Here is a 115,343-nt window from a genome sequence, read left to right on the forward strand (position 1 = left end):
CATTGAGAGCGGATTGATCGTTTTGCGAGGCGGTATCCAAAACGGATGAACGTATTGATTCCCAGCCTTTTATTTCGCGATCGCGTTCCAGATTACTGAGATTCCCGTAAAACAACGCCAAAAACACGTTACAATAGCCCGGTACTTCATTTTCGCGAGGCAGGAAGAACATGGATATTCACAATAAAGCACGTATTCACTGGGCATGTCGTCGCGGTATGCGCGAACTTGATATTTCCATCATGCCGTTTTTTGAACATGAGTACGATAGTTTAAGTGATGAAGAAAAGCGTATTTTTGTCCGTTTGTTGCAGAGTGATGACCCGGATTTATTTAACTGGTTGATGAATCACGGTAAACCGGCTGACGCTGAACTGGAACAGATGGTCCGACTCATTCAGACACGGAATCGGGAACGTGGTCCTGTGGCAATCTGATTTACGCGTCTCATGGCGCGCTCAGTGGATCTCATTGCTCATTCATGGGCTGGTTGCCGCGGTGATTTTATTGATGCCCTGGCCGCTGAGTTATACCCCGTTATGGATGATGCTACTGTCGCTGGTCGTGTTTGACTGTGTACGTAGCCAGCGCAGGATTAATACCTGCCAGGGAGAGATCAAGTTACTCATGGACGGGCGCTTACGCTGGCAGGGGCAGGACTGGACGCTCTTGCGTCCGCCCTGGTTACTGAAGAGCGGGATGGTGTTGCGTTTACGCGCAGAGTCTGGGCGTCATCAGCATTTATGGCTGGCGGCGGATAGCATGGAAGAAGCGGAATGGCGTGAGTTGCGTCGGATACTGTTACAGCAGCCGATATCAGGCCAACACTGACGGAACGGCGCAAACGCGGTTCCGTCAAGAGGGAAATACAGCGAGTAAGGCTTCAGGCGTAGTGTTCGGCCATTTCGCCGAGAATTTGTTCACACCAGGTCTGTATACGCTCATCGCTGAGATCGTACTGGTTCGTTTCATCCAGCGCCAGGCCGACAAACAGTTGCCCATCCGCAATGACCGGTTTATTGCTGGTAAATTCGTAGCCTTCTGTGGGCCAGTAGCCGACAAATTTAACGCCTTTGAGGGCAAGTTTGTCATGCAACATACCCAGCGCATCCAGGAACCACTCACCGTAGCCGAGCTGGTCGCCCATACCGTAAAGCGCAACGATTTTGCCTTCCAGATTGAGATCGTCCAGTTGCTCCCAGACGGCTTCCCAGTCCTCCTGAATTTCGCCAAAATCCCAGGTGGGGATGCCTAAAATGAGCACGTCGTACTGCTCCATTAAGGCGGGGGCGTCATCCTTAAGGTTATGTAATGTCACCAGCTCCGGGCCGAGGATATCGCGAATTTTCTCTGCGGCCATCTCGGTGTAGCACGTGCTGGAACCGTAAAAAAGACCCATGTTCATTACGTTACATCTCGATTCTGCTATAGCGTTGCGGGTAGTGTAACAGAATCGCTGCATTCACGGCACAATGAGGCATAATGCACCCAAAGTCAGCGTGAAGTAGGGAGCGCGAATGGAACAGGATTTAGCGCGTATTGAGCAGTTTCTGGATGCCCTGTGGCTGGAACGAAATCTGGCGGAAAATACATTAAGCGCGTATCGTCGCGATTTATCGATGGTCGTTGCGTGGTTGCATCATCGCGGAAAAACGCTTGCGACGGTGCAGGCTGATGATTTACAAACGCTGCTGGCTGAACGGGTGGAGGGCGGATACAAAGCGACCAGCTCCGCACGCCTGTTAAGTGCTATGCGGCGCTTTTTCCAGCATCTGTACCGTGAAAAGTATCGTGAGGATGATCCGAGCGCGCAGTTGGCCTCGCCTAAGCTTCCGCAGCGTTTACCGAAAGACCTTAGCGAGGCGCAGGTTGAACGGCTCTTGCAGGCGCCGCTTATTGATCAACCTTTGGAGTTGCGCGATAAAGCTATGTTGGAAGTGCTGTATGCCACCGGTTTGCGCGTGTCGGAACTGGTGGGGCTGACAATGAGCGATATCAGTCTGCGGCAGGGCGTGGTGCGGGTTATCGGTAAAGGCAATAAAGAGCGGTTGGTGCCGTTAGGCGAAGAGGCGGTATATTGGCTGGAAACGTATCTGGAGCATGGGCGTCCCTGGTTACTCAATGGCGTATCGATTGACGTATTGTTCCCCAGCCAGCGTGCGCAGCAGATGACGCGGCAGACCTTCTGGCACCGTATTAAACATTATGCGGTACTGGCTGGAATCGATAGCGAAAAACTATCGCCGCATGTTTTACGTCACGCTTTCGCCACGCATTTGCTGAATCACGGCGCCGACTTGCGCGTTGTACAAATGCTACTTGGGCATAGCGATCTTTCGACGACACAAATTTATACGCATGTCGCAACGGAGCGTTTGCGTCAACTTCATCAACAGCACCATCCGCGGGCATGAGTGCTGACAGGAAAGGATAGTTTATGAAAAAGCGTTTTATGATGTTCACTTTACTGGCGGCGGCGTTTTCAGGCGTGGCCCATGCGGATGATGCGGCTATCCGTCAGTCGCTGGCTAAGCTGGGCGTTCAGAGTACGGAAATTCAGGCCTCGCCAGTGGCAGGGATGAAAACCGTCCTCACTCACAGCGGCGTACTGTACGTCACTGATGACGGCAAACATATTATTCAAGGGCCGATGTATGACGTGAGCGGCGCGCATCCGGTAAACGTGACGAACAAACTGCTGATGAGCCAGCTAAATGCGCTGGAAAAAGAGATGATCGTCTATAAAGCGCCGGATGAGAAACATGTCATTACTGTTTTTACCGATATCACCTGCGGCTATTGTCATAAGCTACATGAAGAGATGAAAGATTATAACGCGCTGGGGATCACGGTACGTTATCTGGCTTTTCCGCGCCAGGGGCTGGAAAGCCAGGCGGAGCAGGATATGAAATCTATCTGGTGCGCCAAAGACAAAAACAAAGCGTTTGATGACGCCATGGCAGGTAAGGGCGTGAAACCGGCAAGCTGTGACGTGAACATTGCTGATCATTATGCGTTGGGCGTGCAGTTGGGCGTTAGCGGTACGCCAGCCATTGTATTGAGTAACGGCTATGTGGTGCCTGGCTATCAGGGACCGAAAGAGATGAAAGCGTTTCTTGATGAGCATCAAAAACAGACCAGTGGTAAATAATACGCGTGAAACAACAGAGACAACTTCGTCGGCGCGAGGCTGATGAGACGGCGGAACTCCCCGCCGATCTTCCTCCATTACTACGACGTTTATATGCCAGCCGGGGCGTTCGTAGCGCCCGCGAACTGGAGCGCAGCGTGAAAGGAATGCTGCCCTGGCAACAGCTTAGCGGCATAGATAACGCGGTGGAGATCCTCTACAACGCCTTTCGCGAAGGTACCCGCATTATTGTTGTTGGCGATTTTGACGCCGACGGCGCGACCAGTACTGCGCTAAGCGTATTGGGAATGCGTGCGTTGGGATGTGACAACATCAGTTATTTGGTGCCTAATCGCTTTGAGGACGGCTACGGTTTAAGCCCGGAAGTGGTCGATCAGGCGAAGGCGCGCGGCGCGCAGCTTATCGTCACCGTAGACAACGGCATTTCATCCCACGCCGGCGTAGCGCATGCAAAGACGTTGGGGATTCCGGTGATCGTGACCGATCACCACCTGCCTGGCGACACGTTGCCGGAGGCCGAAGCGATTATTAATCCCAATCTGCGCGACTGCGAATTCCCGTCTAAGTCGCTGGCGGGCGTCGGCGTGGCGTTTTACCTGATGCTGGCGTTGCGAACATTTTTGCGCGACAAAGGATGGTTCGACGAGCGCAACATCGCGCCGCCGAATCTGGCGGAGCTGCTGGATTTAGTGGCGTTGGGTACGGTAGCAGACGTTGTGCCGCTGGACGCTAACAACCGTATTCTGACCTGGCAAGGGCTAAGTCGTATTCGTGCCGGGAAATGCCGTCCGGGAATTAAAGCGTTGCTGGAGATATCGAATCGCGATCCGCAGCAGCTTGCCGCCAGTGATTTAGGCTTCGCGTTGGGGCCTCGCCTGAATGCCGCCGGCAGGCTGGATGATATGTCCGTTGGCGTGGCGTTACTGTTGTGCGATAACCTCGGCGAAGCGCGTGTTCTGGCCAGCGAGCTGGATGCGCTTAACCAGACGCGCAAAGAAATAGAGCAGGGGATGCAGGCGGAAGCGCTTATCCTGTGCGAAAAGCTTGAGCGCAGTAGTGAAACGCTTCCGGGCGGTCTGGCGATGTATCATCCTGAATGGCATCAGGGCGTGGTCGGAATTCTGGCGTCGCGCATTAAAGAGCGTTTTCACCGCCCGGTGATCGCCTTTGCACCTGCGGGCGATGGCACGCTAAAAGGCTCAGGCCGTTCGATTCAGGGGTTGCATATGCGCGATGCGCTGGAAAGGCTGGATACGCTTTACCCTGATCTGATGATCAAGTTCGGCGGTCATGCGATGGCGGCGGGATTGTCGCTGGAAGAGCATAAATTCGAGCAGTTTCAGCAACGTTTTGGCGAGCTGGTGACGGAATGGCTCGATCCTGCCCTGTTGCAAGGCGAGGTGATCTCCGATGGTCCATTAAGCGCGGCGGAGATGTCTATGGAAGTGGCGCAACTGTTGCGGGATGCCGGACCGTGGGGGCAAATGTTCCCGGAACCGTTATTCGATGGTCGTTTCCGTCTGCTACAGCAGCGTCTGGTGGGCGAGCGCCACCTCAAGGTGATGGTGGAGCCTGTCGGCGGCGGACCGCTGTTGGATGGCATCGCATTTAATATTGATACGACCTGTTGGCCGGATAACGGCGTGCGGGAGGTAGAACTGGCTTATAAACTGGACATTAACGAGTTTCGCGGCAACCGTAGTTTACAGATTATTATCGATGATATTTGGCCGCTATGATCGGGGCGATTTAACAACACTTTCGCTGTAATTAAGGGGCGAAATCCGCTAATATTTCGCCCTTATAACCGCATTTTGACAAGTCAAATAAAAGAAATCAGACCATGTTTGAAATTAACCCGGTGAATAACCGCATTCAGGACCTCACGGAACGCACCAACGTTCTTAGGGGGTATCTTTGACTACGATGCTAAGAAAGAGCGTCTGGAAGAAGTAAACGCCGAGCTGGAACAGCCGGATGTCTGGAACGAACCTGAGCGCGCGCAGGCGCTGGGAAAAGAGCGTTCATCGCTCGAAGCGATCGTCGATACGCTTGATCAAATGACTCAGGGGCTGGACGACGTTTCCGGGCTGCTGGAACTGGCGGTAGAAGCTGACGACGAAGAGACGTTTAACGAAGCCGTCGCGGAACTGAATACGCTGGAAGAGAAGCTGGCGCAGTTGGAATTCCGCCGGATGTTCTCCGGCGAGTACGATAGCGCCGATTGCTATCTCGATATTCAGGCCGGTTCCGGTGGTACTGAAGCGCAGGACTGGGCCAGCATGTTGCTGCGTATGTATCTGCGTTGGGCGGAAGCGCGCGGCTTCAAGACGGAAGTCATTGAAGAGTCGGAAGGGGAAGTCGCCGGCATTAAGTCCGCGACTATCAAAATCTCCGGCGAATATGCCTATGGCTGGCTGCGCACTGAAACCGGCGTACATCGTCTGGTGCGTAAAAGTCCGTTCGACTCCGGCGGTCGCCGTCATACCTCGTTTAGCTCCGCGTTTGTGTATCCGGAAGTGGACGACGATATCGATATCGACATTAACCCGGCGGATCTGCGTATCGACGTCTATCGCGCGTCTGGCGCAGGCGGTCAGCACGTTAACCGTACGGAATCCGCAGTGCGTATCACCCATATTCCCACCGGGATCGTGACGCAGTGCCAGAACGACCGTTCGCAGCACAAAAACAAAGACCAGGCCATGAAGCAGATGAAAGCGAAGCTTTATGAACTGGAGATGCAGAAAAAGAACGCTGAAAAACAGGCGATGGAAGACACTAAGTCTGATATCGGCTGGGGAAGCCAGATTCGTTCCTATGTCCTGGACGATTCCCGCATTAAAGACCTGCGTACTGGGGTGGAAACCCGCAATACACAGGCGGTACTGGACGGTAGTCTGGATCAATTTATCGAAGCAAGTTTGAAAGCAGGGCTATGAGGAATCAACATGTCTGAACAAAACGCACAGGGCGCTGACGAGGTAGTCGATCTCAACAATGAAATGAAGGCACGTCGCGAGAAGCTGGCTGCACTGCGTGAGCAGGGTATCCCGTTCCCGAACGATTTCCGTCGTGACCGTACCTCAGACCAACTGCACGCAGAGTTTGACGCGAAAGAAGCTGAAGAACTGGAAGCGCTGAATATTGAAGTGTCCGTCGCGGGCCGTATGATGACTCGCCGTATTATGGGTAAAGCCTCTTTTGTTACCCTGCAAGACGTAGGCGGCCGCATTCAGCTGTATGTGGCGCGCGATGATCTGCCGGAAGGCGTTTACAACGAGCAGTTCAAGAAGTGGGATCTTGGCGATATCCTCGGCGCGAAAGGTAAGCTGTTCAAAACCAAAACCGGCGAGCTGTCTATCCACTGCACCGAACTGCGCCTGCTGACGAAAGCGCTGCGTCCGTTGCCGGATAAATTCCACGGCCTGCAGGACCAGGAAGCGCGCTATCGCCAGCGTTATCTGGATCTCATCTCTAACGATGAATCCCGTAACACCTTCAAAACCCGTTCGAAGATCCTGGCCGGTATTCGCCAGTTTATGGTTGCTCGCGGCTTTATGGAAGTCGAAACCCCGATGATGCAGGTGATCCCAGGCGGCGCGTCTGCCCGTCCGTTTATCACCCATCACAACGCGCTGGATCTGGACATGTACCTGCGTATCGCGCCGGAACTGTACCTCAAGCGTCTGGTGGTTGGCGGCTTCGAACGCGTATTCGAAATTAACCGTAACTTCCGTAACGAAGGCATCTCCGTGCGCCATAATCCTGAGTTCACCATGATGGAACTCTATATGGCGTATGCGGACTACAAAGACCTGATCGAGCTGACGGAGTCTCTGTTCCGTACGCTGGCGCAGGATGTTCTGGGCACCACCCAGGTTCCGTACGGTGATGAAGTGTTTGACTTCGGTAAGCCGTTCGAAAAACTGACCATGCGTGAAGCGATCAAGAAATATCGCCCGGAAACGGATATGGCTGATCTGGACAACTTCGATTCCGCGAAGGCGATTGCTGAAAGCATCGGCATTCACGTCGAGAAAAGCTGGGGGCTGGGCCGTATCGTCACCGAGATCTTTGACGAAGTCGCTGAAGCGCATCTGATTCAGCCGACCTTCATCACCGAATATCCGGCTGAAGTGTCTCCGCTGGCGCGTCGTAATGATGTGAACCCGGAAATCACTGACCGCTTCGAGTTCTTTATCGGCGGTCGTGAAATCGGCAATGGCTTTAGCGAGTTGAACGATGCGGAAGACCAGGCGCAGCGTTTCCTGGATCAGGTTAATGCAAAAGCGGCGGGCGACGACGAAGCCATGTTCTACGACGAAGACTACGTGACGGCGCTGGAACACGGTTTACCGCCGACAGCGGGTCTGGGAATTGGTATCGACCGTATGGTGATGCTGTTTACTAACAGCCACACGATCCGCGACGTTATTCTGTTCCCGGCGATGCGTCCGGTGAAATAAGATGTAAATTGCCGGATGGGGCATTAGCCGCCATCCGGCATCTCTTCGTTCAGGCGTAGCGCCATCAGGCAATCTTTAACGCTGGCAGTAATTGAGCAGTCGTTCACGCGCTTGTTCGTCTGACGCTTGCATGACCATCCACGGGCTAAATGCCCACGGCGTAGCGAGAAGGCTTTTCCATACGCTTTTAAATTCGCTCCACTGATAGTCCATCACCTCTTCGCTGTTAACCTGTAACATACTGGTTGTCCGCGCGGCAAATACCGGACAGACTTCATTTTCCACAATACCGTTTGGATCTGTCGCCCGATAGCTGAAGTGCGGATAGACGGGGGTGAGATCGGTAATTTCCACGCCGAGTTCGAACCGACAACGGCGGATGATCGCCTCTTCGGTGGTTTCGCCTTGTTGCGGATGACCGCAAACCGAATTCGTCCACACGCCTGGCCAGGCTTTCTTGCTCAGCGACCGTCGTGTTACCAGCAACTGGCCATCTTCGTTAAATAGCCAGCAGGAGAAAGCCAGATGCAAAGGCGTATTAAGCGTATGAGCCGCATACTTTTCCAGTGTGCCGGAAGGCTTATCCTGCTCATCCAATAAAACGACATGTTCCTCAGTCATGAAAGCTCCTGAAAATTAAAATGACCCGGCAGCATGGCCAGGCCATATACTCAGACGATCAGCGTAGCGCATAACAGAAAGAAAGGCATTACCAAAACAGGCCCTGACAGAACGCAGACGAGCACCATTGTGCCGTGAGTCGATATTATGCTGGCATATCGGATATTCGCGGCATCATCATCCGCGCGGACCCTTTCCGGCGTCAATGGATTGGGCATACGGCATTTGGCTGCTATCATAAGGCGTCTGTCAATAGAGTGAGGAATGGTTTTGAGCGCAGGACGCCTGAACAAAAATAGCCTGGGTATTGCGGTGCTGTTATGCACAGGGCTGCTGCTGGCGGGGTGTTCCAGTAATTCCGGCTCAGGAACGTATTCCGGCTCCGTCTATACCGTTAAGCGCGGCGATACGTTGTATCGTATATCGCGCGCTACGGGAACCAGCGTGAAAGAACTGGCCCGACTGAATGGCATTTCTCCGCCTTATACTATTGAGGTGGGGCAGCGAATTAAAGTGCGCGGCAGCGCAAAGAGTAGCAGTTCAACACGCAAAACCAGCAATAAAACAGCAACAAAAACTGCTGCGGTCAGACCGTCATCTTCGGTGCCAAAATCCTCCTGGCCGCCGGTGGGGCAGCGTTGTTGGGTATGGCCTGCTAACGGTAAAGTGATTTTACCTTATTCCACCGCGGAGGGCGGAAATAAGGGGATCGATATTGCGGGCGCGCGCGGAACGCCTGTTTATGCGGCGGGAGCGGGTAAAGTTGTCTATGTCGGGAACCAGCTGCGCGGTTACGGCAATCTCATCATGATTAAGCACAATGAAGATTACATTACGGCTTACGCTCATAATGACACCATGCTGGTTAATAATGGACAAAGCGTTAAAGCGGGGCAAAAAATCGCTACGATGGGCAGCACGGATGCCGCATCCGTAAGACTACACTTCCAGATTCGCTACCGGGCGACGGCCATCGATCCGCTGCGTTATCTGCCGCCGCAGGGGAGTAAACCGAAGTGCTGACGGCGAATTAATCGCCAGTCAGCCAGTAAGTCTCTTGCCAACCAGAGCGTAAGGTTTATAATGCCTTACGCATCTCAAAGCGGGCGTAGTTCAATGGTAGAACGAGAGCTTCCCAAGCTCTATACGAGGGTTCGATTCCCTTCGCCCGCTCCAGACAAATATCTTCTAGTATTTACTAAATCCACGAATTTACAGCAATTTTTCCTGTCGGCCCCACAGTACACAGGGTTTCAATACCTATGTCGGACGGCTATTATCAGCTGGCGACTCCGGTAATGACTTTATCATTCAGCCCGCAGCACAACGATGCCCGGTCTGGAATGCATGTATTCCATAAACGGTGTGTCCACCACTTTTCTGTTTGCGGCCAATGAGGAGGCGTTCCTGAACCACACCTGTTCATCATGGCGAACTACGATACCCACATGTGAAACGTCAAGCCCGTCAAGCGGGGAGTAGACACCGATATAGTCCCCATTTTTTAGGTGGTTCATGACCTGCTGGTTGATGGCTCTTCCGGGAATATAATTTATTTTACGAGGATGGATGCCCAGACCAGGAATGTACTCGCCGCCATCAGGTTTATGGTTAAGCTGCTTGTCAACAACGATATAATCAGGGCTGATATCCGGCGTTACATCCCGTGCATTACGCGGTGCTGCGGCGAACCAGTCAGAGAAGAAGTGCCGGCGGCTGAGATAAGCAACTTTGCCCGCGGCGTAGCGAGTCCTGGCAAGATTATGCAGAAACGATTTCTGATTATCGCTGCGGGCCAGGGCCTCAACGTAATCAGCCAGGGTAAAGCAGTCCACGCCGTTGAAATTCGCTACAAGGACTTCGGGGGTTCCAGGCCCACCGATGAGCGTATCCGCCTGATAAGGTGTTCCGAGAAAAGCAGACGATACGCGGCTAATAACTTCTCCATGGTTTTCGCCTTTATAAGGAATGACATCCGACTGGATAATCCGGCTTACTTTTTCTGCCGTAACGCTGTCCATGCTGGTCTGATATTTTTCTGTGCCAGGGACGGCACAGGCCGTCAGATGCGCCGACATTTACCTTCATTATCATCTCCGGAAAGGTTCAAATCCCTTTTTTACCTTTACCGGAAATGGTTGTGATGGATACAGAAAAACGCCAGAGGTTGATTACAGGTTGAGTAATATGAACGCTGATGATGATAAATGTGAAGATCATCATACGACTTTATTCGCCGTTGTTTTTTGCCTGATCGTCAAAGCCAACATGCCCCTTCAGGCTGGCGATACATACCGGTCAAATCCGTGCCGAACTGGCCCGCAAGGGAACACCTGTCGGGCCTTATGACCAGATGATTGCTGGCCATGCCCGTAGCCGCGGACTGGTCGTTGTCACAAACAATCTCCGCGAGTTTGAACGCATTCCGGGTATCCGAATCGAAGACTGGTGCTAATTTCTGCATCAGATGTTATCCCCGGATTCAAACTCTTTTCCGGATTTAGTGGCACAGTCAATTTGGTTAGCTGCTTAATGGTGGTTTGCATCACATTTTTAGCTGGTGGTATTTTTTTATGTTGACTGGAGATATCTGCCAACAGCATAACTTTTACGGCCAGATAATAAATAAAAGAGTACCAAAATGTCGTATTCTGACATGTTTACGAAGGGAGTACCGCTCCCTTCTTTTTTTTCCTGGATACTCACTGAACAATGCCGTTACTGCCCGATAACTGCCGCCCCCCCTCACCATAGCCGTTTCCTGCAACTAAGTCACAGACGTTGATTTACCAGGCCGATATGCCTTCTTTCCCGTTATATACCCTTCATACTTCAAGTGGCTTATGTGTTGGCTACGGATTACTCAGTCCATCCATGGGCCTCGCCCTGACGGGCCGTCGCACGCGACGTTCAAATCTGCTCCCGGCAGATTTGTCGCTCACCCCAGTCACATAGTTATCTATGCTCCTGGGGACTCACTCCCTTGCCGCCTTTAAGCAACTCGAATTATTTTGGGTATATATCAGTGAACTTCTATTTTTGTCAGTTTTTATTTTTCAGTTTATTTATTATTAAATACTGTTTCTGGCCTGGATATATTTCTGTGAATAGCCTCCCGACAGCCGGAGATAAAGGTATTTGCTGGCGTAACAGCGCTCATAATTTAAAAGATTTATTTATAGTTTGTTATCACGGAAAGATTTTAACTTAATACATGCCAGTAAGGCATCAGGTAAAAATAACCGGAGAGAAGAAGATGAACAAAATGCAATTAGCCGGAAGTGCCGGTATTGTTCTGCTGTCTGCTGCAGCCAGTCCGGTATGGGCAGACGATAATGCCAGTACATTTTCACTTGGATACGCCCAGTCCCATACTAATCACGCCGGGACGTTGCGTGGGGTTCGGCTGGCAAACAACTATGAAATGTCACCGGACTGGGGGCTGACAACCTCATTTGCCTGGCTAAATGGAAGCCAGCGCTATTCCGATGAAAGCAGTAATGGTCGTGTAACAACCCGTTATTACTCCCTGCTTGCAGGCCCCTCATGGAAAATAAATAACCAGTTAAGTCTGTATAGTCAAGTGGGCCCCGTATTATTGCATCAGCGTGATCACGGGATAAATGAGTCTGACAGTAAGGTCGGATATGGTTATTCTGCTGGCGTGGCTTATACCCCGGTCAGTAATGTCGCTATAACTCTGGGTTATGAGGGCGCGGATTTTGATGCTACCCATAACAGCGGAAGCCTTAATAGCAACGGCTTTAATCTTGGCGTGGGTTACCGGTTCTGAATAGGATAATCCGATAAAAAATGTTACTTTGTGGAGATGATGGATTATGAAAAGCCATATTATGCCAGGCGTTGCGCTGATGGTTATCCTGTTTTCAGGAAATATTATGGCCGCAACAAACATGACTGATAACGTTACTCTGAATAATGACAAGATATCCGGACAGGCCTGGCAGGCCATGCGTGATATCGGAATGTCGCGATTCGAGTTGTTTAATGGTCGGACCCAAAAGGCGGAACAACTGGCTGCGCAAGCAGAAAAACTCCTGAACGATGACAGCACTGACTGGAATCTGTATGTCAAATCAGATAAAAAAGCCCCAGTTGAAGGAGACCACTATATTCGGATAAATTCATCGATTACGGTAGCAGAAGATTATCTCCCTGCGGGCCAGAAAAATGATGCTATTAATAAAGCAAACCAGAAAATGAAAGAAGGAGATAAAAAAGGGACTATAGAGGCCCTGAAACTAGCAGGCGTCAGTGTTATTGAAAATCAGGAACTCATTCCTCTTCAGCAAACCCGTAAGGATGTGACCACAGCGCTTTCCTTGATGAACGAAGGAAAATACTATCAGGCAGGTCTGTTACTGAAATCAGCTCAGGATGGCATAGTTGTAGCCTCTCAGTCAGTTCAGGAATCACCCACGCACTCCGTGCAGCACGACGCCGCGCATTAATATCCCCCAGCCTGCTGTATACATTACAGCAGGCAGCATTATGTCTGACAGCTATTACCAGTTTGTTCTTTGCTGTCGGCATTGTTTTTAAATTTCATCCGCGAAGTTCAGAAATGTCAGGGTACCTGCATTTATATCTATTGTGATGCCCATCACAAATACAGAAGAATATCATTTCATTTATTATTTTTTATTCCTTTCGCTTATGATGGTTCATAATGATTTATTAAGTTAATGTTTTGGAATTAAATGCCTTTTACTTGCGTTATATCCAGTTTTTTATGCTACCAGTAATTTCATTGTTATATATGATTAGTATTATGTTTTGTAAATATCCAGTGTAATGGAAAAGCAAAACATACATTCCAGATAACATATTACAAAATATTTCATGTCCGCTGCGAATATCTGTCTGTTAGGTATTCATCTGCTTATAATTACATTAAAAAGTATTTCTTTGATGATTATTCTTAAATTACGATCATAATCATCGATCGTATCGATCTATTTTTATTGTTTTAATTTGAATAAGAATTTTCTTACAACTGATTAGGCATTAGCTGAAATCAATATTTTTCGATGGAAAGTTCAGGTGCTTCGTTTAACACCCGGCGTTTATTATTCATACGAATCTTTTCTGAACGCTTTCATTAATACCCTCATATTTGTTTTCAGCCTTTGCAAAATAATTCTCATTCACCCAAAGGACATATTATCTATGCGTAATAAAATAATACTTGCCATGGCGGCTGCCGGTATGATGTATGGCGCTTCTGTATATGCAGTCGATCCACCAACAGCAGGCCCGTTCGGCTCAGGTAAAATTACCTTCACTGGCACCATCACCAACTCCCCCTGTGATATCGCGCCGGGCGACGATGCGATCACCGTTCCGTTTGGACAGATTTCTTACCGTAAACTGAATACCTCCGACGCAACTACGGAATCAAAACCGTTCACCATTCATCTACAGAACTGTGCTTTCGATCCGAATACCCCGGACACAGCTGGCTCCGCAGGGAAAATGTCCAAAGTAACCGTATCTTTCTCTGGCGCAGCGAATACCAGCAAAAAGGCTTACACCACCAGCGGTATCGCACAGCATGTTGGTGTCCAGCTACTGAAGAGTGACAACGCCACAATTATCGATCCCAACACCCCGATGCCGGATGGCGACGCTCAGCAACTGCAGGCCGGAAACAACGAACTCAACTTCTTTGCCCGACTAATAGCACTGGATAATGGCGTCACTCCCGGTGACTTCAACGCATCCGTCACCTACACCCTGAAATACCTGTGATTTTACGCGGTAAATAACGACAGGGAGAAGCCGTCCACGGAGGGGTTCGGACGGCTTTTATATCTGACCATGCCTGCGGGCTGTCTGTTACACGGACGACAACACGAAAGCGCCATGCCATGAAAATTACCCGGCTTGCCATTCTGATTACCCTGACATTTTCCGTCCTGAAGTCGCAGGCCACGGAGTTCAATGCCAGCCTGCTGGACAGCGGGAACCTGTCTAACGTGGATCTCACGGCCTTCAGCCGCGAGGGGTATGTGGCGCCCGGTAACTATATTCTCGATATCTGGCTCAATGACCAGCCGGTACGGGAACAGTATCCGGTCAGAGTTGTACCGGTTGCCGGACGCGACGCGGCCGTCATCTGTGTGACAACAGACATGGTGGCCATGCTGGGTCTTAAGGATAAGATTATTCATGGCCTGAAACCCGTTACCGGTATCCCGGACGGGCAATGCCTTGAGCTGCGCTCCGCTGACAGTCAGGTACGGTACAGCGCTGAAAATCAGCGTCTGACCTTCATTATCCCCCAGGCCTGGATGCGTTATCAGGACCCGGACTGGGTGCCCCCTTCACGCTGGAGCGACGGCGTCACCGCCGGCCTGCTCGATTACAGCCTGATGGCCAATCGCTATATGCCGCAGCAGGGGGAGACCTCTACCAGCTACAGCCTCTACGGCACCGCCGGGTTTAATCTCGGCGCCTGGCGGTTGCGGAGCGATTATCAGTACAGCCGTTTTGACAGTGGGCGGGGCGCATCACAGTCCGATTTTTATCTGCCGCAGACGTATCTGTTCCGTGCCCTGCCAGCACTGCGCTCAAAACTGACGCTCGGACAGACGTACCTCAGCTCCGCTATTTTTGACTCCTTCCGCTTTGCCGGGCTCACTTTGGCCAGCGATGAGCGCATGCTACCGCCCTCTCTTCAGGGGTATGCCCCGAAAATCAGCGGCATTGCGAACAGTAATGCACAGGTTACCGTCAGCCAGAATGGCCGCATTCTGTACCAGACCCGGGTGTCGCCGGGGCCTTTTGAGCTTCCCGACCTGAGCCAGAATATCAGCGGCAACCTGGATGTCAGCGTCCGGGAAAGCGACGGTAGCGTCCGGACATGGCAGGTCAACACGGCCAGCGTCCCCTTTATGGCACGCCAGGGACAGGTTCGCTATAAGGTGGCCGCCGGACGTCCGCTGTACGGCGGGACGCATAACAACAGCACGGTCAGCCCTGACTTTCTGCTCGGGGAGGCCACCTGGGGAGCATTTAACAACACGTCGCTGTATGGCGGCCTCATTGCCTCCACCGGCGACTACCAGTCCGCGGCGCTCGGGATCGGCCAGAATATGGGGCTGCTGGGCGCTCTGTCTGCGGACGTCACCCGCTCAGATGCGCGGTTGCCGCATGGGAAGAAGCAGTCCGGTTACAGCTACCGTATCAACTATGCCAAAACGTTTGATAAAACCGGCAGTACCCTGGCGTTCGTCGGATACCGCTTCTCGGACCGCCATTTTCTGTCCATGCCGGAGTACCTGCAGCGTCGGGCCACCGACGGCGGCGATGCATGGCATGAAAAACAGAGCTACACCGTGACTTATAGCCAGTCTGTTCCGGTACTCAACATGAGCGCGGCCCTCTCGGTAAGCCGGCTCAATTACTGGAATGCGCAGTCCAACAATAACTACATGCTCAGCTTCAATAAAGTGTTCAGTCTCGGCGAGCTTCAGGGGCTCTCGGCCTCGGTGTCGTTTGCCCGTAACCAGTACACCGGCGGGGGGAGCCAGAACCAGGTCTACGCCACCATCAGTATCCCGTGGGGCGACAGCCGCCAGGTGAGCTACAGCGTGCAGAAGGATAACCGGGGCGGCCTGCAGCAGACTGTGAATTACAGCGATTTCCATAACCCGGATACCACATGGAACATCAGCGCCGGTCATAACCGCTATGACACCGGCAGTAACAGCAGCTTTAGCGGCAGCGTGCAGAGCCGTCTGCCGTGGGGTCAGGCGGCAGCGGACGCCACCCTGCAGCCCGGACAGTACCGCAGCCTGGGCCTGAGCTGGTACGGCTCGGTGACCGCCACCGCCCACGGCGCCGCCTTCAGCCAGTCGATGGCCGGGAATGAGCCTCGCATGATGATAGATACCGGAGACGTGGCCGGTGTGCCGGTGAACGGCAACAGCGGGGTGACCAACCGCTTCGGGGTGGGCGTGGTGAGCGCCGGCAGCAGCTATCGCCGCAGCGATATTTCGGTTGATGTGGCCGCCCTGCCGGAGGACGTGGACGTCAGCAGCTCCGTCATCAGCCAGGTGCTGACGGAGGGCGCGGTGGGCTACCGGAAGATTGACGCCAGCCAGGGGGAGCAGGTGCTCGGTCATATCCGACTGGCTGATGGCGCCAGTCCACCGTTTGGCGCTCTGGTAGTGTCCGGGAAAAGCGGCAGAACCGCGGGGATGGTCGGAGATGACGGTCTGGCCTACCTGACAGGCCTCAGCGGGGAAGACCGCCGGACCCTGAATGTGTCCTGGGATGGCCGGGTGCAGTGCAGACTCACCCTGCCGGAAACGGTGACACTCAGCCGGGGGCCGCTGTTACTGCCCTGCAGATAAAAATATCCCTGTCACAGAGCAGGACTAACGGAGAAAACAGGTGAAAAACAGCAGAAGAAGCCGTGTGATTTTACTCGCGCTGGCGGCAGCATGGAGCCAGTGCAGCCCGGCGGCCGTCAATGTCGACCGGACCCGTATTATCATGGATGCGCCGCAGAAAACGGTGGCCATCACGCTGAATAACGATGACAAAACCACGCCGTTTCTGGCGCAGTCTTGGGTGACGGACGCTGACGGGGTGAGAACCGATGCGCTGATGGCGCTGCCGCCGCTGCAGCGTATTGATGCCGGACAGAAATCCCAGGTCCGCATTACCCAGGTTCGTGGGCTGACAGATAAGCTCCCTCAGGACAGAGAAACACTGTTCTGGTTTAACGTGCGGGGCGTTCCCCCGAAGCCGGAAGACGACAACGTCCTGCAGCTGGCCATGCAGAGCCAGCTGAAACTGTTTTACCGTCCGAAAGCCATTATCAGAAGCAGCAATGACCAGCCGGAAAGAAAGCTGACCGCTGAGCGGAATGCGGGACACCTGACCCTCAGAAACCCGACGCCGTACTACATCACTGTGGCGTGGCTGGGAGCAGACCGTAGCCACAGGCTCAGCGGTTTCCGCGAGGGCGTGATGGTGCCGCCCCTGGGGAGCCTGCCTTTAAAGGCTGTTCTGCCGGCAGAAACCCGGACGCTGTGGGTGGGGTATATTGATGATTACGGTGGACTGCAGATGAACCGCTACGCCTGCGATGCCCTGAACTGCGCGTTTAAGGACGCAGGGGCGACATCATGACAGGACGATTATTCAATATGAAATCACTGATACTGTCAGGTGTGTTTCTTTTCTTTGCTGTCTGTGATTCTGCGAGGGCAAATATCGAATGGTCATATTGTGACGCGAATGGACATGTCGGCATTCAGAATATTAATCTGAAGGGTGGAACATTCTTCACTGGTCAGGAGCTGCAGAGCGTTACCGTTCCCATTAGTTATACCTGTTATACAAAATGGAAAAGTTACGGACCCTCTTACTACACAACTCTTAATCTTTACAATATGGGGGAGGTAGTAACTGCACTAAGAAAAAGCGGTCTCGGCATGGATATCACTGTTCAGGAAGGGACGTCGGCTTCCGTAACATTTACATGGAAAGAGATACAGGCAGGATTTTCTGGCTGGAGCAGCTCAAAAGTATTCGGGCAATATATGGACCCGGAGAAAACATATAACCGGAGCGGAACGCTGACGTTTCGTATATTTGTGTATCAGGCGTTTAAGAATAACTTTTTGAACATAACTATACCATCAAGCACGATTAACATATTACCCTATGACCCAAATGGTGTAAGCCCCCCATCTGTTTCATTCAGACCTTTAACTGTTTCTGCGTTTAATCTCAGGTTTATTCCTGACAACTCAGGCACGGTTATTATCTCTCCTTCTAATACTATCAAAATGGGGCATTTTTATACGGAATATAAGGAAACCATGGTGCCCAGGGAAGTACCTTTCACCGTTACAGCACAACAGAATGTCGGAACGCAGATCCCGTTCGTCGCCCCACTGGCTATAGAGTTCAGGACCAACGGTCTGACACTGGCAGATGCTGACAGCACCGTGATTCTTAAGAATAATAAACAAGAAAACAATGGTTTCAGACTGTCGGTAATGGATGTGGATAATAACACACCAGTTAAATTTAATGTGAAAACAGATATGGGATCTATCCATCTTGATAACGGTGCCGGTGGCAGAATTATAAAACAGTATAAAGCAAAGGTCGAAGCTATACCCGGTGCGGTAATTAAAACAGGTGCTTTTTCAGCCGCAATGACAGTGATTGTTACTTACAATTAGCAGGATTAAATACCATTTCCTGATAGTTAATTAAAAAATAGCTATAAATTTATCTTTATGATTATTTTTTTCTTCTCGGTCTTTTTCACTAAAAAAACGGAGAGTTTGCATGTCTTCTGATAAATCAAAAGGGAAGATAGTTTTTTCAGGTAACGATATTCATTATCCCGGACAGACCAACCATGATGCCTGTTTTATTCCGGTAAGTGTCCGCCAGTATGCCGGCGAGCCCCTGTATATCATCGTGGCACACTGGTGCCTGTTGCAGCAGAACTGGGTTCAGCGTAACCAGATAGCAGAGGCGTTTCACATCACGGCCAGACGGGCCAGCTACCTGATTGCCTATCTGCGAAGCAAAACATCGCGGGTGGTCAGCATCTGCCGTCACCAGACCCTGCCCAATAAAGCACGACGCTATGAGATTTATGTTATCCGGGTTCTTGACAGTCCCACCCCGTCCACGCGTCGTGAAAAAGCCGGACCGCCGCCGGTATCAAAACGCCGGGTCGGTAATGGTGACAGGTCGATGGCAAATGAACTGTGGAACCGGCTGTGCAGTAACAGAAATGCGGGAAAGATCCTGAAAAAGAAGGAGGATGAGGATGACGGAACATAACCGGATACCGGCCCGGCAGATTATCGTTTACGGTGACTGCTGGCCGGTGACGATCGCCGTGGCACACCTGGTCCGGAGATTTCTGCCGGGCTGCAACTGTGAAACCGCATACAGGCTGCCTGTTCTGTTGCAGCAATTACGTCGGAAACCGGAGGCCATACTGATACTGTGTCTGCGTCCCCGTGAACATCTCTTTTTGTTCTATTCCCTGAGACAGATACTGCCGGACAACCCGGTTATGATTATCAGCGATGAGCTGTTTTTCAGCGACCGGGTGGTACTGAAGGTATACGGCGGCATCCCGGCGCTGCTGGAGCCGGAACTGGCGGAGATACTTATCCGGGGGCGGCGGGGTGAACAGTGGGCCGGGGGCGCACGCCTGCGCAGGACAGGAGAGCTGGACGCCTTTTTGTTATCTCCGGCTCCGGTGACGGGCTTTCTGGAAGTGCCACCGATATTTAACAATCCGAAGCGGTTGATGAACTATATGGACCAGTTGATGCACCGGGAGATACTGGCATGCGGAGTGAGCCTGGCCCAGTTACGCTTGCTTCAGGAAGTTTACCGTGGACGGGGAAGGCTGTCAGCGTTGTGTGGAAGGCTTAATACGCAGGAGAAGCAAATCTGGCAGGACAAATACCGGTTACTGGTGAAGCTGGGAATGCGGAACCGATTACGGGAACTGCTGTTTGGTACCCGGTTTTGTAAATCATTGCAGCGAACTCCGTTTATCGCTCCGCAATAACCCGCCTCCGGCGACCCTATCCAGAAACCCTGAAACGCCGGCTACACCCGGTGGCGGTGGGGCATGTTTTGCCTGTGGTGTAGTGGAGTAAAATACAGAATTCAGGCGGGACGCTGAATGTATGGCTTTTCATACCGTTTGATAAGTAAAAACGCTTCTGGAATGAAACCCGAAGTGAATGATACGGCCTGAGCAGAAGCGTTACATATTTACTGCATGATCCCGGTATAGCCATGAATTCCCATATACACGCCGACCAGACCAATCAGAATGCTCGAAAAATAGGGCGCCCGCCGGGCAAGCGTCGAAAAACCACTCCAGCGCTTTGCTGCCTGTTGAACGCTTATCGCCGCGCCAACGCCTACCGTCACCAGTGTTAATGCCAGGCCAAGACTAAAGCTCAGCACCATCGTGGCGCCCAGCGTAAACGCTTTAAGCTGGATACAAATCAGTAAAACGGTGATCGCAGCCGGACAGGGGATAAGCCCTCCGGTCAGGCCGAACAGTAGGATCTGTCCATTAGTCACTGTTTGACCATCAAAACGGCGTTGAATATCGGCAGCATGGGCGCGTTCATGGGCATCCTGATACGCTTTTGACGTTGCGCCTTCCGGATGTATGTGACCATGATGGTCATGGTCATGGTCATGGTCATGGTCATGGTCATGGTCATGGTCATGGTCATGGCCGTGGTCGTGATGGTGGTCGTGATGGTGGTCGTGATGGTGGTTTCCCGCCAGCCACTGCTGCTCGCCTCGCCATGTCCGCCAGAACATCCAGCACGCGGTGCTCAGAATAATAATCGCAGAAATTAACTGCAGCCATGGTTCCACTGATTGTGCGGTGAATGCCCGGCTAAGATACATCCCACCCAGAGCGATTAACCAGACGATCGCGGTATGAGAAAGCGTTGCTGCCAGACCGAGCATGACGGCCTGTTTAACCGTACCTTTAATGGCAATAATAAAAGCCGCCATCATAGTTTTGGAGTGCCCTGGTTCAAGCCCGTGCAAAATACCTAATAAAATGGCGCTGGGAATGAAGAACCAGCCGTTTCCTTGCTGAAGAAGTGTCGAAAATTCACCCATGAGAATGATTCTTAGTTGTTTTATGTGGGGCGTCATTCTACTCCCCCCCAGTATGGAATACTACCCCCCAGTAACATCGTAATGCTATAATTTGTATTCGTTAATGTTAGTGAGGTGTTGCAATGTCACATACCATCCGGGACAAACAAAAGCTTAAAGCCAGAACCAGCAAGATTCAGGGACAGGTGATAGCGCTAAAAAAAATGCTGGATGAACCGCATGAATGCGCGGCCGTGTTACAACAGATCGCGGCGATTCGCGGCGCGGTAAATGGCTTAATGCGCGAGGTGATTAAAGGGCATCTGACCGAGCATATCGTTCATCAGAGTGATGAAGCCAGACGTGAAGAAGATTTGGACGTAATATTAAAGGTGCTGGATTCTTATATAAAATAGCCGGGAGTTATATCCCGGCTATCTTTTACTTTAGCCGAAAAACATTACCGATACGCAAAGTAAACCGACGACCAACGTAATGAAATTACCTATTGAACGGTAGGGTTTCAATGCCGGTATCAGGTACGTTGACAACGTGGGCATAATAAACAGAATCATCGCAATGAGCGGGCCGCTAATGGCATAAATCATAGAGATGGCATTCGGGTTAATACAGCAAATAATAAACGTAATCCCGGAAACCAGCATGATAGACAGCGCGCGATTGAACGCCCGGCTTTTTTTCACGCCAACCTGCTGTAGGGTGGTTCTTACCATTTCGGTTGCGCCCTCAATGACGCCGAAATAGGTGCCGAGGAAAGATTTCGACATGGCCACGACGGCAACGATAATACCGGAAATAGAGAGCCAGGCCGGCGCATTGGGCATCATCGAGAGCGCGGAAAGGATGGTAACGCCTTCGTTGCGCGCGTCTTCAATGTATGACGGCGGAATGGAGAGCAGGCAGCTAAAGACAAAGAACAGCACGCTCAGGCAGATAATCAGATAGGCGACCTTCATGATCTTTTTGCATTTATCCATGGCCTGATCGCCAAAATTTTCCCGTCTGTCGATGGCAAACGTCGAAATAATGGGCGTATGGCTAAAAGCAAAAACCATCACCGGAATAGAAATCCATACCTGGTGCAACGTGTGACTATCCAAAGACATCTGCCCGGTCAGTAACGAAGGTTGCCAGCTTCCGGTTAAGTAGAGCGAAAGGAACAAGAAGTAAGCGATAAGTGGAAAGACTAAAAAGCCCATTACGCGAAGAGTGGCATGTCTTCCCATTAAGAAAATCATATTCAGGATAAGTACTACGCCGAAGCTAACTGCCATCCGGATGCGAATATCTATCTGAATATGCTTCGCTAATTGCTCTGTCAGGGAATTGGTAATCGCCACAGCATAAATTAATACCACGACAAAAAACGCAATGAAATAAAGCGTGGTAATAATACTGCCGATTTTCTTGCCGTAATAATGAGTAACGGCGCCAGTAATTCCCTCACCGGCAGAAGTCTTTGAGGAAAGAATAAACTGACACAGCGCCTTATGCGGCCAGTATGTCAGAGGCCAGGCGACCAGCGCGGTAATAAATAGCACGATTGCGCCTGCCGATCCCAACTGGATGGGAAGGAAAAGAGTGCCTGCGCCTACAGCCGTTCCGTATAATGCAAAACTCCAGAGAGTCTCATCTTTTGACCAAATTTTAGACATTATTTGAATTTATCAACTATAAAACACACAAAAAGAAGCGCAATTTACCATAAATAGCGTCAGTTGGGGGCGTTTTAAGCAGATGGATGTCGTGGAGGAGGAGGGCCGGGAGCGTTGCGATCCCGGCAAAAAATAGCAATATCATGCACTAACGCGCTGTTGGCGGCGGGTCACTATTCGCTGGCGTAAAACATCGTATGCCCAGTTGTACAGCATCGTGTACGGCAAAAAGAACAGGAAGAAACCAATTTCCAGGGTGAATGCTTGTAGCAGGCTGACATTCAGTACCCAGGCGACAATACTCACGCCAATGACAATAAACCCACTTTCAAATCCTAACGCATGGAGTGCGCGCACTTTGGCGGTTCGTCTCACCTGATGCGCAGGCCACAGTCGATCAAACAGAGCGTTATAAATGATATTCCAGATCATGGCCGTCGTTGCCAGCAATATCGTCAGGCCGCCCATCTCCAGCACCGAGCGCTGCATTAGCCAGGCGGTCGTTGGCGCCAGTATCGCAGTTGCAATACCTTCAAAACAGACAGCATGGAAAATACGCTCCGGCAGCGAGCGACGTTGTATGGCGTCATGTTGCATAAACGAAAAAACCTTACTCTTAATCAAGCTAAAGAAATTTCCGCTATTTTATCGTTTAATGTGATACCTAAAAGATAACATCCATCGATAAAGTAGATAGGTTATGCGTTACTCACCTGAAGCGTTAATGGCATTTGTTGAGACCGTCTCTTGCGGTTCGTTTTCTGCGGCGGCGCGCCGCCTGCGTAAAAGCCAGTCCACCATTAGTACCGCCATTGCGCATCTGGAGGCGGATCTGGGATTCTCATTATTTGATCGATCATCGCGCCAGCCCGTTCTGACCGAAGAAGGAAAACGGGTGCTTAGCTATGTTCAGGCTATTTTATCGGCGAGCGATCGTCTGGATGAGGTGGCGCTGACGTTATCCGGCGAGACGGAGGCAAGACTCACGTTCGTCCTCTCTGATACCCTGCACCCTGACAGTCTGGAAGAGTTAATGGCGCAGTTTGATCGTCAATTTCCGCATACCGAGTTTGAATGCTTGATCGGAGAAAATGATGATGTCATCGACCTGCTGCAAAAAGGGCGCGCCCAGATAGGCCTGATTGAAGCGCGTGATGACTATCCCACAGACATTGGCGCGACGCGTCTGCCTGTTCAAAGCTGGATGGGCGTTTATGTGGCGACCACGCATCCGTTGGCGTCGCAGACGAACCTGCAATGGGAGCAACTGCATACCTGGCGCGAGCTGCGTCTGAATACCTACCTTGACTCTAATGCCAACATTACGCGCGGCCCGGCCTGGTCAGCGCCAAACTATTTATTACTGTTGAGCATGGCGGTTCAGGGATTTGGCTGGTGCGTATTGCCCTGCGCGCTGGTGGAAGAGTTTGCGGCGGAAAAACCGCTGGCGCAGCTGGATGTTCCTGGCTGGCCGAGGGCGATTGCTATTGATTTGCTGTGGAACAAGAAAACGCCGCCCGGAACGGCGGGGAACTGGCTTCGCTACCATTTGCAGCAGAAATAAGCTGCGTCACCGTCAAATCAGCGTCATTTCCTTTGTGATAAAACTCACTTTTTTTAAACAATCAAGATAACTAATTTTAACAATGCTCTACTATGGCGGTGTCATTTTGCGCTGAGGTGGTAATGAAAGAGGTTGTGATAGTGGGGGCTTTACGGACACCCATCGGCTGTTTTCAGGGAACGCTGGCCCGTCATTCCGCCGTCGAGCTGGGGAGCATGGTCGTAAAAGCGTTAATTGAGCGCACCGGCGTGGACGCTAACGCTATCGATGAGGTCATCCTCGGTCAGGTGCTGACGGCTGGTGCCGGGCAGAATCCGGCGCGCCAGTCAGCCATCAAAGGAGGGCTGCCGACTACCGTTTCCGCCATTACCATTAATGACGTTTGTGGTTCCGGTTTAAAAGCGTTGCACCTGGCGACGCAGGCTATTCAGTGCGGCGAAGCGGACATTGTTATTGCGGGCGGGCAGGAGAATATGAGCCGTGCGCCGCATGTCCTCAATGACAGCCGTAGCGGCGCGTTGCCTGATGCCGACAATCTGGTGGATAGTCTGGTACATGATGGCTTATGGGATGCCTTCAACGATTATCACATTGGCGTGACGGCAGAAAACCTGGCGCGGGAATATGGCATCAGCCGCGAGTTACAGGATGCTTATGCGCTCAGTTCGCAACAAAAAGCCAGGGCCGCGATTGATACCGGACGTTTTAAAGATGAGATTGTCCCCATCGTCACGCAACGTAATGGGCAGACCGCAATTGTCGATACGGATGAACAACCGCGGGCCGACACCAGTGCGGAGGGGTTAGCCCTGCTGCATCCGGCGTTTGATAGTTTAGGTTCGGTGACGGCGGGTAATGCCTCCTCAATCAACGATGGCGCCGCCGCGGTGATGATGATGAGCGAGGCGAAAGCCCAGGCGCTGGGGCTGCCGGTGCTGGCGCGCATCCGCGCGTTTGCCAGCGTCGGCGTCGATCCTGCGCTAATGGGGATTGCGCCGGTATATGCTACCCGGCGCTGTCTGGAGCGTGCCGGCTGGCAACTGACGGAGGTCGACCTTATCGAAGCCAACGAAGCGTTTGCCGCCCAGGCGTTGTCGGTAGGAAAAATGCTGGAATGGGATGAGCGACGGGTAAACGTTAATGGCGGCGCGATTGCGCTGGGGCATCCCATTGGCGCTTCCGGCTGTCGAATTCTGGTTTCACTGGTGCACGAAATGGTTAAACGCGACGCGCGAAAAGGCCTGGCGACGCTGTGTATCGGTGGCGGTCAGGGCGTTGCTTTAACCATTGAACGCGATTGATCCTACGCCAGCCACCCTTTTCCTGCTTCAGTATTCCGTCATAAAAAGCCCTCTATCACGAGGGCAAAGCCAGTGACAGACCCCCCTTTTTCGTTATAGCGCAGAACGTCTTGCCGCGTCGGGCATTGCAGACGCATACCGCTTTTAATTCAATTCGCACATCAGACCTCGTTCTAAAACAAGCTTCAATTTTTATCTGAGTAACCGCATACAGCACCTGGCGCACATGTCTGAAAATCATACAAGTGTATAAGTTTTAGCGCCGTTCGTGATCGCTACAGCAGTTTTAAAAATAACCAACCATATAAATGAAACGTTGTTTTATTTATTGTTGAAAACCTTCATCCAGGCGACTATGATGCCGTTAAATAAATCAAAACAGTGTTTTGATTTTATGCCATTGCGATCGATTTATCATTGGAGGGAAAAGTGGACGTAAGGCAAAGCATCCATAGCGAGCACGCTAAAACGCTGGACACCCAGGCGCTGCGACGCGAGTTTTTAATAGAAAATATTTTTGTCGCTGATGAATATACGATGGTCTACAGCCATATCGACCGTATTATTGTCGGCGGCATTATGCCCGTCAGCCATCCCGTTGAAATCGGCGGAGAGGTGGGTAAACAGCTTGGCGTTTCCCGGTTACTGGACCGCCGCGAGCTGGGCGTCATTAATATTGGCGGCGCGGGCGCCATTATCGTTGACGGGCAGCGCCATGACATTGGTCATCGTGATGCTCTGTATATTGGTAAAGGGGCGAAAGAGCTGGTCTTCGTCAGCAATGAGGCGAGCAGACCGGCGAAGTTTTATTACAACTGCGCGCCAGCGCATACCGCTTATCCGACGAAAAAAGTGTCGCCTGCCGACGTTGCGCCCGTCACCTTAGGCGATAACCTCACCAGTAACCGTCGCACCATCAATAAATACTTCGTACCGGATGTACTGGAAACCTGTCAGCTCAGTATGGGACTCACCGAACTGGCGCCCGGCAATCTATGGAACACCATGCCATGCCATACCCATGAGCGCCGTATGGAAGTGTACCTCTATTTCAATATGGAAGAAGACAGTTGCGTTTTCCATATGATGGGGCAGCCTCAGGAAACCCGTCATATTGTGATGCGTAATGAACAGGCGGTTATTTCCCCAAGCTGGTCAATACATTCCGGCGTTGGCACCAAAGCCTATACGTTTATTTGGGGCATGGTGGGAGAAAATCAGGTCTTCGATGACATGGATCACGTTGCGGTACAAGATCTGCGCTAGTCGCGACCGGTGATAACGCCTGTGCGTGACAGGCATGACAAAAATAAGGATTAACAATGATTTTGAATGCATTTTCTCTTGAAGGTAAAGTCGCGGTTGTGACGGGGTGCGATACCGGATTGGGGCAGGGGATGGCGTTAGGGCTGGCGGAAGCGGGCTGTGACATTGTCGGTATTAACATTGTTGAACCGACGGAAACTATTGCGCGCGTCACCGCTCTGGGACGTCGTTTTTTAAGCCTGACAGCCGATCTGCGTCAAATCGATGGCATTCCGGCGCTACTGGAACGGGCGGTGACGGAATACGGTCATATTGATATTCTGGTGAATAACGCGGGTTTAATCCGTCGTGAAGATGCGATTGATTTCACGGAAAAAGACTGGGATGACGTCATGAACCTGAACATCAAGAGCGTGTTCTTTATGTCTCAGGCGGCGGCAAAACATTTTATTGCCCAGGGCAACGGCGGCAAAATTATTAATATCGCGTCTATGCTTTCCTTCCAGGGCGGCATTCGCGTTCCGTCTTATACCGCGTCGAAAAGCGGCGTAATGGGAATAACGCGTCTGATGGCGAACGAGTGGGCGAAACACAATATCAATGTAAACGCCATCGCGCCGGGCTATATGTCCACGAATAATACCCAGCAATTGCGCGCTGATGCACAACGTAGCGCCGAAATTCTCGACCGTATTCCGGCTGGACGTTGGGGGCTACCGGGCGATTTAATGGGCCCGGTAGTCTTCCTGGCATCCAGCGCCGCTGATTATATTAACGGCTATACCATAGCGGTAGATGGCGGTTGGCTGGCGCGTTAATCCGCTACTGACAAATGCGTTTCTGGGAAAGTCGACTCTTTGGCCGAAAAAACTGATAAAGCCCTGTCCTCGTACAGGGTTTTTTTATGATCTCATTAGCATAGTCCATATTGTGGGTTTAACTTAATCCATATATTGTTAAATAATAGCTATGATCAATGCTTTAACTTATTGAAATATTGATGGTTTGAAAAAATAGCCGGCAACGGCGTTAAATTTAAAAAGTGTAATATCCATCACATATCGCTATAGCGTAGCCATTTAATCCATATTTATGCCGTTTCCAGCCTGACACTTGAGGAAGAGTATCCCGTACTTTCAGGCTATGTCTTACTCTGTTGTGGCAGGAAAATATGGTCTCTATTAATCATGACTCTGCTTTAACGCCGCGTTCGCTTCGCGACACACGACGTATGAATATGTTTGTTTCGGTTTCTGCAGCGGTAGCGGGACTGTTATTTGGTCTGGATATCGGCGTTATCGCCGGGGCGCTGCCTTTTATTACCGACCATTTCGTACTGACCAGCCGGCTGCAGGAATGGGTCGTCAGCAGTATGATGCTTGGCGCGGCAATTGGCGCATTATTTAACGGCTGGCTTTCATTCCGGCTGGGGCGTAAGTATAGCCTGATGGCTGGCGCGATTTTGTTTGTGCTCGGCTCGCTGGGGTCGGCGTTTGCTTCCAGCGTGGAAGTATTGATTGGCGCCCGCGTGATACTGGGCGTAGCAGTAGGGATTGCCTCCTATACCGCGCCGCTTTATCTCTCTGAAATGGCAAGTGAAAATGTTCGCGGTAAAATGATCAGTATGTATCAACTGATGGTGACGTTAGGCATTGTGCTGGCTTTTTTATCCGATACGGCATTCAGCTACAGCGGCAACTGGCGCGCGATGTTGGGCGTACTGGCGCTGCCTGCGGTGTTGCTCATTATTCTGGTGGTATTCCTGCCGAATAGTCCGCGTTGGCTGGCGCAAAAAGGTCGCCATATTGAAGCGGAAGAGGTGCTGCGTATGCTGCGCGATACCTCGGAAAAAGCCCGTGATGAACTGAATGAGATTCGGGAAAGCCTCAAACTCAAGCAGGGCGGGTGGGCATTATTTAAAGCTAACCGCAATGTTCGCCGCGCCGTGTTCCTCGGTATGTTGCTACAGGCAATGCAGCAGTTCACCGGCATGAACATCATTATGTACTATGCGCCGCGCATTTTTAAAATGGCCGGCTTTACCACCACGGAACAGCAAATGATCGCCACGCTGGTGGTCGGACTGACCTTTATGTTCGCGACGTTTATCGCCGTCTTTACGGTCGATAAGGCCGGGCGTAAACCGGCGTTAAAAATCGGTTTCAGCGTAATGGCGTTAGGGACATTGGTGTTGGGCTACTGCCTGATGCAGTTTGATAACGGTACGGCATCAAGCGGTCTCTCCTGGCTTTCCGTTGGGATGACGATGATGTGTATCGCCGGTTACGCGATGAGCGCCGCTCCGGTGGTGTGGATACTGTGTTCGGAAATCCAGCCGCTGAAATGTCGTGATTTTGGCATTACCTGTTCAACCACGACAAACTGGGTATCGAACATGATCATCGGCGCGACATTCCTGACACTGTTGGACAGCATTGGCGCGGCAGGTACATTCTGGCTTTACACCGCGCTGAATATCGCTTTTATCGGCATCACCTTCTGGCTGATTCCGGAAACCAAAAATGTCACCCTGGAGCATATCGAACGCAAGCTAATGGCGGGCGAGAAGCTAAGAAATATTGGCATGTAATCCCCCCTCCCATGCCGGATAACGCCTGTTATCCGGCATGATGAAAAATAGACTGGAAACGGATGTGTAAGTTTGCTTCACTGCCATAATGCTTTACAAAAAGGAGAGCGCAGTGAAAACGATCGGACTGTTGGGTGGTATGAGCTGGGAATCGACTATCCCTTATTACCGTTTAATCAATGAAGGCATTAAACAGCAGCTGGGAGGCCTGCACTCGGCGAGCTTACTGCTGCATAGCGTAGATTTCCACGATATTGAAGTATGTCAACGCCGCGGCGAGTGGGATAAAGCGGGCGATATCCTGGCGCAGGCCGCGCAGGGGTTACAGCAGGCGGGCGCAGAAGGCATTGTGCTGTGTACCAACACCATGCATAAAATCGCGCACATTATTGAATCTCGTTGTTCTCTGCCTTTCCTACACATCGCGGATGCTACCGGGCGAGCCATCGCCCGTCAGGGGTTGCATCGCGTGGCGCTATTAGGGACCCGCTATACGATGGAGCAAGATTTTTATCGCGGGCGGCTGGAACAGCAATTTGCGATTGAGACCATCGTGCCGGAGGCGGACGATCGGGCGCGTATCAATCAGGTCATTTTTGACGAGCTCTGCCAAGGGACATTCACTGACGCGTCGCGCCACTATTATTTACAGGTTATCGAACAACTGGCTGCGCAAGGCGCGCAGGGCGTTATTTTTGGCTGCACTGAAATAGGTTTGCTTGTTCCCCAGACGCAAAGCGCGCTACCGGTTTTCGATACCACGGCAATTCATGCCGCAGATGCCGTGAGCTTTATGCTTTCGTCATCGGCCCCAGAATAACCTCCAGCGGTTCGACCAGGCGCGAAAGATGCGTTTGTAAATGCTTACTGAAGGCGTCAACCAGCGCGGAGGCGGGGCGGTGTAGCGGGCGAATCAGGCTGACGGTAAAGGGCACGTCAATGCTGAAGCGGCGAACGGTGACGCCGCTGGCGGCATAGTCCAGCGCGGTCAGCGGGTTAACGATCGAAACGCCCGCCCCGGCGCGCACCATCGCGCAGACGGAGGCCGCGCTATGCGTTTCCACCACCATTCTGCGCTTCACCTGATGTTCGGCAAATAACGTATCCAACAACTGTCGATAGCTGTCCAGGCGGGAGAGGCTGATAAAGTTTTCCCCCTGAAAATCGTCTGGCGTCAGTACCGTTTTGGCGGCAAGCGGATGGTCGCAGGGCAGTACGCACACTTCATTTAGCGTTAGTAACTCGGTACGGGTTGTTCCTGCCGGGGCATGAAGCGTCTCCGTCAGCCCTAAATCGTGGCGCTGAGCGGAGAGCCACTCTTCCAGCAACGGCGACTCCTGCGGCACAATATTCAGGCTGACATCCGGATAACGCGCCAGAAAAGGCGGTAGTAGCGGCGGCAAAAAGGATTGTGAAAAGACCGGCAGGCAGGCGATAGAGAGTTCGCCCTGACGGAACTCGCGCAGACTTTCCGCCGCGCTGACGATGCGATCCAACCCATACCAGGAGCGTTGTACCTCTTCGAATAGGCGTAGCCCTTGCACCGTTGGATGTAAGCGCCCGCGTGTGCGCTCAAACAGCGTTAATCCCAGTACTTTCTCAAAACGCGCCAGCTCGCGACTGACGGTAGGCTGCGAGGTATGCAGCAGCCGCGCCGCTTCGGTGAGATTTCCGGCGGTCATTACGGCGTGAAAAATTTCAATGTGACGTAAATTAACGGCAGCCATACGTTTCCCTGAATCATTTATCCCATATCATTTTTGCATAGACTGACAATAAAACGATATTTTTTATTCTTTCTAAGGTATGGCGTAATCGTTAAAAAGCCTGTTCCGGAGTTTGTTATGTCATTGCCGCATTATCACGCTGAAACTGACCTTAACGCTGAAAATTTGCTCAGATTGCCTGCTGAATTCGGCTGTCCGGTCTGGGTCTATGACGCGCACATTATTCGCCGTCAGATAGCCGCCCTGCAGCAGTTTGACGTCGTGCGTTTTGCGCAAAAAGCCTGTTCGAACATTCATATCCTGCGCTTAATGCGCGCGCAGGGTGTCAAGGTGGATTCTGTTTCATTGGGAGAGATCGAACGTGCGCTGGCGGCGGGCTACGATCCGCAAACGTGCCCTGATGATATCGTTTTTACCGCCGATGTGATTGACGCCGCCACGCTGGCGCGCGTCAGCGAACTGCATATTCCGGTCAATGCCGGCTCGGTAGATATGCTGACGCAGCTTGGTCAGGTTTCGCCTGGGCATCGCGTCTGGTTGCGCGTGAATCCTGGCTTTGGTCACGGCCACAGCCAGAAAACCAACACCGGGGGCGAAAACAGCAAACACGGCATCTGGCATAGCGATCTTCCGGCGGCGCTGGCGGTAATGCAGAAATACCGACTGAAACTTGTCGGTATCCATATGCACATTGGTTCCGGCGTCGATTACGGCCATCTGGAGCAGGTTTGCGGCGCGATGGTACGCCAGGTGCTGGAATGTGGTCAGGATGTGGAGGCGATTTCGGCAGGCGGCGGACTCTCGATACCTTATCGTGAGGGAGAAGAGCCCGTTGATACGCGCCATTACTATGGCCTGTGGAACGCGGCGCGCGAGCAAATCGCCCGCCATCTGGGACATGCGGTCAAACTTGAGATCGAACCCGGACGTTATCTGGTGGCGCAATCGGGCGTGCTGGTAACGCAGGTGCGTAGCGTAAAACAGATGGGAAGCCGCCATTTCGTGCTGGTAGATGCGGGTTTTAACGATCTGATGCGCCCGGCGATGTACGGTAGCTATCACCGTATTTCGGCGCTGGCGGCGGATGGTCGCGCGCTTGAAAATGGCCCGTGGGTCGAGACGGTGGTCGCCGGGCCGCTATGCGAATCAGGCGATGTTTTTACGCAGCAGGAAGGGGGAATGGTTGAAACACGCGCCTTACCTGCGGTCATCCCCGGCGATTACCTCGTATTGCACGATACCGGCGCGTACGGTGCGTCTATGTCATCGAATTACAACAGCCGCCCGCTCCTGCCGGAAGTACTGTTTGACAATGGACAGGCGCGGCTGATCCGCCGTCGTCAGACCATTGAGGAGCTGTTAGCGCTGGAGATGTTCTGAAGCGCATCATTAGGCCGGACGTTGAAAAAACGGGCCCGCGGCGACGGACTCGCGCAGAATCAGCGTGCCGGTAAAGGGTGGGATCGGGGCGACCGGCTCGCTGTTCGCCAGACGAACGGCCTGATCGATCGCGGTGGCTATCATATCCTCGATGGGTAAATAGACTGTTGAAAGCCCCGGTTCAAGCCAGGTTGCGCCCGGCGCATCGTCAAAACCAAACAGCGACACATCCTGCGGGATGCGTAATCCGGCCTGGCGCAGCGCTTTTGCCGCGCCCAGCGCCGTGTCATCATTACAGGCGAATAGCGCGCTAAACGTGACGCCTTCCTCCAGTAATTCCCGGCAGGCGTCATAGCCGCGCGTCAGCGTGTAATCGCCGTATTTCACTTTTGCCGGTTGCCAGGGGATGCCATATTTTTCCAGCGCCTTGCGATAACCCGCTACGCGTGATGTGCCGGTGGGAGTATGAACAGGCAGCGTAATACAGGCGATATCGCGATGGCCCTGCGTAATCAGATATTCCACCGCCTGGAATGCCGCCGTCTCCTGCTCGAAGAAAATAGCGCGATCGCGGGCTTGAGTGACGTTGCGATTAATAATCACCAGCGGCATTTCCGTGGCGTCAATCAACGACAAAATCGCTGGCTCATCCATATAGCGAGTGTAAAGAATAATAGCGTCGCACTGTCTGTCGGCCAACATTTGTACGGCTTTCTGCTCTCGTTCCGGCGTATCGTGACCATCGGTGACGATCAACTGCTTGTTATGAGACTCCGCCTGGCGCGACGCCCGGCGCAACAAACTGCCGAAATAGAAGCCGTCAAACGTAGAGACGACCAGACCGATGCTGTTGCTGGTGCGATTCGCCAGCGAGCGTGCCAGCAGGTTGGGGCGATAGTCCAGAGCCTGCATCGCCGTAAACACTTTCTGGCGCGTGCTTTCTTTTACCTGCCCCGTCCCATTCAGCACTCGTGAGACGGTGGCCTTTGATACGCCCGCATGGCGGGAAACATCCAGCATTGTCGCCATCATGCTACCCTGATTAATCGGTTGTCGACAGGTGTCCGGTATCCGTCGGCGTGGATACCGAATGTCGGCGTACCAGTGTCGGACTAAATACATGAGTTACTTCCGGCGTAGGGCATTTCCCTGCCAGCGCTAACGCCAGCTCCGCCGCCTGTGTCGCCATGGTGACAATCGGATACCGAATGGTGGTCAGTCGGGGACGCACATAGCGTGAGACCAGTACATCATCAAAACCGATGAGCGATACTTCGCCCGGCACCCCCACGCCATTATCATTTAATACGCCCATCGCGCCGGCCGCCATCGAGTCGTTATAGCAGGCCACCGCGGTAAAATTTCTGCCGCGGCCTAATAACTCAGTCATCGCCTGCTCGCCGCCGCTTTCATCCGGTTCGCCGAACGTCACCAGCCGATCGTTAGCCGGGATATGGCTTTCCGCCAGCGCATCGTAATAGCCCCTCAGGCGATCTTCGGCATCAGAGATGGTGTGGTTGGAACAGATATACCCAATACGCGTATGACCTTGCTGGATCAGATGTCGGGTCGCCAGCCATGCCCCGTAACGGTCATCCAGCGCGACACAGCGGTGTTCTAACCCCGGTAAAATGCGGTTAATCAGCACCATGCCGGGGATTTGCTTCATTAATGAGGCCAGGTCCGCATCCGGAATCATTTTGGCGTGCACCACTAACGCTGCGCAACGATGACGTATCAACTGTTCAATAGCCTGACGCTCTTTTTGTTCGTTATGATACCCGTTGCCAATCAGTAAAAAATTGCCGGTGTGATACGCCACCTGTTCAACGGCTTTCACCATCGCGCCGAAAAAAGGATCGGAAACGTCGCCGACCACCAGACCGAGGGTTTCCGTTGCCTGTTGTGCCAGCGCGCGCGCGTTGGCGTTAGGGTGATAGCTCAGTGACTCCATTGCGCTGGTCACCGCCAGCCGGGACGCTTCGCTGGCTTTTGGCGAATCGTTAATAACGCGAGAAACGGTGGCGACTGAAACACCGGCCAGTCGGGCTACATCTTTTATGGTCGCCATGATAATACCTATAGTGGGTAAACGCTTACATTACGCCAGTTTTACGGAAAATGAACCTCTGTTCAAGCCTCTTGCCCCGCCGTGTCGGGCAAATGTGACCTGCACGGGAGAAATGCGTCTGTAAAGTGACAATACAAATCTTTCGTTACAGTTTGCGAAGCGCTGTTGCGATTGTCTGCTGGCAGGCCAGCGAGTCAGGTTGATAGAGTGGTGATCCCAGAGGTATTGATAGGTGGAATCAACGTCATTGTTGATCACACGAATTACACCAACCTGCGTAGAGATGCGCAGGTTTTTTTTTGTTTCGCCTGAACCTGTAACAGTAACGGATAATTTACACAACTCGTTGCATTTCCGTTTATTCCTTTGCGTTTTCGGACTGGCGATGCAGACGCGCGAAGCCCACAATCAAGATCCCAGAGGTATTGATTGGTGAGATTATTCGGTACGCTCTTCGTACCTGTCTCTTGCACCAACCTGCGCGGATGCGCAGGTTTTTTTTCGAACCTATTTTGCTATCGCTCCTGTTACGCAACTCGTGTAATCTGCCACAATTCATGTTTTAGCGAATTGTCGGCCAAAGGGAGTTGAAATGCTGTTTGGATTTTTCCGTAACCTGTTTCGCGTGCTTTATCGTGTGCGCGTCACTGGCGATGTCCGGGCGCTACAGGGGAACCGGGTCTTAATTACCCCCAATCACGTTTCATTTATCGATGGTATGCTACTGGCGCTGTTTTTGCCGGTACGGCCTGTCTTTGCGGTATATACCTCCATCAGCCAGCAATGGTATATGCGCTGGTTAACGCCGCTGATCGATTTTGTGCCGCTCGATCCCACTAAACCCATGTCCATTAAACACCTGGTGCGTCTGGTGGAGCAGGGGCGCCCAGTGGTGATTTTCCCGGAAGGGCGGATTTCCGTGACCGGTTCGCTGATGAAAATTTATGACGGCGCAGGCTTTGTGGCGGCAAAATCGGGCGCAACCGTCATTCCGCTCCGCATTGACGGCGCGGAGCTTACCCCTTTCAGCCGCCTGAAAGGTCTGGTTAAACGGCGCTTATTCCCCCGCATTCAGCTTCATATTTTACCGCCGACGCAAATACCGATGCCGGAAGCGCCGCGCGCGCGCGACAGACGTAAGATAGCGGGTGAGATGCTGCACCAGATCATGATGGAAGCGCGTATGGCGGTGCGCCCGCGCGAGACGTTATACGAATCGTTGCTGGCGGCGCAATATCGTTACGGCGCGGGTAAAAACTGTATTGAGGACATTAACTTTACGCCGGATACGTATCGTAAGTTACTGACCAAGACGCTTTTTGTTGGCCGGATTCTGGAAAAGTACAGCGTTGAGGGCGAGAGAATCGGTTTAATGCTGCCGAATGCCGCCATCAGCGCGGCGGTGATTTTCGGCGCGGTTTCTCGTCGCCGCATTCCGGCCATGATGAACTATACGGCGGGGGTAAAAGGGCTGACCAGCGCGATTACTGCGGCGGAAATTAAAACGATTTTTACCTCCCGCCAGTTCCTCGATAAAGGTAAATTGTGGCACCTGCCGGAGCAGCTAACGCAGGTTCGCTGGGTTTACCTGGAAGATTTAAAAGCGGACGTCACACCCGCCGACAAGCTGTGGATTTTTGCCCACCTCCTGGCGCCGCGACTGGCGCAGGTAAAACAGCAGCCGGAAGACGCGGCGATTATTCTTTTTACTTCCGGCTCGGAAGGGCACCCGAAAGGGGTGGTGCACAGCCATAAAAGCATTCTGGCGAACGTCGAGCAGATAAAAACGATTGCGGATTTCACCGCCAATGACCGTTTTATGTCGGCGCTGCCGCTCTTTCACTCGTTCGGTTTGACGGTGGGCCTGTTTACGCCGTTGTTGACCGGCGCGGAAGTGTTTCTTTATCCAAGTCCGCTGCACTACCGCATTGTGCCGGAACTGGTCTATGACCGTAACTGTACCGTGTTGTTTGGTACGTCAACCTTCCTCGGCAACTATGCGCGCTTTGCCAATCCGTATGATTTTTATCGCCTGCGCTATGTGGTGGCCGGTGCGGAAAAACTTCAGGAGAGCACCAAACAACTGTGGCAGGATAAATTCGGTCTGCGCATTCTTGAGGGCTACGGGGTAACGGAATGCGCGCCAGTAGTCTCGATTAACGTGCCGATGGCGGCTAAGCCTGGCACTGTTGGCCGCATTCTGCCTGGCATGGACGCGCGTCTGCTGGCGGTGCCCGGTATTGAAAACGGCGGTCGGCTACAGCTGAAAGGGCCGAATATCATGAATGGCTATCTGCGCGTGGAAAAACCGGGCGTGCTGGAGGTGCCGTCGGCGGAAAACGCCAGAGGCGAAACTGAGCGCGGCTGGTACGACACGGGCGATATTGTACGCTTCGATGAAAATGGTTTTGTGCAGATTCAGGGGCGCGCGAAACGCTTTGCGAAAATTGCTGGCGAAATGGTCTCGCTGGAGATGGTCGAGCAACTGGCGCTTGGCGTTTCGGCGGACAAAATGCACGCTACCGCCATTAAAAGCGATGCCAGCAAAGGTGAAGCGCTGGTATTGTTTACGACTGACAGCGAACTCACCCGAGAAAAATTACAGCACTATGCCCGTGAACACGGTATTCCGGAACTTGCCGTCCCGCGTGATATCCGTTATCTGAAACAGCTTCCCTTGCTTGGCAGCGGGAAACCCGATTTTGTGACGCTGAAAAGTTGGGTGGATGCGCCGGAACAACATCATGAGTGAGTCAGTACGTACTAACACCTCCATCTGGTCGAAAGGGATGCTGTCGGTGATTGTCGCGCAGTTTCTCTCGGCTTTTGGCGATAATGCGCTGCTGTTTGCGACGCTGGCACTGCTGAAAGCTCAGTTTTATCCGGACTGGAGCCAGCCTGTTTTGCAAATGGTGTTTGTGGGCGCTTACATTCTTTTTGCGCCGTTTGTCGGCCAGATAGCGGACAGCTTTGCCAAAGGCCGGGTGATGATGGTCGCCAATGGTCTTAAACTGGCGGGAGCGGCAGGTATCTGCCTCGGCGTGAATCCTTTTGTCGGTTATACGTTGGTCGGGATTGGCGCGGCGGCTTATTCTCCGGCGAAATACGGTATTCTGGGCGAACTGACGACGGGCGATAAGCTGGTGAAAGCCAATGGCCTGATGGAAGCCTCTACGATTGCGGCGATTTTGCTCGGTTCCGTCGCGGGCGGCGTATTGGCCGACTGGCATGTCATCGCTGCGCTGGTTGCCTGCGCGTTGGCCTACGCTGGCGCAGTGGCGGCGAACCTGTTTATCCCGAAGCTTGTGGCGGCGCGTCCAGGACAATCCTGGCGGTTGTCGGCGATGACGCGTAGCTTCTTCAGCGCTTGCGTTGTCCTTTGGCGTAACGGTGAAACGCGTTTTTCGCTGGTGGGGACCGGGCTATTCTGGGGCGCAGGCGTGACGCTGCGTTTTCTGCTGGTGCTGTGGGTGCCGGTGGCGCTGGGGATTACGGATAACGCCACGCCGACTTACCTGAACGCCATGGTGGCGGTAGGCATTGTGGTCGGCGCGGGCGCGGCGGCAAAACTGGTGACGCTGGAGACCGTATCGCGCTGTATGCCCGCCGGGATTTTGATTGGCGTTGTGGTTGCGATCTTCTCATTACAGCACGCATTGCTGCCTGCTTATGCCTTGTTGCTGTTGATAGGTATGCTGGGCGGCTTTTTTGTGGTGCCGCTCAACGCTTTGCTCCAGGAGCGCGGTAAGAAGAGCGTTGGCGCCGGGAATGCCATTGCCGTACAAAATCTGGGCGAGAATAGCGCCATGCTATTAATGCTGGGACTGTACTCGCTGGCGGTGCTGGTTGGCGTTCCGGCAGTGGCGATAGGTATCGGCTTTGGCGTGCTGTTCGCGCTGGCGATCGCGGCGCTGTGGATCTGGCAGCGCCGGCAGGCATCATACTGAGTGAATATGCCGGGCGGCGAGCGCGCGTTATCCGGCTTACATTGTCTCTGTAAGCCCGGAAGCGTAGCGCCACCGGGCACTGACTATCACGGCGCCGGGTAGGTATAAACCTGATGCGCCGCCTCAATCTCCGCCAGGACCTCTTCGCTTAACGTCAGATGCAGACTTTCCACATTCGTCTTGAGCTGCGCCATCGTGGTTGCGCCCAGTAACGTACTGGCGACAAACGGCTGGCGGCGAACAAAGGCCAGCGCCATCTGCGCCGGATCAAGATTGTGACGCTTCGCGATATCGACGTAGGCGGCAACGGCTTTTTGCGCCTGTTCGCCGCTGTAACGTGTGAAGCGGCTGAACAAGGTATTCCGCGCGCCTGCGGGTTTGGCCCCGTTCAGGTATTTACCGGTTAATGTGCCAAACGCCAGACAGGAGTAGGCGAGCAATTCAACACCTTCATACTGGCTGACTTCCGCCAGTCCGACCTCGTAGCTGCGGTTTAACAGGCTATAGGGGTTCTGGATCGTGACAATATGCGGCAGGTCATGTTTTTCCGCCAGGTGCAGATAGCGCATAACGCCAAACGCTGTCTCATTTGAAACGCCAATATAACGAATCTTACCCGCTCGCTGAAACTCACTTAGCGCGTCTAACGTCTCCAGCAGACTTACTACTGGCGTGGAGTCCGTCCAGTTATAGCCGAGTTTACCGAAGCAGTTAGTGGGGCGCTGCGGCCAGTGCACCTGATACAAATCCAGATAGTCGGTCTGCAACCGGGTCAAACTGTCGTGTAGCGCTTCGCGAATATTTTTACGATCCAGCGCCTGATGAGGCCGGATGCCTTGATCATTATTACGTGCCGGTCCGCTAACTTTGCTGGCGATGATCAGTTTTTCACGGTTGCCGCGTTTGGCGAGCCAGTTACCGATATAGGACTCCGTCAGCCCTTGTGTTTCCGGGCGCGGCGGTACCGGATACATCTCGGCGGCATCGATAAGGTTAATGCCATTTGCGATGGCATAGTCGAGCTGTGCGTGAGCGTCGGCTTCGCTGTTTTGTTCACCAAATGTCATTGTGCCCAGCCCTAGCGTACTTACTTCGAGCGAGCTGTGGGGTATACGGTGATAGTGCATAGCCGTTTCCTTTTTATTATGAAGTCAGAAATTCCCGACAAAGGACAATAAAAATGGCAGAGGGAAGGCAAAAGGGAAAGTAAAATTGCAGGCTGCGCGGCGTAATTGTTACCGGGCGTGGTCGCCACGCACCGTTACGGGACGCAGCCTGAAGGCTTGCAGAACGCTGACCTCGATCACAGGCCACCGCTTAACGTTCGATGATTTGAGACACTTCGTCACGGTTGATTTGCATCTCGTTTCCCTGTGCATCGGTATAGCTGACCAGACCGGTATCATCGTCAACTTGTGGTTTTCCATCGGTCAGGATCATACGACCATCTTTCGTCGCCATTACATAATCGCTGCTGCATCCGGATACCGCAAAAGCCAACCCTACTGCGGAAATTACAACTGCCCACTTTTTCATCCGTTTGTCCTCACATAGCCTGCATCTGATAATAGTCTGTTAATCATATGTCTGATAATAGTCTAGTAATAACGCGCAGCTCTGCATGTCGGAAGCAGCAAAATCTTAATCTGTGAGAAGAAAGGAAATAAAGTGAGTATTCGCTCCCCGGCGGGGGAGCGAGACAGGATTACAGCGGATTCTTTTTATTACGCAACAGGTTCAGGCTCTCTACTGCGATAGAGAAGAACATGGCGAAATAGATATACCCTTTCGGAACGTGAACGTCGAAACTTTCCAGAATCAGGGTAAAGCCAACCAGGATCAGAAAGGAGAGCGCCAGCATTTTTACCGACGGATGACGATCGACAAACTCGCCGATGGGCCGTGCCGCAAACATCATGACGCCCACGGCAATAACGACTGCCGCCATCATAATAAACAGATGATCGGAGAGGCCAACCGCTGTGATAACTGAATCAAGGCTGAAAATAATATCCAGCAGCATAATCTGTACTATTGCGCCCAGGAAAGAAGAAACCCGGGTTTTTAACCCTTCTTCTTCGCCTTCGATGGACTCATGGATCTCCTTGCTGGCTTTCCAGATTAAAAATAACCCGCCCAGTAACAGAATGAGATCGCGGGCGGAAATCGCTTCGCCGAAAAGCTCAAACAGCGGATTAGTCAGCCGAGTGACCCAGGCGATTGACGCCAGCAGCGCCAGGCGCATAACCATCGCCGCCGCCAACCCAAGCCGCCGTGCGTGGTTTCGTTGCGCCGTAGGAAGTTTTGCTACCACCAGAGAAAGAAAAATAATGTTGTCGATCCCAAGTACAATCTCCAGCAGCGTCAGCGTACCGAGCGCCAGCCAGGCATTAGGATCGGTTATCCATGCAAATAACATCGAACAAAGTCCTGCCAAAAAAAGAAGCGGTAATTATAGGCCCGTCGAGTGACGGGCGAAAGCCCAAGCTGAATTTGCGCAACCAGGAACGGTGTAAAATAGCGGCGACAATACGCTTACGTTTATCCGGCGTCGGCCCGATGCGTAGCCATAGCGGAGGCGCATTTGCGTGTAATGGACGTTACGGATTCTGCAATAAAAAATGGCGAGCCAGCAGCGCCTGCGTAAAATTTTTTTTCAGATAAAATCCACGCGGTAGCGTCAAAATAGGTTCCCCGCGCGCGCCGATAGCCTCGGTGAGCGCCCTGGCATTGGCGGCTTTGGGTCGTAGTTGCAAGACTTCGCCATGACGGGCGGTAATGCGTTCCACCTGGCCCAGCACTATCATGTCCATCAGCTCTTCCCAGTCGAGGCGTAGCTGCCTGTCCTCTTCTTCACTCGGACTCCAGAGTAGCGGCGAACCTACGCGGCGTTCGGCTAACGGTATGCTGCGATCGCCTTCGACCGGCACCCATAGCACGCGCTTCAATTTATGCCGTACGTGACTTGTCTCCCAGGTCACGCCGCTGTTACCGGTTAACGGCGCCACGCAAACAAAGGTTGTTTCCAGAGGACGACCCAGACTATCCACCGGGATGGTTTTCAGTTCTACGCCTAACGCGGCGAAATCCTGCTCCGGCTTGCTCCCGGCGCTGGCGCCGAGCCAGATCTCCAGCAAGACACCGATCCAGCCTTTGTCTCGCTTCAAATCTTTAGGCGTGGTAATGCCGGCCATCGCCGCCAGCTCGCCTAACGTATAGCCGGAAAGCTGCCGCGCCTGGGCTAACAGCAATGCTTCCGAAGCAGGCGGAGTCAGTAGCGGACAAAGAGCGGACATGACAATTACCTTAGGTCAAAAAATGAGCAGTGATTTTATACCGTATGGGCAGAGTTTATCTTTTTCTGTGTCTTATATTCAATAGACTGATTTTTATTGCCTTTTTTGTGTTGTTTCTTCGTGTTGCGCAACGCTGAAGCGGGTTTTCCAATTCTGGTCACTGACAATAAACAGGATCTTACACTATGTTATCCACAGAAAGTTGGGATAACTGTGTAAAACCACTACTACTGTTTCCATTTACAGCCTTGACGTGCGACGAAAATCGAAAATTCAGACAAATAGTGCGTAAGTTATTGGCACAATCTGTGGATAAAACCGACGCTGGTTGATCTTTCATCAGCATAAGGATCTTAGATGTGATGCTAGTCACGCTTTATGAAGGTGGCATGTAAGATTTGTCTATAACACAATGAATATAAGGCACTATTTTTACTGTTTTCAGTATGAGGAATTCAGACTGTTCTGGGTTTTCCCGTGGTAATTCCATACTTCTTCACAACTATATCCACAGAAAAGGTGAATAAAATGGCGCAAGGGCGTCATCATCTGTTTATAACTCGGCTATTTACTGTGAGTTATTCAATTGTTATTAGGCTGTGTCACTATTACAGAGTGGTTTACCGCCTCACTGGAGTATGAAACAATCGTTCATATATAAGGTTTATGTTGAGGTAGTCCGGTGATTGATGACGATGGCTACCGCCCAAATGTAGGTATCGTAATTTGTAATCGTCATGGGCAGGTGATGTGGGCCCGGCGATTTGGTCAGCACTCCTGGCAGTTCCCGCAGGGCGGGATAAATCCAGGGGAGTCGGCAGAACAGGCGATGTACCGGGAACTGTTTGAAGAAGTTGGGTTAAGCCGTAAAGATGTGCGGATCCTTGCTTCTACTCGCAACTGGTTGCGTTACAAGTTACCAAAACGTTTGGTGCGTTGGGACACAAAGCCGGTATGTATCGGCCAGAAACAAAAGTGGTTTCTTTTGCAGTTAATGAGCGCCGACGCCGAAATCAATATGCAAACCAGCAGTACGCCGGAGTTTGACGGCTGGCGCTGGGTAAGTTACTGGTATCCGGTTCGACAAGTGGTGTCATTTAAACGCGATGTCTACCGCAGGGTAATGAAAGAGTTTGCAAGTGTTGTCATGGCGCTTCAGGATAATCCCCCTAAGCTACAAAGCGCGCCTGCTTATCGACGTAAAAGAGGTTAAGCCACGCAAATTATGCTCACTCGCCTGCGCGAAATAGTCGAAAAAGTGGCCAGTGCGCCGCGTCTGAACGAGGCGCTGAATATTCTGGTCACGGATATCTGTCTTGCGATGGATACTGAGGTTTGCTCGGTTTACCTGGCCGATCATGACCGACGCTGTTATTACCTGATGGCGACGCGGGGGTTGAAAAAACCGCGTGGTCGAACCGTTGCGCTTGCGTTTGATGAGGGGATCGTCGGTCTGGTGGGCAGACTGGCGGAACCCATTAACCTTGCCGATGCGCAAAAACATCCCAGCTTTAAATACATTCCTTCGGTAAAAGAGGAGCGTTTTCGCGCGTTTCTCGGCGTGCCGATCATTCAGCGTCGCCAACTTCTCGGCGTGCTGGTCGTACAGCAGCGCGAATTGCGCCAGTACGATGAAAGCGAAGAGTCTTTCCTCGTCACGCTCGCTACGCAGATGGCGGCTATCCTGTCACAGTCGCAGGTCACAGCGCTGTTCGGGCAATACCGGCAGACGCGAATCCGCGCGCTTCCTGCGGCGCCGGGCGTGGCTATCGCAACGGGCTGGCAAGACGCGACCATGCCGCTGATGGAACAGGTTTACGAAGCGTCTACGCTGGATACCTCTCTTGAACGCGAACGATTGACCGGCGCGCTGGAAGAGGCGGCGAACGAGTTCCGACGATACAGCAAACGCTTTGCCGCCGGCGCGCAAAAAGAGACGGCGGCCATTTTCGATCTGTACTCACACCTGCTTTCAGACGCCAGACTGCGTCGCGAACTCTTCGCCGAGGTCGACAAAGGCGCTGTTGCGGAGTGGGCCGTTAAAAAAATCATCGAAAAATTTGCCGAGCAATTTGCGGCGCTAACCGATAACTACCTCAAAGAACGTGCGGGAGACTTACGCACGCTGGGGCAGCGGCTGTTATTCCACCTTGATGATTCAGTTCAGGGGCCAAACGCCTGGCCGGAACGTTTTATTCTGGTCGCGGATGAGCTGTCGGCGACCACCCTGGCGGAGCTGCCGCAGGACAGGCTGGCGGGCGTTGTGGTGCGCGACGGCGCGGCAAACTCGCATGCGGCGATTATGGTGCGCGCGCTCGGTATCCCGACCGTCATGGGCGCGGATATCCAACCTTCGGTGCTACATCGCCGTACGTTGGTGGTGGATGGCTATCGCGGTGAATTACTGGTCGATCCTGAACCCGTGCTTATTCAGGAATATCAGCGGCTCATTAGTGAAGAGATAGAACTCAGTCGTCTGGCGGAGGACGACGTCAATCTTCCCGCCCAACTGAAAAGCGGCGAGCGAGTCAAAGTGATGCTGAATGCCGGGCTCAGTCCCGAGCATGAGGAAAAGTTAGGCAGTCGGATCGACGGTATCGGCCTGTACCGTACTGAAATTCCCTTTATGCTGCAAAGCGGGTTTCCCTCGGAAGAAGAGCAGGTGGCGCAGTATCAAGGGATGCTGCAAATGTTTAACGATAAACCGGTGACGCTGCGGACCCTGGATGTGGGAGCGGATAAGCAACTGCCCTATATGCCGATCAGCGAGGAGAACCCGTGTCTGGGCTGGCGCGGGATCCGTATTACGCTGGATCAGCCGGAGATCTTTTTGATCCAGGTCCGCGCGATGCTGCGCGCCAATGCGGCGACTGGCAACCTCAGCATTTTGCTGCCGATGGTCACCAGTATTGATGAAGTCGATGAAGCGCGGCGTCTGATCGAACGCGCCGGGCGCGAGGTCGAGGAGATGATCGGCTATGCGATCCCGAAACCGCGTATCGGCATTATGCTGGAAGTGCCGTCAATGGTATTTATGCTGCCGCATCTGACTAACCGGATCGACTTTATCTCGGTCGGCACCAACGATTTAACGCAATATATCCTGGCGGTAGATCGCAACAATACCCGCGTGGCCAGTATTTACGACAGTCTGCATCCGGCTATGCTGCGCGCACTGAGCATGATTGCGCAGGAAGCCGAAAAAAATGGCCTCGATCTTCGCTTGTGCGGCGAGATGGCGGGCGATCCGATGTGCGTGGCGATTCTTATCGGTCTGGGATATCGCCATCTTTCGATGAATGGCCGTTCGGTAGCGCGTGTGAAATATCTGCTGCGGCATATCGATTTTGAAGACGCGCAAACCCTTGCCAGACGCAGCCTTGAGGCGCAGATGGCGACCGAGGTGCGTCATCAGGTGGCGGCGTTTATGGAGCGCCGCGGGATGGGGGGATTGATTCGCGGAGGGTTGTAACGACTGGAGCGGGAAAAGAGAGTGACTGTGGATTCACGGCGCAGACAACACGCCTGCAAGATGAAAGACAATGCGTATACATATCTTTTAACGGTAATCGGCATCTCGCTTTTAACCCTTGTGCTATTATTCGCACCTTTGGAGCGTCTGCAACGCGCAGGCGCGCTTATCAATCGCTATCTCTTCAGCGAAATAACAAGAAATTGTGGTGACAGATGACCAGTAGCTATCTGCATTTTCCGGACTTTGATCCGGTCATTTTCTCAATTGGGCCCGTCGCGCTTCACTGGTATGGCTTGATGTATCTGGTGGGGTTCGTTTTCGCGATGTGGTTGGCGGTGCGTCGCGCTAACCGTCCGGGAAGCGGTTGGACCAAAAACGAAGTTGAAAATTTACTCTATGCAGGTTTCCTGGGGGTCTTCCTGGGGGGACGTATTGGCTATGTCCTGTTTTATAACTTCCCTCTGTTTCTGGATAACCCGCTCTATTTATTCCGCGTCTGGGACGGCGGCATGTCCTTCCACGGCGGGCTTATTGGCGTGATACTGGTGATGATTATCTTCGCCAGGCGCACGAAGCGCTCGTTCTTTCAGGTGTCTGATTTTATTGCGCCGTTAATTCCGTTCGGCCTGGGCGCCGGGCGTCTGGGCAACTTTATCAACGGTGAATTGTGGGGGCGCGTCGATCCTGACTTCCGGTTTGCCATGCTCTTTCCTGGCTCACGCGCGGAAGATATTGCGCTGCTGCCGTCACATCCGCAATGGCAGCCTATTTTTGATACCTACGGCGTATTGCCGCGCCACCCTTCCCAGTTGTATGAACTGGCATTAGAAGGCGTGGTGCTGTTTATCATCCTTAATCTCTTTATTCGCAAACCGCGTCCGATGGGCGCAGTCTCCGGATTATTCCTGATTGGCTATGGCGCGTTTCGTATCATTGTTGAATTCTTCCGCCAGCCGGACGCGCAATTTACCGGCGCGTGGGTACAGTACATCAGCATGGGGCAGATTCTCTCTATCCCGATGATTATCGCAGGCGCGATCATGATGGTTTGGGCATATCGCCGCCGCCCGCAGCAACACGTTTCCTGAGGAACCATGAAACAGTATTTAGAACTGATGCAAAAAGTGCTGGATGAAGGCACACAGAAAAACGACCGTACCGGCACCGGCACGCTTTCCATTTTTGGCCATCAGATGCGTTTTAACCTGCAGGAAGGCTTTCCTCTGGTGACGACAAAGCGCTGCCATTTACGTTCAATTATTCACGAACTGCTATGGTTTTTGCAGGGCGATACCAACATCGCTTACCTGCACGAAAATAATGTCACCATCTGGGACGAATGGGCCGATGAGAACGGCGATTTAGGCCCGGTTTATGGTAAGCAGTGGCGTGCATGGCCAACACCGGATGGCCGCCATATCGATCAGATCGCCACGGTCTTAAGCCAGCTTAAAAACGACCCGGACTCTCGTCGTATTATCGTTTCTGCGTGGAACGTCGGCGAGCTGGATAAGATGGCGCTGGCGCCGTGTCACGCCTTTTTCCAGTTTTATGTCGCAGATGGAAAACTCTCCTGTCAGCTTTATCAACGCTCCTGCGATGTGTTCCTCGGTCTGCCGTTCAACATTGCCAGCTACGCGTTACTGGTGCATATGATGGCGCAACAGTGCGACCTGGACGTCGGCGATTTTGTCTGGACCGGCGGCGACACGCACCTGTACAGCAACCATATGGAGCAGACGCACCTGCAATTAAGCCGTGAACCGCGCGCGCTGCCGAAGTTGGTCATTAAGCGTAAACCCGATTCGCTTTTTGACTACCGGTTCGATGATTTCGAAATTGAAGGCTATGATCCGCACCCCGGTATTAAAGCGCCGGTCGCTATCTAAGCGCTGACGATCCTGCCATAACCGACGTCATTGCGCGTCGGTTTTTTTTACCCTTCGTCTCAATCTTCGGCGCGGATTCCTGAAATTTTGCAACGCGCTGCAAGACATGAACTTTTTTCCGTAACGCGCCGAACAATCTGTATTTGGCGCTCGTTATTTTTCTTCCGCCCGCCATACTGCCGACATGAAAAAACAACAGGGCTATACGCTCATTGAAACGGTGGTCGCGATGTCGCTCATTATCATTCTCAGCGCCACAGGACTTTATGGCTGGCAACGCTGGCAGCAGCAACAGCGCCTGTGGCAAACCGCATGTCAGGTGCGGGATTACCTGCTGCAACTTCGTGAGGACGCTCACTGGCATAACCGCGATCACATTCTTCGCGTGGTCAGCGAAGGCGGTTCATGGTGCTTTGTCAGCTCTGTTGCTACGCAAACATCGTGTACGCCATCTTCCCCCTTTGTGTTTACGCCCGACTGGCGTGATGTCGTCCTTGCCGATATCACGCCGTCGTTAGCCTTCTTTGGCCTGCGCAATACGGCATGGGCAGGGCACATCGTACTGAAAAACGCTGCCGGAGAGTGGCGTCTGGTCGTCTCCTCCTGGGGGCGAATCAGGCTATGCGAGCGTAACGAGGCCGCCACGTGTCAATAACCACGCGGGGGTTCTCGCTACTGGAAGTTGTGCTGGCGATGGCGATAGGTTCCATTTTACTGCTTGGGTCGGCACGATTTTTACCGGCGCTACAGCGTGAGATCTGGCACAACACGCGACAGTTATCGCTGGAAGATGAAATCTGGCAGCGAGCCTATACCGTAGCGAAGCATCTTCAACGTGCGGGTTACTGTCATGGCCACTGCATTGGCGAAGGGTTACATCTTGCCGAACAGGGGCAATGCGTCATCGTTCAGTGGGACGGGAATAATAACGGGGTCTGGGATACCATACCGGCGAAAGAGGCCGACCAGACCGGGTTCCGTATGAAGGATAACGTTCTGGAGACATTACGCGGAGCAACATCTTGCCAGGGGAAGGGATGGGAAAAAATGACCGATCCCAATACGGTACTCATCACGGCGTTTACCGTTGAGCGCCGGGATATAACGGGATTCTCGCCAGTGCTCATGCTGCATCTGCGCGGTGCCAGCAAAGCCGAGCCTCAGACGGTTATTGACGCGCAATACAGCGTAACGGGATTTAATCTGTGAATCGGGAACGTGGCGCTTCTTCGCTAATACTGGCGCTTTTAATACTGATTCTGGGTAGTCTGCTACTGCAAGGCGTAAATCAGCAGCAGGCCAGCTATGCCGCCCGCGTAACGACGCAGAGCATGGCGATACAACGCCAGGCGCTCGTACAGTCGGCGCTGGAATGGGGGCGGGGGCAGCTATGGTCAGGCGTAACCGAAATGGAATGTCGGCGCTATTCCCCTTCAGGAGCGAGGGTCTGTTTGCGGAGATTATCGGGGGATGAGGTGGTGATGGCGGCGCAAGATGACAGCATGACGTTATGGCGTTTGGGCAACGTCATTCAGGGAAGCATTGTCTTTTCTCCCCACGGCTGGAGCGATTTTTGTCCGTTAAAAGAGGTGGCGTTATGTCGCATCCCCTGAATTTACAACGCGGGTTTAGCCTCCCGGAAGTTTTAGTGGCGATGGTTCTAATGGTAATGATCGTCACCGCGCTGTCAGGCTATCAGCGGGTATTAATGCACAGTTTTGCATTACGACACCAGTATCTTCAGATCTGGCGGCAGGCGTGGCAGCAAACGGCGCTGTATCCATTTTCGCCTGCTGAAGGCTGGAAGGCCAACCGGATGCAGACAACGCAATCGGGATGTGTCAGCATCAGCGTCACGATGGTTTCACCCTCTGGCAGGCAGGGGCAGATGACGCGCTTGCATTGTCCAAATCGTTAATCGTCAGGAGTAATTATGTTAAGGGTCTACCACTCCAATCGTCTGGATGTGCTGGAAGCGTTGATGGAATTCATCGTCGAACGCGAGCGGCTGGATGATCCCTTTGAACCAGAAATGATTCTGGTACAAAGCACGGGTATGGCGCAGTGGCTGCAGATGACCCTTTCACAAAAGTTTGGTATTGCGGCGAATATCGCTTTTCCGTTACCGGCGAGTTTTATCTGGGAGATGTTTGTCCGCGTGTTGCCGGATATCCCCAAAGAAAGCGCTTTCAGCAAACAAAGCATGAGCTGGAAACTGATGACCTTGCTGCCGCAGTTGCTGGATAAGGATGAGTTTGTACTGCTGCGCCATTATCTGACCGACGACACCGATAAACGCAAACTCTTTCAGCTTTCCGCGCGCGCTGCCGACCTGTTCGATCAGTATCTGGTTTATCGGCCTGACTGGCTTACGCAGTGGGAAGCGGGAAAAACCGTGGAAGGTCTGGGGGAGGCGCAAAACTGGCAGGCGCCGCTGTGGAAAGCATTGGTGGAATATACCGCCGCGCTGGGGCAGCCACGCTGGCATCGCGCCAATCTCTACCAACGCTTTATTCAAACGCTGGAGAGCGCGACCGCCTGCCCGCCAGGGTTGCCGTCCCGCGTTTTTATTTGCGGCATTTCCGCGTTACCGCCAGTGTATCTCAGAGCATTGCAGGCGCTGGGTAAACATATTGAAATCCATCTCCTTTTTACTAATCCGTGTCGGTATTACTGGGGGGATATTAAAGACCCAGCCTGGCTGGCAAAACTCATGGCTCGCCAGCGTCGTCACAGTTTTGAAGACCGTCATTTACCGCTGTTCCGTGAAAATCAGAATCCGGAAGCCTTATTTAACAGCGACGGTGAACAGGATATCGGTAATCCGCTACTGGCCTCATGGGGAAAACTGGGGCGGGATTATATCTACCTGCTATCTGAACTGGAAAACAGCCAGGAGCTGGATGCGTTTGTTGATATTACGCCAGATAATCTTTTGCATCGGATTCAGGCGGATATCCTTGAACTGGAAAGCCATGCGGTGGCGGGCGTAAATCTTGAGGAGTATTCGCGCAGCGACAATAAGCGTCTGCTCGATCCTGAGGATAACAGCCTCTCTTTTCACGTTTGTCACAGCCCGCAGCGCGAGGTGGAAATACTGCACGATCGCCTGCTGGCGATGCTGGAAGCCGATCCGACACTAACGCCGCGCGACATTATCGTTATGGTGGCTGATATTGACAGCTATAGCCCGTTTATCCAGGCGGTATTTGGTAGCGCGCCAACGGAGCGCTATCTGCCTTATGCCATTTCCGATCGGCGGGCGCGTCAGTCACATCCGGTGTTACAGGCATTTATCAGCCTACTTTCGTTACCGGACAGCCGCTTTGTCTCCGAGGATGTTCTGGCGTTGTTAGACGTACCGGTATTGGCTGCCCGCTTTACGATCAACGAAGAAGGGTTGCGTTATTTGCGCTTGTGGGTCAATGAGTCAGGCATTCGCTGGGGAATTGACGATGACAACGTACGAGAGCTGGAACTTCCTGCCACGGGGCAGCATACGTGGCAATTTGGCCTGACGCGTATGCTGCTGGGGTATGCGATGGAAAGCGCCCAGGGCGAGTGGCAGTCGGTTCTGCCTTATGACGAATCCAGCGGTCTGATTGCTGAGCTGGTCGGGCATCTGGCTTCGCTGCTGATGCAGCTTAATATCTGGCGGCGCGGTCTGGCGCAGGAGCGACCGCTGGAAGAGTGGTTGCCCGTTTGTCGCGACATGCTCAATGATTTCTTCCTGCCCGATGCGGACACGGAAGCGGCAATGACATTGATTGAACAGCAGTGGCAGGCCATTATCGCCGAAGGTGTCGCGGCGGAATATGGCGATGCGGTACCGATTTCGCTACTGCGGGATGAACTGGCGCAGCGTCTGGATCAGGAACGTATTAGCCAGCGCTTCCTGGCGGGCCCCATCAATATTTGTACGCTGATGCCGATGCGTTCCATTCCGTTCAGAGTCGTTTGCCTGCTGGGAATGAACGACGGCGTATACCCGCGCCAGCTTGCGCCGTTGGGCTTTGACCTGATGAGCCAAAAACCCATGCGCGGGGATCGTAGCCGTCGCGACGATGACCGCTACCTGTTTCTGGAAGCGTTAATCTCGGCGCAGCAGACGCTGTATATCAGCTACATCGGTCGCTCCATCCAGGATAATAGCGAACGCTTTCCCTCTGTACTGGTGCAAGAGTTAGTGGATTACATCGGGCAAAGCCACTATTTGCCGGGCGACGAAACGCTGACCTGTGATGAGAGCGAAGCACGAATCAAAGCGCATATTACGCGTCTGCATACCCGTATGCCTTTTGATGCGCAAAATTACCAACCCGGCGAACAGCAAAGTTATGCCAGAGAGTGGTTGCCTGCGGCGAGTCAGTCGGGGAAAGCGCATTCTGACTTTGTGCAGCCGCTTCCTTTTACGATGCCGGAAACATTGACTCTGGAAAGTCTGCAGCGTTTTTGGGCCCATCCGGTACGCGCATTTTTTCAGATGCGGCTTCAGGTTAATTTCCGCTCGGAAGAGAGTGAGATTCCTGATGCGGAACCGTTTGAATTAGAGGGATTGACGCGATATCAACTTAACCAACAGTTGCTCAATACGCTGGTTGAAGAGGACGACGCCGAACGCTTGTTCCGCCGTTTCCGGGCTGCGGGAGAGTTGCCTTACGGCGCGTTTGGCGAAATATTCTGGGATGCGCAATGTCAGGAGATGCAGCAACTGGCAAGCCGGGTCATCGCCTGTCGTAAGCCGAGCCAAAGCCTGGAAGTGGATCTGCTTTGCAATGGCGTTCAGCTAACCGGCTGGCTACCGCAGGTACAGGAGGATGGATTATTGCGCTGGCGTCCCGCTTTAATCAGCGTGGCGCAAGGTGTGCAACTTTGGCTGGAACACCTTGTCTATTGTGCCAGCGGCGGGAGTGGCGAAAGTCGCCTGTTTTTGCGCAAAGAGGGAGAGTGGCGATTTCCGCCACTTGATAAAGCGCAGGCAATGGCTTACCTGGCGCAACTGATTGAAGGCTACCGGGAAGGCATGTCTTCTCCGCTATTGGTACTGCCGGAAAGCGGCGGCGCATGGATAAAAGCCTGTTATGACGCTGAAAATGATGTCATGTTAGACGACGATGATACCTTACAGAAGGCCAGGACAAAGTTTTTACAGGCTTATGAAGGCAACATGATGGTGAGCGGCGAAGGCGAAGATATCTGGTATCAACGTCTTTGGCGTCAGCTGGAATCTGAAACGTTGCAGGCTATCATTGCGCAGTCCCGACATTACCTGTTACCGCTGTTTCGTTTTAATCAGTCTCGTTGATTGTATGAAAATCGCGTAATTAAAAGGCTTCGACTATGATGCGCTCTTCGTCACGGACTGATTACTGATAAAAAGATGCTGCCTGGTTCAGCACAATAATATCCCGTTCTGCTCAGGTCGATGGTTTACGTGGCCATACAGATGAGTGGGAATGAAAGTTAATGATGAGGTCCGTGAATGCCCCGCAGCACCTGGTTCAAAGCGTTATTGTTATTGGTCGCCCTCTGGGGGCCTGCAGTTCAGGCGGATATCGGTTGGCAACCGCTGCAAGAAACTATCCGTAAAAGCGATAAAGATACCCGGCAGTATCAGGCGATACGTCTTGATAATGACATGGTGGTGTTGCTGGTATCCGATCCGCAGGCTGTAAAGTCGCTTTCTGCGTTAGTGGTGCCCGTTGGATCGCTTGAAGATCCTGAGGCTCATCAGGGGCTTGCTCATTATCTTGAGCATATGTGCCTGATGGGGTCAAAAAAATATCCGCAGGCGGATAGCCTTGCCGAATACCTTAAAAGACATGGCGGTAGCCACAACGCCAGCACCGCGCCTTATCGAACAGCCTTCTACCTGGAGGTTGAAAACGACGCGCTTCCAGGCGCCGTAGATCGCCTGGCCGACGCCATTGCCGCGCCATTGCTCGATAAAAAATACGCCGAACGCGAACGAAACGCGGTGAATGCCGAGCTGACGATGGCGCGCACCCGCGACGGTATGCGTATGGCGCAGGTAAGCGCCGAAACCATTAACCCGGCGCATCCAGGCTCGCACTTTTCTGGCGGCAATCTGGAAACGCTAAGCGATAAGCCGGGAAATCCGGTGCAACAGGCGTTGATCGCTTTTCATGAAAAATACTATTCAGCTAATCTGATGAAGGCGGTGATTTACAGTAATAAACCCTTGCCGGAACTGGCGCGTATTGCCGCCGCAACCTATGGTCGCGTGCCGAATAAACAGATTAAAAAACCGGAAATTAACGTACCTGTCATCACCGAGGCGCAGAAGGGCATCATTATTCATTACGTACCGGCGCTACCGCGTAAAGTGCTGCGCGTGGAGTTTCGTATTGATAACAATAGCGCGCAGTTCCGTAGCAAGACCGATGAACTGGTCTCTTATCTGATTGGCAATCGTAGCCCGGGGACGCTCTCTGACTGGCTGCAAAAACAAGGACTGGTCGAAGGTATTAGCGCGGATTCCGATCCGATTGTTAATGGTAACAGCGGCGTATTTGCCATTTCGGCAACGCTGACCGATAAAGGTTTGGCCAATCGTGATGAAGTCGTCGCAGCTATATTTAGCTATCTCAATACGTTACGTGAAAAAGGGATAGACAAACGTTACTTTGACGAGCTGGCGCATGTGCTGGATCTCGACTTCCGCTATCCGTCGATTACCCGCGATATGGACTATGTCGAATGGCTGGCGGACACTATGATCCGCGTCCCGGTAGCGCATACGCTGGATGCGGCGAATATCGCCGATCGTTACGATCCTGCCGCTATCAAAAATCGCCTGGCGATGATGACGCCGCAGAATGCGCGCATCTGGTACATCAGTCCCCAGGAACCCCATAATAAGATTGCGTATTTTGTGGATGCGCCTTATCAGGTCGATAAGATTAGCGAACAGACGTTTAAAAACTGGCAGCAAAAAGCACAGGGCATTGCGTTGTCGCTACCGGAGTTAAACCCCTATATTCCTGATGATTTTACGCTTGTGAAGAATGACAAAAACTACGTGCGGCCAGAACTGATTGTCGATAAAGCGGATTTGCGCGTGGTTTATGCGCCGAGTCGTTATTTCGCCAGCGAGCCAAAAGCTGACGTGAGCGTGGTATTGCGTAACCCGCAGGCGATGGACAGCGCCCGCAATCAGGTACTGTTCGCCCTTAATGATTATCTGGCGGGAATGGCGCTCGATCAGCTCAGCAACCAGGCGGCAGTGGGCGGCATTAGCTTTTCCACTAACGCCAACAATGGTCTGATGGTCACTGCGAACGGTTATACCCAGCGTTTGCCGCAGCTTTTCCTGGCGCTGCTGGAAGGATATTTTAGCTACGACGCCACGGAGGAACAGCTGGCGCAGGCGAAATCCTGGTATACGCAGATGATGGATTCTGCGGAGAAGGGAAAAGCCTACGAACAGGCGATTATGCCAGTGCAGATGATTTCGCAGGTGCCTTATTTTTCCCGTGATGAACGTCGCGCTTTGCTGCCGTCCATTACGTTGAAAGAGGTGATGGCCTATCGTAATGCGTTAAAAACGGGCGCTCGTCCGGAATTTCTGGTTATAGGGAATATGAGCGAAGCCCAGGCGACCTCTCTGGCGCAAGATGTTCAAAAACAGCTCGCGGCGAACGGATCGGCGTGGTGTCGTAACAAAGACGTGGTGGTTGAGAAAAAGCAGTCCGTAATATTTGAAAAAGCGGGCAGTAGCACCGACTCCGCGTTAGCCGCGGTCTTTGTCCCGGTCGGCTACGACGAGTATGTCAGCGCCGCCTACAGCGCGATGTTAGGTCAGATTGTTCAACCGTGGTTTTACAATCAGCTACGAACCGAAGAGCAACTGGGATACGCCGTTTTCGCCTTTCCGATGAGCGTTGGCCGTCAGTGGGGAATGGGATTCCTGCTACAGAGCAACGATAAACAGCCCTCTTACCTGTGGCAACGCTATCAGGCATTTTTCCCTGACGCCGAGGCGAAGCTGAGGGCGATGAAGCCGGAAGAGTTCGCCCAAATTCAGCAGGCGATCATTACGCAAATGCGCCAGGCGCCGCAAACGTTGGGCGAAGAAGCATCCCGTTTAAGCAAGGATTTCGATCGGGGTAATATGCGCTTTGACTCGCGTGATAAAATCATCGCTCAGATAAAATTGCTGACGCCACAAAAGCTTGCCGACTTCTTCCACCAGGCGGTGGTGGAACCACAAGGTATGGCAATATTGTCACAGATTGCTGGTAGCCAGAATGGAAAAGCAGAATACGTGCATCCGACAGGCTGGAAAGTGTGGGATAACGTCAGCGCATTGCAGCAAACGTTACCTCTAATGAGCGAAAAGAATGAATGATGTCGCCGAGACTCTTGATCCTCTGCGCTTGCCCCTTACAGGCGAGCGTCTGATTGAAGCATCAGCGGGCACAGGCAAAACGTTTACTATCGCGGCGCTGTATCTGCGGTTATTGCTCGGTTTAGGCGGCAGTGCCGCATTTCCCCGTCCGTTGACCGTTGAAGAACTGCTGGTGGTAACCTTTACGGAGGCCGCCACTGAAGAGCTGCGTGGGCGAATCCGCAGTAATATCCATGAGTTGCGCATCGCCTGTCTGCGGGAAAGCACGGATAATCCGCTGTATGCCCGCTTGCTGGAAGAAATTAGCGACAAAAAGCAGGCCGCGCAGTGGTTATTACTGGCGGAACGACAAATGGACGAGGCCGCGGTCTTTACCATCCACGGTTTTTGCCAGCGTATGCTCAGCCTGAACGCTTTCGAATCCGGTATGTTGTTTGAGCAACAGCTTATTGAAGACGAATCTTTGTTGCGTTATCAGGCCTGCGCCGATTTCTGGCGGCGTCATTGCTATCCGCTGCCGCGCGACATCGCGCAGGTGGTGTTTGACGTGTGGAAGGGACCGAAGGCGCTCTTAAAGGATATCGATCGTTATCTGCAGGGCGAAGCGCCGGTCATTAAAGCGCCGCCATCGCAGGAGGAGACGCTGGCATCGCGTCATGAACAGATCCTGGCGCGCATCAACCAGGTGAAGCAGCAGTGGTGTGAGGTGGTTAGCGAGCTGGACGCGCTGATCGAATCATCCGGCATCGATCGCAGAAAGTTCAACCGCGGCAATCAGGCGAAATGGATCGAAAAGATCACCGCGTGGGCGCAAGAAGAGACGAAAAACTATCAATTACCCGAGGCGTTGGGAAAATTTTCACAGCGTTTTTTAGCTGAGCGCACCAAAGCTGGCGGCGTGACGCCCCAGCACCCATTGTTTGTCGCCATTGATAACCTGTTGGGCGAACCGCTATCGATTAAAGATCTGGTTCTTACCCGAGCGCTATCAGAGATCCGTGAAACGGTGGCTCAGGAAAAACGCCGGCGCGGCGAGCTGGGGTTTGACGATATGCTCAGCCGTTTAGATACCGCGCTGCGTAGTGAAAGCGGCGAGGCGCTGGCTGCGGCGATTCGTACCCGTTTTCCGGTGGCGATGATCGATGAATTTCAGGATACCGACCCACAACAGTACCGTATTTTTCGCCGTATCTGGCGACATCAACCCGATACGGCGCTATTGCTGATTGGCGATCCTAAACAGGCGATTTATGCGTTTCGTGGCGCGGATATCTTTACCTACATGAAGGCTCGCAGCGAAGTGAGCGCGCACTATACCCTTGACACTAACTGGCGCTCCGCGCCGGGGATGGTGAATAGCGTTAACAAGCTGTTCAGTCAGATGAATGACGCCTTTATGTTCCGCGATATTCCCTTCAGTCCGGTAAAGTTTGCGCCCAGAAACCAGTCGCTGCAATTTAAAGTGAATGACGCGCCTCAACCGGCGATGACCCTGTGGCTAATGGAGGGAGAAAGCTGCGGTTCGGGCGATTATCAAAGTTATATGGCGCAGGTGTGCGCCACACAAATTCGCGACTGGCTGCGTGCCGGGCAAACGGGCGACGCGCTGCTGACGAACGGCGATTCGTCGCGGCCCGTTCGCGCCTCGGATATTAGCGTGCTGGTGCGCAGCAGGCGGGAAGCCGCGCTGATACGGGATGCGCTGACCTTACTGGCGATCCCCTCCGTCTATCTTTCTAACCGCGACAGCGTATTCGAAACGCTCGAAGCGCAGGAGATGCTGTGGGTGTTGCAGGCGGTGATGGCGCCCGAACGTGAGAATACGCTGCGTAGCGCTCTGGCGACATCAATGATGGGCCTTACCGCGCTGGATATCGAAACGCTTAACAATGATGAAAATGCGTGGGATGCGGTTGTCGAAGAGTTTGATGGCTACCGACAGATTTGGCATAAACGCGGCGTGATGCCTATGCTGCGCGCGCTAATGTCGGCGCGCAATATTGCTGAAAACCTGCTGGCGACGGCGGGAGGTGAACGTCGGCTGACGGATATTCTGCATATTAGCGAGCTGTTACAGGAAGCCGGTTCGCAGCTGGAAAGCGAACATGCGCTGGTGCGTTGGCTGGCGCAGCATATCCTTGAACCCGATAGCAATGCTTCCAGCCAGCAACTACGTCTGGAAAGCGATAAGCATCTGGTGCAAATCGTCACCATTCATAAATCGAAAGGTCTGGAATACCCGCTGGTCTGGTTACCTTTTATCACCCATTTCCGCGTGCAGGACCAGGCTTTTTATCACGACAGGCACTCCTACGAGGCGGTGCTGGACCTTAGTCACGCCGAAGAGAGCGTAGCACTGGCGGAAGCCGAGCGCCTGGCGGAAGACCTGCGCCTACTTTATGTCGCGCTGACCCGTGCAGTGTGGCATTGCAGCCTCGGCGTCGCGCCGCTGGTGCGGCGTCGCAGTGATAAGAAAGGCGAGACGGATGTGCACCAAAGCGCGCTTGGGCGACTCCTGCAAAAAGGCGAACCGATGGATGCCGCAGGCCTTCGCGCCTGTATTGAGGCGCTATGCGACGAGGATATCGTGTGTCGAACGCCAGGCAATACGGATAACGACCGCTGGCAAATTGCCGCTGCATCGCACGCGGAACTCAGCGCCAGAACGCTGCAACGCCTGCTTTATGATAGCTGGCGCGTCACCAGTTATTCCGGTTTGCAGCAGCGGGGACATAGCGTGGCGCAAGATCTTATTCCTCGTCTCGACATTGACGCCGCAGGCGTTGGCGAAGCGGCGGAAGCGCCGGCAATGACGCCGCATCACTTTCCTCGCGGGGCATCGCCGGGAACATTTTTGCACAGCCTGTTTGAAGAGCTTGATTTTACTCAACCGATAGACCCCCAATGGGTACAGGAAAAACTGGAGCTGAGTGGTTTTGAAACGCGATGGGAGCCCGTACTTACCCGCTGGCTGGACACCGTGTTACACGTTCCCCTTAACGAGACGGGCGTTAGTCTGAGCGTGCTGACCGAGCGTGAAAAACAGGTCGAAATGGAGTTTTATCTGCCGATTGCCCAGCCGCTTACCGCCGGAGAGCTGGATGCGTTGATTCGTCGGTACGACCCGCTTTCAGCAGGTTGCCCTGCGCTGGATTTCATGCAGGTTCGCGGCATGTTAAAGGGCTTTATCGACCTGGTTTTTCGTTATGAGGGGCGCTATTACCTGCTCGACTATAAATCTAACTGGCTGGGCGAGGATAGCGCCGCTTATACCCAGACGGCGATGGCTGCGGCGATGCAGGCGCATCGCTATGATTTGCAGTACCAGCTTTATACGCTGGCATTGCACCGTTACCTTCGTCATCGCATGGCGAATTACGACTATGAACGCCATTTCGGCGGCGTCATCTATCTCTTTTTACGCGGGGTGGATAGCGAACGTCCGCAGCAGGGTATTTTTACCACTCGTCCTGCGGCGGCGTTAATTAACCAACTGGATGATATGTTTGCAGGTGAAATGAGTGAGGAGGCGCAATGACAATCCAGGAGCGGTTGCTGGAGGCCGTTGAACAAAAACTCTTACGGCCCATTGATGCCCAGTTTGCTTTAACCGTCGCCGGTAACGACGATCCCGCCGTGACGCTGGCGGCAGCGCTGCTTAGTCATGACGCAGGTGAAGGTCACGTGTGTCTGCCGTTGTCGCGTTTAACGTTAACAGAGGAGGCGCATCCCTTACTGGTCGCCTGGATAAGCGAAACGGCTACGCCAATTGACTGGAAAAAGCGGTTACTGGCGTCTGCGGCGGTTAGCTGCGGCGATAGCCCCGCGCCGTTAATTCTGTGCGGCGATCGCCTCTACCTGAATCGCATGTGGTGCAACGAGCGTACGGTTGCGCGCTTTTTTAACGAGGTTAACCAGGCCATCGCCGTAGATGAAGATCAGTTATCCCGTATTCTGGACGCGCTATTCCCTCCGACAGACGAGGTGAACTGGCAAAAGGTGGCCGCCGCCGTAGCGCTAACTCGCCGTATCTCCGTGATTTCAGGCGGTCCCGGCACCGGTAAAACCACCACCGTCGCGAAGCTGCTGGCGGCATTAATTCAAATGGCGGATGGCGAACGTTGCCGTATCCGGCTGGCGGCGCCGACCGGGAAAGCGGCCGCACGCCTGACGGAGTCGCTCGGCGCGGCGTTGCGTCAGCTTCCTCTTACCGATGCGCAGAAAAAGCGTATACCGGAGGACGCCAGTACGCTGCACCGACTGCTGGGCGCACAGCCCGGCAGCCAGCGATTACGCCATCATGCGGGCAACCCGCTGCATCTGGACGTGCTGGTGGTCGATGAAGCATCAATGATTGATTTGCCGATGATGTCACGTTTGATTGACGCTCTGCCGCCGCACGGGCGGGTCATTTTTCTTGGCGATCGCGATCAGTTGGCATCCGTTGAGGCGGGCGCTGTGTTGGGCGATATTTGCGCCTATGTCAACGCAGGGTTTACGGCGGAACGCGCCCGACAGCTAAGTCGACTCACAGGGAGCGCCATTCCGGCGGGGGCCGGAATGCAAGCCGCGTCTTTACGCGATAGCCTCTGTTTGTTGCAAAAGAGCTACCGTTTCGGCAGCGATTCTGGCATCGGCAAGCTGGCGGCGGCGATTAACTGCGGCGACAGGTCGGCAATCCAGGCTGTTTTTCAGCAGGGGTTTAGCGATATAGAGAAGCGTACATTGCAAAGCAGCGACGATTATGCCGGGATGCTGGATGAAGCGCTGGCGGGCTATGGTCGCTACCTGCGGTTGCTGCATGAAAAAGCGGCGCCGGAGGCAATCCTGCAGGCTTTCAATGAGTATCAACTGCTTTGCGCGCTGCGCGAAGGCCCATTTGGCGTGAGGGGATTGAATGACCGCATTGAGCAGGCGATGGTGCAGCAACGAAAAATTCAGCGACACCCGCATTCTCGCTGGTATGAAGGGCGTCCGGTAATGATTGCGCGCAACGATAGCGCGCTGGGGTTATTTAACGGCGATATTGGTATTGCGCTCGATCGCGGGCAGGGGTTACGCGTCTGGTTTGTGATGCCGGACGGCACGATCAAATCCGTTCAGCCCAGCCGTCTGCCGGAACATGATACAACCTGGGCGATGACGGTACATAAATCACAGGGGTCTGAATTTGATCACGCCGCGCTGATTTTACCCAGCCAACGTTCGCCGGTCGTGACGCGGGAGCTGGTGTATACCGCTGTTACGCGGGCGCGGCGGCGGTTATCGCTGTATGCCGATGAACGGATCCTGGCAGGCGCGATTGTGACGCGTACGGAGCGGCGCAGCGGATTAGCCACCTTATTTGATGAAGTCAGTCGTACCGGATAAGACGAGTTCTCGCCGGATGGCGACGCGTAGCGTCTTATCCGGCCTCCAAATGATGATTTCGAGCGTAGGCCTGATAAGCGCAGCGCTATCAGGCCCCCCTCGTTATCCTAAATCCGCCATCAGCACCTTTGAACGTCGCTGATAGTTATACATTTTTTTCTTGCTCTCAGGCAGTAACTCAATATCGACAGGCGTGAAACCGCGCTCCTGGAACCAGTGAATACTGCGCGTCGTCAGCACAAACAATTTACGCAGCCCCATTTGCCGCGCCTGGGCGGCAACCCGCTCCAGAAGCACTTCTCCACGCGATGAGCTGCGATAATCCGGATGCACCGCAACGCAGGCCATTTCGCCTATTTTCTCTTCCACAAAAGGATACAGCGCCGCGCAGGCGATAGTCATATTATCGCGCTGAATAATGGTAAATTTATCGATCTCCATCTCCAGTTGTTCACGGGAACGGCGTACCAGAATGCCCTGCTGTTCCAGTGGGCGGATAAGCTCCAGAATACCGCCAATATCGTTGATGGTGGCGCGGCGGATCTGCTCGGCGCTCTCCATGACGATCTGCGTACCGATACCATCACGCGAGAACAGTTCCTGTAATAGCGAGCCATCTTCCTGATAGCTGATCAGATGGCAACGACGAACGCCGCTACGACAGGCTTTTACCGCGCCGCGCAAAAAACGTACGGTACCGGAGTTGTAATCGCCCTGCGCTTCCAACTCTTCCACCCGCGCCTGCGCTTCATTCGGGAAGAGTTCAGAAATGATGCCGCCCTCGCTATTGGTAACGCCCTGAGAAGAACAGAAACCGATCATTTTCTCCGCTTTCAGTTTAACGGCGAGTTGAGTGGCAATCTCTTCTGAGGTCAGATTAAAACTTTCGCCGGTCACTGAGACGGCGACCGGCCCCATCAGAACGATCGCGCCGTTATCCAACTGGCGGTTGATCGCATCTTCATCAATGCGCCGGATACGGCCGCTATGACAGTAGTCCACGCCATCATCAACGCCCAGCGGCTGCGCAATGGTGAAATTGCCACTGACGACATTAATGTGCGCGCCCTGCAACGGCGTATTGTTCAGACTCATCGACAGACGGGCGGTAATATCAAGCTGGAGTAAACCGGCGGCCTGTTTCACCAGCTCCAGTGCTTTGGCGTCCGTCACCCGCGTGTTTTTGTGGTAAATCGGTTCATGATGATGCGCGGCCAGATTGGCGTCGATTTGCGGTCGCGCGCCATACACCACGACAAGGCGAATACCGAGGCTATGCAGTAGCCCGATATCGCTAACGATGCTGGAAAAATTGTCATGCTCAATGGCTTCGCCGCCGAGCATAATGACAAAGGTTTTTCCGCGATGGGTGTTGATATAGGGAACTGAATGGCGAAACCCTTCTACCAGTTCGGTTTTACGTTCCTTTATCATTGCGCGCCCCACTAGTGAATTATTATTCGAAATTAGTGTATTTTTATTCTGTTTTTGCTCTCTGTGCAAGCGTAAATTTTATGCGGTCCGATCGCTTTTCTTAGTAATGCCGTGAATATAAAAAGAATGTTTACCCTTTTATAGATGACAGATTATGCGTCATTCGCTAAAGTTTCCGGTCAATTTGGATGAACTTTGTATGATCTCTATTTAGTTTTTGCTCGGGAGAAGCATGTCGGGAGCCAATTCAGCAATCAGCCGTCGCCGTTTACTACAAGGCGCGGGCGCCATGTGGCTATTAAGCGTGAGCCAGGTCGGGCTGGCTGCCGTAAGCCAGGTCGTTGCGGTGCGTATCTGGCCTGCGTCCAGCTATACCCGCGTCACGGTAGAGTCGAATCGTCTGCTGAAATATAAACAATTTGCCTTAAGTAACCCGGACCGCGTGGTAGTAGATATTGAGGATGTGAATCTGAACTCGGTGCTTAAAGGCATTGGCGCGCAGATTCGCAGCGACGATCCGTATATCAAATCCGCAAGGGTAGGGCAGTTTGATCCTAAGACTGTGCGTATGGTCTTTGAGCTAAAACAAAACGTGAAGCCGCAGCTATTTGCGCTGGCGCCTGTGGCAGGCTTTAAAGAACGTCTGGTGATGGATCTTTATCCTGCCAATGCGCAGGATATGCAGGATCCGCTGCTGGCGCTGCTGGAAGACTACAATAAAGGCGATCTGGATAAGCAGGTGCCGCCTTCGCAAAGCGGGCCGCAGCCCGGTAAAGCGGGGCGCGACCGCCCCATTGTTATTATGCTTGATCCGGGACACGGCGGCGAAGACCCCGGCGCGATAGGCAAATACAAAACGCGTGAAAAAGACGTGGTGCTCCAGATAGCCCGCCGCCTGCGCGCGTTGATCGAAAAAGAAGGCAACATGAAGGTCTATATGACGCGCAATGAAGACATCTTCATTCCGTTAAAAGTCCGGGTGGCGAAAGCGCAGAAACAGCGCGCCGACCTGTTTGTCTCTATTCATGCGGATGCCTTCACCAGCCGGCAGCCTAGCGGTTCATCCGTATTCGCGCTATCGACCAAAGGCGCCACCAGTACCGCGGCGAAATATCTGGCGCAAACGCAGAACGCCTCGGACTTAATTGGCGGCGTGAGCAAAAGCGGTGACCGTTATGTCGACCATACGATGTTCGATATGGTGCAATCGCTGACCATTGCCGATAGTTTGAAATTCGGTAAAGCGGTGTTGAAGCAGCTTGGTAAAATTAATGACCTGCATAAAAACAAGGTCGAGCAGGCGGGGTTTGCGGTGTTAAAGGCGCCCGATATTCCGTCTATTCTGGTCGAGACGGCGTTTATCAGTAACATTGAAGAAGAACGCAAGCTCAAGACCGCGACGTTCCAGCAACAGGTCGCAGAGTCGATTCTGGCGGGCATTAAAGCGTATTTTGCCGATGGGGCGACGCTGGCGAGAAGAAGTTAACCTGAGATGACGGCGAGTTTATTGCGCGGGTAAGTAGGATGCTGCCCGCACTGTCGTTGCGGACCAGACGACAGATACAAAAAAACACCCGTAAGGGTGTTCATTAAGTTGGTTGCGGGGGCCGGATTTGAACCGACGACCTTCGGGTTATGAGCCCGACGAGCTACCAGGCTGCTCCACCCCGCGTCCGTCTAAACTTGCATTCTCATTGTAATTGGTTGCGGGGGCCGGATTTGAACCGACGACCTTCGGGTTATGAGCCCGACGAGCTACCAGGCTGCTCCACCCCGCGTCCGTGGATGCGCACTATACTCCGCTGAGCTTTTGTTGCAACCCTTTTTTCATATAAATCGCTAATTTCTCATGAATTGCGCAAATACACCGCAGATAGCGCGATTTTTAAACGAATTTACATAATGAGATCGCGATCGCATTTCATTACTTCGGACGGTTTGTTATCTTCACCGGGCACTTTCGATTACGCAGAAGACGAGACACCATGAAAGGACGTTGGGCAAAATATGTGGCGACAGGCGTAATGCTGGCAATGCTGGCTGCCTGTTCATCAAAACCGACCGATCGCGGTCAGCAATATAAGGACGGGAAATTTACCCAGCCCTTCTCCCTGGTAAACCAGCCGGACGCGGTGGGCGCGCCGATTAATGCTGGTGACTTTGCCGAGCAGGTCAACCAGATCCGTTCCGCGTCGCCGCGTTTATACACCAATCAAAGCAACGTCTATAACGCTGTCCAGAACTGGTTACGTTCCGGAGGCGATACGCGCACTATGCGCCAGTTTGGTATTGATGCCTGGCAGATGGAAGGCACCGACAACTACGGTAACGTCCAGTTCACGGGCTACTATACGCCCGTCGTTCAGGCTCGCCATACGCGCCAGGGCGCGTTCCAGTACCCTATCTATAGTATGCCGCCAAAACGCGGACGCTTACCGTCCCGCGCCCAGATCTACGCAGGCGCGCTGAGCGATAAGTACATCCTGGCCTGGAGTAATTCGCTGATGGATAACTTTATTATGGATGTCCAGGGCAGCGGTTATATTGATTTCGGTGATGGTAGTCCGCTGAACTTCTTTAGTTATGCCGGTAAAAACGGCTGGCCTTATCGCAGTATTGGTAAAGTGCTTATCGATCGCGGTGAAGTGAAAAAAGAAGATATGTCGATGCAGGCTATACGCGAATGGGGAGAGAAGCACAGCGAAGCGGAAGTGCGTGAATTACTGGAGCAGAACCCGTCGTTCGTCTTCTTTAAGCCGCAATCTTTTGCGCCGGTCAAAGGCGCCAGCGCTGTACCGCTGATTGGGCGAGCATCCGTCGCCTCCGACCGCAGCATCATTCCGCCTGGCACGACCTTGTTGGCGGAAGTACCGTTGCTGGATAACAACGGTAAATTTAGCGGTCAGTATGAGCTACGTTTGATGGTCGCGCTGGATGTCGGCGGAGCGATTAAAGGCCAGCACTTTGATATTTACCAGGGAATTGGCCCGGATGCCGGGCATCGTGCCGGATGGTATAATCACTATGGTCGCGTCTGGGTGTTAAAAAGCGCGCCGGGCGCCGGTAACGTGTTTAGCGGCTGATTGTGGTATTCTGCGACAACCGGATTGCCCGATAACGCGATCGCTATCGGGCCTGAAAATAGTGAGCAGGGGTGAGGAATAACCTCACCTTTTTTTATTCTGAGGTCATATGTCAGTGGTGATAAGTGATGCCTGGCGCCAACGCTTTGGCGGCACCGCGCGTCTGTACGGTGAAAAAGCGCTGCAGCGGTTTGCTGAGGCGCATATCTGCGTCGTAGGAATCGGCGGGGTGGGATCATGGGCGGCAGAGGCGCTGGCGCGTACGGGCATCGGCGCGATTACGCTGATTGATATGGACGATGTCTGCGTGACCAATACGAACCGCCAGATCCATGCGTTGCGTGATAACGTCGGGTTGGCGAAAGCGGAAGTGATGGCCGAACGGATTCGGCAAATTAACCCGGAGTGCCGGGTAACGGTTATCGATGATTTCATCACGCCGGATAACGTGGCGGGTTATATGAACGCGGGTTTTACCTATGTCATTGACGCCATTGACAGCGTTCGTCCAAAAGCCGCGCTGATTGCGTACTGTCGCCGATATAAGGTTCCTTTAGTGACCACTGGCGGCGCGGGCGGGCAGATCGATCCGACGCAAATCCAGGTCGCTGATTTGGCGAAAACCATCCAGGATCCGCTGGCGGCAAAACTGCGTGAGAGATTGAAACATAATTTTGGCGTAGTGAAGAACAGTAAAGGTAAGCTGGGCGTGGACTGCGTTTTTTCCACTGAAGCGCTGGTTTACCCACAGGCGGACGGTTCCGTATGCGCGATGAAAGCTACCGCAGAAGGGCCAAAACGGATGGATTGCGCCTCTGGCTTCGGCGCGGCGACGATGGTGACGGCAACGTTCGGTTTTGTCGCCGTTTCCCATGCGCTGAAGAAGATCATGGCTAAAGCGGCGCGACAAGAATAAAAGGACGGGGCGGAGTGTCACGCAGACGCGTATCCGGCCCTGCGCCCTTTGTTAGCGAAAGAAGCGCTGTACCCTGCCGAACACCGGTTTCAGACGGGCGCGGAGATAATGGGAATATAAATTTTCAGATATGCATAGAAACAACCCGAACCATACTGCACAAAAGCAGAGCAGTTCCGCGTAATTAATGTGCTCGCCAAATATCATAATGGCAAGTAAGAACTGTAAAGACGGCTCTATATATTGCGCCAGTCCGGTGACAATCAACGAGGTGTGATTTAACGCGATGGCAAATAATACCAGTGGAATGATTGTCACTGGCGCCGTCATAACATACAAAAAGAAAGGAGTATTAGCGGATATAATTGGTCCAGTATCGCTAAAGAGAAAAATTAATAGTGAGACAGGCAATGCCCATAATGTTTCAATCGTTATCGATGTCATCACATCATAATGTATAAACTTTCGCGCCAGGCCATATAGCGCAAATGATAATCCCATGGTTAGCGCCAGCGCCGGGAAATGCCGAAGCATGATAATTTGAAAAGTCAGGCCACAGACACCGGAAAAAACGGCGATGGCCTGAAACAACGACAGTTTTTCTTTAAGGAAAATGCATCCCAGTGCAATAACAAATAGCGGGTTGATAAAATAGCCGAGGCTGGCATCAAGTACCAGATGATGGGTTAGCGCATAAATAAAAGATGACCATGAGACAATCATCAAAAGTCCGGCGATCATGCAGAAGAAAAAAGATTTTTTATCTTTCCAGGCATCATGAAATCGCGTTCGCTGCCGAAATAACAATCTTACTGCCAGTAATAATGGAATTGACCAGAACACCCGGTATATCAATATTTGTGCGAGGTTCCCCCCTGATAAATATTGATAATATAAAGGTGTTAACCCCCATAATATAAATGCCAGTACCACAAACATGGTACCGCTACGCAGATATTTTTCCACTTATCCATATCCTGTTATAACTTCACCCGATGCGTATGAATTTTCCAGTTCTCCTGCTACGCTACATCGAGTGGCTTTATTTACTCTAAAATCTTCACGCCGTTTTAACATGGATTCTAACATTGTAATTTCATTGTGATAGCTGATAAAAATCAAAAGAATGCTTATCAGGGAAATCTGACGCCGAAACTAATAAAGTGACTGGATTATTTTATCTGCATCGCCTGACCGCCGCGGACGGCGCTGTCAGGCGACAGAATATTTACGCTATTTCAACCCTTATGCGTTGCGGCAACAATCGCTTCGCTCAGCGCGTTCAGCCCCTGACTACGTGAGGCGCTAAGCTGGGCGCGTAAACCCAGCTCATCAAATAGCGCCAGCGGTGAACGAGCCTGTAGTTCGGCGGCGTTTTTTCCTTCCACCGCGGTGAGCAATACCGCCAGCAGGCCGCGGACAATCCGCCCCTCACTGTCGCCGAAAAAGTGCATCGTTCCGTTATCTGATCGGGTAAAGCCCAGCCAGACGCGGTTCTCGCAGCCGGCTATCTCTTTCGCCTGCGCTTTGCATTCATCCGGCAGAGCGGGGAGCTGTTTTCCTAACAGAATCAACTGACGATATTTATCCTCCCACTGGGTCAGCGGGAGAAAGATAGCGCGTAACGTCTCTTCCGTTACCGTTGTGCCGAACGGGTGTCCGGTATAAAGAGGGTTTGTCATTAATCCACCAGCAGTTCCAGCGCGCGGTCAACGGCGTTAACCAACGCATCCACATCATGTTGGGTATTATACGGCGCAAAAGAGGCGCGCAGAGTCCCTGTGACGCCAAGTTCCGCCAGCAATGGCTGGGCGCAATGTTGCCCGGCCCGGAGCGCAATACCGTATTCCGCCAGCAGTGTCACCATATCGCCGTGGTGCACGCCGACAAAATCAAAGGCCAGCAGGCTGGAGTCCTGGCAGCGGAACGAACGAAAGCCCGGACGTTTCGCCAGTGCGTCTTCCGCCAGCGTCGCCAGCCCGCGGCTCCAGTTTTCGGCCTGTTCAATATCGATATCGGACAGCCATTCCAGCGCAGCGCTCAGGCCGATGACCCCGGCGACGTTCGGCGTCCCCGCTTCCAGCTTCCAGGGAGCGCTTTGAGTGGTGAAGCCTTCAAAGCTAACGTCACGGATCATCTTGCCGCCGCCGAGCCAGGGCGACATCGCCTCAAGAAGCTCCGGCTTACCGTACAGCACGCCGATACCGGTCGGGCCATACAGTTTGTGAGCGGAAAAAGCATAAAAATCGATATCAAGCTGCTGGACATCCGCCGGGAAGTGTACCGCGCCTTGCGCGCCATCTACCATCACGACCATTCCCGCTGCGTGAGCGGCGCTGATAGCGCTTGCGAGATCCGGACAGCCGCCCGTTACGTTCGACATTTGCCCCAGCGCCAGAATCCGGCTGCGCGACGTGATCAGTTCCGGCAGACGCTCAACATCAGGAAGACGCCGGTCATTAAGCGGCAGTTTTATGACCTGCGCGCCGGTTTGTTGCGCCACCATCAGCCAGGGCACAAGGTTGGCGTGATGCTCGGCGACGCTAACGATAATTTCATCGCCGGGGCGCAGACGAGGACGGGCGTAACACTGCGCCACCATGTTGATCGCTTCGGTGGTGCCGCGTGTCCAGACGATACTTTTTTCATCGGGTGCGTTTAACAGTCGCGCTGCTTTTGCTCTGGCCGCTTCATATTGCGCCGTCAGGCGCTGCGCCTGCGCAAACTGGCTACGATGAACATTACCGGCGCTCAAATAATAAAACTGGTGCGTGGCGTCAATGACTGCCTGTGGCTTTAATGCCGTGGCGGCGCTATCGAGATAAACACCCGCATCGGCTAGCGCGGGAAACTGCGCGCGAAACTGCGTGGGATTAAAAGCGTTCATGATATTCCTCGGTTCAGTTTACCGATCGTGGCGTAAAAGCGCGGCTGATACAAGGTTTGTCCTAACCATCGGAATCGTCTGTATATCCTGGCGAATTATGTAAAGGAGGTTATGCTGAATAATGTTAGGCGAATGTTTAAGCCTGTTACGGAGTCCGCTTTAAATAGCACAAACAGCTTTAAGGAGAAGAAGATGAAAAAGACTGCCGCAATTATCTCTGCATGTATGCTGACTTTTGCCCTGAGCGCCTGTTCCGGTCCTAATTACGTTATGCACACCAATGATGGACGTAGCATTGTGACCGACGGTAAACCCCAGACCGATAACGATACCGGTATGATTTCGTATAAAGACGCTAATGGCAACAAACAGCAGATCAATCGTACTGACGTGAAAGAGATGGTGGCTCTGGAAAACTAACCGTTTGTTATACAAAAAAAAGCACCGCAATATGGCGGTGCTACATTAATCACTATGGACAGACAGGGTAAATGTACAGGAAGTGAAAAAGGGTAGTCTCGCTACCGTGGTCTGAATCGCAGACCAATTGCAAACACAACAACACAACATCACAACCGTAAGCCAAAAGCCCATCAGAACACGCATTCCGATAAAACTTTTCGTTCCGGCTCAGGAAGTGCCGCCACTATAGGTATTTGCTGGTAGAACCTCAACGGACAATTTATAATGTCTCAGATTAAAAAAACTAATAGGTTACATATTGTTACCCATTTGTTAAATTCATTCGACATTAAGTCCAGAGGCCATGTCAAAACGATTACCTCCTTTAAATGCGTTACGCGTTTTTGATGCTGCCGCGCGCCATTTGAGCTTTACGCGAGCAGCGGAAGAACTTTTTGTGACGCAGGCCGCAGTAAGCCACCAAATTAAGTCACTTGAGGATTTTTTGGGGCTAAAACTGTTCCGCCGCCGCAATCGTTCGCTGCTGCTGACGGAAGAAGGCCAAAGCTATTTTCTCGACATTAAAGAGATATTTTCCCAGCTCACGGAAGCAACGCGTAAGCTCCAGGCGCGCAGTGCCAAAGGGGCGCTGACGGTGAGTTTACCGCCCAGTTTTGCCATCCAGTGGCTGGTGCCCAGGCTCTCCAGCTTTAACTCAGCTTATCCGGGAATTGACGTTCGGATACAAGCCGTTGACCGTCAGGAAGATAAACTGGCAGACGATGTCGATGTCGCGATTTTTTATGGCCGGGGAAACTGGCCGGGCTTGCGCGTCGAAAAATTATACGCAGAATATTTACTGCCCGTCTGTTCTCCTTTATTACTCACAGGCGAAAAACCGTTAAAAACGCCGGAAGATCTGGCGAAACACACGCTATTGCACGACGCCTCCCGGCGTGACTGGCAGGCCTATACTCGTCAGTTAGGGCTCAACCATATTAACGTTCAGCAAGGGCCGATATTTAGCCACAGCGCGATGGTGCTACAGGCCGCTATTCACGGACAGGGGATCGCGCTGGCGAATAATGTTATGGCGCAGTCGGAAATTGAAGCCGGGCGACTGGTGTGTCCATTTAACGATGTTCTGGTGAGTAAGAATGCTTTTTATCTGGTTTGTCATGACAGCCAGGCAGAACTGGGTAAAATAGCCGCCTTCCGTCAGTGGATTTTGGCGAAGGCGGCGACGGAGCAAGAAAAATTCCGTTTTCGTTACGAACAATAATTAACTTAGGGTATGACCATGACCAGCCGTTTTATGCTGATTGTCGCCGCTATCAGCGGTTTTATTTACGTTGCTCTGGGCGCGTTCGGGGCGCATGTTTTGAGTAAAACCCTGGGCGTGGTTGAAATGGGCTGGATTCAGACCGGCCTGCAATATCAGGCGTTCCATACGCTGGCGATCTTTGGCCTGGCGGTGGCGATGCAGCGCCGTATCAGCATCTGGTTTTACTGGAGCAGCGTTTTTCTGGCGCTGGGCACGGTGCTGTTTAGCGGCAGTCTGTACTGCCTTGCGCTTTCGCATCTGCGCCTGTGGGCGTATATCACGCCTGTCGGCGGCGTCAGTTTCCTGGTGGGCTGGGCGCTATTGCTGATTGGCGCCATTCGTATGAAACGTAAGGGCGCGAGCCATGAATAAAGTTGTATTGCTCTGCCGTCCGGGGTTTGAAAAAGAGTGCGCTGCAGAAATTACCGATAAAGCGGGAAAACGGGAAATATTTGGTTTTGCACGCGTAAAAGAGAACGCAGGCTATGTCATTTATGAATGCTACCAGCCGGAAGATGGCGAAAAGCTGATTTCAGAACTGCCGTTCAGTTCGCTGATTTTCGCCCGCCAGTGGTTTGTGGTGGGTGAACTGCTGCAACATTTACCGCCGGAAGACAGAATTACGCCGGTTGTCGGCATGTTGCAGGGCGTAGTGGAAAAGGGCGGCGAGCTGCGAGTTGAAGTCGCCGACACCAATGAAAGTAAAGAACTGATGAAGTTCTGCCGCAAATTTACGGTGCCGCTGCGCGCGGCTTTGCGTGATGCGGGCGTATTGACGAATTATGAAACGCCGAAGCGTCCGGTCGTTCATGTCTTTTTTATCGCGCCAGGATGCTGCTATACCGGTTATTCGTTCGCGCATAACAATTCACCGTTTTATATGGGCATCCCGCGTTTGAAGTTTCCGTCTGATGCGCCGAGCCGCTCAACGCTGAAACTGGAAGAGGCGCTCCACGTTTTCATCCCGGAAGATGAGTGGGATGAACGTCTGGCGAACGGCATGTATGCGGTGGATTTGGGCGCCTGTCCCGGCGGATGGACGTACCAGTTAGTGAAGCGCAATATGTGGGTCTACTCCGTAGATAACGGCCCGATGGCGCAAAGCCTGATGGACACCGGACAGGTGACCTGGTTGCGTGAGGATGGCTTCAGGTACCGTCCGAACCGGAATAATATTTCATGGATGGTCTGCGATATGGTGGAGAAGCCGGCCAAAGTCACCGCGTTAATGGCGCAGTGGCTGGTGAACGGCTGGTGTCGGGAGACGATTTTTAACCTTAAACTGCCGATGAAAAAACGCTATGAAGAGGTGTCGCATAATCTGGCGTATCTTCAGGCGCAGTTGGATGAGCATGGCGTTAATGCGCAGATCCAGGCACGTCAGCTTTATCACGATCGCGAAGAAGTGACGGTGCACGTGCGTCGGTTGTGGGCGGCTGTTGGCGGACGTCGCGACGAGCGATAAAAACGCGCTGCCGTCATCCGGCGCGTCATCAGCGCCGGATGGCGCACGCCTATCCGGCCTATGACTGCGGCGCATCTGAAACAATATGCGTCACGTCATCCAGATGGCCGATGCGCGCCTCTCCTGAACGATTAAATTTACTTTTATCAATCAATAATAAAGACTGCGAGGCGCGTCTGAGCAGGATAGATTTAAAATCGGCGTTGATCGCATTGGAGTCCCACAGATCGCCGCCGCTGTCGATCCCCTCGCAGGAAAAGATGAACAGATCGATATCAAGCGATTTTAGCTGTGAGATAAGCGACGGATTAACGTAACAGCCATATTTACGTTCAAGCTGGCCGCCGGAACTTATCAGCGCAATGCGTTCGCGTTTTCCCAGTTCCTGACAGATAGGATGGCTATTGGTAAAAACCTGAATGGGAATATCCGGCAACTGGCGGGCCAGATACCAGCAGGTTGAACTGGCATCCAGCGCAATCGTCATTCCTTCTTCTATCCACGCTAACGCTTCACGGGCAATATCGGCTTTATGCGCATAATGGCTTTTCAGGCGGATATGGAATGGATCGCCGCTGTCCTGATTTTCACGATGAATATATTTAGCTCGTCCGTGATTACGCAGCACTTTTCCCTGCGTCTGTAGTTCACTGAGATCGCGGCGGATGGTCTCTTTACTGACGTTAAGCCGGGTGGCCAGCGCTTCGGTGGTCAGACTTTTATGATTGATCAGCAGATCGACTATCGCTTGTTGGCGTGCCGCTTTCATTTTTCTCACCCCATCATTCGATGAACGCCCGCGTCATGCGGGCGTACCGGCAAGAGATTACGGCGTTACCCCTTTTTTTAAAAGAATATTTCCGTACTTCGCGCACTCACCTGTGATAACGATCGCAAACGCTTTTTGCGCCCGCTCATAAAACGCATAGCGGTCGATACGAACGATATCCGGGCACGGCGCTTCTAATGACAAGGCATCGCGATAGCGCGCTTCAACGCTGGGATCGAGCGTGTCGCCTTCCACGGCGGCCATCATCACCAGCGGCGGGGCGTAGCTATCCAGCTCAAAGAGCGGAATAATTGCCCGCAGTAGATCGCTGACGCTAAGACCATCGGCGCGAATCACCTGCGGGCCCAGGCTATGCGCGGGAAAGTGAGCGTCGGAAAAAATGATTTCGTCCCCGTGGCCCATCTCGGCCAGCACTTTGAGCAGTGTCGGGGAAATTAACGGTGAAATGGTTTTTAGCATTTCATACTCCCTTAATAATTTCAGGTTCGGTTTGCGGCCAGAAATAGCGATACTGATAATTGACCTGCGCGCGCGCCTGTTCCGGGCTACTAAATTCGCCTACGCCGTACCAGCCAAACATGGCAGCGCCGGCCACGGTGGTTTCCGCGTCGTCCAGCACCTTGATAGGGATATCAAGCTGATTCGCTTTAATTTGATTCCATAAAGCGTTGCGACTGCCGCCGCCAACCAGTAACAGTTCTGTGGCGTTAAAATGGCCGATTTTCTCCAGCGTGCGCAGATTACGCTGAAGTTGCGCCGTCAGGCCTTCCAGCGCGGCGCGATAGAAATGGCCGCGGGTGGTATTGAGCGTCACGCCCTGCCAGCCTGCATTTTGGCAGGCGAGCAGATCGCACTGCATCCGTACGCCTTCCGCGCCAGCGGGAATAGCGCGCGCTTCGTCGATCAGCGTTTGCCATGGCGTTTCCGGCGTCCACAGCAGTTTTCGTACCCATTCGAGTACACCGGAGGCCAGCCACTGCATTCCGGGGTTATAAAGCCCCGACTGACTGTCCAGTTCACAGGTCGAGCCCGGATACTGACTGAGCAGCGAGGTATCCACCTGACCGCTGCGCACCATCAGAATCTCCCATGTTCCGGAGGAGAGCACCGGTTCACCTTGCTGCGCGCCAGCGCCGAATAACGCGAACTGAGTATCGTGTCCGGCAGAGATCACTGGCACACCCGCCGGGAGACCGAGTAGCCTGGCCGCGTCTGTCTGTAGCGTGCCTATCGGGGCGCCCGCTTCCACGATACGCGGGAACAGGCGGCGCGCCAGGCCCGTCGCCTGCAGGATTTCCGGACTAAAGTCGCGCTGATGGATATCCAGGAGCTGGCTGGTGCCTGCCATAGTGATATCGGTCGTAAACTCGCCGGTCAGACGGTGGTTAATCAGCGACGAGATAAACAGCCAGCAGTGAGCTTGTTCCAGCAGGCGCGGATGATTCTCTTTAAGCCAGACCAGTTTATACAGCGTGTTAAAGCTGAACGCGCCGACGCCGGAGAGCGTCTGCAATTGCCGGGGCGAGATAAAGCGCTCAATCGTTTCCATCACGGCAGCGGTTCGCGGGCATTTCCAACTGATGACCGGGTAGAGCAGCTTACCCTGCGCATCGACCAGCGCGCCATCGACGCCGAACGTAGTCACCGTAATACCGCGAACAACACACTCCGACAGGGCGCTGGAGAGTGACCTGCAGCAGTCGGCGAAACGTTGCAGGATGGCGTCCAGCGACCACTGATGCCAGGCGCTATTTTCTGCGGCAATGTCGCTGGCGTTAGCGGTTGAGGCGCGGGCGACAATTTTCCCCTGGCGATCAACGGCGATCGCCCGAACGTTTGTCGCACCGCAGTCGAGAACCAGGATAACGTCTTGTTTCATAGATAACTCCATAAACGCCGCCCGATGGCGCTACGCTTATCCGGCCTACGGTTCACGCGCCCGTAGGCCCGGTAAGCCTGCGCCACCGGGCTAAGCCGCATTAACGTTTATACAGCGGGCCATAATTCTGGCAGGCGCGATAATCCTGGCCTTCGATATCCATACCGTGAGCTGCCCAGGCGGAAGGACGGTAGATCTTCGCCTCCTCCACGTTGTGCATACATACCGGGATACGCAGCATCGCGGCGAGAGTAATAAAGTCCGCCCCTACATGACCGATGGTGAGTACGCCGTGGTTAGCGCCCCAGTTCGCCATCACCGAATAGACATCGGTAAACGGGCCTTTGCCGGTAAGACGCGGCGCAAACCAGGTAGTAGGCCAGGTAGAGTTGGTGCGGGCATCAAGCTGATCGTGCATCGCTTTCGGCAGTTCGACGCTCCAGCCCTCGGCGATTTGCAGTACTGGTCCCAGGCCTTTAATGATATTCACGCGGGTCATGGTGAATGGCACGCCGCCTTCGGTCAGGAAACGGGATGAGTAGCCGCCGCCGCGGAAGTATTCGTGAATCGCCGGGCACCATTCGGTGGCCGCCAGACACGCATCCGCCTCTTGTTGGCTGATTTCCCAGTGTGGTTTCATGGTCGGCTTGCCTTCGCTGTCGCGCTGTTTACAGGCACCGTCCAGAGCGGCAGAACCGGAATTAATCAGGTGAATAATGCCGTGTTCCGCCAGGCCGCTGAGCGCCTGGCCGGTGACGCGTTCTACGGCTTCCGGCGACCAGTAGGTTCGCACGTCGGCGAATATCTGCGCTGTACCAGTGAGTTGATGGCCGAACAGCATCGCTACGCCGTTCAGACTGTCATTTTCGGTGGCGACGACAAACGGTTCGCGTACGCCATTCCAGTCAAAAGAGCTATTGAGCAGCGCTTCGGCGGTATCGCCGTTCGGGTATTGATCGGTCCAGTGGCGCTGGCCCTGGAAGCCGGCGGCAATGGCGTTGTAGCCCAGCGATTCTTCAACTAACCCTTTGTCCGCCAGCGTCTTGTTGCCCTGCATCATGTCGCGAATACACATCGCCATCAGCAGGCTCTCTTTTAGCACCGCGCGGTTCTGGGCTTCATTGCGCTTATACTGCGAGGCGTTCTGATCTTCGCCGTAGCGGAAGTTTTTATCCGCCCACGCCAGCGCCATCTCCAGTTCGGCCTCATCATAAATTTTTTGATCGATACGGCGGCGCAGTTCGGTCATATCTACCGCTTGCACCTTCATGCCCAGCCAGGATTCAAAGAAGTTATGATCGACAATGGAACCCGCGATCCCCATCGACACGCCGCCGACGGAGAGGTAGCTTTTGCCTTTCATGCTGGCTACCGCTAACCCTGCCCGCGTAAAACGCAGCAGTTTTTCTTCGACATCGGCGGGAATGGAGGTATCGTCGGCATCCTGCACATCATGGCCATAAATGGAGAACGCCGGAATGCCTTTCTGGCTGTGCGCCGCCAGCGCCGCGGCAAGGTAAACCGCCCCAGGACGCTCTGTGCCGTTAAAGCCCCAGATGGCTTTCGGACGCATCGGGTCCATATCAATGGTTTCGCTGCCATAGCACCAGCACGGCGTAACGGTAATGGTCACGCCCACGTTCTGGCTACTGAATTTTTCTTCACAGGCGGCGGATTCCGCCATTCCGGCAATACAGGTATCCGCAATGACGCACTCCACCTGTGCCCCACAGGCGTGGCGGATTTTCTCGGTGATGAGCGCCGCCGTCGCTTTCGCCATGTTCATGGTTTGCTCTTCGAGCGACTCGCGTACGCCCATACGACGTCCATCAATCACCGGGCGGATACCGATTTTCGGTAAGCTGATTTTTTTCATGACAGATTCCTCACGTTATTCGGATAAATGTTCAGTTTGTCGCCGCTTGTGAACGGAAACGGGCAAAAATGAAGATGACGGCAAAGCACAATGCCGGAACCAGTTCGGCGGTCGGGATTTTGCCTGCGGCGTCGCTAACGAAGCCCATTACTGGCGTGACAATACCGCCGCCAATGATGGTCATGACGATAAAAGACGAGCCGTACTTAGTGTCCTGTCCCAGATTTTTGATACCCAGCGAGAAGATGGTCGGGTACTGGATTGACATAAATGCGCTACACAACGTCAGCGCCAGCAGGCCGATATGTCCGCCGCTAAAGGCGGAAATCAGACACAGGAGCATGGCAAACAGGGCGTAGGCGGCCAGCACTTTATGCGGCGCGAAGCGGCTGATAAGCCAGGTCCCGGTGAAACGGCCGATAAAGAAGCACACCATCGTGCCGGTCAGGTAATTGGCGGCGAAACCGGGTGTCATTCCAGGGATCTCCTCAATGGCGTAGCGGATCAGATAGCTCCAGCAGGCGGTTTGCGCCCCCACGTAGCAGAACTGCGCCAGCACCGCCCAGCGCCAGTGGCGGATACGGATGAGTCGGGAGAGAGAAGATAAGAAAGAGCTTTGTTTCGCATCGCTATGATCGTCACTTTGCAGGGCCGGAAATTTGGTCAGCATAATCAGCAGCGCAACTACTAATACGATGGCGACGATAATCATGTATGGCGTTTGTACCGATAACACCAGGCTGTGTTTATAGGCGCTAAGCTGATCCGGCGTCATTTTATCAAGCGCTTCTTGCGATTGATGCGGCACGTTAGACAAAATAAGGCTTTGCCCAAACACAACGGCGATAATAGCGCCAAAGGAGTTAAAAGTTTGCGCCAGATTAAGCCGGAAATGTCCGCCGCTTTCTGGACCTAATACCGTAACAAAAGGGTTGGCTGCAGTTTCAAGGCAGCCTAAACCGGCGGCGATGATAAACAGGCCAATTAAAAATAATGTGTAATTCATTATCTCGGCGGCAGGCCAGAATAATGCGGCGCCAACAGCATATAAAAAAAGCCCGGTGATAATCCCTGCTTTATAACTGAGTTTTTTCATCAAAATCCCAGCAGGAATTGGAATGACGAAATAACCGAAATAAAAGGCTGACTGAATAAGCCCAGCCTGAAAGTTAGTTAGCGTAAAAGCTTGTTGAAACTGCGGTAATAAAATGTCATTCAGATTATTGGCGACGGCCCACAGAAAAAATAGCGAGCAAAGTAAGGCGAATGGAATAATGTAGCGCTTGCTCTTGCTTTGCTCTGCATCCACAGCACGAAAACTCTGCGTTTGTATTGTTGTGTTTCCCATAGCATCCTCATCGGTTCAGAAGCTTTTGCGTGCGGTCGGTTCTGGTCACCAGACCGTAAAATTAGGTGAGTTCGCTTTTCTTACCGGTAATAAATTGGCGTCCGGAATGAACTCATGGATTCATTTTCAAATAAAAAAGGCCTTTTAATATGATGGCGGTCACATTTATACCTGAGAGCAGAGCATTCTGTGATTATCATCACTTTAATTTTCATAAAAAAATGACCGTTTGAGATGTTTAATTTAAAAAACCACAGACTGAATGCCCGAATTAAATTATTGCCACGAAAACGGGCAGTAGTAACTTATTCTTCATTTTTGCCCGTTTTAAAAAATATTATTAAGAGCGGGCATTTATCGGCGAGAGAAACGGTAGTCGTCTGGTTTATCGTGGCGAATTAATTGATGTGAATCACAAAATATCGTTATTTAAATTCCCTTCTCTTTATTCAGTATGATGATAGTTGCTAACTATTCGATTATTTCAACAGGACAGCAGCGCGATGCGAAAGGCGGTTTTGTTGTCTCATTTTGAATCACAGAGAGAGGTAAATAATGGAACGAAATAGACTGGCGCGGCAGATTATTGATACCTGTCTGGAAATGACGCGGTTAGGGTTAAATCAGGGGACGGCAGGTAACGTGAGCGTACGTTATCAGGGCGGATTGCTGATTACGCCGACGGGGATCCCCTACGAGAAGCTGACAGAGTCGCACATTGTCTTTATTGATGCTGACGGTCAGCATGAGCAGGGCAAGCTGCCTTCCAGCGAGTGGCGTTTTCATATGGCGGCATACCAGACGCGCCCTGACGCCAATGCCGTGGTACATAACCACGCTGTCCATTGTACGGCAGTCTCGATCCTGAATCGCCCGATTCCGGCGATTCACTACATGATTGCCGCCGCAGGAGGAAACTCTATTCCCTGCGCGCCCTACGCCACTTTTGGCACCCGCGAACTTTCTGACCATGTTGCCGTGGCGCTTAAAAATCGTAAAGCGACGCTGTTACAGCATCACGGGCTTATCGCTTGTGAAGAAAATTTAGACAAAGCGTTGTGGCTGGCGCATGAAGTGGAAGTGCTGGCGCAGCTCTATTTAAGTACGCTGGCCATTGTCGATCCGGTACCGGTACTGGATGACGAGGCGATCGCTATCGTACTGGAGAAATTTAAAACTTACGGATTACGTATTGAAGAGTGATGTCAGGAGACAGGCGATGGCGAACAGAATGATTCTGAATGAAACGGCATGGTTTGGCCGGGGAGCGGTGGACGCATTAACCGATGAGGTGACGCGCCGCGGTTATCATAAAGCGCTGATTGTTACCGATAAAACGCTGGTGCAATGCGGTGTGGTCGATAAAGTGACAAGCAGAATGGATGCCGCAGGGCTGGCGTGGGAGATCTATGCGGGCGTGATCCCTAATCCTACGATTTCCGTTGTCCAGGAAGGGCTTAAGGTCTTTACCCAAAGCGGCGCGGACTATCTCATCGCCATTGGCGGCGGTTCTCCGCAGGATACCTGCAAAGCGATCGGTATTATCAGTAACAATCCGGAATTTGCCGATGTGCGCAGTCTGGAAGGGCTATCGCCGACCCGTAAACCCAGCGTGCCGATTATGGCGATCCCGACAACGGCGGGAACCGCGGCGGAAGTCACTATCAATTATGTGATTACCGATGAAGAGAAACGGCGCAAATTCGTTTGTGTCGATCCGCATGATATTCCGCAGGCGGCATTTATCGATGCCGATATGATGGACGGTATGCCGCCCGCGCTGAAAGCGGCAACGGGCGTGGATGCGCTAACCCATGCTATTGAAGGCTATATTACCCGGGCCGCATGGGCGCTGACGGATGCATTACATATCAAAGCCATTGAGATTATTGCTGGCGCGCTGCGCGGCGCCGTAGCCGGAGAAAAAGAGGCCGGTGAGGCGATGGCGCTGGGGCAATACGTTGCCGGGATGGGGTTTTCCAATGTGGGGCTGGGGCTGGTGCATGGGATGGCGCATCCGCTGGGCGCGTTTTACAACACGCCGCATGGCGTCGCGAATGCTATTTTGCTTCCGCATGTGATGCGTTTTAATGCCGGGTCTACCAACGAGAAATTCCGTGATATCGCCCGGGCGATGGGGGTGAAGGTAGAAGGATTGAGTCTTGAAGAGGCGCGTAATGCCGCAGTGGAAGCCGTATTTACGCTAAATCGCGATGTGGGAATTCCGCTGCATTTGCGTGATGTTGGCGTTCGAAAAGAGGATATCCCGGCGCTGGCGCAGGCGGCATTCGATGATGTCTGTACGGGCGGCAATCCGCGTGAAGCGAGTCTGGCGGACATTGTCGAACTGTATCATATCGCCTGGTAATTTTGCCGGATGGCGCTGCGCTTATCCGCTCTACATTTCGTGCAGTCCTGTAGGCCGGATAAGGCGTTCACGCCGCCATCCGGCAACAAAACTACCGCGCCAGCCGTAGCTGCTGTAAGTTTCCGTCGATATGTAAATCGGTTTGCAGACGTGCAATATCGCGGCAGAGAAATGCCATTTCTTTATGCGTCTCAAGCTTTTTGCGCCACTTTTCCGGCACCTCGTCCAGATGGGCGTAAATTCCCTCCAGATTTTGAAACTGAATCAATAGCTGGGTCGCGCTTTTGGGGCCGATACCGGCAACGCCGGGGACTTTCGAACTGCTGATTCCTGCCAGACCCCAGTAATCCGGCAACTGCCGGGGGAGTACGCCAAACTCTTTTTCAATAAACGGCGCGTCCAGCCAGCGTTTCTGGAAGTAGTCGCGAATGCGCAATCCCGGAGAGAGCAACTGGCAATAGCCTTTATCGGTTGACACAATGGTTGCCTGGTGCCCGGCTTCGGTAACTTTTAGCGCCAGCGTCGCCGCCAGATCGTCCGCTTCGTTACCGTCTGATGCCCAACAGCGTACGCCGCGCTGTTCAAACGCGGCGCGTAGGGCGGGCATTTCATTATGTAAATCGTCAGGCATCGGCGGACGTCCTGCTTTGTAGTCCGGCAAACGCTGATGACGCCAGCCGCTGCTGCGCGCGTCGTCATCAAATACCGCTACGGCATGGGTTGGCTGGCTGTGGATAATCAATTGATCGAGCGCGTGTTGGCAGGTTTCCACACAGGGCGATCCCTGAACGGCGTGAATACGGCGAATCAAATTGAGCGCGTCGACGATAAGCAGATGAGCAGCCACGGTGTTCTCCCTTACAAACCTGCGCGTAGGGTAACATTCACGGCGGGGGGAGGCGAGCATTGCGAAATAGCGCTATCCGTAGGCCTGATAAGCGAAGCGCCATCAGGCAACAAAAGCCGGATGGCGGCGAGCGCCTTATCCGGCCTACAGATCCTAAAATGTGCTGAGAATTAATCGCAGGTAACGATCTTCATCGCCAGGCCGCCGCGCGAAGTTTCGCGGTACTTAGCGTTCATGTCTTTACCGGTTTCGTACATGGTCTCAATCACTTTATCGAGGCATACGCGCGGTTCGCTGGTACGGCGCAGCGCCATACGCGCGGCGTTGACCGCTTTGACTGAAGCAATCGCGTTACGCTCAATGCAGGGAACCTGTACCTGACCGGCAACCGGATCGCAAGTTAACCCCAGATTATGCTCCATGGCGATTTCTGCGGCGATACACACCTGCGCCGGACTACCGCCCAGCAGCTCGGCCAGACCCGCTGCCGCCATGGAACAGGCCACGCCGACCTCTCCCTGACAACCCACTTCGGCGCCGGAAATAGAGGCGTTCATCTTATACAGCGAGCCAATCGCGCTGGCGACCAGCATATAGCGAGCAAGTGAGTTAGCATTTACTTCGCGGATAAACTTGTCATAGTACGCCAGCACCGCCGGAACAATACCACATGCGCCGTTAGTCGGCGCAGTGACTACTCGTCCGCCTGCGGCATTCTCTTCGTTCACCGCCAGCGCGAACATATTGATCCAGTCGACGACCGCCATCGGATCGGTGGTGGTCTTATCCTGACTGACCAGCACCCGACGCAGCGCCGCCGCGCGACGCGGAACGCGCAGTTTGCCCGGCAATACGCCCTCGGTGGTGATACCGCGCTCAATACCGCTGCGCATTACCTCCCAGACCCTGGCGAAGTGCTGCTCCAGCGCTTCTTTACTGTGCAGAGCCAGTTCGTTTTGCATCATCAGACCGGAGAGCGACAGACCCGTCTCCTGGCAGTGGCGCTGTAAATCCGCGGCGGTTTTGTAAGGGTACGGCACGTTAACAGGTTCGCTATTCGTCAAACCAAAGTGCTCTTCATCGACGATAAAGCCGCCGCCAATGGAGTAGTAGGTTTGGCTGTAGAGCACCTTATCGCCCGCCAGCGCGGTAATACGCATCCCGTTTTCATGCAGAGACAGGTTGTCGGCGTGGAAATTCATGCACTTATCGACCGGAAATTCGACTTCATGCTGCCCATTAGCCAGTAGTAAACGCCCATGGGTGTTCACATCCTGGATAAAGGACGGAATGGCGTCGATATCGACGGTGTCCGGCAGATTCCCCGCCAGGCCCATAATAATGGCGATATCAGTGTGGTGGCCTTTACCCGTCAATGACAGAGAGCCGTAGACATCCACCACGACGCGGGTGACATCTGTAAGGATATGGCGGGCAATCAGATCGTCCGTGAACTGCTTGCCTGCTTTCATTGGTCCGACGGTGTGAGAACTGGAAGGGCCAATGCCGATTTTAAAAATATCGAATACGCTAATCATAGGGCATCCATTGCGGTTGTATCATAGAGAAGCGCCGCAGTAAGCGGCGCTAAAGGACTTAGCTGAACAGTGAGTAGAAAATAGCGGAGATGGCAATCAGGCCCATAATCACAACGAATACGTTGCTGATATGACCGCTGTACTTACGCATTGCCGGTACTTTCTGGATGGCATACATCGGCATCAGGAACAGAATCATCGCGATGATCGGGCCCCCCAGGGTTTCAATCATGCCCAGGATGCTGGGGTTCAGCGTCGCCACAATCCAGGTGGTGACCAGCATGAACAGCGCGGTAATTTTATTCAGTTTGTTGATTTCGATGGATTTACCTTTACCACGCAGCGATTTAATCACCATCCCGTTAAAGCCTTCACGCGCGCCCAGGTAGTGGCCGAGGAAGGATTTGGTGATAGCAATCATCGCAATGATCGGCGCCATCCAGGCGATGATCGGCGCGTTAAAGTGGTTCGCCAGGTAAGACAGAATAGAGATGTTCTGCTCTTTTGCCGCCGCCAGATCTGCCGGCGTCAGGCTCAGCACGCAGCTGAAGACGAAGAACATTACGGTCAGCACCATCATGATGTGGGCGAAGGCCAGAATTTTAGAACATTTCTTCTCTGCGCCTTCACCGTACTCTTCACGCTTCGCAACCGCGAAGGAGGAGATGATCGGGGAGTGGTTGAAAGAGAAAACCATCACCGGAATCGCCAGCCACAGCGTCATCCACAGACCGTTACCGGTAGACGCGGCGGAATCAAAGGACAGCGTTTCCAGCGCCGCGCCGTTCCACTGCGGGATCAGGTACAAGGCCAGCAGCATCAGCGCAGCGACGAACGGGAATACCAGGATACTCATCGCCTTAACGATCATTTGCTCGCCGAAGCGCACGATGGTCATCATGCCAACAATCAGGATCAGGGAAAGAATCGCCCGCGGCGGCGGATTAATCGCTAACTGGTGGGTCAGGAAGCTTTCCACGGTATTAGTAATCGCCACGCTGTAAACCAGCAGGATGGGGTAAATCGCGAAGAAGTAGAGCAGGGTAATCAGTTTACCTGCGCCGATACCGAAGTGTTCTTCAACGACTTCAGTGATGTCTTCACCCGGATTTTTACCGGACAGCACGAAGCGGGTTAAACCACGGTGTGCGAAAAAGGTCATCGGGAAAGCGAGAATCGCCATGATGATGAGCGGAATCATGCCGCCGACGCCTGCGTTGATCGGCAGGAACAGAACGCCCGCGCCGATAGCCGTGCCGTAAAGGCCCAGCATCCACATGGTATCCGTTTTGCGCCATGCGCTTCGAGAGTCAATCGAAGCAATCGTGCTGGTCTGAGTGGTTTCCATCTATTTCTCCTGGAGGATGCTAAAAATCAGGTTGCTGGTCTAATCCAATGAAAAAAGACCTGATCGTAAAATGAAATCTGCTTAGGGACGCTTTTTATATAATTTTTCGCCGTAATAATTTTCGGGCGGAAAGATACATTTAAGTGATGAATCTATCAGTGATCCCGATCTCAAATGCAATAATCCGCTTCTTACATGGATAAATTTGGACCATTAATCTATTAAAAAAACGTCATAACGAATTTCCGGGCGCGAAGGCTACCATTAACGATATAAGGCCGGAAAGATTGGGGCGCAAGATACGGAGGTTTGACTATAAAAATCAAGGTTTTTAGTGAATTCTGGCGAAGAATAAGAGTTTGAACCGATAAATCACGGTAAGAGGAGTGAAGTAAACGTTTGCCTGGCAATCTATTTATGATGAATTATAAATGGTGTTTATAAAACAATGCGGGCTATGCCTCTGATGATCATCATAAAAAATGAAGGCATACGTTAATTGCCATACCGCAATGAAAGGAATGGGAGAAGCGCCCGGCTGCTGGCGGCAACCGGGCATAAGCGCTAAGCGCAGATCTCGTAACAGGGGATGTAGGCGGAACCTGGCAATTTCATACGATGCTGCGCGACGAATCCCTGCAGCAGATCGTCCATGCGACGCATCATCTCTCGATCGCCGTGGATTTTATACGGACCATTAGCTTCAATGGCGCGTATCCCGACCTCCTTCACGTTCCCCGCGACAATACCGGAGAAGGCGCGTCGCAGATCCGCCGCCAGAATCTCAACCGGCTGATCCGGGTACAGTTTCAGGTTGGCCATATTTTCATGCGACGGCTCAAACGGCACCTGAAGATCCGGTGCAATACGCATCGACCAGTTAAAACTATAGGCGTCGCCGGTATCACGGCGATTCTCTTTCACTTGCGGCATCGCTTTCTTCATCAGCCGCGCTACCTCCGCCGCATCGTCAATGATGATGCGGTAATGACGGCGGGCCGCTTCGCCCAGCGTATGGGTAATAAACTCATCCAGCACGCGGAAGTAATCGGCGCTTTCTTTTGGTCCGGTCAGGATCAGCGGTAACACCTGATTTTTATTGGCTGGATTCATCAGAATACCCAGCAAATAAAGCAGCTCTTCCGCCGTACCCACGCCGCCCGGGAAGATGATGATACCGTGTGCGATACGGACGAACGCTTCCAGGCGTTTTTCGATATCCGGCATGATGATCAGTTCATTCACCAGCGGGTTAGGCGGTTCAGCCGCAATAATGGAAGGCTCAGTCATGCCGATAAAGCGGCTGTCTTTATAACGCTGCTGCGCGTGACCGACCGCCGCGCCCTTCATGGGGGCTTCCATCGCCCCAGGGCCGCAGCCGGTGCAAATGTTCAGCTCGCGTAATCCCAACTGCGTGCCGACGCGACGGGCATACAGGTACTCGTTTTCGTTAATTGAGTGGCCGCCCCAGCATACCACCATGTTTGGCGCTTCGCCGACGTGCAGCGCCCGGGCGTTGCGCAAAATGGAGAACACCAGATTGGTGATATGTGTTGAGCTTTCAAGATCCAGATGCTGGAAACGACCGGCATTGTGGATCTGCCCATTCACAAAGAGAATGTCGCGCAGCACCGCGAACAGGTTAGCCTGTAGCGCACGAATAATCCGCCCGTCAACAAAGGCGTCTTCAGGCGGGTTAATCAATTCCAGCTTCACGCCGCGCTCGCGGCGCAGTACGTTAATATCGAAATTTTCAAAGCGGGACAGCAGCTCTTTGCTGTTGTCGGTCAGGCTGCCGGAGTTAAGAACGGCAAGTGAACAGTTACGAAACAGTTGATACAGGTCGCTACTGGCCGTGCGTTTCAGCATGTCCACTTCCAGTTGCGACAACATATCCATTGAGCCAAGCGGGCTAATATGTGTAATCAAGTAAACTCCTTATGGGACGCAACACGCCATTCCCTGTTGATTACAATAGCCCTGGCTGATGACCTTTCACAACCTTACATGCGCAATCCGGCACGCAAAATTGACAAAAAAATTACTGTCGCGCCAGCCTGCCCGTGGCGGGCACGAAATTGGTATTGCTGCGCCAGGGATTAATGTCCAGCCCGCCGCGGCGGGTATAGCGCGCATAAACGCTTAACGTTTCCGGCTGGCAGAAGCGCAGAATGTCATTAAAAATACGCTCTACGCACTGCTCGTGAAATTCATTATGGTGACGGAAGGAGACCAGATAACGCAGCAGTTTTTCCCTGTCGATTTTGCGCCCGCGATACTGAATTTGTATCGAGCCCCAGTCCGGTTGGTGGGTGATCAGGCAGTTGGATTTCAACAGATGACTGACCAGCGTCTCCTCTACTTGCTTCTCGCCGCTGACCGCATGTTGCAGATAGTCGGTAGTAAACTGGTAGTTGTCGATACTGATATCCTGATCGTCAATACAGGTGCCGTGGAAATGGGCGACAGGCTGTCCTTCCAGCTCATCAAGACGATGAAGCCTCACGCTAACGTTGCCCTGCGCGCAGGCGCGCAGATCGCGCTCCAGCGTCTGGCGCACCGTCTCCCAGGTGTCAAAGCGCGTCTGGTTAAAGCTGTTCAGATACAGTTTAAAGCTTTTGGATTCGATTAAATTAACGCTGGTGTAATCCAGTTCGACATGCCCGACGGCGACCTGCGGAAGACCCTGGCTGTTAAGCCAGGAAAGTTCATACAACGTCCAGATATCCGCGCCGTGGAACGGCAAATTATCGGCTGTTAATCCGAGCGGGTCACGATTCAAACTGCGCGGTACGCCCTGCAGCAGGCTGGCGTCATAATTGTCCCGGTAATCCGTTGATTTTCCGAGAGTCAGGCCATCAAGAGCCTGATGGTTTTCATAAGAAGACATGTTTCACCGTCATAAACCAGATACACTATGCGCCAAGTGTATCCTGGCTTTTATGAAGAGAGAAACTGGTGGACGAACTGACAGCGCAGGCATTGAAAGCCTTTACGACGCGTTACTGCGACGCGTGGCAAGAAAAACACGGTAGCTGGCCGTTGAGCGAAGAACTGTATGGCGTACCTTCTCCGTGCATTATTTCTTCAACCCGCGATGCCGTTTACTGGCAGCCGCAACCTTTTGAAGGCGAAGAAAATGTAAACGCGGTTGAACGCGCCTTTGATATTATGGTACAACCTGCGCTCCACGCGTTTTACACCACGCAGTTTGCTGGCGACATGCCCGCGCAGTTTGCGGACGAAAAGCTTACGCTACTGCAAACCTGGAGTCAGGATGACTTTCGGCGCGTGCAGGAAAATCTGATAGGCCACCTGGTCACGCAAAAGCGGCTCAAGCTTCCTCCCACGCTTTTTATTGCGACGCAGGAAAATGAGCTTGAGGTCATTTCGGTCTGTAATCTGTCCGGCGAGGTGATTAAAGAAACGCTGGGCACCCGCAATCGTACCGTTCTTGCCGCAACGCTTGCGGAATTCCTTACGCAACTTAATCCTCTTCTGTAATCGTTTGCCCTAACGGGTGTGAGAGATCTCTTACAAAGTCTGTAGGAGATCGCCAGGATATCAGCGGATACTGAGCCCCGTTTTCTTATGTAAGTCTATATAAAACAACTAATTAAAATGTTTTTGCGCACTTTCATATGAAAATTTACTTAAGGTATTGTCTGTAAGCGTCTTGTAAGACAAGGTGAAACAGGCGATTCTATCTTCGTCGACAGGGAGTCGTACAACGAAGCGAACGTCAGGATGATGACGCTTCAGCAGGACACGCCAGGATGGTGTTACAAGGAAAGGCTTCAGGATGAAGCAAAGTGGAAAGCGCAGGATGCGTTAAAGGACACCTCCAGGACGGAGAACGAGAGCCGATCAGGATGTTCGGCGGGTCTGGATGACCAGGGACGCTTCAGGAAGAAGCTATCACATCGGGCGATGTGCGCAGGATGCAAACGTTCAGGATGAACAGGCCGTAAGGTCACAGGAAAAGTTGTCACGGATGAGCAGGGAGCACGAAAAGTAGCTGGAATGCTGCGAAACGAACCGGGAGCACTGTTTATACAGTGCTCCCTTTTTTTTGTTATTCTTCGCGCCAGATTTTCATCATTGAGGTTTTTAACATGACGACTCATGACCGTGTGCGTCAGCAGTTACATGCGCTTGAAACGCTGCTGCGCGAGCATCGCCACTGGCGGCAGGATGCGCCGCAGGCGCACCTGTTTACCAGCACCCAACCATTTTTTATGGATACCATGGAACCGCTGGAATGGCTGCAATGGGTATTGATCCCACGTATGCATACCCTACTTGATAATGCGCAGCCGCTGCCCGAGGCGTTTGCCGTCGCCCCTTATTATGAAATGGCGCTGGCGGCGGATCATCCGCAGCGGGAGGCGATCCTGGCGGTTTTGCAGGATCTGGATGCGCTATTCGTCCGCGATAAATCCTGATGCTGGAGATCCTCTATCAAGATCGGTGGCTGGTTGCCGTGAATAAACCCGCAGGCTGGCTTGTTCACCGGAGCTGGCTGGATCGCGACGAAAAAGTCGTGGTCATGCAAACGGTGCGCGACCAAATCGGCCAGCATGTTTTTACCGCCCACCGTCTCGACAGACCCACGTCGGGCGTACTGTTAATGGGGCTGTCCAGCGAAGCGGGACGCCGTCTGGCGCAGCAGTTCGAGCAGCACCACATCCGTAAACGCTACCATGCCATTGTGCGCGGCTGGCTGATGGATGACGCGGTACTGGATTATCCGCTGGTGGAAGAGCGCGATAAAATTGCCGATAAATTCGCCCGCGAAGATAAAGCGCCCCAGCCGGCTGTAACGCAGTATCGCGGGCTGGCGACGGTCGAAATGGCGGTGCCGACCGGGCGTTATCCCACCACGCGTTATGGCCTGGTTGAGCTGGAACCAAAAACGGGACGCAAGCACCAGCTCCGTCGTCATCTGGCGCATCTGCGTCATCCTATCATCGGCGACAGTAAACATGGCGATTTGCGACAAAACCGCAGCGCGGCGGAGCATTTTGCCTGTCGTCGCCTGATGCTTCATGCCAGTCGGCTTGAACTGACGCACCCCTTTACCGGACAGCCGTTGATAATTCAGGCCGGGTTGGATGAAACCTGGATGCAGGCGCTGACACAGTTTGGCTGGCGTGGACTTCTCCCTGACAATGAAAGGGTTGAGTTTACGGCGGCGTCCCGGCAGGATGAGACTCATCAGGCATAATTCAGGGAGATACGCATAATGGCAGAAATTGGTATTTTTGTCGGGACCATGTATGGCAACTCACTGCTGGTGGCGGAAGAAGCGGAAGCGATCCTCGCCAGACAGGGCCACAGCGCGACCGTGTTTGAAGATCCTGAACTGTCCGACTGGCAGCAATATCAGGATAAGGTTGCGCTGGTCGTTACCTCGACAACCGGGCAGGGCGATCTACCGGATAGCATTGCGCCGCTCTTTCACGGCATTAAAGATACAGTCGGTTTTCAACCAAACCTGCGTTACGGGGTGATTGCGCTAGGTGATAGCAGCTACCCCAATTTCTGTAATGGCGGCAAACAGTTTGATGCCCTGTTGCAAGAGCAAAGCGCGCAGCGGGTGGGGGAGATATTATTCATTGACGCCAGCGAACATCCGGAGCCGGAGAGCCAGTCCAATCCCTGGGTTGAAAACTGGGGAACTTTACTTTCCTGAGGTAAATCCCTCCCCCCTACGGGAGGGTACCTTTTCGTTTGCTTGCGTTGCCAGTAAGCAAAATCACGACCTGTATACAGTGTAAAGTAACTGAATCGTGTTAGCTTTGGGCATATGCCCGCAAAAGCGGCAGTTTTTTACGGGCGTTTTCATGTAATCAAGCGACCTGTTTCACATTCTTCTCTTTTTATTCCTCCTGCGTCGACGCCTGGCGCCTTCTGATTTCATTTCCGTGAAGTGGCTTCCACTGTCCTGGGCTTTTGCCATAAACAGGCGTAATTCATCGCCAAAATACTGTGTTGTTGCACGGTGAGTGTGTGTGGCGCGCTTTTTATACTTCTCCTGCCAGTGAATAAAAGCATGCAGCGTGCAAAGCAAACGACCTAATAAAAGCTGCAACAAGGAAACGTTATCTCTGATTCCCTACCGGTTGTGCAGTTCAGAGTGAGCGTAGCTAACGCGAAATTTCAGGAGTGCAACAATGAGTTCATTAAGTCACGCGGCGAGCAGTGCGGAGAAACGCACGAACGCCCGCTACTGGATAGTGGTGATGCTGTTTATCGTCACATCCTTCAACTACGGCGACCGCGCCACATTGTCCATTGCCGGCTCAGAAATGGCCAAAGATATCGGCCTTGATCCGGTAGGTATGGGCTATGTTTTTTCTGCTTTTTCATGGGCCTATGTTATCGGGCAGATCCCGGGTGGCTGGCTGCTGGACCGCTTTGGTTCCAAACGCGTCTATTTCTGGTCTATTTTCATTTGGTCAGTCTTCACCCTGTTGCAGGGTTTTGTCGATATCTTTAGTGGTTTCGGCATTATTGTCGCCCTCTTTACGCTTCGTTTCCTGGTTGGTCTGGCGGAATCGCCTTCTTTCCCGGGCAACAGTCGCATTGTTGCAGCCTGGTTCCCGGCGCAGGAGAGGGGAACGGCGGTGGCCATCTTTAACTCCGCGCAATACTTTGCCACGGTTATTTTCGCGCCAATTATGGGCTGGCTGACGCACGAAGTGGGCTGGTCGCATGTCTTCTTCTTTATGGGCGGGTTAGGGATCATCATCAGCTTTATCTGGTTGAAAGTTATCCATGAACCAAATAACCATCCGGGCGTAAATAAGAAAGAGTTGGAGTACATCGCAGAAGGCGGCGCGCTGATCAATATGGATCAGAAAGACACCAAAGCGAAAGTACCGTTTAGCGTCAAATGGGGCCAGATCAAACAGCTGCTGGGCTCTCGTATGATGATTGGCGTTTACATCGGTCAGTACTGTATTAACGCATTGACCTATTTCTTTATTACTTGGTTCCCGGTCTATTTGGTCCAGGCGCGCGGCATGTCGATTCTCAAAGCGGGCTTTGTCGCCTCGGTTCCTGCGGTCTGCGGCTTTATCGGCGGCGTGTTGGGCGGCATCATTTCCGACTGGCTGATGCGTCGTACTGGCTCCCTGAATATCGCGCGCAAGACGCCGATTGTGCTGGGGATGTTGCTGTCAATGGTTATGGTGTTCTGTAACTATGTGAACGTGGAATGGATGATCATCGGCTTTATGGCGTTGGCCTTCTTCGGTAAAGGTATCGGCGCGTTGGGCTGGGCAGTAATGGCGGATACCGCGCCGAAAGAGATCAGCGGTCTTTCCGGCGGCTTGTTTAATATGTTCGGCAATATCTCCGGTATTGTGACGCCAATCGCGATTGGTTACATCGTTGGCACCACCGGTTCCTTCAACGGCGCGTTGATCTATGTCGGCGTACATGCCCTGGTGGCCATCATCAGCTATCTGGTGCTGGTAGGCGATATTAAGCGTATTGAACTGAAACCTGTCGCAGGACAATTATCATGACAACGCAATCCAGTCCCGTTATTACGGACATGAAGGTCATTCCGGTTGCCGGACATGACAGTATGCTACTCAACATCGGCGGCGCGCATAACGCGTACTTCACCCGTAACATCGTCGTCCTCACCGATAACGCCGGGCATACTGGCGTCGGCGAGGCGCCGGGCGGAGAAGTGATTTATCAGACGCTGGTCGATGCTATTCCGATGGTATTAGGCCAGGAAGTCGCCCGCCTGAACAAAGTGGTGCAGCAGGTGCATAAAGGCAACCAGGCTGCTGATTTTGACACCTTTGGTAAAGGCGCATGGACGTTTGAACTGCGGGTTAACGCGGTGGCAGCTTTGGAAGCGGCGCTGCTTGATCTACTGGGGCAGGCGCTTAATGTGCCGGTCTGTGAACTATTAGGACCCGGTAAACAGCGCGATGCCGTCACCGTGTTGGGCTATCTCTTCTATATTGGCGATCGCACTAAAACCGATCTGCCGTATCTGGAAAGCACGCCGGGCAGCCATGAATGGTATCGCCTGCGCCATCAGGAAGCGCTGAATAGCGACGCGGTCGTGCGGCTGGCGGAAGCGTCTCAGGATCGCTACGGCTTTAAAGATTTTAAACTCAAGGGCGGCGTGCTGCCGGGCGAGCAAGAGATTGATACCGTTCGCGCGCTAAAAAAACGCTTCCCGGACGCGCGTATTACCGTGGATCCGAACGGCGCCTGGCTACTGGATGAAGCCATTGCGTTGTGCAAAGGGCTGAAAGATGTACTGACCTACGCGGAAGATCCGTGCGGCGCGGAGCAAGGATTCTCTGGTCGTGAAGTCATGGCGGAGTTCCGCCGCGCGACCGGTCTGCCGGTGGCGACCAATATGATTGCCACCAACTGGCGTGAAATGGGACACGCGGTGATGCTCAACGCGGTAGACATTCCTCTTGCCGACCCGCATTTCTGGACTCTCACCGGCGCCGTTCGCGTGGCGCAACTGTGCGATGACTGGGGGCTAACCTGGGGCTGCCATTCGAATAACCATTTTGATATTTCACTGGCGATGTTTACCCATGTCGGCGCGGCGGCGCCAGGCAAACCCACCGCTATTGATACGCACTGGATCTGGCAGGAGGGCGATTGCCGCCTGACTAAAAATCCGCTGGAAATTAAAAACGGCAAAATTGCCGTTCCGGATGCGCCAGGAATGGGCGTGGAGCTTGACTGGGAACAGGTGCGAAAAGCGCATGACGCGTATAAAAAGCTGCCAGGCGGCGCGCGTAATGATGCAGGCCCGATGCAATACCTGATCCCCGGCTGGACTTTTGACCGCAAACGCCCTGTTTTTGGTCGTCACTAATTCTGAATAAGGACACAGTTATGAGTACTCAATTTACGACGCCTGTAGTCACTGAAATGCAGGTTATCCCGGTTGCGGGTCATGACAGTATGCTGATGAACCTGAGCGGCGCGCACGCCCCGTTCTTCACGCGTAACATCGTCATTATTAAAGATAACTCCGGCCATACCGGGGTCGGCGAGATTCCGGGCGGCGAAAAAATTCGCAAAACGCTGGAAGATGCGATCCCACTGGTGGTGGGAAAAACGCTGGGTGAATATAAAAATGTCCTGACCGCCGTTCGCAACCAGTTTGCCGATCGCGATGCGGGCGGACGCGGTTTACAAACGTTCGATCTCCGTACCACTATCCATGTGGTGACTGGCATTGAAGCGGCAATGCTTGACCTTTTGGGCCAACACCTGGGCGTCAACGTCGCTTCGCTGTTAGGCGACGGTCAGCAGCGCAGCGAAGTCGAAATGCTGGGTTATCTGTTCTTTGTCGGCAATCGCAAGGCCACGCCGCTGCCGTATCAGAGCCAGCCGGATGAGCAATGCGACTGGTATCGTCTGCGCCATGAAGAGGCGATGACGCCGGAAACGGTAGTGCGTCTGGCGGAAGCCGCCTATGAAAAATACGGCTTCAACGACTTCAAACTGAAAGGCGGCGTGCTGGCGGGCGAAGAAGAGGCCGAGTCAATCGTGGCGCTGGCGAAACGTTTCCCACAAGCGCGCGTCACGCTCGATCCAAACGGTGCCTGGTCGCTGAACGAAGCGATCAGCATTGGTAAATACCTGAAAGGTTCTCTGGCCTATGCAGAAGATCCGTGCGGCGCGGAGCAGGGTTTTTCGGGACGTGAAGTGATGGCGGAATTCCGTCGCGCGACCGGATTACCGACGGCCACCAATATGATAGCGACCGACTGGCGTCAAATGGGGCATACGCTGTCGCTGCAATCCGTCGATATCCCGCTGGCGGACCCGCACTTCTGGACTATGCAAGGCTCTGTACGCGTGGCGCAAATGTGTCATGAGTTCGGTCTGACCTGGGGCTCGCACTCTAACAACCACTTTGATATTTCGTTGGCGATGTTTACCCATGTTGCCGCGGCGGCGCCGGGCAAGATCACCGCGATCGATACCCACTGGATCTGGCAGGAGGGCAACCAACGTCTGACTAAAGAACCGTTTGAAATTAAAGGCGGCATGGTGCAAGTACCGACCAAACCGGGTCTGGGCGTTGAGCTCGATATGGATCAGGTGATGAAAGCGCATGAGCTCTATCAAAAACATGGCTTAGGCGCGCGTGACGACGCGATGGGAATGCAGTACTTAATTCCTGGCTGGACGTTTGATAATAAGCGTCCTTGCATGGTGCGTTAAGTCAGAGCCGGTTCCGTAAGGAACCGGTTCTTCTCTGGGTGTATGCTTAACAGGATCAACATGCGTAAGGACGACTTATGAAAATAGTGATCGCACCAGACTCGTATAAGGAAAGTTTGAGTGCTCTTGAGGTAGCGACCGCCATTGAACAAGGATTTCGCGAGATCTGGCCTGACGCCGATTACCTGAAATTGCCGCTGGCTGATGGCGGAGAGGGTACTGTCGAAGCGATGGTTGAAGCGACGGCGGGTCGAATCGTGCATGTTGAGGTCACCGGGCCGTTGGGGCATCGCGTCAATGCGTTTTATGGGCTTTCCGGCGATGCGCGTTCCGCATTCATTGAAATGGCGGCCGCCAGCGGGCTGGAGCAGGTGCCGCCCGCGCAACGCGATCCGTTGAAGACCACGTCATGGGGAACCGGCGAGCTGATCCGTCATGCGCTGGATGCGGGCGTTGAGCATATCATTATTGGTATCGGCGGTAGCGCCACCAACGATGGCGGCGCGGGGATGGTGCAGGCGCTGGGGGCCAGGCTACGGGATGCGCAGGGCAATGATATTGCGCAAGGCGGCATTGGGCTGGAAACACTCGCCAGCATTGATATCAGCGGCCTGGATAAGCGTTTGTCGGCGTGCCATATAGAGGTCGCCTGCGATGTCACGAATCCCCTTACCGGCAAAGAGGGCGCGTCTGCGGTTTTTGGTCCGCAAAAAGGGGCGACGCCGGAAATGATTGAACGCCTGGATACGGCATTGACTCGCTATGCGCATTTGATTGCCCGCGATCTGCATGTCGATGTGTTGGATCTGGCAGGCGGCGGCGCGGCAGGCGGCATGGGGGCGGCGTTATACGCGTTTTGCGGCGCGCAGCTACGGCGTGGTATTGAGATTGTCACCGATGCGCTTCATCTGGAAGCGTGTCTTGCGGATGCTGATTTAGTCATCACCGGCGAGGGACGCATCGACAGCCAGACTATTCACGGTAAAGTCCCTATTGGCGTGGCAAACATCGCCAAACGGTATAACAAGCCGGTAATTGGTATTGCGGGTAGCCTGACGGCGGACGTTGGCGTGGTTCATGAACATGGGCTTGATGCCGTTTTCAGCGTGATTTATACCATCTGCACGCTGGAGGACGCGCTGAAGAATGCGAGTGAAAACGTACGAATGACCGCGCGCAACGTGGCTGCAACGCTGAAAGCGGGGCAACAGTTACGCTGAGTTATGGCCGGATAAGGCGGTCACGCCGCCATCCGGCGAATATCAGCCTAATATCTTCTTCGCTTCACGCGCGACATTATCCATCTCATCCAGCAGCTCCAGAAACTCAGGCTCCAGCTCCTCTTCGTGGACGCCGCTGCGAAGCTGTTGCTCAATAAGCTGGCAGAGGTTCTTCATCCGCGGTACGCCGCTATAGCCGCAGCTCCCGTGTAGCTTATGGACCAGATCGACCAGGCCGTTGGGATTTTCTCCCACCAGTTGTTCTTCAATTTTGTTGCGCACTTCCGGCAGAAAATCAATCAGCATTTGCAGCATATCCCGCGCCAGATCGGGCTTACCGGCAGCCTGGCGGAGCGCAAGCTGCCAGTCGAGCGTTGCATTCGGATTGAAGATAAACTCAGCCGGTTCCGGCGCCAGCAGGCGCGCTGCTACGTTGGCGCCAGGTTTATAGCGCAGCAACAGATTATGCAACTTCTCTTCTTCTATCGGTTTAGCCAGATAGTCGTTCATGCCCGCGCTGAGCAACTTCTCTTTTTGCCCGGCCATCGCATGTGCCGTAACGGCAATAACCGGTGTTTGCTGCTGATGAGGAAGCTGGTGAATCAATTCGCAGGCGCGTATGCCGTCCATATCCGGCATCTGAATATCCATCAAAATCAGATCAAACTGCATTTGTTTCGCCCGATCTACCGCCTGATGTCCGCTATCACAAAGTTCTACGTGCTGGACTTTATCTTCCAGTAACGCGCCGATAAGCTTCAGATTGGCGGGATTGTCATCAACCGCCATAACCGTCATGGTGATTTTACTGGTATCCATTAGCAGCGGTTCAGGATGGTGATTCAACTGGCAATATTCCGTCAGCGCTGGCAACAGGCGCGTTGACGTCAATGGTTTTAACAGACAGGCCGCCGCGCCTCCTTGTTTCAGCTTTTCGGCGTTAATTTGCGCATGGCAAGGTAGCGCCAGCAGTAGAAAGTCCGTCATTGATGCCGCTTTCGCCAGACGTTCATGCTGCATGGTGAGCGGCTCGCGGAAGGTCACCGGAACGCTCAAAATCATAATATCGTAGTGCGCTAACGGCAGCGCGGAGAAGGTCGGGCTGTAAACCACTTCCACCGGCGTGTCGCTCAGTAGATCCAGGGTACATTGCGCGGCGGTAGCATTCGGTTCGACATAAGCCAGCCGTTTTCCGGCCAGACACGCGGTCGACGGCCCGTCAATAATGACATTTGGGTTAAGATCAAGATTAATATGAAACCAGAAGGTCGAGCCGCGATTAGGCTGGCTGTGGAAAGAGATATCCCCGCCCATTTCGTTGACCAGCTTTTGCGTAATCACCAGCCCAAGCCCGGTGCCGCCGTGACGGCGAGAAATACTGGCATCGGCCTGGCGAAACGCCTGAAACAGTCGCGACTGGTCGCGTTCCGGAATGCCGATCCCCGTATCGCGGATCTGCACTTCAATCTGTACTTTGGTGTTACTGAGCGCCCGCTTTTCTACCAGAATGTCGATATTGCCACTCTCGGTGAACTTAATGGCATTACCCACCAGATTAGTAATGACCTGTTGCAGGCGCAGCGGGTCGCCAATCACATTATCCGGGACGTCGTTTTTAATATTTAACGTCAACTCCAGCCCTTTATCATGCGACGAGTGGGCCAGCAGCGTAACCACTTCATCCAGCGTATTACGCAGTGGAAAAGGGATACTTTCCAGAATGAGCTTACCGGCTTCCAGCTTGGAGAAGTCGAGCACGTCATTAATGATCGCCAGCAGATTATTCGCGGAACGCTCAATGGTGTTCAGATGGTCGCGCTGGGTGGGGTTCAGCTCCGTTTTTAATGTCAGGCGGGTAAAGCCAATGACGCCGTTCAGCGGCGTTCGCAGTTCGTGCGACATGTTCGCCAGGAACTCCGACTTAATACGCGCCGCTTCCTGGGCGCGCTTTTTCGCCAGATCCAGCTCAACGTTTTGGATTTCCATCTGCTCAAGGGTTTCACGCAGGTCTGAAGTGGCCTGATCGATATTATGCTGCATCTCTTCGTGATAGGCGGCAAGCGACATCGCCATGGAATTAATGCCGTTTTTCAGCATGTCCAGCTCGCCCAGCATAAATCCTTCCACCCGGCTATCCAGTTGTCCGCGGCGAATGCGGTCAACGGTATTCACCATATTACGGATAGGCCCGGTGACATCGCGCATAAGCCGCCAGCCAAAGATCAGCGCAATGCCAATACAAAAAAGCATCATCACGCTGGAGATAAAAATCTCTTTGTATTGCTGTAGCCTGACCGACTTGAGATCCAGTTCAAGCGCCACATATCCCAGCATATTTTTGGTATTTTTCGCGTCGGCAATCGCTGACTCGTCCGGCGAATAGCTCTCCGAGATAATCGGGGTGCGCAGAATCATAATATCGCCGTGGCGATCGACACTCAGACGACGTGGAAACGGCGCTCCGGCGGGAAGCTGCATCTGTGAGGGGTCCAGATGGAAATTAGACGTTACAAACAGGCGGTTATGATCGTCATAAACGGAAATCGCCCGCACAATATCAGAGTGTCTGCGGTGCAGGACGCTGATAAGTTGGCCGATAGACTCCCGGTTTTGTAAGTTCATACCATATTCGCTGGAGACGGCGAGCGGTTCAATAATACTGGCGCCGGCATCTTCTAGTTGACGCTGCAGGTCGTTATAGCGGTGCACTACAAAAAAGATACTGAGCAGCAAACCTATCAGGACGGTCGGGGCCAGGATCAGAATCATCATGCGTGCGCGCAGGCTGTAGTTGGTCATGGAGTTCCGTTATGGGACAATTAGGGTCACACTGTTAAATTGAGAAAAAGCTGGTCGATGGCGCAATTCTACTCTGCAAAACGGCGCGTGACGACGCGTCAGATCATAACCGTTAAAGTCAATGACCTCGATTCATTTGGTCAGGGCGTAGCCCGTCATAACGGAAAGGCGCTGTTTATCCCCGGTTTATTGCCTGAGGAAAGCGCAGAAGTCATTATTACAGAAGATAAAAAGCAATTTGCCCGCGCACGCGTTTCGCGCCGTTTGAATGATAGCCCGGAACGAGAAACGCCGCGCTGCCCGCATTTTGGCGTCTGCGGCGGTTGTCAGCAACAGCATGTCAGCATCGCCCTGCAACAACGCAGCAAAAGCGCGGCGCTGGCGCGTTTGATGAAACACGAGGTGAATGACATCCTCGCCGGCGCGCCCTGGGGTTATCGGCGTCGTGCGCGGTTAAGTCTGAATTGCCCGCCGGATAAACCGCTGCAAATGGGATTTCGCAAAGCGGGTTCCAGCGATATCGTCAATGTCGAACAGTGCCCTGTTTTGGTGCCCCAGCTTGCAGCATTGCTGCCCCGAATCAGGGCGTGTCTGGCGAGTTTACACGGCACCCGACATCTTGGGCATGTTGAGCTGGTACAGGCGGGAAGCGGTACGCTGATGATTCTGCGCCATACCGCGCCATTAAGTGCGGCGGATAAAGAAAAACTGGAACGCTTTTCGCATTCTGAGGGATTGTCTCTGTTTCTGGCGCCGTTTAGCGAGATACTGGAAACGGTATCTGGCGAGGCGCCCTGGTATGATTCGCACGGCTTACGTTTAGCCTTCAGTCCGCGAGACTTTATTCAGGTTAATGAGGCGGTAAACCAGCAAATGGTCGCCCGCGCGCTGGAGTGGCTTGATGTGCGCGCCGAGGATCGTGTCCTGGATCTGTTCTGCGGAATGGGGAATTTTACGCTGCCGCTGGCAACGCGCGCGGCAAGCGTGATAGGGGTTGAGGGCGTTCCGGCGCTGGTAGAAAAAGGCCGTGAAAACGCCATCCGCAATGGTTTACATAATGTGACATTCTTCCATGAGAACCTGGAGGAAGATGTCACGAAGCAGCCGTGGGCGAAAAACGGCTTTGACAAAGTCTTACTCGATCCTGCGCGTGCGGGGGCTACAGGAGTGATGCGACATATTATAAAATTAAAACCTATTCGCATTGTTTATGTATCCTGTAACCCGGCGACGCTGGCGCGCGATAGTGAAGCGCTGGTCAATGCGGGATATGAGGTTACGCGTTTAGCGATGCTCGACATGTTCCCGCACACAGGACATCTGGAATCAATGGTTCTGTTCGAGCGCATGTAATGATTACCGGCTTACCGACTTCGGTAGGCCTGGTCCCTTAAGGAGAGGACGATGGTCGCGGTAAGAAGTGCACATATTAATAAAGCTGGTGAATTTGATCCGAAGAAGTGGATCGCAAGCCTGGGAATTTCCAGCCAGCAGTCGTGTGAGCGCTTAGCCGAAACCTGGGCGTATTGCCTGCAACAGACACAAGGACATCCGGATGCGGATCTGTTGCTGTGGCGTGGCGTGGAGATGGTAGAAATTCTTTCCACGCTGAGTATGGATATCGACACGCTGCGGGCGGCGCTACTGTTCCCTCTGGCCGACGCCAACGTAGTCAGCGAAGATGTACTGCGCGAAAGCGTCGGGAAATCTATCGTTACCCTGATTCATGGCGTGCGCGATATGGCGGCGATCCGTCAGCTAAACGCCACTCATAACGACTCTGTTTCTTCGGAGCAGGTTGATAACGTCCGTCGAATGTTATTGGCGATGGTGGATGATTTCCGCTGCGTGGTGATCAAACTGGCCGAGCGAATCGCTCATTTGCGCGAAGTGAAAGAGGCGCCGGAAGATGAGCGCGTGCTGGCGGCGAAAGAATGTACCAACATCTATGCGCCGCTCGCTAATCGTCTGGGCATCGGGCAACTGAAGTGGGAACTGGAAGACTACTGTTTCCGCTACCTGCATCCGGCGGAATACAAACGCATCGCCAAACTGCTGCATGAGCGCCGTCTCGATCGCGAACATTACATCGAAGAGTTTGTTGGACATCTGCGCGCCGAAATGAAAAACGAAGGCGTGCAGGCGGAAGTCTACGGACGACCAAAACATATTTATAGCATCTGGCGCAAAATGCAGAAAAAGCATCTGGCGTTTGATGAACTCTTTGACGTGCGCGCCGTGCGTATTGTCGCTGAACGTCTGCAGGACTGCTACGCCGCGTTGGGGATAGTGCATACGCACTATCGTCACCTGCCGGATGAATTCGATGATTATGTCGCTAACCCGAAACCGAACGGTTACCAGTCTATCCACACCGTGGTCCTGGGGCCGGGCGGTAAAACCGTTGAGATCCAGATCCGTACCAAACAGATGCATGAAGACGCCGAACTGGGTGTGGCGGCGCACTGGAAGTATAAAGAAGGCGCCGCGTCCGGCGGCGTGCGCTCCGGTCATGAAGACAGAATTGCGTGGCTGCGTAAGCTGATCGCCTGGCAGGAAGAGATGGCCGATTCCGGCGAAATGCTGGATGAAGTGCGCAGCCAGGTCTTCGATGACCGGGTTTACGTCTTTACGCCAAAAGGTGACGTTGTGGACTTACCTGCAGGCTCCACGCCGCTGGACTTTGCTTACCACATCCACAGCGATGTCGGGCACCGCTGCATCGGCGCGAAAATCGGCGGCCGTATTGTGCCATTCACCTATCAGTTGCAGATGGGCGATCAGGTTGAAATTATCACTCAGAAGCAGCCGAATCCCAGCCGCGACTGGCTGAATCCAAACCTGGGCTATGTGACGACCAGCCGCGGACGCTCGAAAATTCACGCCTGGTTCCGTAAACAGGACCGTGACAAAAATATCCTGGCTGGACGGCAGATCCTCGACGATGAGCTGGCGCATTTGGGGATTAGCCTGAAAGAGGCCGAGAAACATCTGCTGCCGCGCTACAACTTTAATGAGCTGGAAGAGTTGCTGGCGGCGATAGGCGGCGGCGATATCCGTCTTAATCAGATGGTGAATTCCCTGCAATCGCAGTTCAATAAGCCGAGTGCAGAGGAGCAGGATGCAGCGGCGCTGAAACAGCTTCAGCAAAAAACATACGCGCCGCAAAATCGTCGTAAAGACGACGGGCGCGTGGTGGTAGAAGGCGTGGGTAATTTGATGCACCACATCGCCCGCTGCTGCCAGCCGATTCCGGGGGATGAAATTGTCGGCTTCATTACTCAAGGGCGAGGGATTTCCGTGCACCGGGCCGACTGCGAACAGCTGGCGGAACTGCGCTCCCATGCGCCGGAGCGGATCGTAGAGGCGGTATGGGGCGAAAGCTACTCGGCGGGATATTCGCTGGTGGTGCGCGTCCAGGCCAACGATCGCAGCGGCTTGCTACGCGATATCACCACCATTCTGGCTAACGAAAAAGTCAACGTGCTGGGCGTCGCCAGCCGCAGCGACATTAAACAGCAGATCGCCACCATTGATATGACCATCGAGATCTACAACCTGCAGGTGCTGGGCCGCGTGCTCGGTAAGCTGAACCAGGTGCCGGATGTGATTGATGCACGGCGACTGCACGGGGGGTAAACCCCAGACAGTAATCATGTAGCGGCTTTGCTACTCGTTCAGCAAAGCCGCATTAGCCAACCCCATAAGCATGAGATATGGGGTATGTTTTCGACGTACATTTCATTTCCGGTGTACTCTTATGTAAGATTTATACTTACAGTGGAGGCTGTTATGGTCAGAACAATGACCGTTGATCCTGGCGATGAACTGCGCGAGTTTATTGAATCGCTCATAGAATCAGGTGATTACAGAACACAAAGTGAAGTGATCAGAGAGTCTCTTCGTCTGCTGAGGGAAAAACAGGCCGAGTCACGACTTCAGGCGTTACGTGAACTTCTGGCTGAAGGTCTGAACAGCGGAGAGCCGCAGGCCTGGGAAAAGGATGCCTTTTTACGGAAGGTCAAAACAGGGATGATCAAACCCGATGAGAACGGTAAAATTAACGCCAAAGGCCAGTGAAGATCTGGAAAATATCTGGCATTACTGCTGGCAGCATTTTGGCGAAATACAGGCCGATCGATATATTAATCATCTATCAGATATTATTCGGGATGTAGGGAGATACTCGAGGGCTACGGCTTGATGTTTTATAAAGATATCTGGTAGCTATCTGCTTACCAGATATCTGGTATGGTTCCATGAAAATCGGTTTTGTTCAAATTTCTATTCGTATGGCAGTAATACGGTTACCGCACAATCGGTGTCAATGTTGACTCGTCCCCAGGTACCACGAAGTTCTACCATCTGTGAACGGGCACATTCAGTATTGTTTTGATCACAGGGAATAGCCTCAATCTGCATGTTTTTATCATCACATGCTATTGATACTGTTGCATTATCTATTATTTGTGCACAAATTGAATCTGATTCATAGACATCACAGGGCATATTTCCATGTCTTAAAAAAATATTTGCAATGAGCTCATTGGTTTTTGGTCCACTAAATTCTTTATTTATTGAGGTTACTTCTGAGTATTTATCAAAAGAAGCAGCTAAATTTTCAGGATCGATTGAAGCGATAATTTGTACGCTGTCACTATAAAATGACATTTTATCATTAATGGTGGTAATGCTGGTCCCAAAATTGGCGTCAATAATCGAAATTTCCGTTTTTATATTATGGTCTGTAAAGCCGTAAGTAGTTATACTATAAGCGTCATAGGATACTTGATGTTTTTTGGTGTTGTAAGTTATTTCCCCATCAATATATTGCGATTGTGCGTAATCATATGAAGATGGTTCGATATGTAATTTTAAATCTTGTTTGATTATTTGTGCATCGTATAGTGGTGATATATTTAATTGTGCATCGATATTGCTGGTCCAGACACAATCAAGTGTGGAGTTATCATGTGATGTACAGCGGGCCCGGCGGGTTTCAGTCATATTGGGAAGTGTGAAAAAAGTGCTGCCAATGATCATTCTTATACTGGAATCCATTGTTATCGTTGATTCAATATCGACCCATAGTCCAGGACCGCACGTTACCTGACTTCCACGTAGCTTTCCACCGGTACATAACATCTCAATATTCTCTGGTAATAATGATGTTCTAACCCGTAGGTCACTATTTAAATTAGTTGTACCTGCCCCAGTGCCTGTCATATCATTCAATTTGGCCTTGATCTTAACGTATCCAGATCCAAATGTATTGTTGGCGAAGAACATAAATAGAATGAATGAAATTATGATTTTTTTGCTTATGGTCATCATTTTTCCTGTGTTTATTCGTAGGGTATCAAAACGGTAATTGCACAAGTTGTATCAATGCTGACTTTCCCCCAGGTACCATTTATCGTACCTACTTTGCCGTTCAGGCAATGTGTTGTGTCTGAAGCATTACAAGTGCTGCTAAAGGCAAGCTGCGCATTCAGATCGTGACATACAAGAGCAACTGACGTCTTATTAAGACTGTAGTTACACAAGGATGTATCGTCGCATGGCGTATTGCCATGGTAGAGATATACAGAGGCTAGCTCGACATTATTTTTTGCGCCAGTCATGGCGACTTCTGTACTGTGCACTATCGTATTTTCAGAAAATGAAGCATCTACTATTTCTGGAGGAAAATAACGATGTAGGGTGGACGCTGGAGAGCCATTAAGTACAAGTGAACCGTTCCATATACCGAAATCCCCCTCGGTATCTTCTGTCACTGTTACAGTCCATTTGAATTTCAGATTCTCAATGCCCGATGTTTCCGGTTCATAACTAGCGTAACTGCTTACCGATTCATCAATAATAATATGGCCGGAAAGGGAAGAATATTGATTAGTGTCATTATTTCCTCCTCCGGGTATTACCGAAACTGTAAGATTTTGCTGGTTAATTGTTATTCCATTCTGTTTGGTAAGTAAGGTGAGGGGAAGTGAAAATGATTTATCCCATACACAAATTGCGCTGTTAGTTGCCTGATTACCCGTACAGTCGGCATGTGCCGTCGCTTTTACCGCTTCACCAGTAAAACTATAAGTGATACCGTTATCGACAGCGGTTGTATTGATGAAAGAAGTTGATGGATCAAACTCAAGGGTGGATTCAAGTCCATAGGGAATTGTACCTTGAGGAATACAACCACCCCCATCGCCTCCACCTGACTTAGTGCACGATGAAAGGATATGAATGTTTGTTGGTAATGGGGTATGGATGGTATCGAGTGTAGGATCGCCAGTCAGTGCACCAAGACTATCAAACTGTGAAATAATTTGAGAATTATATTCTATATCCGTTCTTACTTCAGCGCATTGTAGCGCAATACACCAAAAACCAGATATTATTACCAGTATTAGCTGTAATAAAATTCGTTGCATTTCATATCCTTATAATTTTACCTATAGCTTACTGATATTCAAAACTCACGGTAGCAGTACCCTTAAATTCCCCCGGCATAACATCTTCACCAGCGTATTTTTGCAGCCTGGCCTGCAAGTTGATGGTGGTAATCCCTTCCTTCAGCACAAAAGCTGTACCCTCTGTTGCATTGATACTCACTGGTTGCTGTGCAGCCGTTTCCACGCCAATCGCAAAACCACTGGCTTCCGACGAGGGCTCCAGCGCCAGCAGTCCGGGCAGAGTACTGTCTTCAACGCCCTGAAAGGTCACCAGCACGCCGTTGGCTAGCGCTGTTTTGCAATCCTGGAGGCTAAGTGTGAATGGAACAGGAGTCGTTTGCCCGCTGGCGTCGAAATTGTCACTGCCAATAGTATGAAAATCCACCGTCGCCATCGTGTCATTATCCACTACCAGGTTACAGGCGCCGGCAACCAGCTTACCGCTGTAGTGCACATTAGGCGTGGCGGCAGGTAGCGTATTGCAAACTGCCCATAACATTACGCCTCCGATCAAATGCCCGGCAGTTTGAAAAATACGGTTCATTGGTAATCCACCTGTAACGTGGCAAAAGCCTCAAAATCGCCTTCGGCAGGCTCTTTACCTGGCTGTTTTACCGGCACGGCTTTTAGTGTGGGAAGCGATGATTCATCGATGGTTAGCGACGTGCCGGGAGGAAACACCGTGCCGTTCTGCTGAAGTTCAATGCCCAGCTCAGGGACATTGGTGGTTAAGGCATTTGCGGAGTAAGGCGTCGCCGTGCCCAGATAGCTCAACGTAAAAGTTAATGCGTCATCGCGAAAGCTGCTGTCGCAGGTAAGGGTCCACGGGATCTCGGTCAGGTAATTGACGCCGTCAATATTATCAATAATCACGCTACCAAAACTGACCTCCAGCGTTTCACCATTATTGATAGTACAGGCGGGCGGGTTTATCAGTTTGCCGTGAAAGGTCAAATTGTCGGCGCAGGCAAACTGGGTGATTAAAAGCGTCAGGATAAGCACCCTTTTCACTATGAATCTCTCCATCACTGGTAATCCACGACTAACGTCGCACTGGCGTCAAAATCGCCACCCGCTAACTGCGTGGTGGGCTCTTTAACCGGTACGGCTTCCAGCTCCGGCCCATTGCTGCCGCTCAGGGTGAAGTTCAGCCAATCCGTTATGCCAACCGGAACCAGTTGTTTATTGCCCGCCTGCTGAATACGGATGCCTAACCCCTGCACCGAAGTTTGCAGAACCTGCTCCCCGCTGATGGTGGTAGTGCTCCCCTGAATTTGTAGCTTCAGATAGTCACTCGCTCTGCCATCGCAGTTCAGGCTGTAGCCCACAGGTTTCGTTTGAGAAACATCGCCAACTTTGGTGGTCAGGACATCGCCAAACTCTACGGAAGCGCCGCCTACCGTACAGGGCGGTGGTTGAGTGACGACCAGATGCAGCTCCAGTTGCACGGTTTTTGTGCCGGCAGCCTCGGTGCCGGTAACGAATCCACCGCACAGCAGCACCAGTATTTTCCAGCGAGTCAACATCGTCATAGATCTCTTTCGCACAGGATTACTTATTCGCTTTCTTCTCAGCGTCACGGGTTTTTTCCTCATTGACCTTGCAGGTATTCCCTGAGCAGGTAAAAACCAGCAGGCGATGGCCGCCGTAATCATCGACGTAGCCCACCACCGGCGAGCTGCCGAGCGAGGCACCTTTGATGGGAGAGGTCACTTTTTCACGCGGGGCAATCAGCAGGTTTTTAAAGCCGGAGGCGGTTTCGTTCTCTTTACTACCGGCATTGCTGATGACGAGGTAAAACGGTGTGGGGTTGTCGAAGATCACACCATCGCCCTGGTAGGTCAGCGTGAGCTTCGTCTGCCACGGGTGCGTCTTATCCACCTGCCGGGCGACGGCTACCGGGCGGTAGAAAAACTTAATACGCGTTTGCAGCGCCAGCTGGAGCGTATTAGGCTTATCGCTTTTCGGCGGAATTTCCCGCACGTTGAAATAAAACAGACTTTCCCGGTCCTGCGGTAGGCTAGCCGCGGCTGGTAACGGCTGGACTTTAACCTGCCCGTCGGATTTTGGCTCAATACGCTGCAGTGGCGGCAGGGCGGTAAAATAGCGGGTATCTTTGGCGAACTTATCGTCTTCCAGCCACGCCTGTGCGAGGTAGGGCAGAGTGGCGTTGCCGTTTTTCAGCGTGACGGTGATTGAATTTTCATTGCCGTTAAAAATAACGCGGGTACGATCCGGCACAATCGCGCTGTGTGATACCAGCGGCGCAGCCAGTAATACTGAAGCGATAAGCGCCTGGCGCTTAAAATGGTTGGTCTTGTTCATTACGGGTTCCCTTTATTCCCTATCCTTGCGATTCACCGCATGGTTGTCAGCCAGCGGTATGGGCGGGGTTTGAGTGGTTGTCGCCACCGGCGCGGCCGGTTGGCCATCGGTTTGCGTATGTTCCTGGATTAGCGGTTGCGCAGGCAGCGGAGAACTTTTCTGCGGTGCGGTGGGGGGCTGACCTTCCAGCATTTTGCACGGCAGCAATAGCGCGTTGGCCAATAGCTCCGGTGTAAACGTGGGCGGGAGTGATGCTTCACACTGCGCCGCGCCATCCCAGAAGACTTTCAATGTTTCCCCGGCTTTTACGCCCGCCAGCCAGGCGTTGCCGTCATCGGCCACCAGGCCCAACTGCTGCTGGCGCTCGTTTTTCACTTCGGCGCCGAACGGTGGGAAGTCGCCGTCTGCCAGCCGGAAAACCGCCATCATTTTCTCGCCGCTGACCACGTCAAAGTGACGGTAGCCGATGGCGCCTTCGGTGAGCGTGATCTGCACAACCGACTTAGTAGCTTCCGCCTTCTCCGGCAATTTGTTCAGATCGATACGCGCCAGGCTGCGCGAATAGCTTCCGACATCCGCAATCACGGCCTTGCCGAAAATGTTGGTTGAGGTTGGCGAGCCGTTACCGCTAACGGGGACGTCCGCAATGCCGTCGGTATCAACCAGCAAACGTGTGCTGCCCGCTAAACTTCCCCGGTGTAGCGCGCCGCCCTGGGTGGTCAGCGTCATGCCGCCGCGCAGCGACATGCCCAGTGAACGGTACGATCCTTCTTCATAATCCGCGCTCAGATCGATGTCCGTCAGCGCGCCCTGATGGCTGTAATAACCGTCTGCCTGCGCGCCTTGTTCATCCTGCCCGACGTGAAGCTGCCAGTTATCGCCGTTCTGGCTGTGGCCGGAATAGCCGAGCTGATTACGGTGTTGACTACCGTTAAACGTACCGTTGTAGCTGATGGAATCATTGCCCCAGGGAACAGACAGCGAGATATAGACGCCATCATCTTTATCACCGTTATATTCGCTGCGATAGCCGTTCAGCGACGCACTGAGATTTTTTATCGACCCTAAGTCGAAGTACCAGGAAAGAGACAGGTTATAGTTACTCTGATCCGGGCTGTCCCAGAAGGTACTGCGTGAGTAGCTGAAATAGGCGCTCATGCCCTGTTCACGGAAGTTCTGGTTATAGGTGACCGTATAGCGTTCTTTTTCGTGACCGGCATTGAGATGATGATAGGTTTTCGCATCCAGATAGTCGCTCATGCTCATAAAGTTCTTTTCTGAGAAGCGGTATCCGGCAAAGGTCAGTCGGCTGTCGATTTCATCAAAGTCACGGGAGTAGCTGATGCGATATGAGTTACCCTGCAGCGTTTCGCCGTCAAACCCGTCGTCTTGCGGCATGTGGGCGATGGAGTGCGTAATGTCCACCGCCACCGCGCCCACCACGCCAAGATCCTTACCGCTTCCCAGCGCCACGGCCTGATAGTTGCTTTCTCCAATTGCGCCGCCATAGAGCGACCAGCCGTTGGTGACCCCCCACGAAGCTTCCGCCGAGGCGAATGTGCCGGTAATAGGGTGATGATCCCAGTCCTGCGGGCGGCCCAGCGCCATCTTGTAGCGCACCATGCCGGGGCGCGTCAGGAAGGGAACCGATGCGGTGTTAACGTCAAACTCCTGGGTCTGACCGTTCTGCTCTTCCACGGTGACGTGCAACGTACCGGAAACGGACTGGTTGAGATCCTGAATACGGAACGGTCCTGCGGGCACCTGCGTTTCATACAGTACGCGCCCCTGCCAGGAGACTTTGACTTTTGCGTTAGAGCGCGCAATGCCCACGATCTCCGGCGCATAGCCGCGCAGTTTCGGTGGCAGCATCTGATCGTCAGAAACGACGCTGGCACCGATATAGTTAAAGCTGTCGAAAACATCGGACTGGAGATAGCTTTCGCCCAGCGTAAGTTTGGCCCCGAGCGTTGGTAGTGCGCGATAGGCGTAGTAGCGGCTCCAGCTCTGATCGTGGAGGGTGGAAGTGTTCTCGTCATCGTCACGATGGTCGTAGCTGGCCTGCCAGTCGGCCCGTAGTCGCCATGCGCCCAGGTTCGCGCCTAACGTCCCGTTGCCGCTGATACTTTGCTCTTCGCTGCCGCTTTCTTGATCGTGGCGGAGCTGATTATTAATGTTGTAATCCAGAATGATGCCGGGAATACCATTATCCCAGCGGGCGGGCGGGTCCCAGTCGACATCGCTGTATTCCATATACGCCTGGGGTAAATTCACCAACAGCGTGGAGTGTCCCAGGTCGGCCTGAAAATCCATGCCTTTCAGTGAATCTGGCGCCAGACATTGTCGTTCACCGTGCGTTATCCAGACGAGTTTTTCCGCGAGTTCCGGCTTTATACCCAATTGCGTAACTAATTCTGGTTCTGCGCAAACCTCACTTCCTTGTGGATCATGTTCTGGTATAACCCAGTTAACAGGAAATTCCTGCGGCAGAGTCTGTCCGTTAATTTTAATTTGTAAGAGGTAGACGCCTGGCAGAATAAAACCCTTACGAGAAAACTGTGCAATGTTAACGTTATCGCGATTTTTTACATCGAGGAAATCGGTATTAAATTCGATGTCTTTGCCTGACGCGCTATAAGGGGAGACGCTTAGAAGCATTCCCACTCCGCACGCTATTGGGCAAAGAACACTTTTCCATGTGTTATTCATCAAATATATTCCGCAATAAAACTCAACAGGAATACCCTACCTAAAGCGGCAGGGTATTATCGTCGTGACTCTGTTAACTGAATTACAGGTAAGAGATAGTGACGTTGGCGGCGCTGCTGAATTCACCTGTGCCTACGGTGCCGGTTGCTGCGCCAACCAGCCAGGCGGTGAAATTCAGGCTTTGCTTCTCATCAAGAATGGTATCTCCGTCCAGGTCCGCAATGGCCTGTGTATAGGTATCGCCCAGTTTGATATTGTTTTTGCCAGCATCGCCGATTGCCAGGCTTACGTTGCTAATAGCGCCAGTGCCGTCAGTCTTCATCAGCGCGAGATTATCCGTGGCGCCTGTAGCCGCTGTGGTTCCACTACCTGTAGTGAATACCACATTCATATTTTTCTCGGTAGCCCAGGTACAACCCTCAAGATCGATATGAAAGGTACGGGCATTGTTGATGGTCGTTTTACCATTACTCAGCGTGCCATTACCGATACTTGAACCCATATTGACTGTTTGATCTTCCGTATCCAATGTGACAGAGCAGGGGGAATCAACAATATTACCAAGGAAAGTGACCTTCGCTGTGTTGCTACCCGCGGCTTGAGCGCCGGAGACAATTCCCATAACTAAAGATGCAGTTACTGCCAGTTTACAAAAATGAGATGACTTCATCGTGTTATCCTTAATTAACGTGTTTTATGGCAACATTTTGTACGCGTATACCAAGGGATATGCGGCATAGAGCCATGCTGCGGGCTTTGGGTAAAAAATAGGTCATAATAAAAATATTATATTTCTACATTTTTATGAGTATATTCTTATGAGCTGAATGATCGCACCTGCTCATAGAATATTATATGTAATACTTTCAATATATTTATTTCATGTATGTTCCAGAAAAAACAAAAAAGCGGTCTTTTTTGAATATTAAACTGGCGTGCATGCTACTCGTTTTTCCGTAAAAGTGAAATAATTTATTTTTTTTGAAAGGGAAGGCTCTTTGGGTGGGGTACTTATAGTGTTTGCATAATTTTTTTACTTAATTGATGTTATTTATAATGCCTGGTGCAAATATCTGTTTTTTTAATAAATTAGTTATATGATTATTATATTGTTGTGTATCGATTAATAATTTTAAAGTTATACGGGGAAGGTAGCATTCAACACCTGTTAACAATATATTTTATTATATAGGCGTTGCCGTAGTGTCTCTGTGCGTGAATGGTTAAGAATAATACGTTACAATTGTCGCTGGTATTTACAACCGATTAAAGATCATGACAACTAACCATCAAATTGACCGTCTTCTCACCCTCATGCAGCGCCTGCGTGACCCGGAAAACGGCTGCCCGTGGGATAAAGAGCAGACCTTCGCCAGCATCGCGCCTTATACGCTGGAAGAAACCTATGAAGTACTGGATGCGATTGCGCGTGAGGATTTTGACGATTTGCGCGGCGAACTGGGCGACCTGTTGTTCCAGGTGGTGTTTTACGCGCAGATGGCGCAGGAAGAAGGCCGCTTCGATTTTAATGATATCTGCGCTGCCATCAGCGACAAGCTGGAGCGCCGCCATCCGCATGTTTTTGGCGAGCTTTCCGCGGATAATAGCGAAGAAGCATTAGTTCGCTGGGAACAAATCAAAACGGAAGAGCGCGCGCAAAAAGCGCAGCATTCCGCGCTGGACGATATTCCGCGCAGCTTACCGGCCTTAATGCGCGCGCAAAAAATCCAGAAACGTTGCTCAAACGTGGGCTTTGACTGGACGACGCTGGGACCGGTCGTCGATAAGGTCTATGAAGAGATCGATGAGGTGATGTTCGAGGCGCGGCAGGCGGTTGTTGATCAGGCTAAACTGGAAGAGGAAATGGGCGATTTGCTCTTTGCCACGGTCAACATGGCGCGTCATTTAGGTACGAAAGCGGAGCTCGCTTTGCAAAAAGCGAACGATAAATTTGAACGTCGTTTTCGCGAAGTTGAACGTATTGTCGCCGCCAGAGGCCTGGAAATGACCGGGGTGGACCTGGAAACAATGGAAGAAGTTTGGCAGGAAGTAAAACGCCAGGAAATTGATCTCTAAAGGTTTTAGGCGGTCAAGAGCGATTTGTGTGATTTTTTAAATAACAAGCGCTTGATTTACGTCAAAAACATTTACCTCAAAGGGGCTATTTTCTCCCTCCCTGTGTGAATGTCAGCCTGACGAAGAGGAGGAATAATGAAAGTTTGTGGCGTAGGTCATGTTCGGGTATACTGCTTTCCCGTCCTGGTTATTCCATCGTCTTTTAAACCTAACTTCTCAGGTTCCGCATGACAACGAACTATATTTTTGTGACCGGCGGGGTCGTATCCTCTCTGGGTAAAGGCATTGCCGCAGCCTCCCTCGCAGCCATTCTGGAAGCCCGTGGTCTCAACGTGACCATCATGAAACTGGATCCGTACATCAACGTCGATCCGGGTACTATGAGCCCAATCCAACACGGGGAAGTGTTCGTTACTGAAGACGGCGCTGAAACCGACCTGGACCTGGGGCACTACGAGCGTTTCATCCGCACCAAGATGTCTCGCCGCAACAACTTCACGACTGGCCGTATCTACTCCGACGTTCTGCGTAAAGAACGCCGTGGCGACTATCTGGGCGCAACCGTACAGGTAATCCCTCACATCACTAACGCGATTAAAGAGCGCGTGCTGGAAGGCGGCGAAGGCCACGATGTGGTACTGGTGGAAATCGGCGGTACCGTCGGTGATATCGAATCGCTGCCGTTTCTTGAGGCGATTCGTCAATTGGCGGTAGATATCGGTCGTGAACACGCGCTGTTTATGCACCTGACGCTGGTACCTTACCTGGCGGCTGCGGGCGAAGTGAAAACTAAACCGACTCAGCACTCCGTGAAAGAGCTGCTGTCTATCGGTATTCAGCCCGATATTCTGATTTGTCGTTCCGATCGCGCGGTTCCTGCCAACGAGCGTGCAAAAATTGCATTGTTCTGTAATGTGCCGGAAAAAGCCGTTATTTCAATGAAAGATGTCGATTCCATTTATAAAATTCCGGGCCTGTTGAAATCTCAGGGGCTTGATGATTATATTTGTAAACGATTCAGCTTGAACTGTCCGGAAGCTAACCTGTCTGAATGGGAACAGGTCATTTACGAAGAAGCGAACCCGGCAGGCGAAGTGACTATCGGCATGGTCGGCAAATATATTGAACTGCCGGATGCCTATAAGTCGGTGATCGAAGCGCTGAAACACGGTGGTCTGAAAAACCGCGTTACCGTCAACATCAAATTGATCGATTCGCAAGATGTTGAAACGCGCGGCGTCGAAATTCTGAAAGATTTGGACGCTATCCTGATCCCCGGCGGCTTCGGCTATCGTGGCGTTGAAGGTAAAATCGCCACTGCGCGCTATGCGCGTGAAAACAATATTCCTTATCTGGGCATTTGCCTGGGGATGCAGGTTGCGTTGATTGAGTTCGCTCGTAACGTGGCCGGCATGGACAACGCCAACTCAACGGAATTTGTGCCAGACTGTAAGTACCCGGTTGTGGCGTTAATTACCGAGTGGCGCGATGAAGACGGTAACGTTGAAGTCCGTAGCGAGAAAAGCGATCTGGGCGGCACCATGCGCCTGGGCGCGCAGCAGTGCCAGCTTAGCGATGACAGTCTGGTACGTCAGTTGTACGGCGCGTCGACGATTGTTGAACGTCATCGCCATCGTTACGAAGTCAACAATATGTTGTTGAAACAAATTGAAGCAGCGGGTCTGCGTGTCGCAGGCCGTTCCGGTGATGATCAGTTAGTCGAGATCATTGAGGTACCGAATCATCCGTGGTTCGTGGCCTGTCAGTTCCATCCGGAATTTACTTCCACGCCGCGTGATGGACATCCGTTGTTCGCCGGCTTTGTTAAAGCCGCCAACGAGCATCAGAAACGTCAGGCGAAGTAAAAAAGTTAGAACGGCGGTGCACCCTCAGCGGTGCACCGTTTGTCTGAAGTTTTAGTTTAACTAGTGACTTGAGGAAAACCTAATGTCCAAAATCGTTAAAGTCATCGGTCGTGAAATCATCGACTCCCGTGGTAACCCGACTGTTGAAGCTGAAGTACACCTGGAAGGTGGTTTCGTAGGTATGGCGGCGGCTCCGTCAGGTGCTTCTACTGGTTCCCGCGAAGCGCTGGAACTGCGCGATGGCGACAAATCCCGTTTCCTGGGTAAAGGCGTAACCAAAGCTGTTGGCGCGGTTAACGGCCCGATCGCTCAGGCTATTCTTGGCAAAGACGCTAAAGACCAGGCTGGCATCGACAAAATCATGATCGACCTGGACGGTACTGAAAACAAATCTAACTTCGGTGCAAACGCCATTCTGGCTGTCTCTCTGGCTAACGCCAAAGCTGCTGCTGCCGCTAAAGGTATGCCGCTGTACGAGCACATTGCTGAACTGAACGGCACTCCGGGCAAATACTCCATGCCGGTTCCGATGATGAACATCATCAACGGCGGCGAGCACGCTGACAACAACGTCGACATCCAGGAATTCATGATCCAGCCGGTTGGCGCGAAAACGGTTAAAGAAGCCATCCGTATGGGTTCTGAAGTTTTCCATCACCTGGCAAAAGTGCTGAAAGGCAAAGGCATGAACACCGCTGTGGGTGACGAAGGCGGCTATGCGCCGAACCTGGGCTCCAACGCGGAAGCGCTGGCTGTTATCGCTGAAGCGGTTAAAGCGGCTGGTTACGAGCTGGGTAAAGACATCACCCTGGCGATGGACTGCGCAGCATCTGAATTCTACAAAGACGGTAAATACGTTCTGGCTGGCGAAGGCAACAAAGCGTTCACCTCCGAAGAATTCACCCACTTCCTGGAAGAACTGACCAAACAGTACCCGATCGTTTCCATCGAAGATGGTCTGGACGAGTCTGACTGGGACGGTTTTGCATACCAGACCAAAGTACTGGGCGACAAAATCCAGCTGGTTGGTGACGACCTGTTCGTAACCAACACCAAAATCCTGAAAGAAGGCATCGAGAAAGGCATCGCTAACTCCATCCTGATCAAATTCAACCAGATCGGTTCTCTGACCGAAACTCTGGCTGCAATCAAAATGGCGAAAGACGCTGGCTATACTGCTGTCATCTCTCACCGTTCTGGTGAAACTGAAGACGCTACCATCGCTGACCTGGCTGTTGGTACCGCTGCAGGCCAGATCAAAACCGGTTCTATGAGCCGTTCTGACCGTGTTGCTAAATACAACCAGCTGATTCGTATCGAAGAAGCTCTGGGCGAAAA

At 52.7% G+C, this 115,343-nt stretch carries 97 protein-coding genes, 3 tRNA genes and 2 pseudogenes (1 of these 102 only partly in view); 64 read left to right on the forward strand and 38 right to left on the reverse strand.

From position 1 onward, the window contains the following. Positions 1 to 170 precede the first annotated feature (170 nt). Entirely contained in the window at positions 171 to 437 is a 267-nt protein-coding gene (gene sdhE / locus NBA72_RS03850; RefSeq protein ID WP_000351186.1) for an FAD assembly factor SdhE, read from the forward strand. Next, positions 418 to 831: a protein YgfX gene (locus NBA72_RS03855; protein WP_001727955.1), complete on the forward strand. Its 414-nt coding sequence runs from the start codon at positions 418 to 420 to the stop codon at positions 829 to 831. The genes sdhE and NBA72_RS03855 overlap by 20 nt, the downstream gene beginning before the upstream one ends. 52 nt (positions 832 to 883) lie before the next feature. Here the strand turns inward: NBA72_RS03855 and fldB are convergent, their stop codons facing one another. Beyond that, positions 884 to 1,405, reverse strand: a complete 522-nt coding sequence (gene fldB, locus NBA72_RS03860) for a flavodoxin FldB (protein WP_001055885.1) — start codon at positions 1,403 to 1,405, stop codon at positions 884 to 886. Between the two features lie 112 nt (positions 1,406 to 1,517). Between fldB and xerD the strand changes: the two genes are divergently transcribed. The 5 genes from xerD (at position 1,518) to lysS (ending at position 7,620) form a co-directional block, all read left to right on the forward strand. After that, positions 1,518 to 2,414 (forward strand): site-specific tyrosine recombinase XerD, encoded by an 897-nt coding sequence (gene xerD / locus NBA72_RS03865; protein ID WP_001582281.1) that lies wholly within the window; start codon positions 1,518 to 1,520, stop codon positions 2,412 to 2,414. A 23-nt stretch (positions 2,415 to 2,437) separates the two neighbouring features. Beyond that, complete coding sequence (dsbC, locus tag NBA72_RS03870; protein ID WP_000745614.1) at positions 2,438 to 3,151, forward strand: bifunctional protein-disulfide isomerase/oxidoreductase DsbC; 714 nt, start codon at positions 2,438 to 2,440, stop codon at positions 3,149 to 3,151. 5 nt (positions 3,152 to 3,156) lie between these two features. Further along, positions 3,157 to 4,890, forward strand: coding sequence for a single-stranded-DNA-specific exonuclease RecJ (gene recJ, locus NBA72_RS03875; RefSeq protein ID WP_023181521.1), 1,734 nt, complete (start codon positions 3,157 to 3,159; stop codon positions 4,888 to 4,890). Between the two features lie 104 nt (positions 4,891 to 4,994). Continuing rightward, a protein-coding gene (gene prfB, locus NBA72_RS03880) for a peptide chain release factor 2 (RefSeq protein WP_010989230.1) occupies positions 4,995 to 6,093 on the forward strand; the annotation gives its coding sequence in 2 pieces (ribosomal slippage) (positions 4,995 to 5,069 and positions 5,071 to 6,093; 1,098 coding nt in all). A 9-nt stretch (positions 6,094 to 6,102) separates the two neighbouring features. Beyond that, positions 6,103 to 7,620 (forward strand): lysine--tRNA ligase, encoded by a 1,518-nt coding sequence (gene lysS, locus NBA72_RS03885; RefSeq protein WP_000003339.1) that lies wholly within the window; start codon positions 6,103 to 6,105, stop codon positions 7,618 to 7,620. A gap of 75 nt (positions 7,621 to 7,695) precedes the next feature. Here lysS and idi read toward each other — a convergent pair whose 3' ends face one another. Then, on the reverse strand, positions 7,696 to 8,241 hold the full coding sequence (idi, locus tag NBA72_RS03890) for an isopentenyl-diphosphate Delta-isomerase (RefSeq protein WP_000133999.1): 546 nt from the start codon (positions 8,239 to 8,241) through the stop codon (positions 7,696 to 7,698). Positions 8,242 to 8,505: 264 nt separating this feature from the next. On the opposite strand from idi, the gene actS reads away from it, so the two are divergent. Both actS and NBA72_RS03900 read left to right on the forward strand, forming a co-directional pair. After that, positions 8,506 to 9,264 (forward strand): amidase activator ActS, encoded by a 759-nt coding sequence (gene actS, locus NBA72_RS03895; RefSeq protein WP_000244328.1) that lies wholly within the window; start codon positions 8,506 to 8,508, stop codon positions 9,262 to 9,264. A 79-nt stretch (positions 9,265 to 9,343) separates the two neighbouring features. Then, positions 9,344 to 9,417 (forward strand) — tRNA-Gly (locus NBA72_RS03900). Between the two features lie 131 nt (positions 9,418 to 9,548). Here NBA72_RS03900 and NBA72_RS03905 read toward each other — a convergent pair. After that, on the reverse strand, positions 9,549 to 10,319 hold the full coding sequence (locus NBA72_RS03905) for a DUF1460 domain-containing protein (RefSeq protein WP_001650610.1): 771 nt from the start codon (positions 10,317 to 10,319) through the stop codon (positions 9,549 to 9,551). A gap of 206 nt (positions 10,320 to 10,525) precedes the next feature. Between NBA72_RS03905 and vapC the strand changes: the two are divergent. The 9 genes and pseudogenes from vapC to NBA72_RS03950 form a co-directional block, all read left to right on the forward strand. Next, positions 10,526 to 10,696: pseudogene (gene vapC / locus NBA72_RS03910) on the forward strand (tRNA(fMet)-specific endonuclease VapC); the annotation flags it as partial. A gap of 801 nt (positions 10,697 to 11,497) precedes the next feature. Then, positions 11,498 to 12,034: an STM3031 family outer membrane protein gene (locus tag NBA72_RS03915; RefSeq protein ID WP_439004981.1), complete on the forward strand. Its 537-nt coding sequence runs from the start codon at positions 11,498 to 11,500 to the stop codon at positions 12,032 to 12,034. A 46-nt stretch (positions 12,035 to 12,080) separates the two neighbouring features. Then, a complete protein-coding gene (locus NBA72_RS03920; protein ID WP_042948806.1) occupies positions 12,081 to 12,713 on the forward strand; it encodes a YfdX family protein in 633 nt (210 codons plus the stop codon). A gap of 718 nt (positions 12,714 to 13,431) precedes the next feature. Then, entirely contained in the window at positions 13,432 to 14,013 is a 582-nt protein-coding gene (locus tag NBA72_RS03925) for a fimbrial protein (RefSeq protein ID WP_023207155.1), read from the forward strand. Positions 14,014 to 14,132: 119 nt separating this feature from the next. Further along, positions 14,133 to 16,622, forward strand: a complete 2,490-nt coding sequence (stdB, locus tag NBA72_RS03930; protein ID WP_042948807.1) for a fimbrial outer membrane usher protein StdB — start codon at positions 14,133 to 14,135, stop codon at positions 16,620 to 16,622. Between the two features lie 40 nt (positions 16,623 to 16,662). Beyond that, on the forward strand, positions 16,663 to 17,406 hold the full coding sequence (gene stdC / locus NBA72_RS03935) for a fimbrial biogenesis chaperone StdC (RefSeq protein WP_000798491.1): 744 nt from the start codon (positions 16,663 to 16,665) through the stop codon (positions 17,404 to 17,406). After that, complete coding sequence (locus NBA72_RS03940; protein WP_023218754.1) at positions 17,403 to 18,470, forward strand: fimbrial protein; 1,068 nt, start codon at positions 17,403 to 17,405, stop codon at positions 18,468 to 18,470. The genes stdC and NBA72_RS03940 overlap by 4 nt, the downstream gene beginning before the upstream one ends. A 109-nt stretch (positions 18,471 to 18,579) precedes the next feature. Beyond that, positions 18,580 to 19,086 (forward strand): CaiF/GrlA family transcriptional regulator, encoded by a 507-nt coding sequence (locus tag NBA72_RS03945; protein ID WP_000093333.1) that lies wholly within the window; start codon positions 18,580 to 18,582, stop codon positions 19,084 to 19,086. After that, positions 19,073 to 19,831 carry a transcriptional regulator gene (locus NBA72_RS03950; RefSeq protein ID WP_042948811.1) on the forward strand — a complete coding sequence of 253 codons (759 nt, stop codon included), beginning with the start codon at positions 19,073 to 19,075 and terminating at the stop codon, positions 19,829 to 19,831. The genes NBA72_RS03945 and NBA72_RS03950 overlap by 14 nt, the downstream gene beginning before the upstream one ends. A 209-nt stretch (positions 19,832 to 20,040) precedes the next feature. Here the strand turns inward: NBA72_RS03950 and NBA72_RS03955 are convergent, their stop codons facing one another. Beyond that, a complete protein-coding gene (locus NBA72_RS03955; RefSeq protein WP_079984776.1) occupies positions 20,041 to 20,919 on the reverse strand; it encodes a nickel/cobalt efflux protein RcnA in 879 nt (292 codons plus the stop codon). Between the two features lie 122 nt (positions 20,920 to 21,041). Between NBA72_RS03955 and rcnR the strand changes: the two genes are divergently transcribed. Then, positions 21,042 to 21,314: a Ni(II)/Co(II)-binding transcriptional repressor RcnR gene (gene rcnR, locus NBA72_RS03960; protein WP_000019953.1), complete on the forward strand. Its 273-nt coding sequence runs from the start codon at positions 21,042 to 21,044 to the stop codon at positions 21,312 to 21,314. Between the two features lie 30 nt (positions 21,315 to 21,344). Here the strand turns inward: rcnR and NBA72_RS03965 are convergent, their stop codons facing one another. Together NBA72_RS03965 and NBA72_RS03970 are read right to left on the reverse strand one after the other, a co-directional pair. After that, on the reverse strand, positions 21,345 to 22,574 hold the full coding sequence (locus tag NBA72_RS03965; protein WP_000036836.1) for an amino acid permease: 1,230 nt from the start codon (positions 22,572 to 22,574) through the stop codon (positions 21,345 to 21,347). A 141-nt stretch (positions 22,575 to 22,715) separates the two neighbouring features. Continuing rightward, positions 22,716 to 23,171 carry a multidrug/biocide efflux PACE transporter gene (locus NBA72_RS03970; RefSeq protein WP_001519547.1) on the reverse strand — a complete coding sequence of 152 codons (456 nt, stop codon included), beginning with the start codon at positions 23,169 to 23,171 and terminating at the stop codon, positions 22,716 to 22,718. A gap of 103 nt (positions 23,172 to 23,274) precedes the next feature. Between NBA72_RS03970 and NBA72_RS03975 the strand changes: the two genes are divergently transcribed. The 6 genes from NBA72_RS03975 (at position 23,275) to NBA72_RS04000 (ending at position 30,115) form a co-directional block, all read left to right on the forward strand. Beyond that, complete coding sequence (locus NBA72_RS03975; protein WP_001270769.1) at positions 23,275 to 24,138, forward strand: LysR family transcriptional regulator; 864 nt, start codon at positions 23,275 to 23,277, stop codon at positions 24,136 to 24,138. A gap of 122 nt (positions 24,139 to 24,260) precedes the next feature. Then, positions 24,261 to 25,439: an acetyl-CoA C-acetyltransferase gene (locus NBA72_RS03980; RefSeq protein ID WP_020899182.1), complete on the forward strand. Its 1,179-nt coding sequence runs from the start codon at positions 24,261 to 24,263 to the stop codon at positions 25,437 to 25,439. A 429-nt stretch (positions 25,440 to 25,868) separates the two neighbouring features. Beyond that, positions 25,869 to 26,705, forward strand: a complete 837-nt coding sequence (gene kduI, locus NBA72_RS03985) for a 5-dehydro-4-deoxy-D-glucuronate isomerase (RefSeq protein WP_000383270.1) — start codon at positions 25,869 to 25,871, stop codon at positions 26,703 to 26,705. Between the two features lie 56 nt (positions 26,706 to 26,761). Further along, positions 26,762 to 27,523 carry a 2-dehydro-3-deoxy-D-gluconate 5-dehydrogenase KduD gene (kduD, locus tag NBA72_RS03990; RefSeq protein ID WP_000602496.1) on the forward strand — a complete coding sequence of 254 codons (762 nt, stop codon included), beginning with the start codon at positions 26,762 to 26,764 and terminating at the stop codon, positions 27,521 to 27,523. 353 nt (positions 27,524 to 27,876) lie between these two features. Next, the gene (gene araE, locus NBA72_RS03995) at positions 27,877 to 29,295 is read left to right on the forward strand and encodes an arabinose-proton symporter AraE (protein WP_042948816.1); all 1,419 of its coding nucleotides are present in this window, start codon (positions 27,877 to 27,879) and stop codon (positions 29,293 to 29,295) included. A 112-nt stretch (positions 29,296 to 29,407) separates the two neighbouring features. Beyond that, positions 29,408 to 30,115, forward strand: coding sequence for an aspartate/glutamate racemase (locus NBA72_RS04000; protein ID WP_000848629.1), 708 nt, complete (start codon positions 29,408 to 29,410; stop codon positions 30,113 to 30,115). Here NBA72_RS04000 and NBA72_RS04005 read toward each other — a convergent pair. Then, positions 30,087 to 31,022 (reverse strand): LysR family transcriptional regulator, encoded by a 936-nt coding sequence (locus NBA72_RS04005; RefSeq protein WP_000741798.1) that lies wholly within the window; start codon positions 31,020 to 31,022, stop codon positions 30,087 to 30,089. The two genes, NBA72_RS04000 and NBA72_RS04005, sit on opposite strands and share 29 nt — an antisense overlap. Positions 31,023 to 31,139: 117 nt before the next feature. Between NBA72_RS04005 and lysA the strand changes: the two genes are divergently transcribed. Further along, positions 31,140 to 32,402, forward strand: a complete 1,263-nt coding sequence (lysA, locus tag NBA72_RS04010; RefSeq protein WP_042948819.1) for a diaminopimelate decarboxylase — start codon at positions 31,140 to 31,142, stop codon at positions 32,400 to 32,402. Positions 32,403 to 32,411: 9 nt separating this feature from the next. Here lysA and NBA72_RS04015 read toward each other — a convergent pair whose 3' ends face one another. Next, positions 32,412 to 33,434 (reverse strand): LacI family DNA-binding transcriptional regulator, encoded by a 1,023-nt coding sequence (locus NBA72_RS04015; protein WP_000968350.1) that lies wholly within the window; start codon positions 33,432 to 33,434, stop codon positions 32,412 to 32,414. Between the two features lie 10 nt (positions 33,435 to 33,444). Further along, positions 33,445 to 34,473 (reverse strand): HTH-type transcriptional regulator GalR, encoded by a 1,029-nt coding sequence (galR, locus tag NBA72_RS04020; protein ID WP_000201030.1) that lies wholly within the window; start codon positions 34,471 to 34,473, stop codon positions 33,445 to 33,447. Between the two features lie 592 nt (positions 34,474 to 35,065). Here galR and aas point away from each other — a divergent pair. Beyond that, positions 35,066 to 37,225, forward strand: coding sequence for a bifunctional acyl-ACP--phospholipid O-acyltransferase/long-chain-fatty-acid--ACP ligase (aas, locus tag NBA72_RS04025; RefSeq protein ID WP_042948824.1), 2,160 nt, complete (start codon positions 35,066 to 35,068; stop codon positions 37,223 to 37,225). Then, a complete protein-coding gene (lplT, locus tag NBA72_RS04030) occupies positions 37,218 to 38,420 on the forward strand; it encodes a lysophospholipid transporter LplT (protein ID WP_000004686.1) in 1,203 nt (400 codons plus the stop codon). The genes aas and lplT overlap by 8 nt, the downstream gene beginning before the upstream one ends. Positions 38,421 to 38,506: 86 nt before the next feature. On the opposite strand, the gene NBA72_RS04035 is transcribed toward lplT, so the two are convergent. From NBA72_RS04035 to mutH, 4 genes are all read right to left on the reverse strand, one after another. Continuing rightward, entirely contained in the window at positions 38,507 to 39,547 is a 1,041-nt protein-coding gene (locus NBA72_RS04035; protein WP_272695786.1) for an NADP(H)-dependent aldo-keto reductase, read from the reverse strand. Positions 39,548 to 39,737: 190 nt separating this feature from the next. Then, positions 39,738 to 39,956, reverse strand: a complete 219-nt coding sequence (locus NBA72_RS04040; protein WP_000758662.1) for a YgdI/YgdR family lipoprotein — start codon at positions 39,954 to 39,956, stop codon at positions 39,738 to 39,740. Between the two features lie 169 nt (positions 39,957 to 40,125). Continuing rightward, a complete protein-coding gene (locus NBA72_RS04045) occupies positions 40,126 to 40,839 on the reverse strand; it encodes a TerC family protein (RefSeq protein WP_000895635.1) in 714 nt (237 codons plus the stop codon). Between the two features lie 181 nt (positions 40,840 to 41,020). Further along, positions 41,021 to 41,716, reverse strand: coding sequence for a DNA mismatch repair endonuclease MutH (gene mutH / locus NBA72_RS04050; RefSeq protein WP_001274930.1), 696 nt, complete (start codon positions 41,714 to 41,716; stop codon positions 41,021 to 41,023). A 682-nt stretch (positions 41,717 to 42,398) separates the two neighbouring features. Here mutH and rppH point away from each other — a divergent pair. The 12 genes from rppH (at position 42,399) to recD (ending at position 60,821) form a co-directional block, all read left to right on the forward strand. Continuing rightward, complete coding sequence (gene rppH, locus NBA72_RS04055) at positions 42,399 to 42,929, forward strand: RNA pyrophosphohydrolase (protein WP_042948829.1); 531 nt, start codon at positions 42,399 to 42,401, stop codon at positions 42,927 to 42,929. Positions 42,930 to 42,941: 12 nt separating this feature from the next. Further along, positions 42,942 to 45,188 (forward strand): phosphoenolpyruvate--protein phosphotransferase, encoded by a 2,247-nt coding sequence (gene ptsP / locus NBA72_RS04060; protein ID WP_042948830.1) that lies wholly within the window; start codon positions 42,942 to 42,944, stop codon positions 45,186 to 45,188. A 215-nt stretch (positions 45,189 to 45,403) separates the two neighbouring features. Then, positions 45,404 to 46,279 carry a prolipoprotein diacylglyceryl transferase gene (gene lgt / locus NBA72_RS04065; RefSeq protein WP_000204645.1) on the forward strand — a complete coding sequence of 292 codons (876 nt, stop codon included), beginning with the start codon at positions 45,404 to 45,406 and terminating at the stop codon, positions 46,277 to 46,279. Positions 46,280 to 46,285: 6 nt separating this feature from the next. After that, a complete protein-coding gene (gene thyA / locus NBA72_RS04070) occupies positions 46,286 to 47,080 on the forward strand; it encodes a thymidylate synthase (protein WP_000816247.1) in 795 nt (264 codons plus the stop codon). A 184-nt stretch (positions 47,081 to 47,264) separates the two neighbouring features. Next, entirely contained in the window at positions 47,265 to 47,735 is a 471-nt protein-coding gene (locus tag NBA72_RS04075; RefSeq protein WP_000744668.1) for a prepilin peptidase-dependent protein, read from the forward strand. Continuing rightward, the gene (locus NBA72_RS04080; protein WP_042948833.1) at positions 47,726 to 48,289 is read left to right on the forward strand and encodes a prepilin peptidase-dependent protein; all 564 of its coding nucleotides are present in this window, start codon (positions 47,726 to 47,728) and stop codon (positions 48,287 to 48,289) included. The genes NBA72_RS04075 and NBA72_RS04080 overlap by 10 nt, the downstream gene beginning before the upstream one ends. Continuing rightward, positions 48,286 to 48,693, forward strand: coding sequence for a DUF2509 family protein (locus tag NBA72_RS04085; RefSeq protein WP_042948835.1), 408 nt, complete (start codon positions 48,286 to 48,288; stop codon positions 48,691 to 48,693). Before NBA72_RS04080 ends, NBA72_RS04085 begins: the two co-directional genes overlap by 4 nt. Continuing rightward, positions 48,678 to 48,998: a prepilin-type N-terminal cleavage/methylation domain-containing protein gene (locus NBA72_RS04090; RefSeq protein WP_000019294.1), complete on the forward strand. Its 321-nt coding sequence runs from the start codon at positions 48,678 to 48,680 to the stop codon at positions 48,996 to 48,998. The genes NBA72_RS04085 and NBA72_RS04090 overlap by 16 nt, the downstream gene beginning before the upstream one ends. 15 nt (positions 48,999 to 49,013) lie before the next feature. After that, positions 49,014 to 52,385, forward strand: a complete 3,372-nt coding sequence (recC, locus tag NBA72_RS04095) for an exodeoxyribonuclease V subunit gamma (protein ID WP_042948836.1) — start codon at positions 49,014 to 49,016, stop codon at positions 52,383 to 52,385. Positions 52,386 to 52,562: 177 nt separating this feature from the next. Beyond that, a complete protein-coding gene (gene ptrA / locus NBA72_RS04100) occupies positions 52,563 to 55,451 on the forward strand; it encodes a pitrilysin (RefSeq protein ID WP_001607828.1) in 2,889 nt (962 codons plus the stop codon). Next, positions 55,444 to 58,989, forward strand: coding sequence for an exodeoxyribonuclease V subunit beta (recB, locus tag NBA72_RS04105; RefSeq protein WP_042948837.1), 3,546 nt, complete (start codon positions 55,444 to 55,446; stop codon positions 58,987 to 58,989). The genes ptrA and recB overlap by 8 nt, the downstream gene beginning before the upstream one ends. Continuing rightward, entirely contained in the window at positions 58,986 to 60,821 is a 1,836-nt protein-coding gene (gene recD / locus NBA72_RS04110) for an exodeoxyribonuclease V subunit alpha (RefSeq protein ID WP_042948838.1), read from the forward strand. Before recB ends, recD begins: the two co-directional genes overlap by 4 nt. A gap of 102 nt (positions 60,822 to 60,923) precedes the next feature. On the opposite strand, the gene argA is transcribed toward recD, so the two are convergent. After that, positions 60,924 to 62,255 carry an amino-acid N-acetyltransferase gene (gene argA, locus NBA72_RS04115; protein WP_000588964.1) on the reverse strand — a complete coding sequence of 444 codons (1,332 nt, stop codon included), beginning with the start codon at positions 62,253 to 62,255 and terminating at the stop codon, positions 60,924 to 60,926. Between the two features lie 232 nt (positions 62,256 to 62,487). On the opposite strand from argA, the gene amiC reads away from it, so the two are divergent. Then, a complete protein-coding gene (amiC, locus tag NBA72_RS04120) occupies positions 62,488 to 63,741 on the forward strand; it encodes an N-acetylmuramoyl-L-alanine amidase AmiC (protein ID WP_000011919.1) in 1,254 nt (417 codons plus the stop codon). A gap of 109 nt (positions 63,742 to 63,850) precedes the next feature. Here the strand turns inward: amiC and NBA72_RS04125 are convergent. Together NBA72_RS04125 and NBA72_RS04130 are read right to left on the reverse strand one after the other, a co-directional pair. Then, positions 63,851 to 63,927 (reverse strand) — tRNA-Met (locus NBA72_RS04125). A gap of 29 nt (positions 63,928 to 63,956) precedes the next feature. Next, a tRNA-Met gene (locus NBA72_RS04130) sits at positions 63,957 to 64,033 on the reverse strand. A gap of 207 nt (positions 64,034 to 64,240) precedes the next feature. Here NBA72_RS04130 and mltA point away from each other — a divergent pair. Continuing rightward, positions 64,241 to 65,338: a murein transglycosylase A gene (gene mltA / locus NBA72_RS04135; RefSeq protein ID WP_000678626.1), complete on the forward strand. Its 1,098-nt coding sequence runs from the start codon at positions 64,241 to 64,243 to the stop codon at positions 65,336 to 65,338. A 109-nt stretch (positions 65,339 to 65,447) separates the two neighbouring features. Next, positions 65,448 to 66,254 carry a tRNA cyclic N6-threonylcarbamoyladenosine(37) synthase TcdA gene (gene tcdA, locus NBA72_RS04140; protein ID WP_000117748.1) on the forward strand — a complete coding sequence of 269 codons (807 nt, stop codon included), beginning with the start codon at positions 65,448 to 65,450 and terminating at the stop codon, positions 66,252 to 66,254. A gap of 51 nt (positions 66,255 to 66,305) precedes the next feature. Here the strand turns inward: tcdA and rarD are convergent, their stop codons facing one another. The 3 genes from rarD to csdA form a co-directional block, all read right to left on the reverse strand. Next, positions 66,306 to 67,193 (reverse strand): EamA family transporter RarD, encoded by an 888-nt coding sequence (gene rarD / locus NBA72_RS04145; protein ID WP_014343890.1) that lies wholly within the window; start codon positions 67,191 to 67,193, stop codon positions 66,306 to 66,308. 299 nt (positions 67,194 to 67,492) lie between these two features. Then, the gene (gene csdE / locus NBA72_RS04150; RefSeq protein WP_000184198.1) at positions 67,493 to 67,936 is read right to left on the reverse strand and encodes a cysteine desulfurase sulfur acceptor subunit CsdE; all 444 of its coding nucleotides are present in this window, start codon (positions 67,934 to 67,936) and stop codon (positions 67,493 to 67,495) included. Further along, positions 67,936 to 69,141: a cysteine desulfurase CsdA gene (csdA, locus tag NBA72_RS04155; RefSeq protein ID WP_000991068.1), complete on the reverse strand. Its 1,206-nt coding sequence runs from the start codon at positions 69,139 to 69,141 to the stop codon at positions 67,936 to 67,938. Before csdA ends, csdE begins: the two co-directional genes overlap by 1 nt. 192 nt (positions 69,142 to 69,333) lie before the next feature. Between csdA and NBA72_RS04160 the strand changes: the two genes are divergently transcribed. The 4 genes from NBA72_RS04160 to rlmM all read left to right on the forward strand — a co-directional run bounded on the left by NBA72_RS04160 (position 69,334) and on the right by rlmM (position 72,332). Next, on the forward strand, positions 69,334 to 69,561 hold the full coding sequence (locus NBA72_RS04160) for a YgdI/YgdR family lipoprotein (RefSeq protein WP_000750393.1): 228 nt from the start codon (positions 69,334 to 69,336) through the stop codon (positions 69,559 to 69,561). 346 nt (positions 69,562 to 69,907) lie between these two features. Further along, positions 69,908 to 70,825 (forward strand): glycine cleavage system transcriptional regulator GcvA, encoded by a 918-nt coding sequence (gene gcvA / locus NBA72_RS04165; RefSeq protein WP_000044409.1) that lies wholly within the window; start codon positions 69,908 to 69,910, stop codon positions 70,823 to 70,825. A gap of 18 nt (positions 70,826 to 70,843) precedes the next feature. Next, entirely contained in the window at positions 70,844 to 71,239 is a 396-nt protein-coding gene (locus NBA72_RS04170) for a DUF423 domain-containing protein (protein WP_000203913.1), read from the forward strand. Then, a complete protein-coding gene (gene rlmM / locus NBA72_RS04175) occupies positions 71,232 to 72,332 on the forward strand; it encodes a 23S rRNA (cytidine(2498)-2'-O)-methyltransferase RlmM (protein ID WP_001045499.1) in 1,101 nt (366 codons plus the stop codon). The genes NBA72_RS04170 and rlmM overlap by 8 nt, the downstream gene beginning before the upstream one ends. A gap of 58 nt (positions 72,333 to 72,390) precedes the next feature. Here rlmM and fucR read toward each other — a convergent pair whose 3' ends face one another. The 5 genes from fucR to fucP all read right to left on the reverse strand — a co-directional run bounded on the left by fucR (position 72,391) and on the right by fucP (position 78,225). Beyond that, positions 72,391 to 73,101 (reverse strand): L-fucose operon activator, encoded by a 711-nt coding sequence (fucR, locus tag NBA72_RS04180; RefSeq protein ID WP_000642331.1) that lies wholly within the window; start codon positions 73,099 to 73,101, stop codon positions 72,391 to 72,393. Between the two features lie 57 nt (positions 73,102 to 73,158). After that, positions 73,159 to 73,581 (reverse strand): L-fucose mutarotase, encoded by a 423-nt coding sequence (fucU, locus tag NBA72_RS04185; protein ID WP_000920848.1) that lies wholly within the window; start codon positions 73,579 to 73,581, stop codon positions 73,159 to 73,161. A 1-nt stretch (position 73,582) separates the two neighbouring features. Next, the gene (gene fucK / locus NBA72_RS04190; RefSeq protein WP_042948839.1) at positions 73,583 to 75,001 is read right to left on the reverse strand and encodes an L-fuculokinase; all 1,419 of its coding nucleotides are present in this window, start codon (positions 74,999 to 75,001) and stop codon (positions 73,583 to 73,585) included. Between the two features lie 100 nt (positions 75,002 to 75,101). Beyond that, positions 75,102 to 76,877, reverse strand: coding sequence for an L-fucose isomerase (fucI, locus tag NBA72_RS04195; RefSeq protein ID WP_042948840.1), 1,776 nt, complete (start codon positions 76,875 to 76,877; stop codon positions 75,102 to 75,104). A gap of 31 nt (positions 76,878 to 76,908) precedes the next feature. Beyond that, the gene (fucP, locus tag NBA72_RS04200; RefSeq protein WP_000528622.1) at positions 76,909 to 78,225 is read right to left on the reverse strand and encodes an L-fucose:H+ symporter permease; all 1,317 of its coding nucleotides are present in this window, start codon (positions 78,223 to 78,225) and stop codon (positions 76,909 to 76,911) included. A 555-nt stretch (positions 78,226 to 78,780) separates the two neighbouring features. Between fucP and fucA the strand changes: the two genes are divergently transcribed. Further along, positions 78,781 to 79,428 (forward strand): L-fuculose-phosphate aldolase, encoded by a 648-nt coding sequence (gene fucA / locus NBA72_RS04205; protein WP_000440819.1) that lies wholly within the window; start codon positions 78,781 to 78,783, stop codon positions 79,426 to 79,428. 16 nt (positions 79,429 to 79,444) lie between these two features. Continuing rightward, the gene (gene fucO / locus NBA72_RS04210) at positions 79,445 to 80,593 is read left to right on the forward strand and encodes a lactaldehyde reductase (protein WP_000013564.1); all 1,149 of its coding nucleotides are present in this window, start codon (positions 79,445 to 79,447) and stop codon (positions 80,591 to 80,593) included. A 91-nt stretch (positions 80,594 to 80,684) separates the two neighbouring features. Here fucO and xni read toward each other — a convergent pair whose 3' ends face one another. From xni to queF, 5 genes are all read right to left on the reverse strand, one after another. Continuing rightward, positions 80,685 to 81,440 carry a flap endonuclease Xni gene (gene xni / locus NBA72_RS04215; RefSeq protein ID WP_001519360.1) on the reverse strand — a complete coding sequence of 252 codons (756 nt, stop codon included), beginning with the start codon at positions 81,438 to 81,440 and terminating at the stop codon, positions 80,685 to 80,687. Between the two features lie 170 nt (positions 81,441 to 81,610). Next, positions 81,611 to 82,978: an L-serine ammonia-lyase II gene (gene sdaB, locus NBA72_RS04220; protein ID WP_000626384.1), complete on the reverse strand. Its 1,368-nt coding sequence runs from the start codon at positions 82,976 to 82,978 to the stop codon at positions 81,611 to 81,613. 58 nt (positions 82,979 to 83,036) lie between these two features. Continuing rightward, on the reverse strand, positions 83,037 to 84,326 hold the full coding sequence (sdaC, locus tag NBA72_RS04225; protein ID WP_000450462.1) for an HAAAP family serine/threonine permease SdaC: 1,290 nt from the start codon (positions 84,324 to 84,326) through the stop codon (positions 83,037 to 83,039). A 564-nt stretch (positions 84,327 to 84,890) separates the two neighbouring features. Further along, complete coding sequence (ppnN, locus tag NBA72_RS04230; RefSeq protein WP_000627973.1) at positions 84,891 to 86,255, reverse strand: nucleotide 5'-monophosphate nucleosidase PpnN; 1,365 nt, start codon at positions 86,253 to 86,255, stop codon at positions 84,891 to 84,893. A 112-nt stretch (positions 86,256 to 86,367) separates the two neighbouring features. After that, positions 86,368 to 87,216: an NADPH-dependent 7-cyano-7-deazaguanine reductase QueF gene (gene queF / locus NBA72_RS04235; protein WP_042948841.1), complete on the reverse strand. Its 849-nt coding sequence runs from the start codon at positions 87,214 to 87,216 to the stop codon at positions 86,368 to 86,370. Between the two features lie 68 nt (positions 87,217 to 87,284). On the opposite strand from queF, the gene syd reads away from it, so the two are divergent. The 8 genes from syd (at position 87,285) to NBA72_RS04275 (ending at position 95,779) form a co-directional block, all read left to right on the forward strand. Next, on the forward strand, positions 87,285 to 87,830 hold the full coding sequence (gene syd, locus NBA72_RS04240; protein WP_000343990.1) for a SecY-interacting protein: 546 nt from the start codon (positions 87,285 to 87,287) through the stop codon (positions 87,828 to 87,830). Between the two features lie 611 nt (positions 87,831 to 88,441). Continuing rightward, positions 88,442 to 88,771, forward strand: a complete 330-nt coding sequence (locus NBA72_RS04245; protein WP_000207015.1) for a YqcC family protein — start codon at positions 88,442 to 88,444, stop codon at positions 88,769 to 88,771. Then, positions 88,771 to 89,553, forward strand: a complete 783-nt coding sequence (gene truC / locus NBA72_RS04250; RefSeq protein ID WP_042948842.1) for a tRNA pseudouridine(65) synthase TruC — start codon at positions 88,771 to 88,773, stop codon at positions 89,551 to 89,553. The genes NBA72_RS04245 and truC overlap by 1 nt, the downstream gene beginning before the upstream one ends. Before the next feature lie 18 nt (positions 89,554 to 89,571). Next, positions 89,572 to 90,021, forward strand: a complete 450-nt coding sequence (locus tag NBA72_RS04255; RefSeq protein ID WP_000807738.1) for a flavodoxin — start codon at positions 89,572 to 89,574, stop codon at positions 90,019 to 90,021. A 481-nt stretch (positions 90,022 to 90,502) separates the two neighbouring features. Beyond that, positions 90,503 to 91,861 (forward strand): galactarate/glucarate/glycerate transporter GudP, encoded by a 1,359-nt coding sequence (gene gudP / locus NBA72_RS04260; protein WP_000097015.1) that lies wholly within the window; start codon positions 90,503 to 90,505, stop codon positions 91,859 to 91,861. Next, entirely contained in the window at positions 91,858 to 93,198 is a 1,341-nt protein-coding gene (locus NBA72_RS04265; protein WP_042948843.1) for an enolase C-terminal domain-like protein, read from the forward strand. The genes gudP and NBA72_RS04265 overlap by 4 nt, the downstream gene beginning before the upstream one ends. 20 nt (positions 93,199 to 93,218) lie before the next feature. After that, positions 93,219 to 94,559, forward strand: coding sequence for a glucarate dehydratase (gene gudD, locus NBA72_RS04270; protein WP_000107113.1), 1,341 nt, complete (start codon positions 93,219 to 93,221; stop codon positions 94,557 to 94,559). Between the two features lie 77 nt (positions 94,560 to 94,636). Continuing rightward, complete coding sequence (locus NBA72_RS04275) at positions 94,637 to 95,779, forward strand: glycerate kinase (RefSeq protein WP_000706477.1); 1,143 nt, start codon at positions 94,637 to 94,639, stop codon at positions 95,777 to 95,779. Positions 95,780 to 95,821: 42 nt separating this feature from the next. Here the strand turns inward: NBA72_RS04275 and barA are convergent, their stop codons facing one another. Next, positions 95,822 to 98,578: a two-component sensor histidine kinase BarA gene (gene barA / locus NBA72_RS04280; protein ID WP_000186398.1), complete on the reverse strand. Its 2,757-nt coding sequence runs from the start codon at positions 98,576 to 98,578 to the stop codon at positions 95,822 to 95,824. A 57-nt stretch (positions 98,579 to 98,635) separates the two neighbouring features. On the opposite strand from barA, the gene rlmD reads away from it, so the two are divergent. From rlmD to NBA72_RS04300, 4 genes and pseudogenes are all read left to right on the forward strand, one after another. Beyond that, positions 98,636 to 99,931 (forward strand): 23S rRNA (uracil(1939)-C(5))-methyltransferase RlmD, encoded by a 1,296-nt coding sequence (rlmD, locus tag NBA72_RS04285; RefSeq protein ID WP_439004982.1) that lies wholly within the window; start codon positions 98,636 to 98,638, stop codon positions 99,929 to 99,931. A 51-nt stretch (positions 99,932 to 99,982) separates the two neighbouring features. Then, a complete protein-coding gene (gene relA / locus NBA72_RS04290; protein WP_439004983.1) occupies positions 99,983 to 102,217 on the forward strand; it encodes a GTP diphosphokinase in 2,235 nt (744 codons plus the stop codon). Between the two features lie 84 nt (positions 102,218 to 102,301). Then, positions 102,302 to 102,658, forward strand: a complete 357-nt coding sequence (locus tag NBA72_RS04295) for a type II toxin-antitoxin system ParD family antitoxin (protein ID WP_077917552.1) — start codon at positions 102,302 to 102,304, stop codon at positions 102,656 to 102,658. After that, positions 102,624 to 102,743: pseudogene (locus NBA72_RS04300) on the forward strand (type II toxin-antitoxin system RelE/ParE family toxin); the annotation flags it as partial. The gene NBA72_RS04295 and the pseudogene NBA72_RS04300, both read left to right, overlap by 35 nt. A 119-nt stretch (positions 102,744 to 102,862) precedes the next feature. On the opposite strand, the gene NBA72_RS04305 reads toward NBA72_RS04300, so the two are convergent. The 8 genes from NBA72_RS04305 to NBA72_RS04340 form a co-directional block, all read right to left on the reverse strand. Continuing rightward, complete coding sequence (locus tag NBA72_RS04305) at positions 102,863 to 103,912, reverse strand: hypothetical protein (protein ID WP_072035831.1); 1,050 nt, start codon at positions 103,910 to 103,912, stop codon at positions 102,863 to 102,865. An 11-nt stretch (positions 103,913 to 103,923) separates the two neighbouring features. Further along, positions 103,924 to 105,009, reverse strand: a complete 1,086-nt coding sequence (locus NBA72_RS04310; protein ID WP_001650550.1) for a hypothetical protein — start codon at positions 105,007 to 105,009, stop codon at positions 103,924 to 103,926. A gap of 28 nt (positions 105,010 to 105,037) precedes the next feature. Next, complete coding sequence (locus tag NBA72_RS04315; protein WP_023138788.1) at positions 105,038 to 105,574, reverse strand: fimbrial protein; 537 nt, start codon at positions 105,572 to 105,574, stop codon at positions 105,038 to 105,040. Continuing rightward, positions 105,571 to 106,041, reverse strand: a complete 471-nt coding sequence (locus tag NBA72_RS04320; RefSeq protein ID WP_000832396.1) for a fimbrial protein — start codon at positions 106,039 to 106,041, stop codon at positions 105,571 to 105,573. Before NBA72_RS04320 ends, NBA72_RS04315 begins: the two co-directional genes overlap by 4 nt. 14 nt (positions 106,042 to 106,055) lie before the next feature. Continuing rightward, positions 106,056 to 106,562, reverse strand: a complete 507-nt coding sequence (locus NBA72_RS04325) for a fimbrial protein (RefSeq protein WP_023205409.1) — start codon at positions 106,560 to 106,562, stop codon at positions 106,056 to 106,058. Positions 106,563 to 106,581: 19 nt separating this feature from the next. Beyond that, entirely contained in the window at positions 106,582 to 107,355 is a 774-nt protein-coding gene (locus tag NBA72_RS04330; protein ID WP_001044459.1) for a fimbria/pilus periplasmic chaperone, read from the reverse strand. 12 nt (positions 107,356 to 107,367) lie between these two features. Further along, complete coding sequence (locus NBA72_RS04335) at positions 107,368 to 110,064, reverse strand: fimbrial biogenesis outer membrane usher protein (RefSeq protein WP_072035832.1); 2,697 nt, start codon at positions 110,062 to 110,064, stop codon at positions 107,368 to 107,370. Positions 110,065 to 110,146: 82 nt separating this feature from the next. Beyond that, complete coding sequence (locus tag NBA72_RS04340) at positions 110,147 to 110,734, reverse strand: fimbrial protein (protein ID WP_000842512.1); 588 nt, start codon at positions 110,732 to 110,734, stop codon at positions 110,147 to 110,149. 605 nt (positions 110,735 to 111,339) lie between these two features. On the opposite strand from NBA72_RS04340, the gene mazG reads away from it, so the two are divergent. The 3 genes from mazG to eno form a co-directional block, all read left to right on the forward strand. Beyond that, positions 111,340 to 112,140, forward strand: coding sequence for a nucleoside triphosphate pyrophosphohydrolase (gene mazG / locus NBA72_RS04345; protein WP_000210451.1), 801 nt, complete (start codon positions 111,340 to 111,342; stop codon positions 112,138 to 112,140). A gap of 227 nt (positions 112,141 to 112,367) precedes the next feature. After that, a complete protein-coding gene (pyrG, locus tag NBA72_RS04350) occupies positions 112,368 to 114,005 on the forward strand; it encodes a glutamine hydrolyzing CTP synthase (protein ID WP_000210863.1) in 1,638 nt (545 codons plus the stop codon). Between the two features lie 82 nt (positions 114,006 to 114,087). After that, a protein-coding gene (gene eno / locus NBA72_RS04355) for a phosphopyruvate hydratase (RefSeq protein WP_000036734.1) crosses the window boundary here: on the forward strand, positions 114,088 to 115,343 show its 5' portion. The gene runs 43 nt beyond the window's last position; only the first 1,256 of its 1,299 coding nucleotides appear in the window; the start codon lies at positions 114,088 to 114,090; its stop codon lies off the right edge, out of view.

This window comes from Salmonella sp. NW1250 (assembly GCF_051812965.1).
In the GTDB taxonomy this organism is placed as follows: Bacteria; Pseudomonadota; Gammaproteobacteria; order Enterobacterales; family Enterobacteriaceae; genus Salmonella; species Salmonella enterica.

What these genes read in the sequence shown, in the direction of transcription:
- sdhE (WP_000351186.1), top strand. Translation starts at nt 171, where the DNA reads ATGGATATTCACAATAAAGCACGTATTCACTGGGCATGTCGTCGCGGT.
- fldB (WP_001055885.1), bottom strand. Translation starts at nt 1,405, where the DNA reads ATGAACATGGGTCTTTTTTACGGTTCCAGCACGTGCTACACCGAGATG.
- xerD (WP_001582281.1), top strand. Translation starts at nt 1,518, where the DNA reads ATGGAACAGGATTTAGCGCGTATTGAGCAGTTTCTGGATGCCCTGTGG.
- dsbC (WP_000745614.1), top strand. Translation starts at nt 2,438, where the DNA reads ATGAAAAAGCGTTTTATGATGTTCACTTTACTGGCGGCGGCGTTTTCA.
- lysS (WP_000003339.1), top strand. Translation starts at nt 6,103, where the DNA reads ATGTCTGAACAAAACGCACAGGGCGCTGACGAGGTAGTCGATCTCAAC.
- idi (WP_000133999.1), bottom strand. Translation starts at nt 8,241, where the DNA reads ATGACTGAGGAACATGTCGTTTTATTGGATGAGCAGGATAAGCCTTCC.
- actS (WP_000244328.1), top strand. Translation starts at nt 8,506, where the DNA reads ATGGTTTTGAGCGCAGGACGCCTGAACAAAAATAGCCTGGGTATTGCG.
- NBA72_RS03905 (WP_001650610.1), bottom strand. Translation starts at nt 10,319, where the DNA reads ATGTCGGCGCATCTGACGGCCTGTGCCGTCCCTGGCACAGAAAAATAT.
- NBA72_RS03915 (WP_439004981.1), top strand. Translation starts at nt 11,498, where the DNA reads ATGAACAAAATGCAATTAGCCGGAAGTGCCGGTATTGTTCTGCTGTCT.
- NBA72_RS03920 (WP_042948806.1), top strand. Translation starts at nt 12,081, where the DNA reads ATGAAAAGCCATATTATGCCAGGCGTTGCGCTGATGGTTATCCTGTTT.
- NBA72_RS03925 (WP_023207155.1), top strand. Translation starts at nt 13,432, where the DNA reads ATGCGTAATAAAATAATACTTGCCATGGCGGCTGCCGGTATGATGTAT.
- stdB (WP_042948807.1), top strand. Translation starts at nt 14,133, where the DNA reads ATGAAAATTACCCGGCTTGCCATTCTGATTACCCTGACATTTTCCGTC.
- NBA72_RS03940 (WP_023218754.1), top strand. Translation starts at nt 17,403, where the DNA reads ATGACAGGACGATTATTCAATATGAAATCACTGATACTGTCAGGTGTG.
- NBA72_RS03945 (WP_000093333.1), top strand. Translation starts at nt 18,580, where the DNA reads ATGTCTTCTGATAAATCAAAAGGGAAGATAGTTTTTTCAGGTAACGAT.
- NBA72_RS03950 (WP_042948811.1), top strand. Translation starts at nt 19,073, where the DNA reads ATGACGGAACATAACCGGATACCGGCCCGGCAGATTATCGTTTACGGT.
- NBA72_RS03955 (WP_079984776.1), bottom strand. Translation starts at nt 20,919, where the DNA reads ATGGGTGAATTTTCGACACTTCTTCAGCAAGGAAACGGCTGGTTCTTC.
- rcnR (WP_000019953.1), top strand. Translation starts at nt 21,042, where the DNA reads ATGTCACATACCATCCGGGACAAACAAAAGCTTAAAGCCAGAACCAGC.
- NBA72_RS03965 (WP_000036836.1), bottom strand. Translation starts at nt 22,574, where the DNA reads ATGTCTAAAATTTGGTCAAAAGATGAGACTCTCTGGAGTTTTGCATTA.
- NBA72_RS03970 (WP_001519547.1), bottom strand. Translation starts at nt 23,171, where the DNA reads ATGCAACATGACGCCATACAACGTCGCTCGCTGCCGGAGCGTATTTTC.
- NBA72_RS03975 (WP_001270769.1), top strand. Translation starts at nt 23,275, where the DNA reads ATGCGTTACTCACCTGAAGCGTTAATGGCATTTGTTGAGACCGTCTCT.
- NBA72_RS03980 (WP_020899182.1), top strand. Translation starts at nt 24,261, where the DNA reads ATGAAAGAGGTTGTGATAGTGGGGGCTTTACGGACACCCATCGGCTGT.
- kduD (WP_000602496.1), top strand. Translation starts at nt 26,762, where the DNA reads ATGATTTTGAATGCATTTTCTCTTGAAGGTAAAGTCGCGGTTGTGACG.
- araE (WP_042948816.1), top strand. Translation starts at nt 27,877, where the DNA reads ATGGTCTCTATTAATCATGACTCTGCTTTAACGCCGCGTTCGCTTCGC.
- NBA72_RS04005 (WP_000741798.1), bottom strand. Translation starts at nt 31,022, where the DNA reads ATGGCTGCCGTTAATTTACGTCACATTGAAATTTTTCACGCCGTAATG.
- lysA (WP_042948819.1), top strand. Translation starts at nt 31,140, where the DNA reads ATGTCATTGCCGCATTATCACGCTGAAACTGACCTTAACGCTGAAAAT.
- NBA72_RS04015 (WP_000968350.1), bottom strand. Translation starts at nt 33,434, where the DNA reads ATGATGGCGACAATGCTGGATGTTTCCCGCCATGCGGGCGTATCAAAG.
- galR (WP_000201030.1), bottom strand. Translation starts at nt 34,473, where the DNA reads ATGGCGACCATAAAAGATGTAGCCCGACTGGCCGGTGTTTCAGTCGCC.
- aas (WP_042948824.1), top strand. Translation starts at nt 35,066, where the DNA reads ATGCTGTTTGGATTTTTCCGTAACCTGTTTCGCGTGCTTTATCGTGTG.
- lplT (WP_000004686.1), top strand. Translation starts at nt 37,218, where the DNA reads ATGAGTGAGTCAGTACGTACTAACACCTCCATCTGGTCGAAAGGGATG.
- NBA72_RS04035 (WP_272695786.1), bottom strand. Translation starts at nt 39,547, where the DNA reads ATGCACTATCACCGTATACCCCACAGCTCGCTCGAAGTAAGTACGCTA.
- NBA72_RS04040 (WP_000758662.1), bottom strand. Translation starts at nt 39,956, where the DNA reads ATGAAAAAGTGGGCAGTTGTAATTTCCGCAGTAGGGTTGGCTTTTGCG.
- NBA72_RS04045 (WP_000895635.1), bottom strand. Translation starts at nt 40,839, where the DNA reads ATGTTATTTGCATGGATAACCGATCCTAATGCCTGGCTGGCGCTCGGT.
- mutH (WP_001274930.1), bottom strand. Translation starts at nt 41,716, where the DNA reads ATGTCCGCTCTTTGTCCGCTACTGACTCCGCCTGCTTCGGAAGCATTG.
- ptsP (WP_042948830.1), top strand. Translation starts at nt 42,942, where the DNA reads ATGCTCACTCGCCTGCGCGAAATAGTCGAAAAAGTGGCCAGTGCGCCG.
- lgt (WP_000204645.1), top strand. Translation starts at nt 45,404, where the DNA reads ATGACCAGTAGCTATCTGCATTTTCCGGACTTTGATCCGGTCATTTTC.
- thyA (WP_000816247.1), top strand. Translation starts at nt 46,286, where the DNA reads ATGAAACAGTATTTAGAACTGATGCAAAAAGTGCTGGATGAAGGCACA.
- NBA72_RS04075 (WP_000744668.1), top strand. Translation starts at nt 47,265, where the DNA reads ATGAAAAAACAACAGGGCTATACGCTCATTGAAACGGTGGTCGCGATG.
- NBA72_RS04090 (WP_000019294.1), top strand. Translation starts at nt 48,678, where the DNA reads ATGTCGCATCCCCTGAATTTACAACGCGGGTTTAGCCTCCCGGAAGTT.
- recC (WP_042948836.1), top strand. Translation starts at nt 49,014, where the DNA reads ATGTTAAGGGTCTACCACTCCAATCGTCTGGATGTGCTGGAAGCGTTG.
- ptrA (WP_001607828.1), top strand. Translation starts at nt 52,563, where the DNA reads ATGCCCCGCAGCACCTGGTTCAAAGCGTTATTGTTATTGGTCGCCCTC.
- recB (WP_042948837.1), top strand. Translation starts at nt 55,444, where the DNA reads ATGAATGATGTCGCCGAGACTCTTGATCCTCTGCGCTTGCCCCTTACA.
- recD (WP_042948838.1), top strand. Translation starts at nt 58,986, where the DNA reads ATGACAATCCAGGAGCGGTTGCTGGAGGCCGTTGAACAAAAACTCTTA.
- argA (WP_000588964.1), bottom strand. Translation starts at nt 62,255, where the DNA reads ATGATAAAGGAACGTAAAACCGAACTGGTAGAAGGGTTTCGCCATTCA.
- amiC (WP_000011919.1), top strand. Translation starts at nt 62,488, where the DNA reads ATGTCGGGAGCCAATTCAGCAATCAGCCGTCGCCGTTTACTACAAGGC.
- mltA (WP_000678626.1), top strand. Translation starts at nt 64,241, where the DNA reads ATGAAAGGACGTTGGGCAAAATATGTGGCGACAGGCGTAATGCTGGCA.
- tcdA (WP_000117748.1), top strand. Translation starts at nt 65,448, where the DNA reads ATGTCAGTGGTGATAAGTGATGCCTGGCGCCAACGCTTTGGCGGCACC.
- rarD (WP_014343890.1), bottom strand. Translation starts at nt 67,193, where the DNA reads ATGTTTGTGGTACTGGCATTTATATTATGGGGGTTAACACCTTTATAT.
- csdE (WP_000184198.1), bottom strand. Translation starts at nt 67,936, where the DNA reads ATGACAAACCCTCTTTATACCGGACACCCGTTCGGCACAACGGTAACG.
- csdA (WP_000991068.1), bottom strand. Translation starts at nt 69,141, where the DNA reads ATGAACGCTTTTAATCCCACGCAGTTTCGCGCGCAGTTTCCCGCGCTA.
- NBA72_RS04160 (WP_000750393.1), top strand. Translation starts at nt 69,334, where the DNA reads ATGAAAAAGACTGCCGCAATTATCTCTGCATGTATGCTGACTTTTGCC.
- gcvA (WP_000044409.1), top strand. Translation starts at nt 69,908, where the DNA reads ATGTCAAAACGATTACCTCCTTTAAATGCGTTACGCGTTTTTGATGCT.
- NBA72_RS04170 (WP_000203913.1), top strand. Translation starts at nt 70,844, where the DNA reads ATGACCAGCCGTTTTATGCTGATTGTCGCCGCTATCAGCGGTTTTATT.
- rlmM (WP_001045499.1), top strand. Translation starts at nt 71,232, where the DNA reads ATGAATAAAGTTGTATTGCTCTGCCGTCCGGGGTTTGAAAAAGAGTGC.
- fucR (WP_000642331.1), bottom strand. Translation starts at nt 73,101, where the DNA reads ATGAAAGCGGCACGCCAACAAGCGATAGTCGATCTGCTGATCAATCAT.
- fucU (WP_000920848.1), bottom strand. Translation starts at nt 73,581, where the DNA reads ATGCTAAAAACCATTTCACCGTTAATTTCCCCGACACTGCTCAAAGTG.
- fucK (WP_042948839.1), bottom strand. Translation starts at nt 75,001, where the DNA reads ATGAAACAAGACGTTATCCTGGTTCTCGACTGCGGTGCGACAAACGTT.
- fucI (WP_042948840.1), bottom strand. Translation starts at nt 76,877, where the DNA reads ATGAAAAAAATCAGCTTACCGAAAATCGGTATCCGCCCGGTGATTGAT.
- fucP (WP_000528622.1), bottom strand. Translation starts at nt 78,225, where the DNA reads ATGGGAAACACAACAATACAAACGCAGAGTTTTCGTGCTGTGGATGCA.
- fucA (WP_000440819.1), top strand. Translation starts at nt 78,781, where the DNA reads ATGGAACGAAATAGACTGGCGCGGCAGATTATTGATACCTGTCTGGAA.
- fucO (WP_000013564.1), top strand. Translation starts at nt 79,445, where the DNA reads ATGGCGAACAGAATGATTCTGAATGAAACGGCATGGTTTGGCCGGGGA.
- sdaB (WP_000626384.1), bottom strand. Translation starts at nt 82,978, where the DNA reads ATGATTAGCGTATTCGATATTTTTAAAATCGGCATTGGCCCTTCCAGT.
- sdaC (WP_000450462.1), bottom strand. Translation starts at nt 84,326, where the DNA reads ATGGAAACCACTCAGACCAGCACGATTGCTTCGATTGACTCTCGAAGC.
- queF (WP_042948841.1), bottom strand. Translation starts at nt 87,216, where the DNA reads ATGTCTTCTTATGAAAACCATCAGGCTCTTGATGGCCTGACTCTCGGA.
- NBA72_RS04245 (WP_000207015.1), top strand. Translation starts at nt 88,442, where the DNA reads ATGACGACTCATGACCGTGTGCGTCAGCAGTTACATGCGCTTGAAACG.
- truC (WP_042948842.1), top strand. Translation starts at nt 88,771, where the DNA reads ATGCTGGAGATCCTCTATCAAGATCGGTGGCTGGTTGCCGTGAATAAA.
- NBA72_RS04255 (WP_000807738.1), top strand. Translation starts at nt 89,572, where the DNA reads ATGGCAGAAATTGGTATTTTTGTCGGGACCATGTATGGCAACTCACTG.
- gudP (WP_000097015.1), top strand. Translation starts at nt 90,503, where the DNA reads ATGAGTTCATTAAGTCACGCGGCGAGCAGTGCGGAGAAACGCACGAAC.
- NBA72_RS04265 (WP_042948843.1), top strand. Translation starts at nt 91,858, where the DNA reads ATGACAACGCAATCCAGTCCCGTTATTACGGACATGAAGGTCATTCCG.
- gudD (WP_000107113.1), top strand. Translation starts at nt 93,219, where the DNA reads ATGAGTACTCAATTTACGACGCCTGTAGTCACTGAAATGCAGGTTATC.
- NBA72_RS04275 (WP_000706477.1), top strand. Translation starts at nt 94,637, where the DNA reads ATGAAAATAGTGATCGCACCAGACTCGTATAAGGAAAGTTTGAGTGCT.
- barA (WP_000186398.1), bottom strand. Translation starts at nt 98,578, where the DNA reads ATGACCAACTACAGCCTGCGCGCACGCATGATGATTCTGATCCTGGCC.
- rlmD (WP_439004982.1), top strand. Translation starts at nt 98,636, where the DNA reads ATGGCGCAATTCTACTCTGCAAAACGGCGCGTGACGACGCGTCAGATC.
- relA (WP_439004983.1), top strand. Translation starts at nt 99,983, where the DNA reads ATGGTCGCGGTAAGAAGTGCACATATTAATAAAGCTGGTGAATTTGAT.
- NBA72_RS04295 (WP_077917552.1), top strand. Translation starts at nt 102,302, where the DNA reads ATGTTTTCGACGTACATTTCATTTCCGGTGTACTCTTATGTAAGATTT.
- NBA72_RS04305 (WP_072035831.1), bottom strand. Translation starts at nt 103,912, where the DNA reads ATGATGACCATAAGCAAAAAAATCATAATTTCATTCATTCTATTTATG.
- NBA72_RS04310 (WP_001650550.1), bottom strand. Translation starts at nt 105,009, where the DNA reads ATGCAACGAATTTTATTACAGCTAATACTGGTAATAATATCTGGTTTT.
- NBA72_RS04315 (WP_023138788.1), bottom strand. Translation starts at nt 105,574, where the DNA reads ATGAACCGTATTTTTCAAACTGCCGGGCATTTGATCGGAGGCGTAATG.
- NBA72_RS04325 (WP_023205409.1), bottom strand. Translation starts at nt 106,562, where the DNA reads ATGACGATGTTGACTCGCTGGAAAATACTGGTGCTGCTGTGCGGTGGA.
- NBA72_RS04330 (WP_001044459.1), bottom strand. Translation starts at nt 107,355, where the DNA reads ATGAACAAGACCAACCATTTTAAGCGCCAGGCGCTTATCGCTTCAGTA.
- NBA72_RS04335 (WP_072035832.1), bottom strand. Translation starts at nt 110,064, where the DNA reads ATGAATAACACATGGAAAAGTGTTCTTTGCCCAATAGCGTGCGGAGTG.
- NBA72_RS04340 (WP_000842512.1), bottom strand. Translation starts at nt 110,734, where the DNA reads ATGAAGTCATCTCATTTTTGTAAACTGGCAGTAACTGCATCTTTAGTT.
- mazG (WP_000210451.1), top strand. Translation starts at nt 111,340, where the DNA reads ATGACAACTAACCATCAAATTGACCGTCTTCTCACCCTCATGCAGCGC.
- pyrG (WP_000210863.1), top strand. Translation starts at nt 112,368, where the DNA reads ATGACAACGAACTATATTTTTGTGACCGGCGGGGTCGTATCCTCTCTG.